This window comes from Candidatus Neomarinimicrobiota bacterium (assembly GCA_021734025.1).
Classification (GTDB): Bacteria; Fidelibacterota; JAANXI01; order JAANXI01; family JAANXI01; genus JAANXI01.
In genome coordinates, this window is sequence record JAIPJS010000003.1 from 230,687 (window position 1) to 346,029 (window position 115,343).

Genomic DNA, 115,343 nt, shown 5'->3' on the forward strand with positions numbered 1-115,343 from the left:
GCGGTATTTGATGCAGCACATATGCTGGAGCGCTGGTACACGCGATATGCCGGTTTCTTTGATTATGAGATTCCCCCGTACCAACCGGTTATCCTCTATGCAAATCATGCGGATTTCCAACAAACCAATGTCATAAGCGGGCAAATTTCCCAGGGGACTGGTGGAGTGACCGAAGGGTACCAAAACAGGATGGTAATTCCGCTGACCGGTGTGGGGAAGGACGATAATCATGTCCTGGGACACGAATTAGTCCACGCATTTCAATATAAACTTATTGTTGCAAGTGGTAATCGGCTCTCTGATTCTCGTCGGCTGCCAACCTGGCTGGTTGAAGGAATGGCTGAGTATCTGTCCGTTGGAGGGGATAACGCCCTGACCGCAATGTGGATGCGGGACGCAGTTCTTAACGAAGATGTGCCGACCATTTCCCAGGTGATGCGGAACCGAAAGTACTTTCCGTATCGATACGGTCATGCCTTATGGGCCTATATTGCTGGCCGACTGGGCGATCCTATTGTCAAACAGCTGTTCCTTGGCGTGTTGGAAAACGGATGGAATCGCGGCATTGAACAGGTGGTCGGTATTTCGAGCGATTCGCTGTCCACAGACTGGAAACAGGCCATCCGGGAAAAATACAAGCCGCAAATAGAGGGGCGGACGAAGCCAGATAGCACTGGCAAGCGGTTGATTACCGGCGAGGGTGGAATGAATATGGTTCCGACACTCAGTCCGGATGGAAAATATCTGGCGTATATTTCCCAGCGGGAATTATTCAGTTTGGACCTCTTCCTCGCCGATGCCGAAACGGGTGAAGTGATCCGGCAACTGACCAGTTCCAGTACCAATGCTCACTTCGATGCACTCCGGTTTATGAATTCTGCCGGAGCCTGGTCACCTGATTCAAAAAAATTTGCCTTTGTTGTAATTAAAGATGGGGATAATGCCGTCTCGGTCGTGAACGTTCAAAACAATAAAATCCTTAAAACTATTACCTTTGATTCCATAGATGGGATTACGCATTTATCCTGGGCGCCCTCAGGAGACCAGCTTGTCATCTCGGGCACATCCGGCGGTATCAGCGATCTCTATTTACACAATTTAGATTCCGGAGAAACTACCCAGCTGACCGATACCCGGTACGCAGAAATTCAGCCCGCCTGGTCGCCTGACGGAAACTTAATCGCCTTCGCGACGGACCGTGGACCGGCAACAAATCTGGACGAATATCGGTTTAGTGATATGAAGATCGGAATCCTGGAGATAGAAAACGGCACCGTGGAGACGCTTTCCATGGGAGAAAATGTGAAACACATTAATCCCGACTTTGGCCCGGAAGGTAACCTCTACTTTATCGCAGATCCGGACGGCTACAGCAATATATATCGCTACGAAGTTGCGTCGGGACAGTTCTACCAAATCACGAATACTGCCACCGGTATAAGCGGTTTAACAGAACGTTCTCCTGCATTATCAGTTGCCCAAAACACCGGGAAATTAGCTTTTAATGTGTTTTCCAAGACCGATTACCAGATCCATACATTGTCCGCCGATGAAAGTCAGGGGCGAATTGCGGAAGACATATCCCGGCAGCGACTTTCAACAGTCACCTTGCCACCGGATGAATCATTAAAGGCCAGCCTTGTTGATAATTTTCTGGCCGATCAGAAGTCCGGATTGCCAGTCACCCCCGATTTTAGTGTCAGCGACTATCAACCATCTTTACGACTTCTGCGAGCCGGGCAAACGTCTATCGGCCTGTCCGTGGATCAGTTTGGTGCCGGAATTGGCGGTGGGGTAAACTTTGTATTTAGCGATATGCTCGGGAATCACTTGCTTGCAGTTAATGCCCGTGCTCAGGGAACATTTAAGGACCTGGGTGGGCAGGCTATTTACCGAAATCGGGATAATCGATGGAATTGGGGCTTAGGAGTCGGTCACATCCCATACAAGACGAGCCAGGCTATGGAAGGGGTGGATACCGTTACCGTCAACGATGAACAGATACTGGCCAGGGAACTCACCATATTTCGCAGACGAATTTATACCGACAGAATCAGCGGTATACTGGAATATCCGTTGTCACGAAATCGTCGCTGGGAGTTTGGAGGCGGGTACACCCGGATTAGCTATGACCTCGAAGCAGAGAGATACCTTTTGCAGGGAAATACAATTCTTTCCCGGGAGACGGAATCTCTGGAAACACCTGATCCATTAAATCTGGGGAATGTCTTTGCCGCCTTCGTAGGCGACTTTTCTTATTTCGGGTATACCGGCCCTGTCAACGGCCGGCGGTATCGGTTTGAAGTTGAGCCAAATCTCGGAACGCTCACCTATTTAACCGTGACAGCCGATTACCGCCATTACTTCTTCTGGCAACCGTTTACTTTTGCCTTCCGGGCGTTACACTACGGCCGGTATCTTGGTGATGCCGAGAACGATCGAATGTCTCCCCTGGTTATCGGACAGGAAACCCTGGTTCGGGGGTATTCACCGTCCACGTTTAATTATGAAGATTGTCGGAGCGCCGGTGGTACCGGTGAATGTCCGGAATTTAGCCGATTGTTGGGGAGCCGTATCGGGGTGATGAACGCGGAAATTCGTGTTCCACTCTTCGGTAGCGAACGATTCGGGTTAATTGACTTCAGTTTTCTCCCAACGACACTTATTGGATTCGCCGATGCCGGTATCGCATGGAACAGTAACGAAAAACCCGTTTTGGAGATTGCTGAGCACTCTACAGAGCGTGTGCCGGTCTTTAGTAGTGGAGTGGGAGCACGGATTAACCTGTTCGGTTATTTAATAGGTCAGATCTATTACGCCTATCCATTTCAACGACCAGAGAAAGGAGCCCATTGGGGTTTTGTTCTCTCCCAGGGATGGTAATTCCCAGGGGGACAACGTATTGTCCTGAACCGTTTAGTCGTTGTTATAAAGTTTGAATAATACTCTCTTAAAAGTTATTAAAATGCAGTAATCTGGATTTATTTCTTGGAAAACGCGGGGTAGTGTGCGTAATATATCCCCTGAATGAACCGAAAACAGTCTGTTATCTTGGATTTACTATTCCAGCTATTTGTCATGTGCTGACCTGTAAATTGCTTCGAAAAAAATAGGAATTTCCATATAAAAAATATAAAAAACGCCACCGATTTTTATCTCCGATTTTTATTGAGGCAAAATTCTGTGGAACATACAAATATCAGGAGTTAATACTTTATGGCCGCTTTTAATAATGTCGATCCGGTGTTGCAGTCGGAAAAAGCCCACTCAGATGATTTTCTTTATGATTTACCGGATGACCTGATTGCCGAACATCCTGCTAATCCCAGGGATGCCAGCCAATTAATGGTTGTACGGAGAGAAGAATCAGAAAAGGAATTTATCCGGTTCCGCGATGTCATCAAATATTTAAATCCGGGTGATGTCCTCGTGGTGAATAATTCGAAGGTCTATCCGGCCAAGTTCGATACCATCAAGGTCGAAACAGGCGATCATATCGATGTATTTCTTCTGCGTGAACTGGAGCCAGGTGTTTGGGAAGCCCAGGTTTCGCCACCGCGCAAGGTGCGTATAGGAAACACACTGGAATTCGACAAGGGCTTGCGGAGCGATATTGTTGATAATACGGTATCCAGCGGGCGGGTTATTCAGTTTCAGAACCGGGGAGCGGATACCAATGAAATTCTCCGGGAATTGGGGAAAATGCCGCTGCCACGGTATATCAACAGGGAGCCAATACCGTCGGATCGGGAAAAATACCAGACTATCTTTGCAAAAAAACCCGGATCGGTTGCTGTACCAGCCGGTGCGTTGCACTTTACGGAAGAACTGGTTAACGACCTGACAGATTACGGTGTCCACATCGCCGAAATTACCGTCCACCTTGGTCTCGGCGGATACGAACGGGTAACACTGAGTGAAATCGACAAATATTCCATGAACGCCGAATATTATAACATCTCAGTAGAGAGCGCTGACATCATAAACGAGGCGAAAGACAACGGGAACAAGGTAATTGCCGTTGGCGCTTCGGTGGTCAGGGCATTGTTGTCGTCTCACTTTAAGGGACGAAAGGTAATTCCCAAGGAAAACTGGACTGATCTGTTCGTTTTTCCTCCGTTTCACTTCCACCTTCTGGACGGAATTATCAGTAATTTCCATCAGCCGCAGGCGCCGTCACTGCTGATGCAGAGCGCTTTCTATGGAAAAGAAAAGACCATTGAGGCATATGAGGTTGCAGTGAAGGAAAAAATGCGATTTGAGGCCTTTGGGGACGCACTAATGATACTCCGGTAATCAATAAAGCTCTTTATAATCCAGTCGCATGCCGGGAGCGCCTGGAGGACATAAACGGGGAACGATTAAAATAAGTCGGTCCCCGTTTTTCTAATCGATTCATCCCTGCCAAAAGTTCAATTTTTGGTGTCAGTCTTACGCAGAATCAAACTATACAACCAGTAGATTTGTAATTCTGTCGTGATTCGCACTAATGGAATACATCTTGTTGCAATATTAAAGAGAATTGGGCAATTATAAATAAAGCGGAAGGAGGAAGTTTTATGATACGAAATAAAATTAAGAAATCCGCTTTAGTGCTTGTTGCGCTATTGGTTGCAACTGGATTATTGATTCCTACGATGTCAGCACATCTCAATGCGCAAGTTCCGAATTCATGGGGACTAACAAGTAAAATTCCGGAGGACGCTGATCTGATACTGATGCAACAGGAAGGAGTGCCTCCGGCAGATGTCTACATAGATGCTCTACTATCCTTCAAGCGCCAAAATTATGAATTAAAACATTCGGAAAATACGTTCGATCCGGCGGAGCTGGAAGGGATTATTCTCGGGGACTCACCTCTGGTCTTTGTAGCCAAAAAACAGGTCACTGACGACCTAGCGCTGGAGATTACCGCGAATGTCCAGCCAATACCTGGTGGCGGTAAAATGCTGGCTTCAGTCAGGTATGCCGAATCTGTGGAGGCAGATGTCGGAGAATGGAAACAAGCAAAATGGACCGAAGGGAAGGCGAAAGAAGCCTTTTTCCGTGGTCTGGAAGCGTTGCGACAGACCCGATATGATGCTGTGGATTTTGAAACCGGCGTAGTAGTTACCAGAAAAGAGAAATAATCGAGCTTTCAATTATTCCCATCCCTACATTAAAGACTGCATTGGTTATAAGTACAATAATTAAATTGCAAATGCCTCTGTCCTGTGAGATGACAGGGGCATTTGTGTTTCAATTAGCTGGCAGTTCTCAGAGTCCAAAATTTGTACTTGTAAAAAAAGTTAATAATCTTTTTAAACAGAATATCGAACGATAGTCGAAGTAGAGGGGAGGAACAATATGTCACCAAGTTGGATTACGGGAAATTTTGAGTAATTCACAGGGGTATCATCCTACTTGGTTGCCGGCTCGGTTACTCGCACGAGTGAATTAATCTCGAAAGAGTAAGATATAACCGAACCCATTCCAAGAGTTGTGGAGTTATGAACTTTGAACTCGGACCAGCAGTCGCGAATACCAAAATCGAAAGGTAAGTGTCCAAAAAAGCCTTGCGGGAAAAAATTAACCAGCCTATATTCGTAACCATTATGAAGACTCTATCGAAAAAATTAAACAATTATTGGTTTTGGTGGCGTTATATAGGGGTGAACACTTGAGGTAGACGTAACCAAATAGACTTTCAACTCAACGCCCCTGTTCCGAAATGAACAGGGGCGTTTTTTTATGTGGGATAACGGGCAATGATGACATTTGAACAGTTTCAACGTTATGCGAAAGAGTACACCGCAATCCCGGTATATAAAAAAGTACTCTCCGATCTGTTGACCCCCGTCTCGGCGTATCTCAGGCTGTCTAAAAAATCGACTCATTCCGTACTACTCGAATCTGTGGAAGAAGGCAAGCAATTGGCGCGTTACTCCTATATCGGCAGAGATCCACAGGTTATCCTGCAGCACACTGCAGGCATGACCACTGTTTCCAAAGATGGAAATACCACCATGGTCAATGAACGATATCTGGATGTCCTGCGGGAATATGCCGGGGAATATCAGGTGCCGAAAATTAGCGAGATTCCAGTATTCGCCGGCGGCTGGATCGGCTATCTCGGCTACGAGACCATCACGTGGATTGAAAATATTCCGACCTATTCTCCCCAGGAGGATGACGTGCCCGACGCCGTCTTTATGTTATTTGAAACACTTATCGCGTTCGACCACGTGAAGCGGGAGACCATCATTAGTCATAACGTGAAGATCGACCGGGAGCGGGATCTCCGGGAACAATACGATGAAGCGATTGCCGTCATCGATGAAATTTTGGAAGATCTCCACACGGAGATCGAATACGAAGCGCCGGTCACCAGCCGGAACGGCCACGTCGAATCAAACATGTCCCAGGAGCAGTTTGAGAGTGCCGTTGAACAGGCGAAGGAATACGTAAGAGCAGGCGATGTCTATCAGTTGGTGCTGAGCCAGCGATTCCAGCGGGAGACGGGAGCGAACCCGTTCACCATTTATCGTGCCCTCCGGAGTGTGAACCCTTCACCGTTTATGTTCTATTTCAATATCGACGATTTTAACATCATTGGCGCATCGCCTGAAGTACTGGTCAAGGTTGAGGACAATGAGATGGAAGTCCGCCCGATTGCCGGGACGCGTCCTAGAGGTGACACCGTCGAAGAAGATGACAATTACGCCACCGAGCTTCTGTCGGACGAAAAGGAGCGTGCCGAACACCTGATGCTGGTGGATCTTGCGAGAAACGACGTGGGCATGGTCTGTGAGTACGGCTCGGTTGATGTGCAACAATACATGGAGGTTGAGCGCTATAGTCACGTGATGCACATCGTGAGTGACGTCCGGGGGCAAATTCGCGACGAATACGATGCATACGATGCCCTCATGGCGGGATTTCCGGCGGGTACGGTAACCGGCGCGCCGAAGATCCGGGCTATGGAGATCATTCGGGAACTAGAGCCGACCCGACGGGGCATTTACTCCGGCGCTGTGGGCTATATCGACTTCCACGATAACGTCACCACCTGTATCACCATCCGGACGCTGCTCATGAAAGACCAGACGGTCTACTTCCAGAGTGGCGCGGGCATTGTGTACGATTCCGTGCCGGAGAAGGAATTCACCGAAACTGAGAATAAGGCGATGGCCATCATGCGCGCCATCGATTTTGCCGAACAGGGACTCCAATGATCCTGCTCATCGACAATTACGATTCGTTTACCTATAACCTGGCGCAGTATATCGGGACGCAGACGTCTAGGCTAGAGGTTGTACGCAATGACCAGATTTCCATCGATGAAATCCGCGAACTCGATCCTGAAAAGATCGTGATTTCCCCGGGGCCCGGACGGCCGGAAAATGCCGGTATATTAGTGGAAGTCTTGCAAAAAATAAGTCCGGAGGTGCCGACGCTGGGCATCTGTCTGGGGCACCAGGCCATCGCCACCGCGTACGGCGGAAAAGTCATCCGCGCACCGCAGATCATCCATGGAAAAACCTCGACTATCCGACATAATGAAGACGGCGTCTTCAGGAATATTCCGACGCCGTTTCAGGCGACGCGGTATCATTCACTCCTGGTGGAGCGCGAATCGCTGCCAGAGTCGCTTCGGATTACCGCCACCACAGAAGAAGATAATCTCATCATGGGGATGGAGCACACCGATTATCCCATCTGTGGGATGCAGTTTCACCCGGAATCCATCATCACCGAACACGGCATGCAACTGGTAACAAACTTTATCGAGGCAGAGATATGAAACAGGTACTTAATAAACTGATTCAGCGGAAAGATTTGACATTCGACGAGGCGTACGACGCTATGTACGGCATCATGTCCGGCGGACATAGCGATGCCCAGATCGGCGCAGTCCTTACCACGTTGGTGGCCAAGGGGGAAACCGCACAGGAGATCGCCGGATTCGCTACAGCCATGCGGGAAAAGATGGTGCAAGTGCCGATTTCGGCGGATGCCATCGATATGTGCGGCACCGGCGGCGACGGCATCGGGACGTTTAACATTTCGACAGCGGCATCGTTTGTTGTAGCCGGAGCGGGTGTTCCGGTGGCCAAGCACGGGAACCGATCCATCAGCAGCAAATCCGGTTCGGCGGACGTGCTGGCAGCACTGGGCGTGGACATCAACATGGAGCCGGACAAGATCGCTGAATGCATCGACGATATCGGCCTGGGATTCCTGTTCGCGCCGGCGTTCCATCCGGCCATGAAGCACGTGATGCCCGCCAGGAAATCGCTGGGTATCCGGACGGTGTTCAACATCCTTGGGCCGTTGTGTAATCCGGCGAAGGTAAAGCGACAGATTATCGGCCTGTTTGATGGCGAACTCTCCGAAAAGATGGCGTCAGTGCTGAAACTGTTGGGCTCGGACAGCGCCATGCTGGTGCACGGCGCCGACGGTATGGACGAAATCACCACCACCGGGCAGACAAAGATCACCCGGCTGAACACCAGCGGCGAAATAGATACCGAGACGTTCTCACCCGAGTCGGTAGGAGTCGACAGCGTAGAGATCCAGGCACTTGTGGGCGGCGACGCCAGCAAAAACGCCGAAATTATCCGGCAGATATTTGACGGGCAGACCGGCCCTGCCAGGGATGTGGTGGTGCTGAATGCCGCTGCCGGAATCGTGGTCGGCGGGAAGGCGGACTCGCTGGAAGACGGCATTGGATTAGCAGAGGAGTCCATAGATTCCGGCGCGGCTCATGATGTGCTGAATCGGTTGGCAAACGCGTAATGAGTATCCTGCAGGAAATTATCAGTCACAAGTGGGGAGAGGTAGAGCGGCACTCTGCCAAAGTGCCGGTTGACACGCTGAAAGATCGGAATTCTCCTATACGGGATTTTGCCAATGCACTGGTTGGGGATGAAATAAGCATCATTGCAGAGATTAAGCGCAAATCGCCCTCCCAGGGATCGATTAATCCGTCGATGGATATAGTGGAAATTGCCGAAAGTTACGAGAAAGCCGGAGCAAAGGCTCTCTCAGTGTTAACAGACGAAAAGTATTTTGGCGGCTCGCTGGACTTCCTCCGTGAAATCCGGGAGGCGGTCGATATCCCGGTGCTCCGGAAGGACTTTATCATCTCTGAATACCAGGTGTGGGAGTCGTATAACGCCGGCGCCGACGCCATCCTGCTTATTTTGGACGGACTGGAGTTGGAAACCGCAGAAAATCTCTATGCACTGGCATCCGAACTCGGAATCCACGTGCTGGTGGAGACCCACAGCGCGGAGAGCCTTGAATGCATTCATGCGCTCAATCCGGAGATTATTGGCATCAACGCCAGGAATCTGGACACTATGGAAATAGAATTTCAGCGGATGCTGAATTTATACGAAGATCTGCCGGGAAATGCCATCGCCGTCGCGGAATCCGGGATTACTGAACCGGAACATCTGCACCGGGTGGCTAAAACAGGTTACGATGCCGCACTTATCGGTACTGCGTTTATGAAGACGGATGATCCGGGAAAGACGCTCCGAACCTACCTGGAACAGTCCCGCCAGGAGACCGCACCATGATACCGGTCAAGATCTGTGGAATCACCCGAATCAAGGACGCCCGGGCAGCTATAAAGAATGGCGCCTCGGCGCTGGGCTTTATCTTTTACGAGCCAAGTCCGAGATATATGGATCCGGATAATGCTAAGAAAATCGTCGACGCACTTCGAAACGAGCAGATTAGCAAAGTTGGCGTGTTCGTCAACGAATCTGCAGAGAATGTGAACCGTATCGCAGACGATGTCGGACTCGACTTAGTCCAGCTCCACGGGAACGAAACGCCCGAATACTGCGAATCAATTGAGTTGCCGGTGATTAAATCATTTAGAGTGAGAGACGATTTCAACGCGAAAGAAGTTGAAGGTTATGACGTGGATGTGTTTCTGTTCGATGCATACGTGAAAGGAACGCCCGGCGGTACGGGGAAAACCTTTAACTGGAAGCTGCTGAAAAATTTGAAATTCGATCGACCGGTGATCCTGGCTGGCGGACTGAATCCTGAGAATATCACCAACGCGGTCTGGGCAGTTGGGCCGGATGCCGTAGATGTGAGCAGCGGTGTCGAACGGGAACCGGGGATCAAAGACCATAAAAAATTGAGTGAATTGTTTTCCGCATTGATGGATACGACCGAAAAATTAAACCCATTTGCCACGGCAGGAGTGAAGTAATGCCACTGAAGAGTTATAATTATCCCGACGCCAGGGGACACTATGGCGAGTTCGGCGGAAAATACGTGCCGGAAACGCTTATCCCGGCGCTGGAAGAGCTGGAATCTGTGTATAACCAACTCAAAGATGATGATGCCTTCCAGGAAGAATTGAATGAACTTCATCGCAATTATACCGGTCGTCCTTCACCGTTAACTTTTGCACCGCGAATCAGCGAAGAATTATCTCTGAATATCTGGCTGAAGCGGGAGGATCTAAATCACACCGGGGCCCACAAGATCAACAACACGCTGGGACAGATACTTTTGGCAAAGAAAATGGGCAAATCCCGTATCATTGCCGAGACCGGTGCCGGACAGCACGGCGTGGCCACCGCGACGGTGGCGGCGAAGTTCGGACTGCAATGTATCGTTTACATGGGGGAAGAGGACATCCGCCGACAGTCGCTGAACGTCTTCCGGATGGAGCTGCTCGGGGCGGAAGTTCGTCCGGTGGACTCCGGCAGCAAAACGTTGAAGGACGCCACCAACGAAGCCATCCGCGATTGGGTAACCAACGTCGAAGATACCTATTACCTTATTGGATCCGTGGTTGGCCCGCATCCGTATCCCATGATCGTCCGGGATTTCCAGGCTATCATTGGAGAAGAGACCCGAAGTCAGTTTGCGGAAAAAAATGGCGGACTGCCGGATGCGCTGCTGGCGTGCGTCGGCGGCGGCAGCAACGCCATCGGCATGTTTTATCCCTTTATCGAAGATGACGTCAGGATGTACGCCGTTGAGGCTTCCGGATTGGGTTTGAATACCGATAAACATGCGGCGTCAATCACCCTTGGCAGTCACGGCGTTTTTCACGGCGCGTATTCATATCTGCTGCAAAATGACGACGGACAGGTGCAGTTGCCGCACTCCATCAGCGCAGGACTAGACTATCCCGGCATCGGCCCGGAGCACAGTCATCTGAAAACCACAGAGCGCGTCACATACATTGATGCCACCGATGAGGAGTCGGTTGAGGCCTTCCAGTGGCTGTCGGAAAAGGAGGGTATTATTCCGGCGCTGGAGTCGGCACATGCGTTGGCAGCGCTCCAGCAGCAAAAACTCGATCTGCCGGACGGTAGTTCGGTGATCGTGAATCTGTCCGGCCGGGGTGACAAGGATGTGAATGCTGTGGCGGACTATCTCGGAAAGGATCTCTCATGAGGCGTATCGCAGAACTCTTCTCGCAGCCGGGCAAAAAACTGGTACCGTACATCACCGCCGGATTCCCGGAGAAGCATAACATGCCGGAACTTGTCCTGGCAGCGGAACGCGCCGGCGCGGATATGGTGGAGATCGGCATGCCTTTTTCCGATCCCCTGGCAGACGGGCCCGTTATCCAGAGAGCAGGCCAGCGAGCGCTGGAGAACGGAATAACCGTCAAGATCATCCTGGAGCAGGTTAGAGCAATTCGCAGGAAAAGTGACATCCCGTTAACGCTGATGGGCTACATCAACCCGCTGATGAAATATGGACTGGAAGACTTCCTCCGTGATGCCAGTGAAGCCGGTGTCGACGGATTGATTCTCCCTGATCTGCCGATAGAGGAAGGTGAAGCGATTTACGAAGAGGTGAAGCAACACGGTATCAGTCCAATCATTCTGGTGGCACCGAATACCCCGGATGAAAGATTAGCCAGAATCGGTGCGCTGGCAAAAGACCTGATTTATGCGGTATCGATACTAGGAATCACCGGTTCCTCAGTCTCCGATAACACGAAATTACGTAACTACCTCGCCCGAATTCGAAAGCACACGGAGACTCCGTTCGTCGTCGGCTTCGGAATCAAAACGCCGGAAGATGCCGGCGCCATCGCGCCAATGACCAACGGCGTCGTTGTGGGGACGGCACTGATTGAGTCGATTGAAACATCCGACGATCCGGAGGAGGCGGTCTACGAATTTCTGTCGGAACTGAAGGCGGCGATTAGGAAAGTGGAGGTAGTATGATATCGATAATTAAACATACTGAATGAATAGCCCCTGGCTTTAGCCCGGGGTTTAAAGAGTCCGGACTAAAGGCCTTTAGGTTATATCCTATTCAGTTTTGGATACGGGAAGAAGCATGGAGAGAAAAGTATTGTGCAGCACACACAACTCACCCTCTTGTTCTCCCTCTATTTCAAAGAGAGGGAGAGACACGCTTAACAATCTCCAACGGGGTTGAAACAACTTCTATCATCTTCAGGGCTTAATATAGGGAATGAACAATGCTCGTAGTCATGGATGAAAACTCGGCGTCTGAACAGCGCGCAGCTGTTGAAGAGGAGTTAGAAAAACTCGGATATAAATCAAATTCCATTCGATTTAATGGGCATTATTTTCATAAATTAAAAAATTCAGAACAATCTGAAGAAATACGACAAATTACGAAATTACCGGGAGTCATCGGAGCCATCAAAGAGCAAGAATCCAGTCGTCTTGCATATCGGGAGGCGCATCCGGAAGATACGGTTGTCACGGTTGGGGAAGCCCGTTTTGGTGATGGTAATCTTGCCGTGATTGCCGGGCCATGTGCCGTTGAGTCGAAAGAACAGACACTCCGTATTGCTGAACAGGTCAAAGAGGCCGGCGCTCAGGTACTTCGAGGCGGCGCGTATAAGCCGCGGACCTCACCGTATTCATTCCAGGGACTGGGCGAACGTGGTCTTGAAATTTTGGCAGAGGTTCGGGAAGAAACGGGTCTGCCGGTAGTCACGGAAGCACTTGATCCTATGTCAGCATCCACCGTTGCAGAGTACTCGGATATGATTCAGATCGGCGCCAGAAATATGCAGAATTTTTCATTGCTAGAGGCAGTCGGCGGATTAGGCAAGCCGGTGTTGCTCAAGCGGGGACTCTCTGCAAACCTTACGGAACTCCTGGCCGCCGCCGAATATCTTATGGCGAATGGTTGTTCCGATGTCGTGGTCTGTGAGAGGGGAATTCGTACCTTTTCCGACCATTCCCGGAATACTATAGATTTGGGGCTCATCCCTGTGTTCAAGCAGGTGAGCCATTTGCCTATAATCGTCGACCCGAGCCATGCCAGCGGAATCAAGGAAAGTGTGCTGCCGTTATCTTACGCTGCGCTCGGCGTCGGAGCCGACGGGATTATGGTTGACGTCCACCACGCACCCGGTGATGCCATGGTCGACGGCGATCAGGCGATTCTGCCCGATGAATTCGTGACGATGATGAATCAACTCCGTGCGACAGCAGGATCTCTGGGAAAAACGGCAGGAGCGGCCTAGGACTGATGCAGCAATCTATTACTCCGGTATCCGACCCGTTCGAACTCTCCCTGTCTGTCCCCGGCGATAAATCAATCTCCCATCGTTCTGTCATGTTTTCCGCGTTTACAAACGGAGCCTGTCATATTTCCAATCTGGGTTCGGGCGCCGACGTGGAATCCACTATTTCGGTGATGCAACAACTCGGTTTGGATATTTCATATGAACCCAACGAACATCTTGCAATAATTAATTCCATAGGAATAGATGGGCTCTCACAGCCCGCAGAATCTCTGGATGCGGGCAACTCCGGTACGACACTGCGGCTGATGACCGGATTACTAAGCGGCCGTCAGTTTGAGTCGATAATCACAGGCGATCATTCGTTGCAGTCGCGTCCGATGGGCAGGATTGTCAATCCGTTAAATTCCATGGGGGCGAATATTTCTGCACAATTGAGGAATAATGCGCCATTACAAATTCGCCCAGGCGACCTCCATGGCATCGATTACGAAATGCCGGTGGCAAGCGCACAGGTGAAGTCGGCATTAATTCTTGCGGGGTTGCAGGCCACCGGCGAAACCGTAATTCGAGAGCAGAACCTCTCCCGGCGACACACAGAAATGATGCTCAGTCGGTTCGGCGGGCCGGTGCAGGTTGACGGCAAGGTTATTACAGTACAAAAATTAGAGAGTCCGCTGAGTCCATACGATATGAAAGTCCCCGGGGACCCATCATCTGCGGCATACTGGGCCGCGGCAGCTGCGATTTTTCCCGGCTCGGTGAGTGAAATTCGGGATATCAACCTGAGTCCGGAGCGCATCGCGTTTTTAAATGTACTGAAAGAGATGGGGGTAGAGGTCGCCATAGAAGTGAAGGATACCTCGATTGAACCGCGCGGCAACGTGACTGTCACAGGCGGGGATTTAACCGGAGTTACGATAAGGGAAGAGGATATACCGGCACTAATAGACGAGTTGCCGCTTATTGGTGTGCTTGGTGCATTTGCCGAGGGAACAACCGTCGTCAGGAAGGCGAAAGAGTTACGATACAAAGAGTGTGATCGAATCGCTGCGACTGTGGCGAATCTCGAAATGATGAACGTTTCGGCCACCGAATATGAGGACGGATTTGAAATTCACGGAGATGAGAAACCCGATGGCGCTGAAATGGACTCCTTTGGAGACCACCGGATTGCCATGACATTCGCCGTGGCGGGGCTGGGCGCTGCGGATGTATCCGTGCTGAAGAACGCAGATGCCGCTTCAGTCTCCTATCCGGAATTCTGGGGCGAACTCAGAAAATTGCAGGTATAACTAGTGGACTGGCGATTTGCAGTCATCGGCGATCCTATCGAGCATTCGCTCTCACCCCGACTCCATACATATCTCATGTGGAAGTGCAATATCTCCGGTACATACAGCCGTATACGCGTAAGAGATAAACCGGAACTTGAGGGTGTCATCGGGAAATTACGCCGGAACGAACTCAACGGAATTAACATTACGGCGCCCTGGAAATCGGAGGCTTTTAACCGGATGGACGAGTTGTCTCCTGAAGCGAAATCTGCCGGCGTGATCAATACGATTCAGTCCAATGATGGAACACTCGTCGGACATAATACGGATATTTATGGCGTCAGTGAATCGCTAAAGCAATCCTTCGATATGTCCAATGTGGACTCGGCCACGGTTATCGGAGCCGGCGGCGCGTCAAGAGCAGTGTTGCTCGCACTCGATGCAATCAACATTGAGCGTGTTTACCTTGTAAACAGAACCATCGCCAATGCGGAAGAGCTAGTTATGAGCTTATCCTTGAGCAATGAACCGAAAATTAATGCATTGGATGAGACGCACCTGAAGAATAGGCTAGCAGAGTCGGATCTCGTCATAAATACGCTACCATATTCAGCGCGGAAGATTTTCGATGATATTCAGATACACTCTGGGGAAGACGAAAGTGGCAAGGGCTATTTAGATTTACTCTACCCGAAAAAGCATCTTGGCTTATTGCGGCGGATGCAATCTGCCGGCTGGACGGTCCAGGATGGTTTGGACATGCTCATTTATCAGGGAATCGCTGCCCTGGAATTCTGGACTGGAGAAACTGTGCAAAGCGTTGTTGATATCTCCGGTCTACGGGAACATCTGAGGTCATAAGGGATGACGAACCAGGTCAAACCAATATTTCTGACAGGAATGATGGGAGCTGGAAAGTCGACTGTCGGCAAATTACTGGCCAAGGAGGTAGGCTTAACATTCCTTGATGCGGATGAGGTTATAGAGGTGTGGGCCGGTAAGCCGATCAGCCGAATATTCGAGGACGAAGGGGAAGAAACCTTTCGCCGCAGCGAAGCGAAAGTTTTAAACTATTTGGCCGATTCCGGGTCCGCTGTGATTGCACTGGGTGGGGGCGCCATCGAGAACGGTTCGAGCCGTAAGCGCGTGCTGGAGACCGGTACACTGGTGTGGCTGGATACCTCGCCGAAAGTGGCTGCAAGCCGGATTAAGGAATCCGATGACCGCCCGCTGCTGGAACAGGAAAAATCCGGCGCAGAAATGGAAGAACGACTTGGTAATCTGCTTGAGATACGACGAAAAAATTATAGTAAGGCCGACATAACTATACAGACAGATAATAAAACACCAGGTAAAATTGTTCAGGAAATTATAAATGCTATGAAACTGAAAGACAGCAAGTTGAATGATGTATCTAAAGTAAAAAATGAGGCGTTTAACTACTCGGTATTTGCTGATAATGGTATTCTTGGAAAAGTAGTTGGAGCAATTGACCGGGAAAGGTATTCTGATACCGCAATTATTATCACTGATTCTAACGTGGGCCAGCTATATCATGAACAGGTACAGAATCAACTAGAGGATGATGGATTCACGGTCCATACCGAATTTTTACCCCCAGGAGAACAGACCAAATCGCTTGAGTTGATGCACAATCTCTATATCAAGATGTCGCGGCTCGGTCTGGACAGAAAATCCCCAGTATTTGCGCTTGGTGGCGGAGTGATAGGAGATTTCGCCGGGTTTTTCGCTGCAAGTTACTTGCGAGGTGTTCCGCTGATTCATGTGCCGACTTCTCTGCTCGCGCAGGTGGACAGCAGCATTGGCGGTAAAGTCGGAGTCAATTTGCCCACGGGGAAAAACCTGGTTGGCGCATTTTACAATCCCGATGTGGTACTGGCTGATATTAATACCCTCCACTCCTTACCGGATCGGGAATGGAATACCGGCCTGGGCGAGGTAATTAAATACGGATTCATTGGCGAGGCGGCTATTCTGGAGTATCTCAAAAAGGGACGCCAGACTATTCTTGACAATATCACCGAGGTGGTACGTCGGAGTATTGCCAAAAAACTGAATATCGTAGCGAGGGACTTCAAAGAGGGCGGAATACGACGCTTCCTGAACTTCGGCCATACACTCGGTCACTCACTCGAGAATGTTACGGACTATACCATCCTTAATCACGGAGAAGCAATATTTTGGGGGATGATCGCCGCACTTTATATTTCCAAAGAAAAAGAATTGATGCCGGAAGCGGATTTTGAACAAGCAATGCAAATCCTGGAGAGAATGGACTTTGTATTACCAGATTTCGAGGCGTCACCTGAAGCACTATATGAAGCGTTACATTACGATAAAAAACGGGTGCGAGATTCGATTCACTGGGTTCTTCTGGAAAGTTTGGGCAGTCCGGTTATTGAAACTGATGTGGATAAACCCCTGATTATGGACGCAATCCAATACACCGATTCCATCGTTGGAAAGGAGGCCGCATGAATATTTTGATCATCCACGGGCCGAATTTGAATCTGCTGGGTGAGCGAAATCCGGATCAATATGGAAATCGAAGCCTTTCAGACCTGAATAGTGAAATCTCGGGAAGATACAATAAAAAGCACGACCTGAAATTTTTCCAGTCTAACCATGAGGGCGAAATCATCGATTTTCTGCATGAATATCGAAATTGGGGCGATGGAGCTGTGATCAACCCAGGCGCGCTGACCCACTATAGCTACAGCCTCCGGGATGCTATCGAATCAATCCAGCTTCCATGTGTTGAAGTACACCTTTCCGATATCGAAAAACGGGAGGACTTCCGAAAGATTTCCGTCACAGCACCGGTCTGCATAAAACAGGTTAAAGGAAAGGGTTTTGATTCGTACTTTGAAGGGATTGAATATCTAACAAAAAGCAGGAATAGGGTATAAGGGTATATGGGTATAAGGTGTAAGGGCATCTGGGCTTAGTCTCCCGCGTACAGGCCGCGCAGCGGGTTTAAGCGGAGGTGAAGGCTGAGAAAGCAGAACGGAGAAGGGAACAGATTAAATATCCAACCGATGAATGTTCAATATCCAGATGCCTTCTCCAACTCCCGGAATGAAGAATGAAAAGTGAAGATTGAAGAAGTTAAAAGTGAAATAATGAGACCAGAAACTGAAGACACAAGAATCGCGACCGTTTTTAACAATAACACAATAACACTTTAACACGGACATCTATGACTCAACACGAAAAATACATGCAGGCAGCAATCGAATCAGCGCGTGAAGGTATTACAGCCGGGCAGACACCGTTCGGCGCATGTTTGGTGCAGGATGGTAAAATTGTCGCCGTCGCGCATAATCATGTATGGAAATCCACCGACATTACTGCTCACGCTGAAATCAATGCCATCAGAAAAGCCTGCCAGGAATTAGAAACTATTGACCTGTCAGACTGTGTGATTTATTCCACATGCGAACCGTGTCCCATGTGCTTCAGCGCTATCCACTGGGCGAGAATTCCGGTGATTTACTATGGCGCCAGCATCGCCGACGCAGAAGAGCACGGGTTCAATGAACTGGACATTTCCAATAAAGATTTGGTGTCTATGGGGAACCTGGACACCGAAGTCATCAATGGGATAATGCGGGAAGAATGCCGGAATCTGTTCCGAGAGTGGAAAGAATCCCCGGCATCCAAAGCATATTGATTTGAAACCGGAAAAAATTTAGCCGCAAAGGACGCGAAGATAACGCAAAGAATAAAATAACTGCCCGCTAAAGCGGAAACTTTCAAAAATAAAGCCAATCAATACAGGACTGTGGACACCGGACGCTTGACTCATGCCGGCTTTAACAATAACGCTTTAACACGATAACACGCTTTGGGTGTTACCTGAACACTTGCCCCGAAGGGATCCCTTTGGGGAACACTCGAACACTGCTTTTAACTCTAACACGATAACACCTTAACACTTTAACACCTTAACACTTTAACACTCGAAAAATATGGTTGTTAATAAAGAATTACGTAACGATATCAACATGCTGGGAGAATTCCTCGGGACGGTCATCAGGGAACAGGCCGGCGAGGATCTCTTTGACCTGGAAGAGGAGATCCGTCAGAAGGCTAAAGACTGGCGCCAGGGGGATCACGATGCCCTGGATGAAGTGAATGCCATTATCCAGGATTTAGGGTATGATGACTCGCTGGTGATCATCAAAGCCTTCAGCATTTTCTTTGACTTGGCCAATCTGGCAGAGGATGTGCACCGCATCCGGATCCTGCGGGAGCGCGAACAGCAGCACCATCCGGAACCGCGTACCGAGTCAATCGGTGAAGCGATACGGAAACTTCGGGATTCCGGGCTCACTAGCGATCAGCTGGGAGAATTGTTCAACACGGTAACCATTAAACCAGTGTTTACCGCGCACCCTACGGAAGCGAAACGAGCGACTGTTCGGAAAAAACTTCATCGGATCAGGGAATATATTAACGCCCTGCATGATCGAAACCTCTTAGCCAGGGAAGAGGATGAGTATTACCGCAAAATCCAGGCGGAAATCACCAGTCTCTGGCAGACAGACCTGCTGCATCCACGTCGACCGAAAGTTATTGACGAGGTAAAGTGGGGCCTGGCGTTTATGGATACACTCTGGGAGGTTGTGCCAAGGATTTTCAGGGATGTGGATCGGGCTATCGATTCGACATACCCGGAAAATACAGCCGATCCGACACAGCTACTCCAGTTCGGCTCATGGATTGGGGGCGACCGCGATGGCAATCCGCATGTCACAGCCGAAGTGACTGAGCAGACGCTTGTACTCCATCGGGACAGAGCAATCCGGTTTCACCGGACGCAGTGCAGGGAACTCTATCAGTCACTGTCCACGTCAGCAAAGCAGGCTGGCGTAAGTGACGATCTACGTAAGGCCATAGAACAGGCCACACAGTCCTGGCCCCAATTGGAGAAGGAGTTGCAACGTGTCCCGGACGCGGAGTCCTACCGACAGTGGATCACGATAATTGATTGGCGGCTGGGGCAGGCGGGCACCTCTGAGGATTTGCTTGATTTGCCACCGGGAAGCTATCACCGATCTACAGAGCTCGTTGAAGATATCGAGTTGATGATCTCCAGCCTGGAGAAAAATCAGGGCCATCGTCTCATAAATGGACAATTGCGGGACTGGCAAGTTCGCGCAAAAGTATTTGGCCTGTATCTTATGCGGCTGGATATTCGTGAAGATGCGGCCCGCTTCCTTGGCATTGTCGGGGAAATTTTGGAGAAATCCGAAGGAATAACCGGATTGCCAGAGATGGCTGAAGCCGAAAAACTCAGGGTGCTTCGGGAGCATCCGCCGGACGAGATTGTTCTCGATCAGGTGGACCTCTCAGAGGATGCCGAAGATATTATCCGGCTGTTTAGCCGCCTGAAACGCGTCGAAGAAGAACTCGGTGGCGAGTGGATCGGTAACTACATCATGAGCATGACCCGGGACCTCAGTGATATCCTGGTGATTCTCTGGCTGGGCCGTCTCAGCGGATTATGCACTTGTACCGCGGAGCATGCTGAAGAGTGCAGCTTTTCCATCGTCCCGCTGTTCGAGACCGTCGATGATCTCCACCGCGCCCCGGAAGTCCTCAAAAAGATGTTCAACGATGCGTTGTATGGTGCCCATTTAGGGGCACAGGATGGCCAGCAGACCGTGATGATTGGGTATTCCGACAGCACCAAGGATGGCGGATACCTGAGTGCTAACTGGAACCTCTATCGTTCCCAGGAGCGGATGACGGATGTCGCAAACTTCAATGATATAAAACTGTCTATTTTTCACGGGCGGGGCGGAACACTCGGTCGCGGAGGCGGGCCGGCAGCACGCTCCATTTTGTCGCTGCCGCCGGAATCCGTCCGCTACGGATTATCGATGACGGAGCAGGGCGAAATCCTCGCCGAGCGATACGGTGAGCCGGCCATTGCGCACCGGCATCTGGAGCAGATTCTCTGGGCGTCACTATTGGTGGAGCGGCAGAAACCGCACGAGGAAAAGGGTAAAGGCACCCAGTATATCGATATTCTGGAGTCCCTGGCAAATCGATCCTATCATGCCTATAAAGCGCTTATCAACGAAAACGGATTTTTACAGTATTTCGGGGAGGCTACACCGATTTCCGAGGTAGAGAAGCTGCCCATCGGTTCCAGGCCAGCACACAGATCTGCGGAGCGGACACTGGAAAATCTACGCGCGATACCATGGGTCTTTTCGTGGACCCAAAACCGGCATTTCCTCCCGGCGTGGTTCGGAATCGGTACCGGAATCGAGGAAGAGACCGATCGCAATCCGGATCTCTGGGATGACCTCCGGCATATGTACCAGGAATGGCCGTTTTTCCGCGCGGTGATTAACAATGCAGTACTAGCGTTAAAAAAGACTGACCTCAAGATTGGCGTACAATACGCGCGTCTGGTAAGGGATCACGAAGTACAGTCGGCGGTATGGAACCGGATTACAGCGGAATTTCGGAAATCATACGATGTGCTGTGTCGGATTACCGACCAGGAGAATTTGCTGGACAATACTCCATGGCTCCAGCGATCGATCAATATCCGGAACCCGTACGTTGATCCGCTGAACCTGCTACAGGTCGAATGGTTTCGCCGGCAGCGGGGGCACTCGGTGCATTCCAGGGACTATGAGGATTCGACCATCGAAGATGCGCTCAGATATACGATACAGGGTGTGGCGTCCGGGCTCCGATCCACCGGATGATATTTTCGTATTCCACTGCGAGCCCGGTGGAAAACTATTGCTTTAGATCAAGAGCTTTCGTACAATTTTTTACACACCATCTACATAACTCCAGAGAGACAGCGAGGGTTTTCCATGATCGGGCTGATTATCTCGATATTTAAATTATTTTTGTCCGGCGCATTGGGCGGAATACTCGGTTATGAACGGAAACAGCGCAATCGCACCGGCTTCCGGATGCTAATTTTGATCGCGGTTGGATCAACGGCTTTTGCAATCGCTTCCATACATGTTGGAGATATGTCAGCTGCTGCTGATCCCGGGCTCATAGTCGCTCTGGCGGTGTTAGCCATAGGGGTTTTGGGGGGTGCCGTACTTTTTACTGAGCAGGAAAAATCAAATGGTATGCGCACCGCGGTTTCCGTCTGGACAGCAGGTGCTGCAGGTATCCTCGTCGGTGTCGGACTGGTAATTGAGTCTGTCGTATTCACCGGGCTGGCCTACTATATTTTACGCTACCTGCCCGCACTTTTTAACAATAATGATTCAGAACAGGGATCAGAAGAATCTGACTCGACCGAATGACTCTTTTCAACTATTAAAGAGGGCTTATGAGAAGGAATCCGTTTTTAACGCGATGGTTTGTGACCTTTTGTGCGGTCTTGCTGACTGAACGAATATTACCCGGAATCCATGCTGAAGGTGTTTTGACGCTCATTGTCACCGCGCTGTTACTTGGTATTTTAAATGCTGTCTTGCGTCCCGTGTTACTGGTGATAACGCTGCCAATTACTATAATGACGTTCGGTTTGTTTGCGCTTGTGGTGAATGGTATTGTTCTGGCACTCACATCGGTGCTCATTCCGGGCTTTTTTGTGGCGGGATTCTGGTCTGCTGTCTTTGGCGCACTACTAATTTCAATAGCAGGTGCGTTGATCAACCAACTGATGAAAAATCCATAGTGGGCTATTTATGATAAAATTACGAATGATACGAGTTGCGGTATTGCTGGGCAGCCTGTTTGTCGGAAGTACAATATTTGCGCAGGGGAACACGCCAGACAGCGTGATTTATTATGGTCAGGATGATACCATGATGGTGACCAAAGCCGAACTGGATTCCATCATGGCCGCACAAAATGAGCCGGTGAGCGAATCTGAGTCACCGGAGGTCCCAGCTGGCGACGGTTTTCGGTATCTTAATGGCTTCCGGGGCGTCCGGTGGGGGGCGGACATCCAATCGGCAAAAGCCGCCCTAAACAGGCAGTCCTATGACAGGCAAGATTCAACAGCGTTAGCATGGTATGACACCGTTGCTGAAGATTCCGTCTACGTTCGGCTTTATTTTCATCATGATCAGTTTTGGCAGGCGTCATACACCTATCTCCATCAGGATGGTGCCGATTTGCAGGATTTTTATGATACCTTTCGCCGGATTGAAGAGGTGCTGGTGAAAAAGTATGGGAATCCGGATAAGATGCGTCGGTTGACCTGGGATGACAGCCCGTACATTGGAGAAATCGATGCCATCGCCATGGGGCAGGGCGTATACCAGTCACGGTGGTTTTTTGGTGAAACAGAAGCCAGAGAAAATGCTGTTGTGATGGATTTGCTGTTACAGGGGGTGAATTTTCGTCCGAGTGTCCTCCTGCAATATTCGCGGCCTTCGGTCATCAAACCAAGGGAAAAGGCGGAACAGGAGGAGAACCTGTTGCGCTATTACTGAGCCCGGGGGATCAGATGAATTATTGCAGAGACGCATACGAAGTGCGAAAAACTAATTATATATTTTAGCAATAGAAAAAGCCCTGTATTTTCCTGCATGGAAAATCAGGGCTTTGACCTGGTGCCGAGGGCGGGAGTCGAACCCGCACTCCCTTGCGGGAACCGGATTTTGAATCCGGCGCGTCTGCCAGTTTCACCACCTCGGCAAAGCGTGAAAAATATAGCATACGCCTGACCAAACTCAAAGGATCTTTTCATCACCAGGGGACCAAGTCGGCAAGAATATTGCTTGTCATTACTATCCGAATAAATCTGCGAAAACCAAATCGGATACACAGCTCACTACCAAATAAAGGAGCCTATCATGAAATTCTCAACCATTCCGGAGATGTTTTGGACAAACGTTGAACGATTTGCCGGCAATAACTGTCTGGGATATAAAAAAGACGGGGTTTGGAAAACACTCACATTTCAGGAAGTCGGACAGGAAGTGGAGAGAGTTTCAAGGGGGCTGCACGCACTTGGCATATCTGGTGAGGATAAAGTATCAATCTTGTCAGAGAATTCGCCGCGATGGGCTATTGCTGATTACGGCATTCTCTCGCTTTCGGCAATTAATGTCCCGGTCTATCCGACCCTCATTCCGAAGCAGATTCAATACATCCTGAATAATGGTGACGTAAAAGTTCTGTTCGCGGAAAATGAAGTCCAGACAAAGAAGGTGCTGGAAATTTTCAATCAGGTCGAACAGTTGACACACATAATCGTTATGGATAACAGTGATATCTTTGAGGAGGATTACGTCATCACCTGGGATGAGTTGATTAGCCGTGGCAATTCTATAAACGCTGCGGAAGATTTTAATCTCAAGGCGTATTGGCAGGAACTGCAGCCGGACGACCTGCTGACCCTCATTTACACATCCGGCACCACCGGTGCTCCCAAAGGGGTTATGCTGACCCATCGGAGCCTGACCTCCAATATCGAGGCCAGCCTGCAACGGGTCCGGGTCGGAACGGATGACCGGTTTCTGTCATTTCTGCCGCTGAGTCACAGCTTTGAGCGCATGGCGGGGCACTTTTTACCCACGACTGCCGGCAGCACCATTTATTACGCCGAAAGCATCGAAACTGTGGCAGATAACATGGGAGAGGTACATCCCACGGTGATGACCAGTGTACCCCGCTTGTATGAAAAAATGTATATGAAGGTCAACGAGGCGGCTCAGCAGGGCTCTGCTATCAAAAGGAAGATTTTCGCATGGGCCATAAAGGTTGGGCAGGAATACAAGGAGAAGCAAAAGGCGGGACCCGTCGGCGGTGGCTTAAAATTCCGGTACAATCTGGCACATAATCTGGTTTTCTCCAAGCTGCATGAGCGCGTCGGAGGAGAACTCCGGTTTTTTGTCTCCGGCGGGGCTCCACTTTCACCGGAAATCGGGCGGTTTTTCGAGAGTGCAGGAATTCTGATTCTCGAAGGGTATGGCCTTACAGAAACCTCGCCCGTTATTTCCGTAAACGAACCCGAAAGTTACAAGATAGGCACGGTTGGGCAACCACTAGAAAACGTGGAAGTTCAAATTGCGGTGGATGGCGAAATACTCACTCGCGGCCCACACGTAATGAGAGGGTATTATAAAAATGAAGAGGCGACCACCGAAGCCATTGATGAAGAAGGTTGGTTTCACACCGGTGATGTTGGGGAACTGGACCATGACAATTTTCTGAAGATCACCGATCGGAAGAAAAACCTCATTGTCACATCCGGTGGCAAGAACGTAGCGCCGCAACCGTTGGAAGGATCTATTGCCAACAGTCAGTATGTAGAACAGGTCATCCTTATCGGCGATAAAAGGAAATTCGTGAGCGCGGTGATTGTTCCAACCTTCGAAGCTCTGGAAGCCTGGGCGGACAAAGAAAATATCCAATATACTTCCCGGGAGGATTTGGTGGAGCAAGAGCAGGTATATGAGTTCTTCGAGGAGGAAGTTGAGCGCCAGCAGGCGGATTTCGCCCGGTACGAGAAGGTAAAGAAATTCCTGCTGTTGCCGAGTGAGTTCACCATCGAAGACGGAACTCTCACCCCGAAGTTGAGTATTAAGCGTCACGTGGTGGAGGAACGGTTTAAAGAAGAAATCGATGCATTATATGAGGAGTGATTGAGTTCAAACTCCGCTAGGGTATCACTATAAAAGCCGGACTTTAAATAAGAGCCAAAGGATCCAATCATTAGCCTCGCATTGAGATTGCGAGGCTAATCTTTATCCACTGAATTATTGGATGAACTAACGATGCCATTTTACCGAAAGATGGCATCTTTTATTTTGTGCAAATCTCTGGAAAAAATGTTATGTTTATCTTCTCAAAATAGAGCAACAGGTCGAATCAAAATTCACAAGGTGTAGCCAAAGGAATAATCCATGGGAATATCCTATAAAGATGCTGGAGTAGACATTGATGCTGGCGAATCTGCGGTCAAAAATATCAAAGAGATGGTGCGCGAAACCTATAACGACAATGTGCTTAGTGACGTCGGTCAGTTCGGCGGATTTTATGCCTTTCCCAAAGATAATTATACCAATCCGGTATTAGTTTCCTCCACTGATGGAGTCGGAACAAAGCTGAAGGTGGCGTTTAAGACCGGTATCCATTCCACCATCGGACAGGATTTGGTGAATCATTGTGTGAACGATATCCTGACCAGCGGCGCTGTACCGATGTTTTTTCTGGACTACATCGGCATCGGAAAAATGGAAGAACAGGTTGTCAGCGAAGTGGTCAGCGGGTTTGCTAAGGCGTGCAAAGAGAACTCCTGTGTACTCATCGGCGGAGAAATGGCTGAAATGGCGGGCTTTTATACTCCCGGTGAATACGATGTCGCCGGAACAATTGTCGGAGTAGTCGAACGGGATCATATAATTAACGGAGGAAATATCAGTGAAGGGGATGTTGTCGTCGGATTGCAATCAACTGGCCTGCATACTAACGGATATACCCTGGCACGTAAAGTGTTACTTGAGGAATTTGACGTGGATACATATCGGGACGAACTCGGAGAAACCATTGGCGAGGCGCTCCTGAGAGTTCACAAATCGTATCAAAATGAGATTCGTCCGTTAATTGGAGATTCCCGCCTGAAGGGCATTGCACATATAACCGGCGGCGGATTGCTGGGAAACTCCAGCCGGATTATTCCGGACGGTCTTTCCCTGAGTGTCGACTGGGACGCATGGGAACTTCCGCCGTTGTTCAGATTAATAAAGGAAACAGGTGATATTAGCGACCACGAGATGCGGCGCACATTTAATTGCGGTATTGGGCTCGTTACTGTAGTGCCGGCGGAAGAGGCTGACTTTTTTATGGAGCATTTTGAAAAGTACCAGAGTCAACCCGTCGTTATAGGCGAAATTGGGAAATCCGAATAGAAGGTGATTATATACGATGGCTGAAATTGGACTTATTGGCGCCGGAAGTTGGGGATTGGCACTCTCCAGAAGGTTGTCCCTGAACGGACACGATGTCACGGTCTGGGTGTTTGAGCAAGATGAATTCGAGGAGCTGAAGGAGACCAACGGGAGTCAGGATTATCTTCCGGGTATCACACTTCCTGAAGCGATTACCTACACAAACAGCCTGGATGAGCTGCAGGGAATGAGTGAATTACTTCTGGCAGTACCGTCCCACGCCATGCGCACTGTGGTCAGCCAGATGGCTGGATTGGCCTTTGCACCGCAGTTAATCATCAACGTAGCCAAAGGCATCGAAAACGATACCCGGCTTCGGATGAGTCAGGTTATCAGCCAGGAGCTGGAATCTGTGACGTCTCAGGATATCGTGACCGTCTCCGGCCCCAGTCACGCGGAGGAGGTCAGCCGGGACATTCCAACCGCCGTGGTCGCGGCATCGGATTCGCTGAAAGCGGCGGAGCGCGCTCAACAATTGCTTATGGACAAAACATTCCGGGTCTATACGAATAATGATATTATCGGGGCTGAACTTGGTGGTTCGGTCAAAAATGTTATTGCCATAGCCGCCGGGATTCTGGATGGAATGGAGTTCGGCGATAATCCGAAGGCGGCACTTATGACCCGCGGCATTACGGAAATCACTCGTCTCGGTCTGGCTGCGGGGGCGAAGGAGCAGACGTTTTCAGGCCTCTCCGGCATTGGCGACCTTATCGTCACCTGCCTGAGTCAGCACAGCCGAAATCGCCATGTGGGGGAAGAGATCGGCAAAGGAAATAAGCTCGATGATATCATTGGAAAAATGAAAATGGTTGCCGAAGGTGTCAAGACGACAAAATCTGTGCACCAGATGGCCGCCGAATTGAATGTAGAAATGCCGATATCTGAAGAAGTCCACAATGTACTGTTTCACGATAAAGATCCGCATCAGGCCATCACGGACCTTATGACCCGTGAACCGGTCCACGAGCGGCATTCCATGCAGTAACCACAGACGTCAGAGTAGGAATGGATCCCACCAAACGAGAGTTTGTCCTCACACTCATCAACAATATTATGCTGGTGTTGGGAATCGGCGTTATCGGTTCCCTGGTTATCGAATACGGGTATTACGTATCCGACTCCACCCTGCGGATTTTGCACTATTACGATTATGGGGTTCTGTTTTTATTTATCGGGCATGATTTGCTCAAATTGGCCATCGTCAGCGATAAGCGCACCTTTCTCCGGTATAACTGGCTGAATTTTACCTTTTTCGCCGGACTTTTCCTCTTTTTCCTGGTCTATAATCCCTGGTGGCAGTTGCCGTTGTTATCACAGGAGTTGCGTGATGTTCCGGTCAGAAAAATTGCCAAGATCTTTATCCTGCTCACTCAGGTATACATCCTGTTTGCCACCTTTTTTTCGGCGCTGAAATTCGGGCAGAAATTTGCCTTTTCCAGGTTTCAGCCAATTACGCTCCTCCTTGGGAGTTTCGCAGTGATTATCCTTATCGGAACCGGGTTGCTGTTGCTGCCAAAAGCGACGGTTCCCAGCGATATCTCTTTTGTGGACGCGTTATTTACATCTACCAGTGCCACGTGCGTTACGGGACTTATTGTCGTGGACACAGGAACATATTTTACCCGGTTTGGCCAGTGGGTTATTCTGTTGTTGATGCAAGCGGGGGGGCTCGGAATTATGACAATGGCAGCGCTTTTCGTTGCGGTGCTGGGTTCCAAGATGAGTATCCATCAGCGGTTTGTGCTCCGGGACTTGCTTTCCGATGAGAACATGTCGAAAATCGGGCAGACTCTGTGGCAGGTCTTGGGTCTGACGGTTTTCATCGAGGCTATTGGTATAGTGGCGATGTATGAATTGTTCCCAACGAATGCGTTCCCGGAGAGCGATCGGCTGTTTATTTCGCTGTTCCACGCGGTCTCTGCATTTTGTAACGCAGGCTTTTCCACGTTCTCAAACAGTCTTATGGGATTTGAAGATAGTTCAATTCTTGTCGGGGTGTTTGCCGGTTTAATCATTCTCGGTGGCATGGGATTCCCGGTGCTGTCGAACATGTTCGGTCATCGCTTCTTCGGAACGATTGGCCCGCTGGGGAAGAAACGAGTCCGGCTGAACTCTCAAACTAATATCGTCCTCCGGGTTTCCGGTGTACTCATCGTTGGTGGTGCACTGTGGATCTGGCTGACGAATTATGGTTATGGGGCCGGATGGACGCTGAACTTCCGGACGATAATGCACAGTCTTTTCCAGTCAATCACATCCAGAACCGCTGGGTTTAATACCATAGATATCGGAGGCATGGCGCTACCGGCCATCCTCGGAATAATGGCATTAATGTTTATCGGGGCCAGCCCGGGATCGACCGGCGGTGGTATTAAAACAACGACTTTTTTCCTGTCACTGCAGGCGTTGTGGGGGCAATTGCGAGGGAAACGGCGGGTGGAATACCGCTACATGACCATACCATCCAGATTGCTACAGCAAAGTCTGATTCTTATCTTGGCAGCGCAATTGGTTATCGGGATTAGTTTTATACTGTTGACGATTTTTGAAAGCCAGGATGTAATGGTCCTGTTTTTTGAAGCCGTATCGGCATTTGGGACGGTGGGGTTATCCATGGGGGCTACACCGGAATTAACGGATGTCGGGCGTGTGATTATAACGCTTACAATGTACCTGGGACGCGTCGGACCGCTTGCGTTGGTCATCGCCCTGGGGAAATCCGAGCAAAAACAATTGTACGAATACCCGGAAGAATCTGTGATGATAGGCTAAAAGGATGGAAAAATGAGTAAATTTGTAGTTATTGGTTTAGGTGTATTTGGACGACAGGTTGCGCTCACCCTGGCCCAGGAAGGAGCCGAGGTAATCGCAGTCGATTCAGACATGGAGCGTGTTGAGGAATTACACGATTATATTTCGTATTCGGTCAAACTGGATTCCACCGACCCGTCTGCCTTGCGTTCTCTGGGACTTCAGGATATGGACGCCGCAATTGTGGCTATCGGCGAAAATTTCGAGGCGAATTTATTGACGGCTGCATATTTAAAACAACTCGGTGTGGAAAAAGTCATCACCCGTGCCAGTAATCCGATCCACCGGAAAATTCTGGAGCAGATCGGGGCCGATGAGATTATCTCACCTGAAGATGAAGTCGGGAAAAAGACGGCGCATCGCTTGCTTCGGCCGAACCTGGTGGATTACTTGGAGCTTGGAGAAGACTATAACCTAATCCGTGTGGAGACCCCCAAAGATTTAGTAGGCAAAACCCTCGGCGAAATCGATTTTCGGAAAAATTATCACCTGAATATAGTCAGTATTCACAAGAGGGAGGTTACGGAACATGAGGATGGGGAGACCGTAAAGGAATCTATGCAAAACGCCGTACCAGACAGCCAGACCACTCTGGAGGAAGGGAATATTTTGGTAATTGCCGGGAAGGATAAGGATATTGAGCGTTTCACCGGGAAATTCCTGTAAATGAAGCAACTGCTGACGTTCGTGATTGGACTTGCATTATTGTTTACACCCCTACCATCTCTGGCAAATCAGTTAACCCTAATCAATCACGGATTATGCGGATTTCCCCAAACAAGTAAACCTGTAAGCAGTCCGGTTTTCGTTCGTCCGTTGGAGAAGCCATCCCTCGCCGCCGATACCACTTTCAATATTCGGAAAAACGTGGCAGAGCAATCGAACGAATTCATCGAAGACGTCGACTTTACCAAGGTATTTACCAGCGCGGATCTTGACATTTTCGTGGAGACGTCCGAATGGGAATCCTCACGAGTTATCTCGCAAACTATCGAGGACCTCCGAGGTGCCATGCTGGAAGAGACACCATCCGGATCAGTGTTCCCGGAGATGGGAATTTATGAGGGGGAGATCGAGCTGTTTGGTCAGCCCCCGGATATTGACGGGAACGGCAAGATAGTTATTCTGCTTATCGATGTCAGGGATAATTACAAACCGGGAGAGGGCGGCAATTTTATCGCGGGATATTTTGACCCGGCTGATCAGACGAATCAGTCCGGCAACCGGAGTGATATACTGTATATTGATACCAATCCGGGGTTGCAATCCGGAAACTTCCTCAACACCATGATGACGGCTGCCCATGAGATGCAGCATCTGATTCACTTTGCGTATGACCGGGATGAGGAACTGTGGGTAAACGAGGGACTTTCGGAAGTGACGGCCCACCTGTTTGGGTTGCCGGGGCGTAACTTTTCGCATTTTCTCGGATCGCCCTCCCGAAATTTAACCACGTTTGATCAGAGCATTGAGGATTATACGAAAGTTGGGCTTTGGACACTGTACCTGTATACTCAATACGGAACGAATGTACTCCGGCAAATCACCCATAATCCCGGGAACGGAACAGATGCGCTGGAATCGGTATTCAGTGCCAATGGGATCCCCGGGTTTAAACGTGTTTTTACTAACTGGTCCGTTGCCAATGTGGGGCACGCATACCTCGAACCGGCTGTCGCCGGTGATACCTACAAGTATGGTGGGTTTACTATTGGCCCGCCGGAGCCTGCGATGACTGTTTCCAATTTTCCGACGCCGGCCCAACGTGGAACCATTAAAGGGTACTCGGCGTCGTACATCCGGATAATCGGCGGTTCGGATGTCTCCGCCCAGGTGTTACCGCCTACGTCAATTCCATTGGACGTCACTAGTATGCTCTCCGATGGCAGTCAGTCCAATCTGGAGCAGGCTTTTAATGTGAATTCGAGCACAACCCAGCAGCTCAACAATTATAACGATTACGGAAACGCCTGGCTGGTTCTGACGAACCCGAGTCCGGCGGACAATTCCTCTTTTTCGGTGACATTTAACGGATCCGGCGGACAGATCGTCGAAACCCTGGATTACGCGGGCGGGCCGCCGAATTTCTATATTACGCTCCAGGGAGGAACCGCCGCCACGGATTTTTCATTTCCGTCTCCGGAGACTGAAATTATACAGGCGTCCGTGAACCTGCACAATACTCTGCCGGTGACATTGGAACTTCGGGATGAAAAACAAGGGAGCTTACTGGCTTCCAACCGACTGGACAGTCCATCCCGGGGCTGGAATACCTGGCAACTCGACTCCCTTAATATCAAGACGGATAAGGCGAGTTTGATAGTTGTTCCTGACCAGGATGCCGACTCGAATGGAGTAGGATACTCTGATACCCTTGGATTCTCCGGGAATAGTTATTATCGACCACAAAACAGTAATTCATTCTTTGCATTAGGTGATTTGAGGGTTGGCTCGGGAGAAAATGAAACCGAATTAGATGGCGACTGGAATATGCGGATGCAGATTAGTTATCCCGGCACCGGCTCCTATCCCACCGGTGATTCTTTGACACACAATCCATGGATCCTCTCCCATAATATACATGGGGAAACCGTTTTACTGGACGTCAAATCGGGTAGGCAGGGCGGACCGATCCGGATCGACGTGTTTAACATTCTTGGCCAGCACATAAAGACAATTGCCAATACAGAGCACCCACCCAACTATTTGGGAACGTATGCCTGGGACGCAGCGAATTCGAATGGAACACCTGTAACCAGCGGTATGTACTTTATGTTGGTCCAATTTAACGGTGAAAAGAAGGTGCGGAAAATTACCCTGCTTAAATGAAATCCTGTTCAATTTAGTTCGTGCATTTATATAAATTACCAATTATATTACTAAACTGTTGGGTAGAACAATCGAAAGAAATGTAAAAGGAGACGGACCCGTCAGGCGGAACTGCTAATTCGCGACGAACGCTTATTTTATTTTTGTCACGGTCTTTTAGGTATTTGGTTTTAACATCCAGTCTCACATCAACAATTTTTATCGGTTTTTTAACACTAAAGCAAGGAGAAAAATCCTTTGGGTAAGGAGTTTGAAGGTATTCTCGAAATGGAAGATCGGGGATATGGATTTATCAGGAAAAAGTCCCTCGATTGGCGGCGAACAAATGATGACATCTTTGTGGCGCCGAACATTATTTTGGACAACGAATTGCGCCAGGGTTGCCTGGTGGCAGGTGATACGGAGCCGGGACGCGAGAGTGGATTGCAGGTAAAGTCTGTCTCGGGAGTGAATGGCGTTTCCGTAAGTAAATGGAAGCAGATTACACGGTTTGGAAATGGTGTACCGATTTCGCCGGTTGAAAAGTTTCAACTGGAGCGGCATGGTGGTGATAAAACCGGCCGGATTATCGATGCGGTTGCTCCTATCGGTAAGGGACAGCGGTCACTCATCGTTGCACCGCCGAGGGGCGGGAAGACCGTGCTGCTGAAAAATATTGCACAATCCCTGGAGAAAAATCATAAGGAGTCGCACCTCATTGTGCTTCTGGTCGATGAGCGGCCAGAGGAGGTCACCGATATGGTGCGCTCGGTCAAAGGGGAAGTCTTTGCCAGTTCCAAGGATCAAAATGCACAGAATCACCTCCGCACAGCAGAACTCACCCTCGATTACGCCAAGCGCAGGGTTGAGATGGGCGACGATGTCGTCATGTTGGTCGATTCGCTTACCAGACTCGGACGGGCGGCCAATGCCAACCAAAAGAGCTCCGGACGGACCATGACCGGCGGTATTGACATCCGTGCGATGGAATTTCCCCGGGCCTTATTTGGCGCGGCTCGTAAAATCGAGGACGAGGGGTCCCTGACCATTGCGGCCACGGCACTTGTCGAGACGAACAGCCGCATGGACGATTACATTTTTGAGGAATTCAAGGGCACCGGTAACATGGAGTTAGTGCTGGACCGGACATTGGCCGAGCAGCGGATTTATCCTGCAGTGAATATTCTGGAATCCGGTACCAGGCAAGAGGAAAAATTGTTCGGAAAAATGACCAGCGCCCATCAGCGGCTTCGCCGGGAACTCAGCCGGTACAGCGCGCGTGAGGCTCTGGAAACCCTGTTGAATCTCATTGAAAAAACAAGTTCCAACGATGAGATGCTCCGGCAGTTTGACAGGCGCGCCAAAGTGTCGTGAAGCGTCACGACGCACTAGTAACGCTTTCTTCTGAACATCATACGGGATTGGTCTGGGCCAGAAGGCTGACCCAGCTCAGTGATTCCGAAGACACCCTCAATCCAGGCGAAGTTGCTCACGAGTTTCTCGATGTGTGGGACAGTGAAATCAACCCGCATTTCCGCAAAGAAGAAGATTTTCTCCTGCCGATATTCGCCGGTGAAGGCGATTATTCCGATGAATGTATCTGGGAGATGCTGCAGCAGCATATTATACTCCGCAGGGAAATCTGGCGTCTCAGACAGGCGCATTCTGTTGAAATCCTTGTCCGAATCGGAGAGCTACTGATGGAACATATTCGACATGAGGAGCGAATTGTCTTCCCATTTATTGAAGAACAATCTTCGAACGAAACCCTCCGGGAAATTAACGACGCACTGGAAGAATAACTCCGGAATTTTACCGGTTTCCCTAATCTAATCCGCTTGATTTTAGAGAGGGCTGTCTCTAATTTTTTCTTATCTCACTGAAGTAGTCACTTCAAAATTTAACGTGTATCAGGGGGGAGTTTATGGCCAAAGAATATCAGAATTTTATTTCCGGAGAGTGGTGTGATTCGTCATCCGGCGAGCGCTTTGAAAATCGTAATCCGGCGCGATGGAGTGAGGTCATTGGGACGTTCCCGCGTTCGACTCCTGAAGATGTAGACAGAGCTGTATTAGCAGCGCGCAAAGCATTTGATTCATGGAGAAAAACTCCGGCTCCTGTCCGCGGCGAAATTATGAAAAAGGCCGGCGACATCATGGTCGAGCGCAAGGAGGAAATTGCGCAGCTTATGACGCGGGAAATGGGCAAGGTGATTGATGAGACCCGCGGCGATACTCAGGAAGGAATCGATACGGCCTTTTATGCATTTGGTGAAGGCCGAAGACTCTTCGGTCGATCTGTACCGTCTGAACTCCCGAATAAAACTCAGTGGACAAGGAGACGAGCCATTGGCGTTGCAGGATTGATTACTCCGTGGAACTTTCCCATGGCGATACCGACCTGGAAAACCTTTCCCGCATTACTCTCTGGGAATACGGTAGTCTTTAAGCCCGCCAGCGATACGCCGGCGACCGCAACTTTGTTTGTCGAAATATTACTCGATGCCGGGGTCCCTCCGGAGGCGATTAATTTAGTCCATGGCGGCGGCTCAACCGTTGGGAATGCTATCGTCGAGCACGATGACGTAGATTTAATATCTTTTACCGGATCATCCGAGGTCGGCAGTATTATCAATAGCAAGGCCGGCGGAGGCTTGAAGCGCGTCTCACTTGAAATGGGGGGCAAAAATGCACAAATTGTGATGAACGACGCCAATCTTGATCTGGCACTGGATGGTGTATTATGGGGAGCATTCGGCACCACGGGGCAACGTTGTACTGCCACAAGTCGCCTGATTGTACAGGACGGTGTCCATGACGAATTTGTGGAAATGGTGATTGAAAAAGCCAAAAATTTGAAACTCGGTGACGGGTTGGACGAGTCCGTGGATGTTGGGCCTGTAATTAATGAGGGCGCGCGTGAAAAGATTCATAACTATGTACAAATTGGCCAGGACGAAGGCGCTGCGCTGCGGCTTGGCGGTGATATCGCTGACAAAGGTAGCCTGTCCGAAGGTTGGTTCTATCAACCCACGGTGTTTACCGATGTAACCCCTGGCATGCGTATCGAGCAGGAGGAGATTTTCGGTCCGGTGCTCAGCATTATCAAGGTAAAGTCTTTAGATGAAGCTATCGATGTGCTAAACGGAGTGGAATACGGGCTTTCCTCCAGTATCTACACCCAGGATGTAAACAGGGCATTTACCGCATTCGATGACATCCATTGCGGAATCACCTATGTCAACGGCCCGACAATTGGCGCAGAGTGCCATATGTCCTTCGGTGGGACTAAAAGCACCGGCAACGGGCATCGTGAAGGTGGCTGGGAAGTGTATGAGTTCTATACCGAAGCACAGACATGTTATGTAGACCATAGTGGTACTCTCCAACGCGCACAGATTGACAATCGGTAGAAAAAATGCTTCTAGCGACATTTATCATAGAAATCATCTGGTATCGTTGGCATTTTGGTATGACCTAGTCGATCCCGTGTACTGCAGTTATTCAATGTTCAGACAATTTCATTATTTAAAAACGGATAAACAGAAAGGGTGGAAGTATGTCCAGAACCGCGCCTGAAAAGGTTCATGAAGTCATTGGAAAGAATATGTTGGCCGATGGGCTGGAACCCATTGTCGATTTGGAAAAAAGCCACGGAAGCTGGGTACATGATCCTATCTCCGGACGAGATTACCTGGATCTCTTTTCTTGTTTTGCCAGTATGCCGGTGGGTTGGAATCATCCCAGGGTGGTTGCCCGCAAAGAGGAACTGGCGGCGGCCGCTGTTAACAAGCCGACGAATTCTGATATTTATTCCACACAGATGGCGGACTTCGTTGAGACATTCACAGATATAGCGAAGCCTGACTATTTTAAATATATGTTTTTTATTAGTGGTGGAGCACTGGCAGTAGAAAATGCCCTAAAGGCTTCTTTCGACTGGAAATACCAGAAGGAATTAGCCAAGGGAAATGAGATCGATCCCAATGCAATGAAGGTCCTCCATTTTGAGAAAGCCTTCCACGGCAGGACGGGTTACACGCTGTCGCTGACCAATACCGCCGATCCGAGGAAAACACAGTATTTTCCGAAATTCGACTGGCCCCGGGTTTCGACTCCGGCGGTAACGTTCCCGATCACTGCGGAGAACCTGTCCAATGCGCAGAAGCTTGAGAAGAAGGCAATCAATGAGATTAACGAATACCTGGAGAAATACCCGGATACGATTGCCGCGCTCATCATCGAACCCATCCAGGGTGAAGGTGGCGATAACCATTTCCGCGATGCATTCATGGTACAGCTCCGGGAAATCTGTGACGAGCACGATATCATGTTTGTGATGGATGAGGTGCAGTCAGGCGTCGGTATCACCGGTAAATTCTGGGCGCACGAGCACTTCTCGATAAATCCTGACATGATTGCCTTCGGGAAAAAGAGCCAGGTGTGCGGATTCATGAGCACCGATCGAATCGACGATGTTGAAAAGAATGTCTTCCATGAATCGAGTCGACTCAATTCGACGTGGGGGGGCAACATTGTGGATATGGTCCGCTTTATGATCTACCTGGAAATTATCCAGGAGGAAAATCTGGTCAGCCATGCTGAGCAGAAGGGGCACTATCTACAGGAAAAACTCCTGACACTGAAGGAGCAACATCCGGAGATGATTATTAATCCCAGAGGCAGGGGGTTGATGTGCGCGTTTGACCTTCCGGATTCCGAAACCCGGAATACGTTGATGCAAGCTATCTGGAAGGAAGGCGCACTAATTCTGGGCAGCGGAACCAAAACCATCAGGTTCCGGCCACACCTGAACGTCTCAACGGAGGAGATAGACCAGGGTATCGAAATTGTGAAGAAGGCGCTGACGGAGATATAACTCTGAGCTGATCTCTGCGAAACAATCGAACCCCGTCTGTTGGATAATGCAGGCGGGGTTTCGTATGTTATGGCACTCGAATGGATACCGGAAATCTTTATATCGTTGCAACACCTATTGGCAACCTGGCGGACATCACCTACCGGGCGGTGCGGATATTGTCTGAGGTTGCCTTAGTTGCTGCGGAGGACACCCGCGTCACCGGTCGGTTGCTGAATGAGTACGGGATTGAAACGAGAATGATAAGCTATCACGATCACAATAAAGAGGGAAAGACCCCACAATTAATCGAACGACTGCTGGCCGGTGATGATATTGCCATCGTCTCCGATGCCGGTACACCGGGGATCAGCGATCCGGCGTTTTACCTGGTACGGGAAGCGATCCGCAACAATATAAAATGCGTACCGATCCCGGGTCCTTCGGCCGGGATATCAGCGCTTGTGGCATCCGGCCTTCCGACCGATCGCTGGGTGTTTGAGGGATTTCTTCCAAAGAAGAAGGGGCGGCATACCCGGCTGCTGGAAATGGCAAAAGAATCCCGGACGATAGTGCTGTACGAATCGAAATATCGACTCGTGAAAACGCTGGAAGATATTCAGGAGTACTGGGGAGACCGCCAGGTGGTGGTCGGCCGGGAAATTACCAAAAAATTCGAGGAATTCGCCCGGGGGACCTGTTCGGAAATGACCGCCCATTTTAATGAGAATTCACCCCGTGGTGAATTTGTGATCATTGTGGAGGGTAACAGAGAGTGATCGGCCCTTTATTCTATGGGAATTATTCCACTCTCTTGGCTATATTTCATTTTATGTGGGACAGACTACTAACTCTGCATAGATATGAGTTGTAAATTGGCGCTATGAATAACCGGAATGTTAAAAATGGGCTCCTGGTTACCTTCGAGGGGATAGACGGTTCGGGTAAGTCCACCCAGGCGACAATGTTACTCCACCGCTTGACCAAAGAAGGGTATGACGCGTTATTGGTTCGGGAGCCTGGCGGCACGGACATCTCGGAAAAGATCAGGGACGTGCTCCTGGATATCCGGCATCAGAACATGGCGGACACGACCGAATTGTTACTGTATGCCGCCAGCCGGGCGCAGTTGGTTGCGGAAAAAATTGAGCCACACCTTGCCCGGAATGTAGTGGTGATCTGCGATCGGTATACGGATTCCACAATGGCCTACCAGGGATACGGGCGCCAGATCAACACAGAATTTATCCGGAATCTCAATGCATTGGCCACCCAGGAGATAATTCCGGATCTGACATTCATCATTGATGTGGAATTGGAGATAGCTAAAAACCGGCAGTCTAACGGTCCGACCGATCGATTGGAAATGGAGAAGGCGGAGTTCAAGAAGCGCGTTCGTGATGGCTATCGGCAAATTGCAAAAGACGAACCTGACCGGGCACACATTCTATCCGGGACTCGATCCATTGACGAGCTCCATTCGGATATCTGGACCTTGACCCAACAAAATATTCAATCACTCACAAAACAAAGAACAGAGTCATGAAAGATTTTTTTCGATATAGAAAACTACGAATAACCATCGCAGCATTGCTGCTGATCCTTGGTACGTCTTACTTCGCCTTTGCGGATTACTATGAGGACCTCAGCCGACAAATAAGACTGTTTACCGAATTGTACAAGGAACTGGTGGTGAATTACGTGGATCAGGTCAACCCGGAAGCGCTGGTGGAGGCCGGAATCACCGGGATGCTCGAGACACTGGACCCGTATACAGTCTATCTGGAAGAGGAGGATCAGCACAATATCCAGTCTCTGACCGAAGGGAAATACGGCGGAGTTGGCATCCGGTTAGGCGTGCGGCAGGATACATTAACGGTAATCGCCCCCATTGAAGGTAGTCCGGCGATGCGTGCCGGGATTCAGGCGGGAGATAAAATTGTCCAGATTGATACAGTCCGGACTGCCGAAATGCGGCTATCCAAAGCGGCGAACTATATGCGGGGTGAGCCGGGTACCAATGTGACGCTTACTATCCTCAGGCCTGGATTTGAGGAACGGATTCCCTTTGTGCTGGAGCGGGCAAGCATCGAAGTTCACGATCTGGCATATGCAGACTACATCGGCGAAGATATCGCGTATCTCCGTCTGACATCTTTCTCAAAGAATTCCGACAGCGAGCTGCGAAAGGCTTTTGAGGATCTCACAATCGAAAATTCCAGCGGGCTTATTCTTGACCTCCGGGGCAATCCAGGCGGACTGCTGACTTCGGCGCTGGATGTAGTTGAACTCTTTGTTGAGCCAGATGTGGATGTTTTATCCACGAAAGGCCGGACAGATAAATCAAATAATACTTTCACCACAAATCGGGAGGCAGTCGTCCCACAGGATCTTCCGATTGCCGTGCTGGTGGATCACGGTTCGGCATCCGCTAGTGAGATTGTCGCCGGGGTTCTTCAGGATCTCGACAGGGCGATCATCCTTGGGAAAAGCACCTTCGGAAAAGGGCTGGTACAGACCGTGGTGCCGCTGACCCGGGAATCAGCGATCAAAATTACTACCGCGAAATACTATATTCCGAGTGGACGGCTCATCCAAAAGCAGGATTATTTTAACGAAGACGTGATTGCTGAGCCGACCAGGGATGATAGTATATTCTACACACGGAACGACCGAAAAGTGTACGGTGGAGGAGGAATTACTCCCGACTTAACAGTCAAATCCGACACTATGCCGAGAGCAGTTCGTTCAATTGCGGCGGGGAACCATTTCTTCCATTTCTCAGTGTCATACCACAATAATCATCCGGACATAGCACCGTCCATGGAAGTCAGCGACTCAATATATACCGCTTTCCTGGATTATCTTGACCAAAAGGAATTTCAATACAGGACCGGCGCACATAAGCACTTTGAGCGGTTTGTTTCATCTCTGGACACCACCGAACTTGAGCGCCCGGATATTGCCGGAGCTGTAGAGACGTTCGAATCGCACTTTGCCTCGAAAGAGCATTGGAAAGACCGAAAGAGCAGCCGGGACTGGATCACCAGGATATTGACCAGAGAACTGGCACAGGTCTATGGCGGAACCAAGGCCAGAATCCGGGCTGATCTGGAACACGATAATACGCTGCAAACGGCCAGGCAGGTCCTGCGGGATCAGAGTGAATACAGAGCGCAGCTCGGATTTGCCGTCGCATCCACTAATGGCGGTGAATAAGCGGCTTTTCCGCTTGACATTCCAGGGGCTCAAGTGATAAATTCACTACGATTTGTCCGGACTACGGACAGGACTATGAGGGCGATTAGCTCAGCTGGTTCAGAGCACTAGCTCGACACGCTAGGGGTCACAGGTTCGAATCCTGTATCGCCCACACAGAATGCTAATTAAATGAGATGAAGAATTTCACACTAAATGAACGAAATCACAGTAACTCTCCCAGACGGCTCATCACACTCGTATCCCAAAGGTACCACTCCACTCGAAGTTGCCCGCTCAATTGGTGAGGGGCTTGCCAGGGCTGCGGTAGCAGCGAAAATTGATGGAAAACAGGTTGATATTACCCGTCCAATCGAAGACGATTGTTCCATAGAAATCATTACCATCGATTCGGATGAGGGGCATGAAGTGCTTTGGCACAGCACATCTCATTTAATGGCGCAGGCAGTGAAGCAGTTGTATCCCGAGGCACAGATCGCTATTGGCCCGCCGATTGAAAAGGGATTTTATTACGACATCGACGTGGACGATACCTTCTCCGACGAAGATCTGGAGAAAATTGAAGAGCGGATGATGGCCATCGCGAATGAAGATTACGAAGTGGAACGGGAAGAGAAGTCCATCGATGACCTTATCGATCTGTTCGACGAACGGAATGAACAGTACAAAATCGAGTTACTTAAGCAGATCCGGGATGAGGAAGGCGACAATTCGGCGTCCATCTACTGGCAGGGCGATTTTGTGGATCTCTGCCGCGGTCCACACGCACCATCCACCGGATGGATTAAGCATTTCAAACTGTTGAACGTGGCCGGAGCCTACTGGCGCGGTGATGAAAATAACCAGATGCTCCAGCGAATTTACGGAACCAGCTGGCCCACCGAGAAAGAACTGCAGAAGTATATCGAACAGTTGGAGGAGGCCAAAAAGCGGGATCACCGCAAACTGGGCAAAGAATTAGATTTGTTCAGCTTCCATAAGGAGTCTCCGGCATCTCCCTTTTTTCATCCCAAGGGCACCATAATTTATAACGGTCTTATCGAGCATATCCGGGAGATGTACCAAGAGCAGGATTACGATGAAGTAATCACTCCACAGATTCTGGATCTGGATCTTTGGCACCGATCCGGACACTACGAGAATTACAAGGAAAATATGTACTTCACCTCCCAGCTGGATGGCAAACAGCAGTACGCGGTGAAGCCAATGAACTGCCCGACCCATACCTTTATCTACGACTCGCAGAAGCGCTCTTACCGCGACCTGCCCATTCGTATAGCGGATTTCGGGCGCCTGCATCGCTATGAGCGTACCGGCGCCACCGGCGGGCTGACACGGGTCCGCTCCTTTGCCCAGGATGATGCGCACATCTTCTGCATGGTGGAGCAGATTCAGTCCGAAGTCGTTACCCTGGTCGAAGCAATTCTCCATACTTACGAATTGTTCGATTTTGACAGTGTGGAGATCGAATTATCCACCATGCCGGAAAAACATATTGGAGATGTGGAAACCTGGGAGCATGCCGAATCAATCCTGAAAGAGGCGTTAGAATCCCAGGGGTATGAGTATGATATTAACGAGGGCGATGGCGCCTTCTATGGGCCCAAGATTGATTTTATTGTAAAAGACGCGCTGGATCGGGATTGGCAACTTGGGACCGTGCAGCTGGACTTCATGATGCCGGAGCGATTCGATTTGACTTATACCGCATCCAGCGGTGATGAAGAGCGCCCGGTGATGGTACACCGCGCGATCCTGGGATCGCTGGAACGATTCATTGGAATTCTGTTAGAGCATACATATGGTGAATTGCCGCTCTGGCTGACGCCGTTGCAGTTCCAGATTATGCCGATTACTGATGATCACCATGAATACGCCCATGATCTGAAAAAGCAATTTACTGAAGCCGGTATCCGGGTGGAAGTTGACGATCGTAGCGAAAAGGTCGGGGCGAAAATTCGGGAATCGGAACTTCAGAAAGTCCCCTACATGGGCATTGTTGGAGACCGGGAAGTCGAAAACGGAACTATCTCTCTTCGGCAGCACACCGTCGGAGATCTGGGAGCGATTCCCATCAACGAAGTTATAAAAAGATTACAGCAGGAAATTCAGGAAAAACGTATGAGAGTTAATACAAAACAGGAGGATTAAACAATTTGAAGGACGAATTACGAGTTAATGAAGACATCAGAGTTCATAAGGTACGGCTCATCGATAATGAAGGTGAACAGCTCGGCATTGTGGACATCAAGGAAGCTCGTAACCTGGGGGAGGAACGCGGCTATGATCTGGTAGAGGTCGCGCCGAATGCTGACCCTCCGGTTGTCCGACTACTCGATTACGGAAAGTATCTGTACGAACAGAAGAAAAAGGAAAAAGAAGCGAAAAAGAAACAGCATACCATCGAGGTCAAGGAAGTCCGGTTCCGCCCTCAGATCGAGGAACATGACTTCCAGACGAAATTAAACCACATGCGGAAGTTCCTTGAAAACGGGAACAAGGTGAAGGTGACCGTCTTTTTCCGGGGCCGGGAAATGGAGTACCAGGAATTCGGCCGGGAACTGATGGATCGCGTCGTTGAGGAAACCGAAGATGTGGCCAAGGTTGACGGGAAGCCGAATATGGAAGGCCGGACGATGGTCATGTATTTAATGGGAGATCCTAATAATTAAGTAAACAAGAACAAGGGTGATTATTTATGCCAAAGATGAAAAGTAATCGCGGAGCAAAAAAACGGTTTAAGAAAACGGCCAAAGGTAAAGTAAAACGACATAGCGCCTATGCGGCTCATAAACTCTCCGGGAAAACTGCCGAACAAAAGCGGCGTCTCCGGAAGTCCAAGATCGTTGATAAGGCCGATGAAAAACGCGTTAAAAGAATGCTAGCAAATTAAGGATATTATTTAATGCCACGCTCGAATAGTTCAAGACCAAGAAAACACCGCCACAAAAAGGTTGTCCAACAAGCTAAAGGCTACTTTGGCGCCCGGTCGAAGCTGTATCGCACTGCCAAGGATGCAGTGGAAAAGGCCATGCTGTATTCCTACCGGGATCGACGTCAGAGAAAGCGGGAATTCCGGAGTCTCTGGATTACCCGGATCAACGCCGCAGCACGCCAGCACGGCATGAGTTATTCCAGGTTTATTCATGGATTAAAGGAAGCCAATATCGAACTGAACCGGAAAATGCTCGCCGATATCGCCGTGCGTGATCCCGAGGGATTCGAGGCGATCGTCAAAAAAGTGCAGTGACGCCTTCAAATCATGGCGTTAACTGACGATATTGACAATATTCGGGAAGAATTCTCCGAAGCGATCGAATCCGCCAGAGATGACCTGGAGGCGCTTGAGTCTCTCCGCATAAAATATCTCGGCAAAAAGGGTAAGGTTCAACAGCTCTTCAGCCTGATTGGTCAGGCCGACCCGGACGAACGTCCGAAAATCGGAAAATTAGTGAATGACCTGAAGGATGAGGTGACCTCCAAGCTGGAAGCGGCGAAGGAGGCTGCTGAGACCGCCAGAGAAGAAGAGGCGGCAGATATCGATGTCACGCTACCGGGGCATCAACCGTTTGTCGGACATAATCATCCACTCTCCCTTACAATCCGGGAAATGTCGGAGATCTTCAACTCCATGGGATTTATTACTATGGAAGGTCCGGAAGTTGAAACTGATTACTACAACTTCGAGGCGCTCAATATTCCCAAAGACCATCCTGCCAGGGATATGCAGGATACTTTCTACTTAGACGATGAGGTCGTCCTGCGGACCCATACTTCACCGGTACAGGTACGGGTAATGGAGAAGTACGATCCACCTGTCCGGATTATTGTCCCGGGGAGGACCTACCGGAACGAAGCCGTCAGTGCACGCAGCAATTGCCTGTTCTACCAGGTTGAAGGCCTTTATGTGGATGAAGGCGTCACTTTTGCCGATCTAAAGGGGACTTTAGAGGAATTCGTCCATCGGTTCTTTAGTGCATCGGCAACGGTACGGTTTCGACCGAGTTTCTTTCCGTTCACCGAGCCAAGTGTTGAAATGGATATTTCGTGCTTCATCTGTGGCGGAAGCGGTTGTCGTCTGTGTAAAAATGAGGGCTGGCTGGAAATCCTCGGTGCAGGGATGGTCGACCCCAATGTCTACCGTTACGTTGGCTATGATGCCGAAAAATACACTGGCTTTGCCTTCGGTATCGGCGTCGACAGGATTGCGCTGATGAAATACGGCATCAACGATATACGGTTGCTGTATGAGAGCGACTTACGACTCCTGCGACAATTTTAGAACTTCACAAATATTGAAAATCTATACCGCAAAGACGCAGAGGCCGCGAAGAAACCGCAAAGAACAACGGGAATGATAGATATTAGATAGTTTTGTCCCGGAAAGAGTTCCTTGAAGAACACTTAACCCCTGTTACTTGAGGATTCGAACAGTTTTTGTATGGATACTTTGACACAGGACAGAGTCCGACCGACAACGGGTTTTCAACAATAACACCTGAATACTTAAACACTATAACACTGTAGTTAGGAAACGATGCGCGTATCACTTGAATGGCTCCGGGAATACACTGATTTCGGCGATTCGGCAGAGGAACTCGCCAACCGACTCACCATGACCAGCCTGGAGTCGGTCGCTTTCCTGAAAAGGGGCGAATTTTTCCCGGAAATTACGGTCGGTGAAGTGAACAGTGTCGAGGACCATCCGGATGCGGACAAACTCCGGGTGTGCCTGGTGAATACCGGCAAGAATGACCTGGTACAAATTATTTGCGGAGCCCCGAATGTTGCCTCTGGACAAAAGGTCCCGATAATTCACCCGGGAACCGAACTCCCGGACGGCAATAAGATTGAGTCAGTAAAGATACGCGGCGTTCAGTCGCACGGAATGATCCCCTCGGAACGGGAACTGGGTCTTAGTGATTCGCATGCCGGCATTCTGGTCCTGCGGGATGATGCCGCCATTGGGAGTAACTTCTGGGATTACCTGGAAGATTATTGGCAGGGGCTGGATATTGAAATTACACCGAACCGTCCGGACGGTATGAGTCATATCGGTATTGCCCGGGAAATCAGCACAATTAATGAAACGTCACTAAATATCCCGGAAATAAATATCGACGAAGGGGAAGAATCTGTTGAGGATGCGGCGAAAGTGATTATCCACAATGCAGCAGGATGTCCCCGATATGCGGCGCGGGTGGTGAAAAATGTAGAAATTGGACCATCACCGCTCTGGCTGCAGCAGCGACTCAGAGCTGTCGGACTGCGGCCAATTAACAATGTAGTCGATGCCTCGAATTACGTACTGATGGAAACCGGCCATCCGCTGCATACCTTTGACTACGATAAACTCGCTGACGGTACTATTGAAGTGCGCTCTGCCAGTGATGGCGAAAAATTTACCACCCTCGACGGGAAAGAACGGGAACTGACTGACGAAATCTTGCTGATTTGTGACGCGGAAGATCCAGTGGCCATTGCCGGGATTATGGGGGGAGAGAACTCCGAAGTTACTGAAGACTCAACCAATATTCTTATTGAGAGTGCCTATTTCGATCCCGGGACGATTCGCCGGGGTTCGAAATACCTGGGTTTGTCCACGGAAGCCAGCAAACGGTTTGAGCGGGGCGCCGATCCTGAGGGCGTGCTGTACGCACTGAACCGGTTGACGGCGATGATTCAGCACCTGGCCGGCGGCGATGTTGCTGCGGGTGTCCTGGACGAATATCCGAAGAAAATTGCGCCAATCACCGTAGATTTGCGGGTAGACAGGGTTGAACAGGTTATCGGTACCCGCATCCCGGAGGAGGAAATCAGACGCATTTTGACTTCTCTGGAATTTACCATTACCGAATCCAGGGATGGTGTGCTCACCGTTAAGGCCCCGACTTTCCGACCGGACATCGAACGGGAAATTGACCTGATTGAAGAGGTGCTGCGCATCTACGGAACGGAAAACGTGCCGTCCCCTGAAGGCTTTCAGATCCATTCGCAGGCGCCCGAGGCCAGAGATGATACCGTTCGCAATACCCTGACTCCGCTGTGGCAGGGATTCGGGTTTAACGAAACGTATTCTTACAGTCTCGTCAACAAGGAGTATTGCTATCCGAAGGTGACCGGAAAATCGCCGGTCCGGCTCAGGAATCCGTTGAGCGAAGAGTTGGCGTACCTCCGTACGACGCTGCTACCCGTGCTCGTTGAAGGTGTAAAACGCAACGTCAACCGAAAGGAAACCGATGTTCGGCTTTTCGAATTCGGAAGGGTGTTCGATGGTAATCCAAAACAGGAATCAGGTGTTGAGGAATCCGAACATTTTGCCGCTGTTGCATCCGGGAATACGATGCCTGAATCATGGACCAGAGAGCAGAAAAAAATTGATTTCTATGGGTTCAAGGGATATATTGAAGCAACGCTCGAAGTGCTTGGGCTAAGTTATATATCTTATAAACATTTAAATACAGCTCTTTTTAAACCAGGATTTGCGGTAATGCGCAACGGAAGCGTCATCGGACAGGGTGGGGAATTCAACTCTGCACTGCTGGAGAATTTCGAGATTGATGTTTCGGTGTTTGGCGTGGAGTTGAACCTTGACACGATGGCAACGGAAATTGACACCGACGCCCATTACCAGGCTCCCTCTCCATATCCTTCGGTAGAACGGGACTTAAGTTTTGTTGTTGATGATGACTTGAACGCCGCTGATTTAACCCGGGTCATCCAGGAATCCGGTGGCCCGCTGCTTCACAATATTACACTCTACGATGTCTATGCAGGGGAACAGATTCCGGACGAGAAAAAATCGCTGACATATGCGCTAAAATTTCTATCCGTGGATAAAACCCTCACCGAAGAGGAAGTCGACAAACTCGTAGAGACCATACTTGTAAATGCGCAAAATGAAGTCAATGCGCAACTTCGGGATCAATAACTTCAACCAAACCGGTTACGTAATACAGTGCAGACAACTTCATCTATGGATATGCTGGAAACAAAGATTGATCAGCTTGTAGAGACTGTCGAAGAGCTCCACGAAGAAAATTCTGCGCTGAAAGATGAGATTAACACTCTTAAACTGAAAGATAAGGATGAAAATATGAATACTGTGAAACGTGAAATTATCCGAACGAAAATCCAGAATATGTTAAACGTACTTAACGGGATGTAACGGTCAAAACCAGAATGTTACTACCCCAAATAATGATTACTGACTTTATAAAACCTCAGAGTACAGTGCCTGAAAATCTATGAACCAAGACGATAATCTCGTTCATCTGAAAATTTTTGGAGAGGAGTATACGGTAAAGAGTAAAGCAGATGAAGACTATCTGCAAACGGTAGCATCCTATGTCGATCGGCATATGCGGGAAATTTCGGAAAATCTACCGGCGAGCCAGCCGATGCTGCGCATAGCCATCCTTGCCGCCATGAATATCAGTGATGAAGTCTTTGAAATGCGAGAGCAACTCGACAAACTGGAACAGGCACACGAGTCGAAAGCGAAAGAATTGACATCGAAAATAGATGAGGTTTTAACAAAGTATACAGAACAGCAAACTGCCTGAACGTTCTCATGTGATATATTCGGCAGTCTGACAGCAGACATTATTGGAACTAACCGCGATCCTTGCGGGAAATTCATTTTTGGGGCAGCAAAAGCCGGCAACGGCGTATGAATTTCTCACAAGGATTTTTTTATTTACTGATCGAAAGGAGATATTGAGCCATGACAATCCCAATCTGGATAGCAGCGGCGATCGTTGGTCTCGTGATCGGCGTTGCTATCTCACTGGTTATACAAAACCTGCGAATGAAAAAAGCCAATGCCGATGCTGACAGCATCATCCAGGAAGCCGTCCGTGAAGCCGATACGCTGACCAAGGAACGTATGCTGGAAACCAAGGAAGAAATCCAGCAAATGCGTCAGGAGGCCGAAGAGGAATCCAAGAAGAAGATGCAGTCTCTTCAGGAGGAAGAAAAGAAGCTGAACCAGCGGGAGATGTCCATCGAGCGAAAAGCCGATCTGGTGGAGAAGAGGGAAGAAGAACTAAAGCGGATGGATAAAAGCCTGGATGAGCGCATTCAGCGGGTCAACAAGAAAGATGAGCAGTTATCACAAATTATCGAGGAGCAGAATCAACGCCTGAAAGCAATCGCCAATATGTCCAGTGAAGAAGCCGTCGAGGAGCTCAAGGAAAACCTGCTTGAGAAGGCCAGAGAAGAGGCCAGCCATGAGATGAAGCGTATCCAGGACGAGGCGGTCCGGAATGCACGGAAAGAAGCATCCAAGGTGGTTGTCTCGGCGATTCAACGCTCTGCCGCCGATCATACGGCAGAAACGACGGTGTCAGTCATAAATCTGCCCAATGATAATATGAAGGGACGTATTATCGGTCGCGAAGGACGCAATATTCGTCACTTCGAATCACTTACTGGCGTGGAACTCATTGTGGACGACACCCCGGAAGCCGTGGTGTTGAGTAGCTTTGACCCCATCCGAAGGGAAAAGGCGCGAATTGCGCTGGAGGCACTCATCGCCGATGGGCGGATTCATCCGTCCCGCATCGAGGAAATGTACGAAAAGGCCACGGAACAGGTGGATGACTCCATTATGGAAGCCGCTGAGGAGGCGGTCTCCGAACTCGGACTGTCACCGATTCCTTCCGAAATGATGCGCCTGGTCGGAAAGCTGAAATACCGTACCAGTTATGGTCAAAACATCCTGAAACACTGTATCGAGGTGGGATGGCTTACCGGGCTGATGGCTGCGGAACTTGGGTTTGACGGTGAAATCGCCAAGCGCGCCGGATTCCTGCACGATATCGGTAAGGCCGTGGACAGGGATACGTCCGGAACGCACGCCCTCATTGGTGCTGATATCGCCAAAAAATTCGATGAACCCGAGATAGTTGTCAATGCAATTGCGTCCCACCATGAGGAAGTGGAAATGACCCACTCCATCTCTGCGCTGGTGCAGGCTGCGGATACAGCCTCTGGATCGCGTAGGGGCGCCCGTGGTGATACCCTGGAGAGCTATATCAAGCGACTGGAAAAGTTAGAGGAAATCGCAGAGAACTTTTCCGGCGTGTCCAATTCCTACGCCATCCAGGCAGGCCGGGAAGTTCGTGTGATGGTGGAACCGGAAGAGATCAACGATGGCGCCGCAGATATCCTTGCCAAAGACATCTCCGGGAAGATACAGGATGAAATGAATTATCCCGGACAGGTCAAAGTGGTGATTATCCGCGAATATCGTGCGGTGAATTACGCCAGATAAGAACATTGTAAAAACGAAAGGACAGTTGCGTGGCACAAGCCGAAATTATCGACGGAAAAGAGGTTGCAGCAGCAACCCAGACTGAGATAACCAAACGCATCGAGAACCTAAAGTCGCAGGGTGTGGAGCCCGGTCTCACGGTGATTATCGTCGGAGAGGATCCGGCGTCGCAAGTGTATGTTCGAATGAAGGCGCGCGACTGCCGGAAGGTTGGTATTGCGGAGAATACCATCGAACTACCGGAAGACACACCGGAGAAGGAACTGTTGGATCTCATCGACAAGCTGAACCGGAATCCGGAATGCCACGGGATCCTGGTGCAGATGCCGGTACCCGACCAGATCAATTCCGACACGATCATCCAGGCCATCGATCCGGCCAAAGATGTGGATGGTTTGCACCCTGAGAACGTCGGGAAGCTCGTCAACGGGCTGGAGGGGTTTATTCCGTGTACGCCGTTTGGCGTGCTGAAGATGCTGGAGTATTATGACATCGAAACCGATGGTAGAGACGCGGTGGTTGTGGGGCGGAGTAAATTGGTAGGCAAACCGATAGCAAACTTACTATACCAAAAGAACGATACGGGTAATGCAACTGTAACAATCTGCCACACCCATACCCAAGATCTTGCACAGTTTACCCGCCGCGCGGATATATTGGTAGTCGCCGCCGGCGCACCAAACAGTATTACCGCCGATATGATTAAACCGCACGCGACTGTCATCGATGTCGGTATCAGCCGGGTTGACGCACCGGACACAGAAAAGGGCTATAAACTTGTAGGTGATGTGGATTTTGAAAATGCCCAAAAGGTCGCAGGATACATTACGCCGGTACCGGGCGGCGTCGGCCCTATGACGCGGACTATGTTACTGCATAATACGGTGCGCGCGGCGGAACGAACGCTTTAAGACTGGATTAAAAAATAATACCCCGGGCTGAAGCCCGGGGCAATTCATATTTCATATTTTGAATAGCCCCGCTATGGCGGGGGATAAAAAAGCGCTGCTAGCCGCAATGGCTGGCAGCGCTCTACATATTCCAATGTGTACTATTTTTTTCCTTACGAGTTCTCCCGAATGTAATTTAACGCAGAGCCCGCATAAAACCACTGAATCTGCTGCTCGCTCAGGGTGTGGGATCCGGTGAATTCGTCGGAAGTACCGTCTTCATGCTCGACGCGGACGGTGACCGGCTTATTCGGTGCCAGTTCGTCCAGGTTCAGAATCGTCAGGCGATCCTTTTCCTGCAGCAAATCGTAACTGGATTTATCGTCGAACCATAGCGGCAGAATGCCCTGTTTCTTCAGATTCGTTTCGGCGATCCGGGCAAAACTCTTCGCAATGACTGCACGGCAGCCGAGATGACGCGGCTCCATAGCGGCGTGTTCACGGCTGCTGCCTTCGCCGTAATTCTCGTCACCGATAGCCACCCAGCCGAGGCCGTTTTTTTTGTACGAACGAGCGACGTCACTGTACGCTACTTCCCGTTCGCCTGTGACCTGGTTCAGGCCGACACCTGTTTCTTTGGTAAACGCGTTCACAGCGCCGATGAACAGGTTGTTGCTGATGTTGTCCAGGTGTCCGCGAAATCGCAGCCAGCGGCCGGCAGGAGAGATGTGGTCTGTCGTACATTTTCCGTGTGCTTTCACCAGAATGGCCAAATCTTCAAAGTCATCAGGAAGTTCCCACTTGGAGAACGGTTCCAGCAGCGCAATCCGATCGCTCTCTTCATCTACAATCACCTCTACGTCCTGGGCTTCATCAGCTGGCGGGATAAATCCGGCATCTTCGGACTTGAAGCCCTGACTGGGCAGCTCTTCGCCGACCGGTGGGTTGAATTTAACCATTTGTCCGTCTTCGCCTTCCAGTTCATCCGCCAGCGGATTAAAGTGCAGGTCGCCGCCGAATGCCATAGCCACAACAATCTCCGGGCTTCCAATGAAGGAATGGGTTGAGGCGGACCCGTCATTCCTGCCCTTGAAATTCCGGTTAAAGGAGGTGACGATGGTATTTGGTTCGTCATCTTCGACGTCGTCACGCTTCCACTGACCGATACACGGGCCGCAGGCGTTTGCCAGGACAGTTCCGCCAACCTTCTCAAAATCTTCCAGGATACCGTCACGCTTGATTGTTTCATAGATACGCTCGGAACCCGGTGTTACCATGAAGCCGGACTTGGTTTTGAGTCCGTGTTCTGCCGCCTGGCGGGCGATAGTTGCCGCGCGCGTGAGATCCTCATACGAGGAGTTCGTGCAGCTCCCGATGAGTGCCTGACGAATTTCAGAGGGGTAGTTATTTTCATCAGTATCTTTCCCCATTTCAGAAATAGGACGCGCCAGATCCGGTGTATGCGGGCCAACAATATGCGGCTCCAGATTGTCGAGATCGATTTCATAGATTTCGTCATAATACTCTTCAGGATTACGTTCTACATCTTCATCGGGGCGGAGAAATTCCTCGTACTGTTTTGCCAGATCCGCAACATCTCCACGCTCTGTGGCATTCAGATATTTGACCATTTTTTCATCGAACGGGAAGATGGAGGTTGTGGCTCCGACTTCGGCGCCCATGTTTGTGATGGTGCCTTTACCGGTAGCGCTGAGTGACCTGGTCCCTTCGCCGAAATACTCGACTATTTTACCAGTACCGCCCTTTACGGTCAGCAGATCTGCTACCTTCAGAATCACATCTTTGGGGGCAGTCCATCCGCTTAGTTCGCCCTTGAGATGAATGCCGACGAGTTTAGGCATTCTAAGCAACCACGGCTCGCCGACCATGACATCCACGGCATCGGCGCCACCGACACCGATGGCAATCATTCCCAGTCCGCCGGCGTTGGGAGTATGGCTATCGGTGCCGATCATCATAGTACCGGGCGCCGCATAATTTTCGAAGACTACCTGATGGATAATGCCAGCGCCGGGCTCCCAGAATCCGATTCCGTATTTTTTGGACGAAGAGCGGAGGAATTTGTAGACTTCGTTATTTTCATGAATGGCGTGTTTGAGATCTTCGCCAGCGCCTTCATACGCTTGGATCAGGTGATCACAGTGGACGGTGGTGGGTACAGCCACGGTATCGCGTCCCGCCAACATAAACTGAAGGATCGCCATCTGAGCGGTGGCATCCTGCATGGCGACCCGGTCCGGATAAAAATAGATATCCGCTTCGCCGCGTTTATCCAATGGTGTATTCTCGAAGTCGGCCATGTGTGAGAATAAAATTTTCTCAGCAAGTGTGATTGAACGTCCCAACCGTTCACGGGCAGATTTGTGCACCGCATCCAGCGAACTGTATAGTTTTTCAATGGGTTCTAAATCGATAAGCATTGCATCGACTCCTTTAGTATTATTTTATCAATGTCATCACAGAAAAATTCATCGTTTAATTTACGGCATCCGGACTCAATCCGAAAGGAGCAGTTCGGGGATAATGAGATCTCATTTCATATCTGAAAAAATAATCACACCCCAGACCACAAAGGACCGACCTCACCCCAAACCCCTCTCCTTATTAAGGAGCCTGTCCCGAGTGGTCGGGAAGGGGCCGAGGGTGAGATTGGTATTAATTCTCCATTAACAATGTCCGGCGTTTATGATAAATTATCAAAATTTGACGGTTTTTAATGGAAGCCCGAAAGGTGGAACCACAATAAACAGTTTTGATCCATACACAAGTATCGACAAATATATAACACCTCCGAATGCGGGGAAGCCCATATCGAGGCTCCTGCCGGGAGCCAGTTTTTATTCCAAACTACTCTGGGTAGTGATTAAAAGCGGACTAAGGGCGAAATATGGTACGTATTCGGGTACAGACTGGGTGAATAACAGTGCGGAAGTATTCCGGTATCTCGAATCATCCGGCATACAATATCAACTGGAAGGGTTGAATAATATTTCGGCTACTGATGACCCGGTGGTGTTCATCGGTAACCATATGAGCACGCTGGAGACCATGGTACTCCCGTGTCTGATACAGCCACGTAAGGAGACGACATTTGTAGTGAAGCAAGAGTTACTGGAGTATCCGTTTTTTAAGCACGTGCTTGGCGCCAGGGAACCGCTGGAGGTTGGGAGAGAAAAGCCCAGAGAAGATCTGAGAATTGTACTCCGCCAGGGGAAACAGAAACTTACCGATGGAAGATCCGTCATCATTTTTCCACAGCGGACCCGGAGTAGCCATTTTAAGCCGAAGGAGTTTAATTCACTGGGAGTGAAACTGGCGGAGCGAAGCGGTGTGCCGTTTATCCCGGTAGCGCTGGTTACGGATGCCTGGGGTAATGGGAAACTGCTCAAAGATGTCGGGAAAATCCAGCCGCAGAAGACGGTGCATTTCGCATTTGGCGAGCCAAGAGCGGTCTCTGGAAACACAACGGAATCACATCGGGAAGTTTTGGAATTTATTCGAAACAAACTGAACGAATGGGGCAGGGAGGATTGCCTGCCCTCAGACTGATAAGGCATCACCTTGAGACTGTCGTCCCGGAATGGATAAGGGTAAACTCTACTGCAGGTCGCTTCGGAGACGCCTATTTTTCTTTAAATTCGTAAAATAAGCAGGTCAACATATCTTTCGACTGAAAGGAGTAAAAAATTGTCCGTGAAATCCAGCGATACGGTTAAGAAGCAGAAGATAGACGCCGGCCAGGGCACTACGAAACAGGTGTTAATCGATGGTGACGAAGCACCCAATTTCGCATTGCGCCGGTTTGAGATTGAACCGGGTGGCGGGATGCCATTGCATACCAATAAAGTTGAACATGAGCAGTATGTGTTAGGCGGGAAGGCGCACATCCGCATTGGTGACAGAGAATATGACGTGGGCAAGGACGACGTGATCTACATCCCCGCCGGAGTACCGCATTCGTACGATTCCACCGGCGACGAGCCGTTCGTGTTCCTCTGTGTGGTACCGAACAAAGAAGACCGCATCGAAATCGTAGAAGCGGACGATTGAGTAAATTTTCCCGTTTTTTCTCCGGGAAAATCTTGTATATTTGAATTCGAAACAGATATGCGCCCTTGGCTCAGCTGGATAGAGCGTCGGATTCCGGTTCCGAAGGTCACAGGTTCGAATCCTGTAGGGCGTACTCAGGTCAAATGAAACCCTTGCTATACAAGTGATAGCAAGGGTTTTTTATTTTTGGTACAGCTATAGGTACAACAAAATGGCGTTTTCCACCTTTATTTGGTCCTTTTTTACCTTTTATAAAAAATCTCAATGATATAAGCACCAAATATAATTTAAAATTTATTTAACTAGAAGAATTGCTATAGTAAAAGAAACTGAATGATGTATAATTTTATATAATCCTAGTGTTACACAATTGCGATATACGTCATTGTGTGAACAATGTAGACTTTACTTATTTTTCCCATATGCATTTGTATAACAAGGCCTATCGATCCCGTCATATAGTCTAATTGACAAGAATCTGGATTGGTACTCTAAATACCAAATTGCCTAAACTGAAATATCCCTTTAATCGCACACACTCACAGGATATTGTTGAATGTGTATATAGAATTGGTTGGAGCGGTAAAACGAAACTAATGTTTTTTTCATAAAGTACTACAAGGGTGTATGATGGAAGATGGGGCACACCCACCCAGCCAAGCGGGCCACCCCCGTTAATATATAGTATATGTTCGATCTACAAAAATTAGAAAAAGGAGCTTCAGGTAGTTGCAAATTCTCATTTTTACATTGCATGTTGATTCTTTTAAATAAATATTTATTGAAGGAAAAATTTTGTAGCCCCAATTTCAAGTTAATTTAAACTGTTTTTGAGTTATAATGCTAAATGGTTGAAATACGTTTTATATGGTTGTATAAAATTGAAATAATAGATTACATAACCCTCCGGAGAAGTAATGAGAATTAAAATATATCCGTTATCTCGCTTCATTTTCCTTCTACTGCTAATTTCTACAATATCCAGTTGTGACAGTTTAGATTTTCTTACAGACAGTAAAAAAAGTGATGAACCTGATAATACTATCACTATTCAGGGAGTGATTATTGATAAAAGCACAGAGGATAGTCTTCCCGATGCAGTTATAAGGATTATATCACCTAAACCGGAAATAAATACCCAGAGTGATTCTGCCGGACATTTCACACTCTCAGTTGAAATCGATTCTACTGTTACTCTAACGCTTATGTTTTATAAGGAAGGCTATCAAAGTGATACTACTTCTGTTTTAGCCATACCCGGTCGTGATGTTGAGTTGCCTGATGTTCAATTAAGTCCGGATCGTGAATCAAAAACAACAATCTCAGGTAAGGTTCTTTTATATACAGATCAAAGCCCAGTTCAAAATGCCACGGTAAGAATTTTTTCACCGTTACCACAGCAAACGACAACTACCGGGATAGCAGGAGAATATGGATTCACCGTTGAAATTGACTCTTTAACAGAATATACCTTAATTGCTACCAAAAATGAGATGGAGCCTGATACAGTGAGTTTCACGGTGACACCTCATTCAGACAATGAAGCTCCAACGTTAATAATAAGAGCAGAAGAGAGTCAGACTGTTCCGGCCAGTATAGTTCTCAGCTCGTTATCAGAAACAACTATTTCTGTTCAATCTACTGGAACTACAGAAATTGCCTCAATTACATTTGAAGTCCAAGATTCTCTCGAAAATCCTGTAAAATTAAAGGATTCAATAGCAATCCAATTTACATTGGGTGCTTCTCCACAAGGCGGAGAAATACTTTACCCGCAATCTACCATAGCAGATGACGACGGTTTGGTAACAACACGATTATTCAGCGGGACAAAAGCCGGAGTTGTTCAGGTTGTGGCTCAATATGTTGGAAACGGGAAAACCATTCGTTCCCAACCTGTGCCGCTAACAATTCAAGGCGGTTTACCAGATTCAAACCATTTTCATGTTGTGTCGGAACAATTGAATTATGCTTTACCGGAAGTTGGCGAATCTATTTCTATTACTGCACTTGCGGGAGATAAATATGGAAACATTGTTCCACCAGAAACAGCAATATATTTTACTACAGACGGTGGTATTATAGAAGGGCAAGGGATAACTGGTGATAACGGCCAAACAACGGTATCCCTCTACTACACAAAACCGTTTCCAGTCCACCCTGTTTTCGGTGAAGGATACACAACGATTACAGCCCAAACTGCTGATGAAAATAATAATACGATCGAGGCACATACTATAGTTCTATTCTCCGGCAAACCAATCATCTCAGAAGTTACACCAGATACATTCCATCTAGCTAAAAACGGGAGTCAGAATTTTAGTTACTCTGTGAGTGATACCAACATGAATCCCCTTGCCGAGACTACTACTATTGCAGTGACAGCTGATCCGGACAATCTTGAGCTAATCGGTGATGTCGATGTAACGTTATCTGATACTCAGGAGCGTGGTGCTGGAACAACTAATTTTAATTTTGTCATATCGAATCCTGATACCTCCTCTACTTCGCAGACCAAGCAAGGGGTAGTTACTATATCCGTTGATGGGCCAAACGGATCCACTGAGCAAAAAATTTATGGTTCTTTTGAATAGGGTTGTTTTGTCTTTAATGTCTTGTGATGTTCTTTTTTTTTGTAGATTTGTGATATTTATAATGAGCAGACTTCCATCCGATTTTATACTGAGAGAATAAAAAAAATAAGGGGGTACCAACCCATGTTTTGGGGCGCCCTTGTCTTTTAGTATATATCTCCGATTTACAAATCGGTAGAAAATACCTGCTTCAGGTGGTTGCACCAATTCTCTATTGCAAATATGCTTAAGTAATGGGACCTTAAAGTATCGCTTAACTCCTTTTGTATTGTCCTGATTACTTGTTGGATTGGCTTGGTTATATTTGCATCGCACCAGAAATAGTGTTTTTTGAGGGTACAGAATGGTAGGAGGCCAATTCATTCATTAGAGTTGGCTTCCTACCAAAATAATTGGTAAACACCAGAGGTTGCCATGAAAAAAATTAACCTATTGCTTCTGCTCACTTTTGGGATAGTACTTTTTAATAATTTGTATTCACAGGAAACACATTTTCGTGCAGCCCATTGGGGTATGAAAAAAGATGATGTTTTCCGCTCTGAGGATGCAAAATATGATGATCAATTTATGTTCCAAAATATGAAATATAGGATTTTGGATACATACACTTTTAATGGTTGGTTGTTAGTGAATTACGTTAGTATTTATTATTATTTTTTTAATGATAGGCTAGTAAAAGGAGGATATTCCACAGATGCAACGAGCAGTTTCAAATCTGTTAAGGACACCTATAATTCTTTCAGTGAAAGCCTAACTCAAAAATACGGTGAACCATTCCCTCAAGATCCATTATTGTTTTCAGATGAACAGAATGGCGTAGCATACAAACAATATTGGGAAACACCGGCTTCATTAATTACCCTTGAATTAATCAATGCCCAATTAATGATGGAGGAACCAGAACCCACAGATTCCTTAATGTGGAAAAATTACAATAAACCTTATTATGTTACATTATTTTATCGGAGCGCGGATTGGGTTAAAGAAAAAAATGAATTATGGCAAAGGGAGAAAGAAAAAGAAATGGAGGCAAAATTTTAGGAAAAATCTTTGTCAATCGTTTTCATATAACGTAATCACAGCGCCAAGGAGTACGCCTAAAATAAAATCCTTCCAGTTCATAATTTCCTTCCCTTTTGTAAGACTATTTAGAAATGCCTATGGACAATATGAAGATTTGTTGTATATGCCAGTATATCTTATCAATAGTTTAAATCAAATATTTTTTCTAAGGCGTTATGTTAATCGGTTAATAGGGTAGGAGAGTATTTTAGAGAGAGTAAATATATCATAGGAAGTTGTCTCCGGTTGCTACAAGGTTACAAAAGTGGTCGGGCTTTAAAAATTCTCTAATTTCATCCATTAGTGCGAAATGTGAATTTGTAGCTGAGTTGATCTATCGCTGTATTTATTAATTTTTCGATACATATTACGCCTGAAAAACCAAGACATTTCTGAGAGGCGTAACAAACCCTGTAAAAACAAATTAATTGTATTCTGACGACTCAAATTAGTGCTCTGGGTAATTTCAGACTGTATCCTTCGGAGGGTCATGCGTCCGAAAGGGATAAAGAGGGCACCTTAAATCCGCACAGTGGCGCACTTCGTTTGCGTTAAATCCCATACATTCCTTGCAGAAATTGAGAATAGCCGTCTTGCGTGTCAATTCTATTATTTTTGTTTTTCCGTTCCTGGACCGAATCTTATGATTTATAGCCATGCGATTATCCTCCTTAGTTCATTGGTGATTTTCTTGGTAATTTTTTACTGGGAATCCGTCCGTGGCTTCCTCTGGAGTCACCGGCCGACCCAGAAATGATTCCAAGCGGTCAATTAGTCGTGACAATTCCCGTGTCAGATTTTCCCATTCCGAAAATGCTTTCATGTTTTTCCACTCATCAGGGCCGATTTCGTTTAGTACTCGTTCCAAATCCTGTTCAATTTGTAGACGTTCATTATATTTCCGCTGAAGTTTCGCCAGTGCATTGAAGTGGAACATGAGATCATCTTTATTTTCATACACTTTTTCTACAAGTTCTGGGGCTGCAGCCTCCGGAGGAGCTATGCCGATCCGTTTTCCATTAGTAAACAGTTGAATGCTGAGATCCCATTCATGCCCGATTATATCCAGGACTGCATCTACATGTATTACAAGTATATCTTTTCGGTCTGTAATTTTTACTCGGTCCATAGTCCTTCAACATCTTGTTTATTTATTGCTTCAGTTGACTCAGTTGCTTCAGAATCCCCGTGGTTAAGCAATTTTCCCCCTGAAGGCTCTCGCTCACTTCCTTCAAGTCCATCAGGTTGCTTCAGGGTTGCTTCAGGCTCGGAGCCTTTGTCGTTAAGCAGTTCTGGAGTAACTGAAGGTTCTGAAGGTTTATTTGGGTTGTTTTTTGTAAGACGGTACATGCTTCCGCGTTCTTTATTGCCTTCCCATTCAAATTCAATTCCAATTTGCTGTAACGAGGGAGCAAGTCTGCGTTGCTTTCCGCGTAAGGTTCGGCCGTTAGGAAATTGCTTTGAGTTCTGCACCTTGTCGGACACCTGTTCGCCTAACGCTTCAATCAATTCCGTGGCCGTGCCTCTCCATTCCTGGTGGTCTGTCATCAGGGAGCGTATTGCTGTTGCGGTGACATCGGCCCCCAGTCCAATTTCAACGGCCTCACTGCGATTCTCCATATAGTCCGCCAGAAATGTCTCATGTTCCCATCCTAATGCCGGTTCTGCTGCTGTAACCCACCGAGCGAAATCGAGCATCCTGGCCTTGTTAAGGCTCAATTGTGTTTCCTGGACGTTTCGCAAGGCATGGGATACGGCGTCAAAAACAGCACCTAACAGCTGCGGATATGCCCGATTAAATCGGGGCCAAAATGCTTCCTCATCGATGTAATGTTCAATCCGGGGGAGGTCTAATGTGAGTGAGCGATCTTGTAAGTCGCCACGCGTTGCAATGTCATCTATGCCATTCAAAATAATCGGACGCTTAGCCTGGAATATTTCCTCGCCTCGGTTTGTGTACAGTGTACGCTTAGAGAACCCTGCTCCAGTAGAAAGTCGACAAAGGGCATCAGAGAGCCAGACCGGCGCGCCGGATAAGTTGTCTAAAGCGATAACCCGGCTATTTTCTGCCGCAATTGCCAGCTCCTCCTCATTGCGGGGGCGGGTCCGTGTCGGAGCCTGATTCGGGTCGATGAGAGAGCGGATCACCTTTGAACCGGTGCTTTTCGCAGTTCCACGGCCTCCCTGGAGAATCAAAATCGCATATGGGCCGGAGGGGTGATAGGCTCCAATGATAAAGCCCACCATAAGCCGAAAATCTGATTCCTGTTCATAATTTAGGAACGGCTTTAATTGTGATATACTCCCGCCGGATTGTGGCATCGGCAATGGGAGCATCCCACCGGGACGGATAAATTTTACGGGAGGATTTTTCACAACTTCCCATCCGTCCGGGGTGATTTTTACTGCATCCCAGTTCTCGTTAGCCAGGTCTACCCAAATATTACCGTCGATGCTGGCGGTTCGGACATGCACCGGCTTTTCCGGGCCATCAAATTGAGCGATGGATTCGATAGTCGCTAGGGCATCAGTTTTTGCCTGAGAATGGGGCGCGCTGCCTGTCTGCTGATAATAGTCATGATACAGCCACCGGGTGAAGCCTGAATATTTTAAAGTGAAGGTTTCCCAGTGATCGTCAACAGGGATACTGGCAAACGGCTCTTTATTCGGGCTGTGAAACAGCTCTGCACGCCGGGCGATCTGTATTAAGCGTTCTGTCTGTGTCGGGTCTTTGTCCGGTTCTTTGGGATTCTCCAGTACTTTTTTCACCGGCCGTTCACCTTCCGTTTTCACCTTATCATTAAAATCAGATTGATTACTCATGTACAGTCCTTTCAAACTCTGGTATGCAATACTTCGCGTTTGCAGCCTTCGCTGCTTTAATAGCGGCCTCAATTCCTGGATTTCTGCCTATTTTTTGTTCCGTCTGCCAGTCATTATCTCCCGCAATAATAATTTCTTTATCAGGGTATTTTTTCCGCATTGCTTTTGCTACGCGGATGAGATTAGAGTCGTTAAAGGCAACTGTCGTGGCTTGCCCTGTTAATTCAAAAATCGTGGCAGCGGTCGCGAAGCCTTCTGCGATGTATAACACATCTTTCAGTTCACCGATAGGGAAGTAGCCTGCCTTCGTTTTGCCACCAGTGAAATAGGCTTTGGTCCCATCGGCATCAATGGATTGCAGGCTTTGAAATTCGCCGCTGTGAGCATTATAAACTGGTATTAATAAATATGGTGGCGTTACGCGATAAAAGCCGCTCTGTGGCGTCTCAGTGTACCGAATACCGTGCGGCTGTATGCCTTTTGCCAATAGGTAAGGAAAACGATCCGGTGCAGGTATCGAATCCCTCCAGATGTGCTTTGCTCTGACTGCCGCCTGTCGATACTTTTCCCGCCGTTCACGTTCCCGTTTTGCTTTTTCCAGCTGAATTTTTTTTCGATATTTTACTCTATCAACATCGGACAGGGTTTCCGTTTTTCCTGCACTCCATGTTAGTTTTGGAGTGCATCGCCAGCATCCGAAGGCGCCGCCGGGAAATTCGCCGGGATAAAAAATGTACCAACCGTTATTTCGCCGAGGGCTGCATTTACAAGCAAACCGGTGAAAATCGCTGTCAGGAATAATTTCGTGATAGCCTAATCCAGTGGATGAAATGGCCCTGTTAAACTTTTGGAGATAATCGATTTCGGTGTTATATTTCATTGTCAAAAGCTTCTTCACCCCCTGTTTCCCGCAGGGGGTATTTTTTAATAGTGTAAGTGTTTAATCTTCAATCCAGAGGGAGGCATGGATCAATCGCTTTGAGATTTTCTTCATTGTGCTGTTTAACCGGGTGATCTCATTTTTTAAATCTGGGCTGTCTCTCCAATATTTTGAGCTTTCATCAGAATCGATGAATTTTCTGATCTCTCCACGAAGTCCTTGGATTTTTACTCCAACATCATACCCACCCATATTGAATCTCCTTTCGCTAAAAAGTGTATTATCGGCTTTTTTCTTTAAGCTTTATTGGCTTCACGTCGCATATTTTTAAACACTTTTTTGCACCTTCAAAGCGCCGTGAATCAATAGTTTTTTCGGAATTTTACCCATTCTCACGACGCGGGATCTGATTGCATTCCATAAATTCAACTACATCCGCTCGCTTATAAAAAATTTTTCGATTGTGCTTAGTAAAAGGAATCTGGCGCGTATCTCGGTAATGCTTTTGTTGAGGACGGCTCAGTTTAAATTCTTTTTCAACGGCCTCAGTCGTTAGCCACTCGTCTTCAGTGATTTGTTTAACAATCTCTGGCACTTTTGCCGATACAGTTTTATCAACCGCTTGGGAAATCATTTCCTGCAATTCATCCGGCTCTATCACAACAATGCTCATTCTGACACCTCATTGTGGGATTTTTTTAAATGTTCTTTGACGATCTTGATTGAATCGGGATGATATAAGTTGGGGATACCAGGTCCAGAGGAAGGCCGAATTAGCGGGAGTCTCCGAAGACTACGGAGGTAGTCGATTTTGTACGGCGGTGCTTCAGTTTTGTCTACGAGTTCACCGCGCGTTAGTCCATTGGAAATATTATAATTGTTAGTATGTCCCATGAGAACCTCCTTGTTTCCTTTATTCTCTCACTCATGGGGACAATACCGCTATGAAATATTTTGATGCAAATCTTATAATTACTTACACGAAATTTTTTTGAATAACTTTAAATACAATAATATCAATAATTTAAAATACTTATTTGGGAAATTACTTATCTGATGGTCTACCTCTCCTTCGGTCATAGTCGGGATTTTTATACCAACTCATTCCACCGGTTGAAAATTCCAGCCCTATGGCTTTATATTCCTCATATAAATCATGAAGGTATTTGCTTCTTGTACCATCAGGGGTAATTTCATGATAGATTTTCTGTTTCCACTTGGTTACGGTTTCCTCATCCGCTACATCATTACGAGCCTGATCAACTAGATTTTTCAATTTTTGTTTTTTTGTAGGGTTCTTTCGCTGGTTTCTAATTTTATTCCTTAGATTTTTAATATATTGTTTCAACGATTCCTTTTGGCTTTTGTATTTTTCGGAGCCTGGAATTGGATTTTGGGTCTCAATGAACCACTCTTTCACTATTTCAAATTTTTCCTGAAAGTTTTTCTCTCTTTGTTTAAATATCTCGATTTTTGATTTTTCTTCATTAACCAAATTGTTAAAAATTTTCAGGTAATCTTCTTTTGATATTGGGGCACTAATTTTTTCATACATAGGGGTATAATTGTTAATAATTGCCTTTTCCTCCTGTATCATTCCTGCATAATACTCAATTTCCCTTAACAGTGAATGGAATACGTGTTCAGCCTCATTGAGGTCTGCTGGTCTAAATTCTAACTGCCCATGTTTATTTTGAGAAAATAGTTCGTCCAATAAATAATTACTCATTTTCGGTGTCCTTTCCATTAAATGCTTGTTCAAGCGCCGAATCAACGGTATCCTCATCAAAACTTTTTAAATATGCTTCCGTTGTTTTCAAGTCGGAGTGTCCGAGCGTCTTACTTATACTGTATAAGTCCATACCGCGTTTGCGTACAAAATCTGCGTAACTATGGCGCGCCAAATGGAATGTAAGGTTAACATCTATTTTTGCTTTATCCGCCAATGTTTTGAGATACTTATTAACTAGGGCATTCTTACTTCCGATGTGTTTCTGCTCATCCCAATGGGACGGATACTCTTTTTCCAGTAAGGGAAAGAGCCGATCTTCAGGCTTTGTTGTGGGGTACCGATTCAAAATTTCTAGCGCTTGTGGCAATATCTTTACTGATTTGAATTTACCGGTTTTTCCCATGCGGTATTCTAATATTTTTCCCCGGTCTGAATCTTCCTTAATATTCTCTTGACGTAACCGGCAAACATCACTGAAACGAATACCACCGCAGTAGAAGGAAAACAGCCAGAAATTCCGGGCATGCCATACCCATGTGTCCGGTTCCAATTCTAAATTTTCCATTTTTTGAATCTGTTGCATCGACAGTTTGTCTTTGGTGACAGGTTCCTTTTTTAGCTCATAGGTCAAAAACGGGTTGGCTTCCATCGGGATAATTTTTTCCTTCACCGCCTCCCGGATCACGCGCCGAAGATACTTCAGATTTTTGTAGATGGTATTTGGAGCGTTGTTGTAAGGTTTCTTTTTCAGGAACGTCTCAAATTTCCGTAAAAAATCGGTGTCGATGTGGGTAAAGGGGAGAGGGCCGTCATCAGTGAAAGCCTTTAATTTGTTCAAAACAACCTTATAGTTCTTATAGTCCCAGTGGCGTTCGCGTTCTTTGAGGAAATTGAGAAATTTTTCGTAATACGCCTTCGCATCTTTCAGGTCTGCACCGGTGATACGTTCCTTTATATTTTTGGCTGTCAACTGAGTATGGTGATCGTCTTTGACGGCAATTATAGCATCTTGAGCCTTGTTTTTTTCTCTCTCCAGGTGATCGTTATACCGGGTATCGTTCGGGTGATTTTTTCGTACTTCCTGCTTATCGGCGTTCCACTGGGAGGGCTGCACCTGCACATCTGTTGCAATGAAGCGGGTTTTTCGGTCGTGACTGATCCGTAAATACACCGGACACGTCCCATCTTCTCGTTGCTTCTGCTCGCGTAACACAAATTTGAGTTTTGCCATAATGACTATCCTTTTTGCCGATCGATTACTATTGATCCTACATAAATTAAGTTGTACTAAATATACGATGGTACAGCTATAGGTACAACAATTTCCCTTATTTAATTATATTCGGAGTTGACTTAAGCAATGTGAAACCCTATTATACTGGTAAATACAAGGGAGCTCCGGGGAAAATGAGCAAAAGAGAGAAATGGTATTTTGAGTCCTGTAGGGCGTACTTGATTTTAAACCCCGCTAACCCCCTGTTGGCGGGGTTTTCTTGTTGTGACAATGCGGCTCTATGTGTATAAATATTTTAGGTTGTCAGGTTAAAGTTCTGTTTTTCACAAGTAGAACGTATTTCATTTTCGTTCCTATTGGTTAAATAATGCCATACACACTTCATTTATCAACTTTATTGTGTTTTTCCAGTGAACCTTCGTTTTCATTGAAATAGGGATCTTGGTTTACAGGGTTGTAATTGGTCTGGTGGTATCTCTCAGTGATAATATTTCTGAGGAATTTTTACTATCCGATACTTTCACAATGGTGTCGAATTTGTAGTTGGATTTGATGTTGTAGTATGCCATATTAATACAACTTATTGGATAAAATTATTGATAACTATTCAGGTCCTTCCCACTCTCTGCCATATCAATAATTTCGACCCTACCCATTTTTTAAAACTGATGAATAGCATTCAACATAGATTCCCGTTTAGACGGAGGAGTGGATATGAGAAGACTCTCGAATTATAGCCTGATTATGTCAATTTTGCTTCTGCCTGCATTATCCCGGGCAGATATTATGGGAGATTTGCTCACAGTTGACGTCAATATCACGAATACAGCAGTGTTTACTGTGCAAGACTGGAATTCGGATATCATGTTGTTCAATGTCAATCTCCAAAGTTTTATGGATGAAGAAGCTTCAGTGGTAATGGAGTTTCGTCTTTCGGTTTCCAATTCCTCTGTATTGTCAAAAGAAGGAACTATTGCCTGGGGAGTCTCTGTGGCGTATGACATTCCACCCAATGGAAGCCTGTTATTGACAAATGCGGACTTCACCGAAGGGACTGCCGAAAGATTTGTCGGGTCGCAGGAGTTTGAAGACGTGTTGAGAGAATCCGGGAAGCTGCCAGCCGGCGATTATGAGGTGAAAATCGCTGCGTGGATGGGGGTGGAGAGGCGGGATATGGATGAGAATGCTATGCGGATCATCGATACGCCGAATAATCGGCTATTGGACCTTTCCTGGGATCATGCCCATGCCACCGATGACGACTGGAGTGATGTCTATAATTGGGATCAAGGCGGACGTGGCGCAACCATTAAAAACAGGGTAGTGAACACAATCACCCTCCAGGATCCGACCCGAGAGAAAAATGTTTTAGAAGAGTATCCCTGGTTTCAGTGGTTGTCCCCGGGATTTCAGCAGGGCATTAATATTGATTACCGTCTCCGTATCGCTCAGTTCAATCCGGATCGGGGGCACAGCAGTTTCCAGGACGCGCTGGAAGATGATATCTCCATTTTTTTTGACACCGGTTGGCCTGATGATATGGCAAATCCACTCCGGGTTGTTGAAAACGGAGGGGAACAGCTCGTTAAAGTCCAATTCCCATCCGGCGACAGGGATCTGGCTTGCGGGTATCAGTATGTCTGGCAGGTGCAGGCCCGGGAATATGTGGAGGATTTCGCCGGGGATAACCAAGGTATATGGGGATGGCCAGCGCCAATTGAGAGCGAGATCCGAACTTTTAATTATGGCAGTGTTATCACCCAGCAGAATGTGAGTACCCCTGGAATGGGAAGTGAATTAACAACAGTACGGCCACGATTCAACTGGGATCCCATTAACTGTGCGACGACGTATGAAATTTGGGTTAGTGACGGGGATGATCCGGCTGTCGATAACGGGAATGTCTGGCAGAGCGATATTATTCAGAGCATCCCGTTTCAATATCCCCAGGACGTTCCCGGATTAAGACCGAGTGAGACCTATTACTGGAAGGTCCGTATAAATCCCGATGGGGAAGAATCTCCCTGGAGTGAAGTGCTGAACTTTTCCATCGGACCGATACAGAGCCCGGAGCCACAAATCGGCCAGCAGGTGAATACCGTTCGGCCGACCTTTAATGCGGCGGTCCCTACAGAGGTATCTTCTTATGAACTCTGGATCAGTGATCGGGATGATCAGGACGTTCAGAACGCCAATGTATTTAGTTATGATGAAATTCTGACACTCCCGTTTCAAATTACGCAGGCAATGACAGACTATTTTACCCAGAACCGGCTGTTCCCCGGCTTGACATATTTCTGGAAACTGATGCTCCGAGATGGTGCGGGAAATCTTGTCGGTCTGCCGGATGATTATACTCCATTTAGTTTCACAATAAATCCTATTACTCTCATATCCCCTAATCAGGGTGAAGGAAATATGACCGTCAATCCGACGTTTACCTGGGAGGGACCGTTGAGTGTCCTCTCATACGAGATTAGAATTTCCGGCGCTGAGGATACGGATGTATTGACACCGTTTTTCACGGCCTCCGTGAATGGCACTAATTTCAGGTATCCTCCGGATGCAGATCCCCAGCTTGAGCATGGTACGATATATAATTGGAGAGTCGTTCCGCTGGATGCCAACGGTGTTCCCGGGCCAGAGGAGTCGTTTACGGAAGTTCGTCAATTCACGACCATGGAACGGGAACTTGAACCCGCACCTGGCTTACAGGTAAGTGTCCCCTTACCCCGGCAGGTCCAGTTCTCTATAAGTCCGCCGGTAGTCAATGCCGAGGCGTATCATCTGATTGTCGGAAGCAGTGCAGGCCTGGGAGGAGACGGACTGATTGATATTCCCAACCGTCTCTGGGAAAAAGATGATCTGACTCTGACGAACTACACGCTTACCTCTGACGAGTACGAATTAGACTACTCGACCACTTATTACGCACAGGGAGTGGCACTCAGAGATGATGAGGCGCATTCCCTGCCGTCCGAGGTGATTTCATTCACCACTGGTGAAGAACAGACCGACGAGACTGTGGCAAGCCAGCCGCAGTTCTATATAGATGTAACAGAGGCCAATCCCAGAGTACCGACAGTACACCTTTCAAGCGGTGTGGAGGGGGCAACCAATTATACCATAGAAATCAGCAATGAAATTGAATTTGCCGCAATCCGAAATACTTTTGAGAATGTGACATCATTCCCGCAGGAATTGACAGCGTTGGATCCGGAATTGGATTTTGACCAGACCTATTATATCCGTATCACAGGATTTAATGACAACGGTGAACAGGTAGGAGCACCCGGTGATATCGTCTCCTTTAATACCGGCGTGGAACCCGGGGCAAACCAGCGCCCGGAGATTTCACTGGAGCCTGCGCCGAACAATCCCCTCGCTTTTAATATAACATTGCTCGCCCCAATCGAAGGCGCTAACACCTATCGGCTCACTCTGGCGTCCGATCAGGAGATGGCTACTGTGATAGCCGAGGAAAATGTTCGGACCACCGCATTTCCATACACATTTAGCCCGGAGGGTATCGCCTGGGGCGGTTCATATTATGTCCGGGCCCAAGGCGTGAAGGAAGGGGAGGATCACGGATTACCCTCTCAGGTCCGGATGATCCAGATAGAAAATAAGCCCGGGGCAGATGAACAAGTTGGAATCGAAGTCTCCGTGGAACTTTCAAGTATCCGGATTACCATCAATATTCTGAATCAGATTACCGGGGCAACCGGGTATGTAGCACGGATTGCATCGGATGAGGAAATGTCAAATGTGCTATGGGAATCCTCGTCTCTTCCTCCACCACAGATCGTATACAATGATCCCGGCCAGCCGGATAACCTGCTGGAGTTTGGCCAGGTATATTATGTGCAGGTTGATGCGTATGATGCAGACGGACCCCATGGAATTCAATCCAATAATACTCCGGCTTTTGTACCGTCCATCGAGCCGGCGACATTGGCCGGGAATCCCACGGAAGGCAGTTTCTCCTGGGAGCCCACCGAACCTCAGTCTGCCGGATATCGGTTTGAAGTCTCCCTGAACCAGGATTTCTCTCCCGTTCACTTGTCTCAAGCTGTCACCGGTACAAGTGTCCCGTATTCCATCGATAACTTCAATTATGGAACAGGTTACTACTGGCGGGTGAGGGGATTTGACGATACCGGGAGTCCATTCGGGCCTTACAGTGACGTGGGATACTTTGAGACGGAGCCCTATCCGGCACCCACTTTGAATTCCCCTACTGGCGGTGCAGAAGTGTCCCTTCACCCGGAGTTCTCGTGGGTGGGTATTGACGGAGCAGCAGCATACCTTTTCGAACTGAGCGGGGGAATTGATTTCGAAAATATCCACTGGAGCCGGCAGCTCCAGGAAACAAGCGTGACCTATCCTTCTTTTGCTTTAGCGCTGGAAACCAGCACGAATTATTACTGGCGTGTTTCCGCATTGTCTGAGGGTGGACAGGTCCTGAGTGTCTCGGAATCCGGTGGGTTCACAACCGGTGAGGAAGGCGGAGGACCAACAGCAGACAGTGGTCCGGGACAGCCTGTTACCGTCACAGGATTGTTACCTGCTGATGGTGCGAATGTCTCATCCACAACTCCAACATTCTCATGGGATCCTGCGGACAGTGTGGCGGCCTATCAGGTGCAATTTTCAAATAACAGCGGATTCGAAAATCCCTGGAGTTTACAAACCGGTGCAAGCTCCCTTACCTATCCTTCTGACGCAACAGCCCTGGAATTGGGCAATACCTATTTCTGGCAGGTCCGGGCATTGAATAACCAGGGAACAGAGATAGGGCCCTGGTCAGATGGCAGAAGTTTTACATTGACCGCTGAGTTTATTGTCACACTAAATTCGCCCTCATCCGGGGCATCTGTCTCGACATTGCGTCCGCAATTCAGCTGGGGGGCCATTGACGCTGCCACAGGTTACGAAATAGAAGTGGCTTCGGACGAGGAATACTCCAGTATTTTGTGGAAAAATGCCAATATTTCCGAGAGTACAGCTCAGTATCCCTCTGTCGGTGCCGAGCCGCTGGAATACGATGATTCGTATTACTGGCGGGTAAGGGCCCTGAATGAGGACGGTCCGCTGGGGGATTTCAGCGGTTCGTTCAATTTTTCTATCAGCGCCAGCAAGATCCCGGTTATACAGAGTCCGAATAATGTTACCACAGTATCCACGACACCGTCATTCCTCTGGCAGTCAGTTCTTGGGGCCCAGAGATATGGCATTGAAGTCAGCACAAATGAGAATTTTTCGCAGATCATCTATAGCAATAACGAACTAACTGAAAACCGATTTGCACAAGTCCCGACGCTTGGTAACAACCAGACCTACTACTGGCGGGTGGCTGCGCTGGATCAGGAAGGGAATATGCTGGGAGACTGGAGTGGGACTGGACAATTTACAACCCCATCCGGGGAATCCGTGATTATTCTGCAATTGGTTGAGGAATAGTGAGTTGAGGAGAAAGACACTGTGAAAAAGAAAAATATCCATATTATTCTGTTTACAACCCTGCTATTGTTATGGCAACCTATGGCTATGGCTGCTCCGGAGATGATTGCCGCAGTTCTGAAAGTTAAGGGAAATGTTGAGGTGAGACGAACAGGAGGAGAAATGTCTGTGACAGCGATCAGAGGGCAGCAGCTGTCCCAGGGCGACTGGATAGTGACCGGCGATAACGAATACGCTGCTCTCCTCTTTCTGGATAAATCCCTCCTGAAAATTCACGAGAATTCCGAGGTTGAGATTCGCAGCCAGCGATCCGCTGCAAATCAGCAGGATACGAGGGTACATATGAATAAGGGTGAAATCTATTCCGATGTTAAGGAGGGTAGCTACGGCCATTTTGAAGTAATAACCTCAACCTCCGTCGCGGCTGTCAAAGGAACGGAGTTTTATTTGGAAGTGAACGATACGGATGGCAGCACTACGCTGACCGTTATCAATGGTGTGGTGGAGTTCACAAACGATTTGGGGACCATCCTGGCTGAGGCACAGATGCAGTCGAAAGCCGAGGCTGGTAAATCGCCTGAGCAACCAAGGAAGATCCCGAAAAACCAGATTCCGACATGGGAGCAAGAGGTTGAACCGGACTGGGGAGTGAATCTTAACCCGGAGAAACAAGGTCAGCAACCAATACAAAGTCCAGTGAAAATCGGGTTGCAAATCCGGGATTTGAACAGCCAGTCGTCCGTAAGCAACTATTCCGGCGCGGTGAATGTTTCCAGCGAAAGAGAAGGGGTTGTTTTTTCTACCGATGGTAAGAAGTGGACTAACCAGGTAAGTTTTAATATTACGAATGGGCGGTCGACCTTTCAGGCCAAGGCACTCGACAAGGGAACGCACAAAATCGTTGTCGGAGCCGAGGACGTGGCTTCGGGCGATTTGAGCATGTCGTTTTACCGGACGGAGACACAGAAGAAGGCCTTGAATGGGAAGCTGGAAAGGGTTGCACAGAAAAAGGGATTGAAGCAGGTTGCCGATCGCATTGAGGGTCGAACCATTAGCGCTTCTTCTGTAGAAGGAGGAGGGGCAGTGGATGATCTGTTACAGAAGGTTGAATCCGGCGAGTATGAGATAGCCGGAGTGGAGGAAATTGAAAATCCTGACGGCTCCATTACTCTCCGGCTCGCCGTTCGCCCAGGTGGCCAGAGGGAAGGTGGCCAAAAATGAAAATTAGGGGCCACCTTTTTCTCAGTTTTCTTGTTTTGCTGACAGTGGGGCCGGCGATGGCACTTCAGGACGACGGGCAGGCACCGACTTTTATACCTATTGAGACAATCGAAACGGCCTATGAGAATTCCTCGATACAAATTGAGGCCCTGGTAAATGACCAATCTGAGGTCAACCGGGTGCTACTCTATTATCGCTTTTCTCCGGACCGGAATTTTACATCCATCCCCATGAGATTCGATGTAAATTATGTTGCGGAAATACCACCCAACGAGGTAGAGTCCGGAACGCTATTTTACTATTTCTGGGCTGAGGATATTCACGGGAACCAGAGTACATATCCTGACGATGGGGAGAATGATCCGCTGAGTTTACGTGTATTCTCTCCTGTAGGGGCAGGGCAGTTAAAAGACTTGAATATTAGTTTACTGACTCCCGATCCGGATGAGATATTGAAAGATCCCAACCAGATTGTTGTACTTTCACTGTATGATCCTGAGCAGCAGCTGAATATGAACAGCATACAGCTATTGGTGGATGGCAATAGTGTCACTCGGCAGGCCCAGATAACCGCCGATATCATATCTTATGTACCGCCGGCCTCCTTTGGCGCCGGTGAACATACCATATCTTTGCACCTGGAAACAACGGACGGAAAAGCGTTCGCACAATCCTATTCTTTCGCGGTCGGACGAGAACAGTTACAGACTGCCCAAGCCAAAGAAGCATCCCCGGGATGGCAGGAAAATCTCAATTTTAGCTGGAGTATAGGGCTCGATACCGATTACGATAGATATATCGGGAAAGCCCAGCCACTTAATCGCCCCATTGATCAACACCGTATCAACGCCCGGGTCAAGTTTGATCTTTGGAAATTCAGAGTAAACACATCAGCGCTTCTCAACACCCATATCATCGATGAGACAGCTATCGAACTTGCAGAGCGACGTCAACCCCTAAACCGGTTGAAATTGGATATCCGGTCACCCTGGCTGGACCTGATTTACGGCGATTATACGCCCCAGTTTACCGAATTAACCCTGAAGGGTACACGAGTCAGGGGGTTAACCTCCCAGTTGAAACTAGGATGGTGGAAGACTACATACATCCAGGGCGAGACCAAACAACTGGTTACCAGCATCACCAGAACCCACCCGGACTCCACACAATGGAGTCTGCTCCAAACTACCCCTGGTGACACCATGTATGTTCAGCACACCAAAGGTACACCAACCCGCATATTCAATGGATTGCGAACAGAGGTCGATTTTTTCAGGCATTTTAACGTTGGCATCAGTGGTTTTCGGGCCTATGATATGACCACCAGCCTGGACCTACCCTATAAGTCCCTGGAGGGGAATTACACCTTTCTGGGCAATCTCGTGGCGGGTGCGGACGCTACCCTGCATTTATTTCAGGACAGGACTCGTCTTTCCGGGGAGGTAGCACTTTCGGCATTGAACGATGTAAACGCCGGCGACTCCTTATTGGTAGAAGTTGGTGGTCTGGAAGAAGATCTACTGGATAATATCGAACGCACACTGGGATTTCCGTTGACTGATGACCTGGTGTTGGGCAGCGCAAAAGGCCGTGGATTGTCTACGGCGTTTCCGAACATGGATGATTTCAATGCGGGGGATTATGTCATAAATAAAATGATTAAGCAGGGGACTTACCGGGTTGAATTTAACACTCCGGTGCCCATTGGGATTGGGGAATCGAATGTGATGGCTGAGTATTTGCGAGTTCCTGCGAACTATGCCTCTCTGGGAAACCCCTCAATTCAGACAGACATTCAGGGGCTTCGCTCCCGGATACGTACGCGGATCATGAAAAACCAAGTTTCTCTCTCCGCCGGATACGAGAATACATTTGATAATATTGCCGGTGATACCAGACCCCAAACAACAACGAATAATACTGTTTCGGGGGGAATTGGGCTCCGATTCAGGAATCTACCTATGATTAATTATTCGCTGCGTTTTATGAACCGGTCCGGGGAACTACCAGAGGGCGTTGAGCAGCGACAGGAGAGTGTGGTTCTGAATGACAACAAAACGGTGACACATACGATTGCCCCGTCATACAGGTTTCAATTGTATGATATCTCGGCCAATATCAATGGTAGTATTATGAATATGAACTATACAGACAGGAATTCGACCTCTGAAGATAACCGGGATTTCACCACTAATTCATTTACAGGTGCACTCTCTCTCGGTTTTCATTTCCCGATGCAGCTCTTACTTGGCGGTGGGTTCTCAAAGAATACTCCGGTAACGGACGACCAAAACTCCACCACGTTCCGGATATCCAGCGCGAAGGTCGGATATAAATTTTTTGAAAAGGCCTTGAATATCTCTGTTGGCTTTAACCTGGTGGATGGATTTAAAGAGCCGCGGCCTGAGGGGGACCCCGGGCTTGATAATCAGAAGATTACGCTGAATGGAGGGGCCCAGTACAGACTATCCCGCAATCTGAGTTTAGGATTGAAGATAGACTATGTCTCGGTAATGGATTATATCGATACTGCAAAAAATTATAATGAGTTGAGGGGAAAATTTAGTTTTTCAATACGAGGTTAAGCTTTGGGGAATATTGGTCTGGCCGTGAGATTTTGAAGGGGTGTTCCATTATTTCCCGGCTCACTTCGCTCGCTGTCCCCCTTTAAAGGCGACAAAATAGTACAGACCGGTACACTACCTAACGGAGGCGCGTTGCCTCCAATAAAGGGAAGACATATCTGAAACTAAGCATTTACGATGTGAATCCTAATTAATCCCCGGGTATGTAAAAAATAGCGACAGATTTTGGTGAATTTTTCCGAAAATTCTAAAATCAAGCACACAAATCTACTCACCGCGTTCCCCCTTTGAAGAGGGACAGGGGGATGACACTAAAAAAGTAATGGATGGCAAACACAATAATTACGGTTACAATAAAAATTTGAAAGACTACGCCAGAAAACTCCGTAACAATTCCACGGAGGCTGAAATACGATTATGGACCGAATTATTGCGGGCGCGAAAGATGAGAGGGTATCAGTTCCTTCGTCAGCGTCCTGTTCATAACTATATCGCGGATTTTATGTGCAAGGAGCTGATGATGATTATTGAAGTGGATGGTATAACGCACGATATCGAAGAACAGTGGAAGAAAGACAAGGTACGGCAAAAGGAACTCGAGAATTTTGGATTCACAGTACTCAGGTTTTCGGACGAGGAAGTTATGACCGATATTGATAATGTAGAGCGGGTAATTTTAGGGTGGATAGAGGAAAATCCGCCTGTTCCGTGACTATAATGTACGGTATTCCTTCGCGCAGCCAGATAAATTTTTCCGAAAAACCCAATATTATGCACACAAATCCACTCACTGCGTTCCCCCTTTGAAGGGGGACAGGGGGATGATCTACCGCCTGGACAGGAGGAAGAGGAAAAAAATTATATCGTTATCTTCTCTCGCAATATAATATTCTCCGAGGATCTCCCGACTCTGATATCAAATTCCCCCGGCTCCAGCGTCCAGGTCTTGTTATTCACGTCATAATATTGGAACGCATCCGTGTCTAACATAATCTCCACGTTTTTCGATTCGCCCGGGTTGAGATAGACTTTTTCGAAGCCCTTCAGTTCTTTTACGGGGCGCCTCACGGAGGATTCCAGGTCGGAGACATAGATCTGCGCCACTTCGGCGCCGGCAGTCTCTCCAGTATTTGTTACGGTAAAATACGCTATTGCAAACGGAACATCCCCCTCGATTTCGACATCAAAATGCAAATCGTCGTATTCGAAGGTGGTGTAAGAGAGTCCGTAGCCGAACGGAAAGCGTGGTGTGGTATCGACCCGATCAAAGTGACGGTATCCCAGGAAGATGCCCTCGGAATACTTCACGGCCTTGTCGCCGTCCTCGTCGTAATAGGAATCGTATACAGGGCTATCCTCCCATTTTGCCTCGAACGATGCGGGAAGTTTACCCGACGGGTTGACTGCCCCAAAGAGAATCTCCGCCAGAGCCGTACCGCCTTCCTGACCCGGATACCAGGCATGGAGCAGAGCAGGTGCATCGCCTATCCAGGTGTCCATTCCGACGTTACCGCCGGCATTCAGGACAACGACGGTATTTTCGTTAGCTGCCAGCGTTTTATGGATAAGCTCTAACTGATCCTCCGGAAGGTTATACGGCCGATCCCGTCCTTCGCCCTCAGTATTGGGACTGAACCCAACGCACAGTATCACCGCGTCAGCATTTACTGCCACCTTTACGGCGTCGTCAATTTCCTCGACCTGTTCCTGTTCGTACCCGAACCGGATTTCCGCACCGCCGCCATTTTGGTAATATTCGAGCACTACATCATACGTTTCGCCGGATTCCATCGCATAGACGGCGCTCCGTGCCGTCGGCGCCTGGTCAATCCAGGCATTCAACAGGGTATCACCATTGAGTATTAACCGGTAGCCATCGTCGCCGGTTACGTAAAACCGGTGGTTGCCGGATTCTTTGGGATTAATTTGCCCGGACCATTTCACAGAGAAATCCGAGTTATCATCGCCACCCAGCGGATGTTCGTTGAACACGAAATTGACCTGTTTGTCTATTCTCTCCAGAGAGGGGTTCCCGCGAAACTCCTGATTATCCCAGTACTGGCCACGCAGGCCAATTGTGCCATCTGCCAGGGAAAACGTCGATTTTCCGTACGTTCGCGTGCCACTTTTATCATTTATTCCTCGTTTGTACACGATTTCCACGTCTTCGCCGGCGATATTTTGTATTCCGTCCAAGATGCTCACGGTGTGCGCCGGTGTGGTATAGGAACTGCCACTGCCGCCGTGGATCAGGGGATGTGCGTTCGGGCCGATCACCGCCAGACGGGTGAGGTTGTCTTTCTCCAGCGGAAGCAGCCCGCCGTCATTCTTTAGCAGTACTGTGGCTTCCCGGGCCATCTGCAGGGCGACCTTTTTGCTTTCCGGATCATCTTTGGAAATACTGGATAACTCCTGATCCCGTTCCATGAAATTGAACCTGACAATCATAAGAATGATACGCCGGACTTTTTCATCTATGGTGGATTCCCGGATTTTGCCTTCATTCATTAGTCGCTGAATTGAATCCGGGTGCATAAACTTGCCGGAGGGCATTTCCAGGTCGAGCCCGCCATTAACAGTCCCCAGGGTAGAGTAGGTCGACACCCAGTCGGACATGACGAGGCCATTGAAACCCCATTCATCCTTCAGCACATCGTTAATCAGGTAGTTGTGCTCAGAAGCGTGCGTACCGTTGATGAGGTTGTAGGCCGTCATCAGCGCACCGACGTCACCCTCCTGGACCGCCGCCTTGAATGCCGGCATATAGATTTCACGCAGAGTGCGTTCATCAACATTCGAACTCACGTTGTGGCGGTCGAATTCCTGGTTGTTGGCGATGTAATGTTTCACGGTGGCTACAACTTCCCGGGATTGTATGCCCCGGATAACCGGCACGACCATCTGGCTTGCCAGGTACGGATCTTCGCCCAGATATTCGAAATTCCGGCCGCACATTGCCGCGCGATAGATATTCACCCCCGGTGCCAGGATAATATGCACCCCACGCGCCCGGGCATCACGTCCCATTGCCTCACCAAAGGATTTCGCCAGTTCGCGGTTCCAGGATGCGGCCAGTCCAATCGATGCGGGATACGCCGTCGTCGGTCCGTAATTCCGCACACCCAGCGGGCCGTCGGACATCTTGATCTCTGGCAGATCCAGCCGGTCGATGCCGCGGATGTAAAAACCCTTGTACCCTCCGATATACTCCAGCTTCTCCTGCAGGGTCATCTGACGTAACAGGCTTTCCACCTGCTGTTCCTGTGGTGTCTGGGCCAGTAATGGCACCGTAACGATGAATATGAGAAATAAACGGAGTAGGTTTCCGGAGATTGGTTTGTTCATTAGTCTGTCCATTGGTTTAATAGTTAGAATTATAGAAGTAGAGGTATCATTGTCTAAAACCCACTTTAATCTTTGGCCTCCGGTATGAAGAAATCCGAGTGTTCCAAATTGCACGTCTTTACCATGGAAAGGGCATACTCTATGGTCCCGGCATAGTTGTTCCGGCTGTTTGTTCCCAGGGAGAACCTGGCGCCGTGTGCCTTGGCCCGTTGAATAAACTCCCGGTTCGGTATTTTATAGTACGAATTAATTTCAATGGCCACATCGTTGGCGACTGCCGCATCTATAATGCGTTGCATTCGGTCGGGAGTCCACGCTTCGGTATACCTGTCCTCAAGACATTTCGGCAGAAAGGTAGCGTTGGCCAGAATGTCGATACCTTCTTCATTGAGAATACGGATATAATAGTCAACGTACATCTCCATAAACGAATCGAAGTCCTCAACCTGAGTGTCTTCCAGCCAGATGCGCAGGATAGAGCCGTCCTCCTGGGGGATTTCCATGGCGTCCATGATGATATAGTCCAATTCCTCCAACAATTCCGGACTAAACAGGTCACGCCAGCCCGGAACCACAGGTTGTATGCCGACCAACACCGGAAAATTCCTCAGGTGAGAAATATATTTGCGTAATCCCTCATCGTTTTGAATTGGGCAATACGGACAGGTTCCCGGGTGCTCAACGATTCCAAATTGAACATCCTTACTCCGGGATAAATTCACCGCATTCTCTATGGAAAGGCTGTCGGACAAGTGGACGTGTAAATCCAGGCGGGGGATATCTGTCGAATTAGTCGGGGTTTTAGCAGATATGACCTGGAAGAACAGCAGAGTAATAAGTATCAGGCTGACCGAAACAAGTATCTTCCAAGGATGGACAGGGCGAATTATTTGCACCATTTCACCGGGTTATGTTATGTCAGAAAATAACAGCCACCGTATATAGTACAATAAATATACCACAAGTTGCCTTGCGGTGATATATTGATGCTCTGCACTTCCAGTGATTGGGTGATAATAAATTTATCATTTTCATAACGCCGTTTATCATATTGATAATAGGGGAGGTCATATGAGCTCGGACAAAACCTCCATTAAATGCGGTTTTAATATTCAACAGAGTAAATTGGTGTAATTCTATATGCTTTCCAGATTGTTTGGTTAAGAATGGGAACACCCAAACCCTGCTTTTACATTGGAAATTTGCCATTTAATTCTCAAGTTTTGGCCACTATGTAAATGCCGGAAAGTCCGGAATTATCAGTATAAATATCATAAGATTTATCGAGGTGAAATCATGAATCTTCTCGAAGGAAAAGGGTTTATTAAAACAATTTCTTTCCTGTTGACTGGATTATTGGCAGTGACACTGTTGCTTTATATTGTCCCCGATAACCTTGTTGCCCAGGGCGAACTCGAACCGGTTATCAAGGTGTTGGATGAGCGGGACAAAGATGTGCCGTATGTGCCAACACCTGAAGAGATCGTCGATAAAATGCTGACCATTGCGGATGTCGGCCCGGGTGATTACGTAATAGACCTCGGCTCGGGAGACGGCCGTATCGTTATCGCCGCTGCCGGGAAGGACGCTGTAGGGCACGGCGTTGATATCGACGAGGAATTGGTAATTGAATCCCGCAGAAATGCAAAAAAGGCGGGTGTGGATGACCGGGTGGTATTCCTGAAAGAAAATATTTTTACCACAGATATCAGTAAGGCTTCAGTCATTACAATGTATTTGCTTTCCAGCGTAAACAAGCGGCTCCGGCCCCGACTGCTGGATGAATTAAAGCCCGGAACACGAGTGGTCTCCCACAGTTTCGATATGGACGAATGGAAACCGGATAAAACATTTGATGTACAGGATGACGACGGGAATTCGCATTATATCTATTACTGGATTACCCCGGCTGATGCTGTTGGAGCATGGAATTGGACCGTCAATGGAGACGACTTCGCGGCTGCCATTTCCCAGGAATTCCAGGAAATCACGGTGGAATTAGCCCGGGGATCGTCCGAAGCGGGTGTAACCAATGCTGTCCTTCGGGGAAAACGCATCAGCTTTATGGCTGACTTTGGAGAAACAAAACACGTGTACAGCGGCGAAATAGAAAATGACCAAATCACAGGGACCGTACAGGTGCGCTCCGGCGATGAACATACCGTCAAATCCTGGCATGCAACAACTAAATAGAGCAAGCGTAAAATCGTTTCCAATACCTTCCCGCGAATTTGACTGAATCTATCGGAGCCTATCGTTGAAATTCTCTTCTGAACAGGGCGCACCCGCCAGAATCTTTTCTGTCCTGAACGCCATCGCCATTATCGTTGGGATAGTGATCGGCATCGGAATTTTCCGGCTGCCGCCGCTGGTGGCATCGAACGCCGGAAACGGCACTCAATTTCTGCTGACCTGGATACTTGGTGGGGCCATTTCGCTGATTGGGGCGCTCTGTTATGCGGAACTGGCCACAGCGCATCCGGATGCCGGGGGAGAGTACCACTTCCTGCGAAAAGCGTACGGAGATTCCATTAGTTTTCTTTTCTCATGGGGACGGATGACGGTCATCCAAACCGGTTCCATTGCGCTGGCAGCCTTTATCCTTGGAGAATATGCCACGCTGATTCTCGACCTGGGGAGCTACAGCGCACCAATTTATGCTGTGCTTACGATCCTCATCCTCACCGGACTGAATATCTGGGGCACCTCCCCGTCTAAACAGGCTCAGAATATTATGACTGGGATGGTTGTCCTTGTGCTAATTAGCATTGCAGTGTTAGGCATTGTTGTGGCAGCGCCTGGAGAGTCAGGAGGAACTGAAGCAGGGGGCGCCCCGCTGCAACTCAATTCGGCGGGACTAGCCATGATATTTGTTCTGCTGTCATACGGTGGTTGGAGTGAAGCGGCCTACCTCTCTGCGGAATTGAAAAATGTACGACAGAATATGGCGCGGGTCCTGGTACTGGCTATCGGGCTGATTACCATACTCTATCTGATGATTAATTATTCCTACCTGAATGTATTGGGATTTGAGGGGCTGCAATCCTCGCAGACAGTTGGCTCGGATCTGACCAAACATCTCTTTGGCCCCCGCGCGGAGATCTTCATGGCGCTGCTTGTGGTCTTCACGGCAGCATCTACCGCGAACGCCAGCATCATCACTGGAGCGCGCACCAACTACGCCATGGGACGGGATTTCCCGTTTCTGGGCTTCCTTGGCAAGTGGAGCTCCAGACAAAATTCACCGGTCAATTCGCTGATTATCCAGGGACTTATCGCTTTGGCATTGGTATTAATCGGAACGCTTACCCGCGAAAGTATTTCTACCATCGTGGAATATACGGCGCCGGTATTTTGGTTTTTTCTGATGCTCACCGGGGTTACCCTGTTTGTCTTTCGCTACCGGGATGGCCTCTCCGACGGTACCTACAGAGTTCCGCTTTACCCGGTCACGCCAATCCTGTTCATCGCTACCTGTCTGATACTATTTTACTCCAGCATCACCGTCACGGGTATTGGGGCACTGCTCGGGATTGGAATTTTGCTGCTGGGTATTCCGTTCCTACTGATAGGGAACCGGAATATACGCCGGTAAAAATTAGCCTGAAGTGTAGAGGGATAATTTCCTCTGCGGAGTTTGGGAAAAAGGCTATAACCTAACTGCGATTTAACACTTGAATCCCGTAGGAAAATTATCCAGATTTATTAGCACCCAACTGTCATATCAGCAGGTGATGCAGAATGCTTAATCCGATTTTGTGCCAGCGCAACCCGGAAAAATTTCGGTGGACCCAATTCCCGATCAGCGGGTATCTTCATAAATCCTGATAATCTCAATAGATTCAAACATAAACATGGAAACTAATGAAGAATAAGCAAATTACCCTGAAAGATCTGGCCGCAGAATTAGACCTGCATTTTACTACTGTGTCAAAGGCGCTCAGAGATCATCCCGGAGTCAGTCCAAAGACAAAAAAACGGGTAAGAAAACTGGCGCAGGAAATGAACTATTTCCCGGACTGGAACGCACAAAACCTCCGGTACCAGGATAGCACGACTATCGGTGTGATTGTTCCGAAAATCAGCAATTACTTTTTCGCTTCTGTTGTGCACGGTATTGAAGAGGTGATGTATGAATCTCATTACACCATTTTAGTAAACCAATCCAACGAAAGTTGGGAGCGAGAGAAAACCAACCTGAGACCGATGCTGTCAAGGCGGGTTGCCGGATTACTCATTGCTGTCTCTATGGAGACAACGGATACCCACCACCTGAAGGTATTTGAGCAGCACGGCATTCCCATTGTCTTTTTCGACAGATACCTCAACGGAATTAAGGCCAGCCGGATTTATTCGGATGATGTGAGCGGGGCATATAATGCAGTGAATTATCTTATAAACAAGGGGTATCGAAAAATCGCACATTTAGCAGGCCCGCAGACGGTCTCCGTCGGGCAGGACCGCTATAAAGGGTACAAAAAGGCACTTAAAGAACACGATATTCCACTGGATGACGACCTGATCTGGTTTGGCGGATTTCTCGAAGAAGACGGGCGGGAGGGCTTTCAGTACTTGTACAAGAACGGCGATTTGCCGGATGCCATCTTTGCCGCCAATGATTATATCGCCTTCGGTGTTTATCAGAAGGCGAAAAAACATAATATACGCATACCGGAGGATCTGGCTGTGATGGGATACGGGAACAGTGACGTCTCCCAGATGACCGCGCCGCCGTTGAGCACTGTCAATCAACAGGGGATAGAGATGGGCCGGCGGGCCGCGAATCTCCTCTTGGAAGCCATTAATTCAGAGGAAGATGTATTCCAATCCAAAGAAGTTGTCCTGAGGACAGATTTAATCGTTCGCGAATCGACCTGATTTCCGAATATTCCCCAAGTGAATATCGTAGAAATTCCCAAAATCTGTTGATTTTTCACGGGGATAAATCTAACGTTAGCACCAGGCATATTTAATACTGGCAACCGCCCAGTAATTTTACTCATTACTCTCATAATTAAAATCGCATTTACGAAGATACACGGAGTAAAAAAAGGTGTTTTCTGAAGCACCGGAAATCGTTGTATATTTGGACATATTCATGATTTATTTACCCTAGGTTACGGCATATTTAAGGGAAGGCAACCAAGGCAGACACCCCATAATCATTCCCTGGAGAATGAATACCTATGGCAGCAATAAAACGCACAATTTATAAAGCACCGATAATCCCGTTTATACTGATTACGAGTCTGTTCTTTATGTGGGGACTCGCCAATAATATGACCGATACTTTATTGGCGGCCTTCAAGAAGATTATGAGCCTCACCGATTTTCAGACTTCATGGATTCAGATGGCTTTTTATGGTTCGTATTTCTGCCTGGCCTTGCCTGCAGCAATATTTATTAAAAAATTTACCTATAAAGCAGGCGTGTTGCTTGGCTTGGGGCTGTTTATCGGCGGGGCCTTTCTGTTTTATCCCTCGAGCATCACCATGAACTATTTTCACTTCCTGATAGCGCTCTATATACTCGCCGGTGGACTCTCGATTCTGGAGACGACAGCGAATCCCTACATTATCGCGCTGGGGCCGGAGGAGACCGGAACTCAGCGATTGAACTTTGCCCAGTCCTTTAATCCCATTGGTTCCATAACTGGGGTACTGCTGAGTAAATACTTTATACTCTCTCACCTCAATTCCGCCTCAGCAGAGGAACGTGCTGTAATGGGGGCTGAGCAGCTCCAGGCAGTGCAACAGCAGGAGTTGAGCGCCGTAATGGGGCCATATGTCGGGATAGCATTGTTATTGGTGGTTATCTGGGTTATGATCGCCATCCGGGATATGCCGAAGGTATCGGAAAAGAAGGTCTCAATCGATTTGATACCGACGCTGAAGCGCCTGTTCAGGAAAAAGCAATACGTCTGGGGTGTTGTGGCGCAGTTCTTTTATGTTGGAGCACAGATCGGAGTCTGGTCGTTTACCATTCGGTACGTCATGCAGGAATTGGCTGTCGATGAGGCACACGCATCCAGCTATTATCTCGCTGCTCTGATACTGTTTACGGCATTTCGCTTTGTCAATACTGCTCTGATGAAGTACATCGCGCCCGGGAAACTGCTGACAGGGTCGGCTATCCTGGGAAGTATCGCAACATTAATTGTAATATTTGGCGGTGGAATGATCGGAGTCCTTGCCCTGGTTTCAATTTCGGCTTTCATGTCCCTGATGTTCCCGACGATTTACGGGCTGGCTGTTAAAGGTCTGGATTATGACGATACAAAAATTGCCGGCTCAGGTCTGATTATGGCGATCCTCGGCGGCGCGGTATTAACTGCAATCCAGGGGAAAATTTCCGATGCCACCGGGAGTATCCATCTGGCGTATGCTGTTCCATTGGCTTGTTTTCTCCTGATATCCTTTTATGGATTTTTTGGGTTCCGGCGGGACCTGCAAAAGACCTCATGATTTAATGATCTAAATTGGAATTTTCATAAACTGAACACGCCGGAAATCAGAATTCCCGGTTATTTGCATTTTCGAAAGGATCTATTGTATGCTGCGTGGGATTTCCCCAAAACTCAGTCCGGAATTATTACTTACACTCTACCGTATGGAGCATGGAGACGAAATAGTCCTGGCCGATGCTCATTTTCCCGGTGAATCTTACTGTACCCGTATAGTGAGAGCAGACGGGCACATCATTACCGACTTATTAGACGGAATTCTCCCGCTGATGCCGCTGGATTCCTATGTGGATTTCCCGATGACGATGATGGAGGCAGTGAACGGTGATACTTTCGATCCGAGGGTAGAACAATCGTACAAACGGATCCTCGATAAATATGAAGAAAACCGTTATAAAATTCGAAAGATTGAAAAGGAAGAATTTTACAAGCGCTCCGCCAATTCATTTGCAGTGGTAATGTCGGGAGAAACGGCGAAATACGGAAATATCATCCTGCAAAAAGGCATCATTGAAAACGCGGAATCCGGATAACTATCGTTGAAACATTTTGAGAACTGAGAGTCATCTCGCACTATTCGTGAAATCCACCTTTTCCTGCCAGGGCAGTGAATCTCTGCTCAGGATCTGTTATATTTTCATACCGAAATTACGGCGAATACCCACCGAGCAAACCATACAGACAAGAGGTCCGCATGTATCGTAAACTGCTTATCATTCTGATTCTCCCGATAGCGTTCACCGCCTGTCAATCCGGGGAGATAGACCGGGAGGCATTAGTTTACCGACATTTTCCGGGATTGACCGAAGTCGACACCCTTTCATCATTTACTCTGGGGAACGGTAACTTTGCCTTTACCGCCGATGTTACCGGCTTACAGACATTTCGGGAGGAGTACGAAAACGGAATTCCACTGGGTACCCAATCCAACTGGGGTTGGCATATAATCGGCGATACCAATAGATATTCTCTTGCTGACGCATTTAATACGTACGATACCCACGGGCGTGACGTGACCTACGCTTCCGGGCGGTACGAGGGAGCAGGACAATGGCTCAGGGCAAATCCGCACCGGCTTCACCTGGGGCAGATCGGATTTCTGTTTCGGGGGACGAGCGACGGACAGGTCGATCTGGATGAAATCAAATCTATTGACCAGACCCTTAATCTCTGGCAGGGAATTTTAGAAAGTAATTTTTCCATAGATGGCAATGGCGTCTGGGTGGAGACTGCCAGCCATTCAACGCTGGACCAAATCGCCGTCAGAATGCAGTCTCCGCTCTTCACAGACGGTAAAAACGGAATCCTCTTCAGGTTCCCGTACGGCACCCAATCCTGGGGAAAACAGACCGGCGACTGGCAGAGTCCCGGAGAGCATAGTTCGATAATACAGACCCAGACAGACCGGTCAGTGACGATTAAGCGCGCACTGGATGGCGTCACGTATTATGTACACATCCAGTGGGAGGGTGATGCTAAATTCGTGGAACAGGCGCCTCATACATTCCATCTGCTTCCCAGCGGGAATGAAAAATTTGCATTTATCGCCAGTTTTTCGGAGTCCAAAAAGGAAGCGGATCTCCCGGGTGTGGGAGAAACATTTCAGGATTCCAAAACATCCTGGGCCCGGTACTGGAACTCAGGGGGAGCTATCGATCTGTCGGAAAGTACCGATCCGAGGGCGCAGGAACTTGAGCGCCGTATAGTACTGTCTCAATATTTGACCGCGGCCCAGGGTGCGGGTGATCTGCCTCCACAGGAAACCGGGCTGACCTGTAACAGCTGGTACGGCAAATTCCACCTGGAGATGCACTGGTGGCATGGGGTCCATCACATCCTCTGGGGGCGGACAGACTTGTTTAAACGGAGCCTCCCATTTTACGATAATGCGCTGGCCAATGCTCAAAAGAAGGCAGAGCGACAGGGATACAAAGGCGCACGATGGCCGAAGATGGTCGGTCCGGACGGCAGAGAGAGTCCGTCTGACGTTGGTGTCTTCCTGATTTGGCAGCAACCACACCCCATTTATTTTGCGGAGTTACTCTACCGGGAAGCCCCGACGGCGGAGACTCTTGAGCGCATGAAGACCCTCGTCTTCGAGACTGCTGAATTCATGGCATCATACGCACACTGGGTACCAGAAGAAGAACGATACGTGCTCGGTCCACCGCTGATTCCTGCTCAGGAGATTTACGATAAGGAACAGACCATGAATCCGCCGTTCGAACTGTCCTACTGGCAATACGGATTGCAGGTCGCCCAGCGATGGCGTGAGCGCATGGGAATGGATCGGGTCGAAAAATGGGATCACGTAATAACGCACCTGTCGGATCTACCGCAGCAAAACGAACTGTACCAGAATGCGGAGACCGCCATGGGCACCTTCGAGGACGAGTTCCACCGGAACGATCATCCGACACTGCTTGGCGCGTACGGCATGCTGCCGAACGATTCCGTGGATGTGGAGACAATGCGCCGCACCCTGAACAAAGTCATGGAAACCTGGAACTGGGAAGAAACCTGGGGCTGGGACTATCCGCTCACCGCCATGACGGCGGCAAGAGTGGGCGAACCGGAGATGGCGATTAACGCGCTGTTAATGGACGTGCAAAAGAACACCTATCTGAATAACGGTCACAATTATCAGGACGATCGGCTCACGCTGTATCTTCCCGGAAACGGCGGACTCCTGACAGCCGTCGCCATGATGGCCGCTGGCTGGGACAGCGCTCCGAACGAACACGCTCCCGGCTTTCCGGATGAAGGATGGACGGTCAAATACGAAGGGCTGTCCCAGATGCCGTAACCTGCTTAAACCGAAATCCAGGTTGCAGAGATTTGGCACCCTGATTCGGATGGCTTTTCTCCCAGGTTATGCTTTCTCTGATTACCCCCTGAACTTTCATAAACTTTACGGAAGGCAATATGTCGACACTTCGAAATTTTGTGCTACTCGGGCTACTCCTGTTCACATGCATCTCCTCTGCTTCTGGAGTGGAGATGAGTGGCGAATTACGGAAATGGCATAAGGTGACCCTCACATTCGAGGGACCGGAAACTTCGGAGCAGGCCACACCAAATCCCTTTCTGGACTACCGACTCAATGTACGGTTCATTAATGGTGACACAACCTTCCTTGTCCCGGGATATTTCGCCGCAGATGGCGATGCTGCCAATACTTCTGCTTCCAGTGGCGATAAATGGCGAGTCCATTTCGCTCCCCATGAAGCGGGTATCTGGAATTACGAGGTATCGTTCCGGTCCGGACGCAATATCGCGGTGAGCGACAATCCTGATGCCGGCAAAAGCGCCGGATTTATGGATGGTAAGTCAGGTACGTTCCGCGTGAAGGAGACGGATAAATCAGGCAGGGATTTTCGAGGCAAGGGCCGGCTTCAGTATGTCGGAAAACATTATCTCCGGTTCGAGGAGACCGGAGAATATTTTCTAAAGGCAGGCGCGGACGCGCCGGAAAATTTCCTGGCATACAAGGATTTCGACGGTGATTTCAAGCACGACGGACATAACGACGACCTGATTAAATCATGGGAGCCACATGTGCAGGACTGGAATCAGGGTGATCCGGTCTGGCAGGATGGCAAAGGAAAGGGCATCCTTGGAGCCATAAACTATTTGGCGTCGAAGGGAATTAACGTCTTCTCCTTCCTCACCATGAATATCGGCGGCGATGATAGGAACGTCTTTCCGTATGTCACTTATGATGATTATACCCGACTCGATGTGTCCAGATTGGCTCAGTGGGAGATCCTGTTCCAGCACGCCGATTCCCTGGGAATGTATCTCCACTTCAAGACCCAGGAGGCCGAGAACCAGGATACACTGGATGCCGGCGCCCTTGGCGTGGAACGTAAACTCTACTACCGGGAACTCATCGCCCGGTTCGGACACCACCTGGCGCTCAACTGGAATTTGGGTGAAGAGAACGGGAAATGGGGAGATCACGAAGGACAGTCTACACCTCAGCGCCGCGCCATGGCGGGATATTTCCGGGAGTACGATCCGTATCGGCATCATATTGTGATTCACAACGGTCAGTCGTTTGACGATCTGCTTGGCGATAAATCGAAGCTCACCGGAGTCTCCGTTCAGACCCACCGATCGGACTTCAGGCAGGTCCACGATGCCATTCTCCACTGGAGACAGGCTTCCGACCAGTCCGGCAAGCCGTGGGTTGTAGCCATTGATGAACCGGGGAACGCCTCGGATGCTCTTCTTCCGGATGCGGAAAACCAGGATCACGATAATGCCCGGCAGAACGCTTTGTGGGGCGCGTTAATGGCTGGCGCAGGCGGAATAGAATATTATTTCGGATATGACCATCCCCAATCGGATTTAACCTGTCAGGACTGGCGTTCCCGGTCAAACATGTGGGACCAGTCCAGATACGCGCTTAATTTCTTCAGGGAGCATGAGATCCCGTTTTGGGAAATGACCAACACCGACGATCTGACGACTGATACTACCGATTACTGCTTCTCCAAAGAGGGCGAGGTATACGTAATCTATATGAAAACGGCGGAAGAAAATCTCATCGATTTGGGTGAGTCCGTCGGGAGGTATCAGGTGGAATGGTTTAACCCCCGTACAGGTGGAGCACTGAAACAGGGAAGTATCGGGACGATTGCCGGGCCAGGCGAAAAAGCCATCGGCGCACCACCGGCCGATCCGGAGAAGGATTGGGTAGCGCTTATTCGGGCAGCGCGACTTGGTGGCTGGTAGTTCCCGCTTTAGTGGGATATTCGTTTGTTGTAAGTTGTTCGTTGTCAATTATACCGTTTACTTTTTGTGAGCTTTTTCATCCTCTGCGAAATCACTGAATTCTCCGCAATGAACTATGAACCATCCCGCACGGATCCCTTTGGGACAAACAATTTTTCCATTCTCCTTTCTCCCTGCTCCTTTCTCCGCTTTTTTTATGCAATACCCAAAATAGCACTTCGCAAAAATCCTTGAATTTGATAAAACTAATTAATAGGTAAAGTATAGTTACAGAAGTAAAACAAAACGCATGTCATTCCAGGTTGACAAGGGCTGAGTCGGGTTTTCCCAGTGATTACCAGGTTTTAGTCGATTAATGTGAACACAGCCCGGTCGAAAGTATTAGCCTCCTTCGGCGACATCGTTTTTATCGTAGATTTGGTTATAAGTGATGAAAAAAGCGAGTATAACGTTTTGTATGCTATAGATATATGTTGCAGCCGACAAATTAACGCACGTCATTCACGTTTCGTCACCACCGGGTAGAGTGCTCCCGGTACATACGATCACATCCTAGGCGAACAGTGGTGATGCGCAACGGTTGTTTGACCGGACCAGTCCGGTGGCACCGAATTCCCTAAAGTTTCGATAAGAAGCGATAATACCTGGACAGTATCAGGTGTTAAACCAGTAGAGTCGCTCAGTACAGGACATGTAAGCGAATCCAGACAAAGGAGGACAGTATGTATTCAAAAACGTTCCGGATCGTAGGTATGGTCATAGTGTTCATCATCGGGCAGAGTGCCTTTGGCCAATTAGAGATTGGCGACGATGGAAATGTTGGCATCGGCGTTACCCCTTATTCAAACTATAAGTTGCGTGTTCAATCAGTAAATGGAAATTATAATTACGGTATACGGGTTTGGGCAGATGCCGGTAACTATACTAATTATGGTGTCTCTGCCAGGGCAGAGGATGGCTGGTATTCCTATGGAATAAGAGCGACCGCAAGCGATGCTTCCTATGAAAGTTATGCCGGGTATTTTTTCCGGTGATGTTCATGTCACAGGCGAGTTCACTAATCCCTCAGACATCAAACTAAAGGAGAATATTCAGCCGGTCGGTTCCGTGTTAGGTAAACTGAAGCAGCTGCAAGCCAAATCGTTTAATTATAAACGGAATGATCCCAGGTACAAACCGATGAATCTCGCTTCCGGTAAAAGAGTTGGGTTCATTGCGCAGAACATGGAAAAGCTCTTCCCGGAATTAGTGAGCGAAGATGCGTTTATAGATCCCGAAGCGCCAGGTGCTGAAAAAGCAGGGGAAGAACCGGAGCCGATCAAGTATAAGTCCATAAATTATATTGAACTAATCCCGGTCCTGGTGCAGGCCATTCAGGAACAACAGCAGGAGATTGAGGCGCTGAAACAAGAGATAAACCAGGGGAAAAATCGATAGGTAGCACTTTCCCCGAAGATGCATCCCCCTGGCGGCTTTCCAGGATGGTCGGGGGGATGTATGATAAAAGCACCCGCTGTCTATAATGGAAACCGCCAACAAGTCCCCCTTCGAAGGGGGACGCTCTCCGGCAGGCGCCAGAGAGCAGGGGGATGAGAATATCGAAAGCTGCATCGCAATGGCTCCGTTCCCCCGAACGGCTGGTAGAGAAGACGCTCTTTGAATTAGCGACATTTCAACGCGTGAATAATTGATGGCAGAATAACAAGGAGAAGACTATGAAACACAATAAATTTCCCGGAAGTCAAAAAATACTGTTTCTCATTGCAATGTTTGTGTTGATTGCCAGTGGACAAACAATCTATGCCCTACCTCCTGTCGATCTTGTAGTTGACAGAGAAATAATAGTGGCGAGTTTAAAAGGAGGTGGAAATACCACAGAACCCGTGATCACAACTATTAATAGCTTGGGAGATCCATGTTTTATAGATGAGGGCTGTCTTAGTGGAGAAGGTGAACGCACAATTCTCCGCTTCGGAACACGTATTGCGAATAGAGGGAATGACACATTAAATCTTGGAAATCCCGAAGACCCAAATAATCCTTATGCGGATTATTGGCATTATCATGCATGTCATGATCACGATCATTTTGATGCGTTTGCCGAATACCATCTGTTTGATCTGTCGGGCAATGAACTCTCAGGAGGTCACAAAGCGGGATTTAATGTTTATGATTATGGGCCTGGCGATTGTGGTGAATTTAGTGCGGAGGACCCTTTGCAGGGTATTTCGCCAGGTTGTTATGATTTTTATGGTATGGATTTGGATTGCCAGTGGGTTGATATTACCGGTATCCAGGACGGTTTCTATATATTAAAAATCACCACCAATCCAGATGAAGTCATACCTGAATCAGATTACAGTAATAATCATGCATCCGTCTTGCTCTGGTTATCGACTAGTGATGATCAACCTGATGTAGACCCTTATTATCCACGGCCAACGTTATCCAACCGTGTAATTGGTTCTGGCGACGAGGTCCCGCTGGAAACTAAGTATCCAATCACAACAGGTACATCGTATACGATTCAAAGTGGCGGAACTGTTTCATTTCTTTCCACTGACGGGATTACACTGAATTCAGGATTTACAGCAGACATGGGCAGCGCTTTTTATGCGACTGTTCGCCCGGTGTTGACCGGCGGCGGATTGGGGTACCCCGGATACGGTGAGCCTGGGTTCATAAAACAGACGAGTAATGAAAAAGCCTACAAATTAGCTCATGAACAAATGCCAACCGATTATAATCTGTACCAAAACTATCCCAATCCGTTCAACCCGGATACACGGGTTGAGTATGCCCTGCCGGAGGCTAATGTAGTAACGATAACCGTTTATAATTCACTGGGCCAAAAAGTCAAAACAGTGGTCGATGCCCACAAACCGGCCGGTACCCACACTGTCCTGTGGGACGGAACAAATCAGGCCGGGAATCCCGTGTCCAGTGGGATGTATATTTTCCGGATCCGAGCGGGCGATTTTACAAAAAGCATTAAGGTAAATAAGATAATGTGAATGGAGACGTCGGACTTTACAGATGATGTTTTTGCCTTTGCCTCCACCATTCGGCGGAGTTTGGGCGGAATCCCGCCCAGGCGGGATGGTTCTCTGGATGGCGGGATATATGGAACGAATAATTGATGAGAAGATATTATTAGAGCAAAAGGGCCACCGTTTTGGTTCTCTTTCGGTAAAAAAAAGAAACTAAGGAGATAGGAATGAAAAAGTTACTCGGCATATTAATGTTGATCTTCCTTTCCATCCACACAATTTATCCCCAAAATCCGGAGTGGGTCACCTTTTATAATTATACACCCGCGGTGACTTCGTTGGCCGTCGAGGGCGAGAATATTTGGGTGGGAACGTCAAAGTGGGGTCTTTTCAAGATCAATCGAGTGTCTCGCTTCACCGGAGAACGAACCTTGTTTAATACCTCAAATTCAGGATTACCACATCCGTATATTCAGTCCCTTGCCGTCGATGCCAACGGCACCAAATGGATTGAGACCTATACAGGGTTAGCGGCCTTTGACGGGATCACTTGGACAGTATACACACCCCATAATTCAGGGCTGCCAAGTAATAGTTTTTCCTCGCTTGTTATTGCTGCAAACGGCACCAAATGGATTGGGACCAGTCGGGGCGTCGCCGCCTTTGACGACACGACCTGGACGGTCTACAATACCTCGAATTCCGGGTTGCCGGATAATCGGGTTGAATCTCTTGCCATCGATGGAAACGGGAATCCGTGGATTGGAACGGATACTGGCTTAGCCGTATTTGACGGAAGGAACTGGACGGTTTACGATACGTCCAATTCCGGGTTGCCGGATAATTTTATTCTATCGCTTGCCACTGATGGGAACGGTACAACATGGACCGGAACGAGACGTGGCTTAGTAAAGTTTGACGGCACGTACTGGACGGTTTACGATACTTCCAATTCCGGGTTGCCAGAGAATTACGTCAATTCTATTACTTTCGATGAAAAGGGAAACACATGGATGGGAACTGGTGGTGGCTTAGCCATGTTTGACGGTGCCACCTGGACGGTCTATAATACCTCAAATTCAGGAGTGCCAAGTAATCGTATTGAGTCTCTTGTCATCGATGACAGCGGCAAAGTATGGATTGGTACAAGACGAGGGTTAGCCGAATTTGATGGGGCCGATGTGACGGTGAATCCCCTCAATTCCAATGTGCCGGGCAATATCATGCATGCCATTGCCATCGATGGCAACGGCACGGCCTGGATTGGGGCCGGTGGCTTAGCCGCATTTGCCGGCATACATCCCGACGGCTCAGACTGGACGGTCTATACACCCAACAATTCCGGATTGCCAGGTTATAGTCTACAAGCGCTTGCCTTTGATGGGACCGGCACCGCGTGGATCGGCATTTATGATAGCGGATTGGTCGCCTTTGATGGCACCAATTGGACGGTGTACAACACATCAAATTCCGGGTTGCCGGAGAATAATATTGAGGCGTTGGCTGTCGACGGCAGCGGCACCCTTTGGATTGGAACGTATGAAGGTCTGGCTGCTTTTGACGGGACCACCTGGACGGTGTATAATTCGTCCAATTCCGGGTTGCCGGAGAATATAATTCAGGCGCTGGCTATTGATGGGAGTGGCACCCTCTGGATTGGAACAAATAGTAGAGGCTTGACCGAATTTGACGGCTCCCGCTGGAGGGTGTACCACCACTCCAATTCCGGCTTTCCAGGGCATGGGATTGGGGCGCTAGCCATCGATGACGATGAAAATACATGGATGGGGACTGGAGTTGGTTTAGTCAAATATGACGGAGGGCTCACTTGGACGGTGTATGATACCTCCAATTCCGGCTTGCCGAGTAATGACATTGGGGCACTAGCCATCGATGACGATGGAAATAAATGGATGGGGACGAGGGCTGGCTTAGTCAAATTTGACGGTACCACCTGGACCGTATATAATACCTCCAATTCTGGTATCCTGGTGAATGAGGTCAGATCCCTGGCCGTCGATGGGAGCGGAAATACATGGATCGGGTCGGGTTATGGATTATCTGTCTACCGGGAGGGAGGCGTGGTTGCCGTTGACGAAGAGAAACCGACGGCCCTGCCGACAGGATTTGTCTTGTCCCAAAATTACCCCAACCCCTTCAATCCCACCACCACCACCACCATCCGGTATGGCCTGCCAGCGGAGTCGCAGGTGACGTTGACCGTTTATGACCTGAGGGGCCGGAAGGTCACCACATTAGAAGATTCCCGCCAAGCCGCGGGCTGGCATATGGTGCAGTGGGATGGCCGGAACCAGTTCGGTCAGCCGGTGAGTACGGGGGTTTATTTCTATCGCCTGGTAGCCGGCGATATGATGCGGGTCAAAAAGATGATATTTTTGAAGTAGGAATTGAGATGTTTTTGATAAATACTAAATTGACTGTCATAACAGGAGGCTGTTAGTATATTCCGCTTCAACCCGCTATGCGGACCTGAAGCGGAATTAACGGTAACACAAAAACACGATAACACATTACTACTTTACTCTCTCACTGTATCTTTTCGCTGTCCGAGACATCCTTGGTTTTCTGAAATTTTTCAAAGGCATCTTCGCCACGAAGAATACTGGTATAAAGGAACAGGATATCGATTAGATTCATTTGGGCCGTCGTCAGCGGCATATCAATATCCAGGAACTGCGCCGCATTTCGCGGGGTGGTAAAGAGCGGATATTCCGCAATTTTTGAGAGGGGGCTGACGGCATAATCGCACAGACTGATGACGTGGGCTCCGCGATCTGATGCCAGTCTGGCAGCTTCCACGATTTTTTCCGATCGCCCTGATGAAGACACAGCCAGCAACACATCGTCCTCATCCAGAAGGGAGGCCTTGATCTTGACCAGCGTCATATCGGTTTCAGCCGTCGTTGGGATGCCAAGCCGGAAAAACCGAATATAGGCATACCGTGCAATTATGCCCGATGCGCCAGTTCCGATAGTCACCAGTTCGCGGGTATTGGATATGCGCTCAGCGGCTTCCTGCAGCACGTCAACTTCGATAATTCGCCTGGTCTCGTTCAGAATACGCACCGAATTCTGAAACGTTTTTTCGATGATAGTCTCAATATTGTCATCCAATTCAATGGGAAAACCACTTGACGCTTCAATCTCTTCCTGGTCGGACGTGACATCCCGGATGAGAGTATTGCGAAACTCCTTATAGCCGTTAAAGCCCAGTTTTTTCGTAAACCGGATGATGGTAGCGTAACTGGTCCCGGATTTATTCTCTAGTTCCTGAATCGTAAACAGGACCGTATCCTCCGGGTGTTCGAGGATGTAATCCGCGAGTCGCTGTTCGGCGGAATTCAATCCATCTCGAATGCCCCGCAACTTCAGCAGAATATTGGTATGGTTATTTTTAGATATTTCATTATTACCCATGTTGCCGCCCCTCTCTCAATTTCGATCCATCTGTACCATTAACGATATGATAATGTAAAAAGACTCAACACAACTCTGCATGCCTGATTACGAAAACACAGTAAATCCGAAGTGCACCTTAACGCCTAGTCCAATAACAGGGAGTCCAGTAATTCCAATGGATGGAATACCTTCCTGCCCGTGAGTGATTGTATTTGATCCGTACAGGACGTACCGCTGGCCAAAAGCAGGCATTTGCCCGTATCGGATTCGGCAGATTCTATCTGGTTTACGAGATTTATGCCGACTTCTTGAGACACTTCGTAGTAATCCTGTTTATAGCCAAAACTTCCGGCCATTCCACAACATTCCACAGAGGATGTGATCACATGAAATCCCAGCGATTGGAGCAGTGCAACCGTTTGATCTGCAGCATTGGCGGAGCGCTGCTGGCAATGGCTATGGTAAAACACCCGATCCGGCCACTGATGATTATCCTGATTTTTGATAAAATCAGCGATTTTATCTAACACGGATTCGCCGAGGTTAAAAATATATTCGATTGGCTCAAAGCTCTGCTTCAGGAGTCTACCCAATAATTCCCCATCGGGAAGGAGGTGGGAATAGTCCTCACGGAACATGCCCAAAACACTCGGTTCAACTACAATGATATCCCGATCGGACTCCAGATATTCCCGGCATGTTTCCGCCAGAACCTTCGCACGTTCAGAAGCAGTATTAACCATACCCTGAGATAGCGCAGCCCGGCCGTCCGGGAGAGTATCCATAACGGTCGTAGTCATGCCCAATTTTTTCAGCACCCGTATAGCTGAAATCCCCCAGGAAGGATGCAGATAATTGACGTAAATGTCGGGGAAGAATACCACCTCATAATTTGCAAACTGTTCGGATTCAATTGAGCTCAGTGTGCGGAAGGAATGACGGTACCATGTGGTAAAATTCTGGCTTGCGAATCTCGGTAGATCCGCATCGCTGGCCAGTCCCACCAATTTCTCTAAAATAGTTTTTGAAAATGCCGTATTTGCGATCCAGTTTGAGAGGGGAGCAAGCCGGGAACCCCATTTTGCGAGAGTGGCGTAATTGCCGAAGAATTGCTTTTGAAGGGGGGCTGAGGTATCCTCCGGGGCGCTGTCCAGCAGACCACGATATACAAAGGAAAAGGGGTCTTTCTTGCGCGATTGATTGATACGGTCACGTAAAACGATATTCAACCATGGGATGTCGATTTTTACGGGACACTGGGGTTTGCACCGCGAACACCCGGTACAAAGTTCATTGAATTTCGCAGTCTCGATCCCATGGGTCCCGGATTCCCAGGCGCTTCCGATTCCGCCGGAGTAGGTCTCGCCGCCGTATGCATGTCCCCCGAGGTTCTGAAAGTTGGCGCACGAATTCAGACAAGCCGCACACCGAATACAATAGAGCGCCTCGCGCAGCATCGGATCCTCGCGCATGTTCATGCGGCCGTTGTCTATCAGAACAAGGTGAAACGCCCTGGGCCGGACCGGTTTCTCCCGAAAGGAGAAGGGTCTAACATCCAATGGGGGAGTTACCAAATTGGTGTAAGAGGTCAGTGGCTGTCCGGTACCGCTCGGACCTAATAACTCAATGAACGGAAACAGGTGTGCCTTAGACGGAACGATCTTTTCAACACCGGCCACCGCAATGTGAATCGGCGGCGTCTGCATAACCATCCTGATATTGGCTTCACTCTCCACCAGCATCAGGGTGCCGCTTTCAGCGGCAATTGCATTCGCTCCGGTTATCCCGATATCCGCATTAAGAAACTTTTCCCGGAGGATGTCCCGGGCGTATTTGGTCAGCGCTTCACCCGAATCCAACGGCGAATCGGTATCATAAACTCGCTTGAACAGGGTGGAGATCTGTTCCCGACTACGGTGGATGGCAGGGCCCACTATGTGAGACGGCTGTTCATCCGCAATCTGTATAATCATCTCACCGAGATCGGTCTCCACTACCTCCATGCCGGCGGATTCCAGCACTGTATTCAGATGAATCTCTTCCGTAGTCATCGACTTGGATTTTACTACTAATTCCGCCTCGTACCCGCTGCAGAGATCTTTAATATGCTGAGTTGCATCCTCGGCATCGCTGGCCAGATAAACGGAGCCGCCGTTTTGTTCTACTGTGGATTGCAACGTCTGAATGAGATCTGGCAACCGAGCGATGGAGTCTTCCTTGATAGCGCGGGCTTTTTCCTTTAATACCTCATAGTCATCGATAGCACCAGTGGCTTTGTAGCGCCCGATATTAAAGGTGTTCGTGTTTCGCCGGACGGAATCCTGCTCGTAGTCCAACGCCAGCCGGATGCCACCCTTGAGGGATTCCTTGGTGTCCTTCCTGGCATATTTCCTTGGAGTGTAGTCCGGCTGCTCCATATTTCTGTTTTTCGCCATAAGTTTTATTCCAATAGAATTATATGCAATTCACCCGGACCGTGGACGCCGCGCACCAATTCGCCCATATCTGCCGTGGCGCTCGGTCCGGTGATTATTACCATGTTATTTAACAGGGAAGTGTTGCTGGATTCTTCAATCTGTAACAAATCACTGGGACAGTAGACGAGATCTTCAATATTCAACAAGGCAATATGGGATCGGGTAAACAGGCTGACTGAACCGGCAAGATCACTCCCGACGGCGACGCAGATGGAACCGGTTCTGGCGATGCCGGCGAATGCGCCTGTGATTCCGCACCAGGCTGCCTCCAGCTCTTCGTCATTCGGATGCTCAATGATACCATCCATATTGCGGATGGTGGTAGTCAGGTCGGACTCTAAAGAGGCGGATGATGCAAAGATAGTTATTGAATTTTCCCTGAGATGTTGTGATATAGCGGCAGAGACCGAATCCGTCTCTATAGAGATAATTTCCACAGATGCCCCAGCGCCTTCGGCTGCAGCTCGAAACTGATCGATATATTGATTGGTCTTTTCAGTCATGGTTGTATCACACAAAAGTCGTGAGTTATCACCGGCAGAATACCGGTGTAAAATCCGAACCCTTTATTCGGTTCACATAAACAATGCGCAATTTACGTAAATCCCGGTAATTCAGGTGGTCAGAATTGATTGGTAGCTGGCAAAATGATCGTCCCAGTAACCCTGGTCTGCAGGCTCATAGGTTTTTAACGCAAATGACTGCCTGATTATCTGCCGCAAAGAGCCAAGATCATCGATGAGCTCTGTTGCCAGCGCCTGCACACCGATATTGCCAGCGGCAGTCCCCTCAACCGGTCCGGTAACGACCGGTCTGCCGATGGCGTCCGCTGTCAGCTGGTTTAGTAGCGTATTTTGTATGCCGCCGCCAACTGCATGGAGCGTTTGAATTTGTTTTCCCGTCAAAAGTTCAAGATCGTCTATCACCATGCGATATTTAAATGCCAGGCTTTCCAGTATGCACCGGGTGATCCATGCTGGATCAGTTTTATACGACTGGTCAGTTTCACTTAAAAAGCTGATAATGCTTTCAACCATATTCTCCGGCTTCAAAAACCGCGAATCATCAACATCCACCCAGGCCCGTATCTGGTCAATCTTTTGTGCCATATTCTGCAGGGTTTTATAGTCAAATTTTTCACCCTGATTATTCCACACTTCCCGGCATTGTTGGAGGGGCCAGAGCCCCATAATGTTTTTCAAAAACCGGGTGGTACCCTCGACTCCACCTTCATTGGTGAAATTGTATTCCTGAGTTCGTCCTGTAATGACAGGTTCCTCCAGTTCTACGCCCATAAGTGACCATGTACCGGAGCTGAGAAATGCCCAGTCATCGCCTTCAGCCGGGATCGAGGCAACTGCTGCTGCCGTGTCGTGACTTGCACCGGCGATCACCGGAGTTGTCATGGTGATGCCGGTTTTTTCGGCGACGGCGGGGACTAATGTGCTAAGAACAGTACCCGGTTGGGTAACAGGAGGGAAGAGGGTACCTTCGAAGCCAAACGCCTCCAGAATTTGCCCGGACCAGTTACGGGTCCGGGGATCACAAAGCTGGGTAGTGGACGCAATGGTATATTCGGCTGTTTTCTGTCCGGAGAGTAGATACAACAGGTAGTTTGGGATGGGCAGAAAATCAGAAGCAACAGTCAGCCAGTCCAGCGTCTGGCGCTTTTCCGCCAGCAGCTGATACAAAGTATTCAGCTGCATAAATTGGATACCGGTATACTCATATATTTTATCTCTGGGGAGTATGGTCGAGGCATACTGAATCAGGCCGTCAGTGCGGCTATCCCTGTAGTGATACGGATATCCCACCAAACGGTCATCGGCATCCAGTAATACATAATCCACACCCCAGGTATCAACGCTGATCCCCTGGAAGTGCGGACCGAATTCATCTCCCGCTTGGGCCAGTGCCGACTCAATTTCCGCATACAACTGCAAAATATCCCAGTGAAGGTGAGAGCCACTTTCCACCGATGGAGTGGGGAAGCGATGCACCTCATGGAGAGAAAGACGCGGCGCAGAAGTGTCGATACGACCGATGACACAGCGCCCACTTTCGGCGCCAATGTCGAATGCGATAAATTGCGATTCGTCAGCCATCTGTGCTCCGCTCTGAGTGAGTCGAAAGTCGAATAAGTTCCCTGGCTACCGCAGGAAAGCGTCAGTTAATCCACCGTCCACCGGGATAATATGTCCGGTAGTCCGGGAGGACTTCGATGAGACCAGATAATAAATCGCTTCGCTGACATCCTGTGGACGCATCGGGGCGTGGGTCAGAGTTGATTCCGCGTAGTACTCTGACAGTTTATTAATCAGCGATTCCGTGCTATCATCCGGATCAAATCTCACGTTATATTTCTTCAGACTACTGATCACCCTTTCCCGCGGAAACATTGAACTGCCGTCCACAACACGTGCCGGGCTAACGCCATTAACGCGAATATTCGGGGCATACCGGATCGCCAGCTCCCGTATTAGGTGGTTCACCGCAGTCTTACTTACGTCATACGGCTCGGATCCCGTTTTCGGCACAACTGCATTTGCGGAACTGGTGAGCAGAATCACACCTTCAGTGCCTTGTTCTTTAACGATAGAGTTAAATTCGTCTGTCAGGATATAATTTCCGGTCACATTCGTTCGCAGCGTTTTATCCCACAATTCGTCGGCAAAATCGCCGTTTTCGTCCGGATAAGCGATCATGGCGGCTGTATTAATGAGGATATCTACACCGCCAAACTGGAGTACCGTCTTCCTGAGGGCGCTCCGCACGGATACCCGATCCGTAATATCAATCTGAGCGCTGTCGGACAGTTCTTTGCCATGCGTATTCTCCATCTGCTGGTGGGTTGCTTTTGCCAGGTCGCCGTCCAGGTCTGCCACCATCAGATGACCGCCTTCTTCAACCAATTGGTCGCAGGAATCCCGGCCGATGCCGCTGCCGGCGCCAACAACCAGTAAAACTTGCCTGGCTAACTCCTGCTCCGGAGGCTGGCGTTTGAGTTTGGCTTCTTCGAGCGCCCAGTATTCTATACGAAAGGCTTCTCTGGGAGTGAGAGCCACGTAGTTATTCAGCACCTGATCTTCGTTGATATCCTCGTCGATTTTACCGTCATCCAGGGAAGTAGCGCCTTCCATGACGTGAATGGCGTTGACGTAAAATTCGCCGGTTACGCGGGCTTCCTTTTTGTTCTTTCCAAAAGCAAGCATCCCAATACCCGGAATAAGAACCACGCGGGGATTTGAATCACGCATGGCAGGGGAGTCCGGCTCCTTGTTTTCCTCGTAATAGGTCTTGTAATCCACGCGGTACTGCTTCAGGCCGGATTCAATGGCGGACTTCAGGCTGTCAATATCGCCTGTTTCGGGATTCCAGTTGACATAAAATGGCCGTACCTTGGTGCGGATAAAATGATCAGGGCAACTGGTTCCCTGAAAGGCCAAAGCTTCCGCATCTTCACTGTTGACAAACCTAAGGACATCCGGCAGATCCACAAACTCTCCAATGACCATGTTTTCACTGCCGACCCGGCCGCGAACAAACGGAAAAACTGCTGCAGCAATATCTTCCCGATCATCACGGGAATCAAATTTTTGTCCACTAAAAAGATCATCGCCCTTTTCTTCCATTTTTTCATTAATGAACTGTCCCATGGCGTCAATGATTTCAATGGTGCGCCTGTAGCACGCGTACTGCTCATCCCCCCAGGTATGCAGACCGTGGGAGGCCATAATCACGCCCTCCGCATCCGGATTTTTATTCAGGGCATCCTCCAGCATCGTTGCCAGGTGATAACCTGGACGCTCCCAGGGAAGCCAGATCAAATTGAATCCAAACCGGTCGTTGAATTCCTGCAGCATCCGCTTACCATTGGCAGAGGCTGCCAGAGCGATTGCCCAGTCCGGATGGGTGTGATCCACATGTTTGTAAGGGGTGAGCCCATGAATCGGTGTGTCGATAGAAGCAGGGCGGTCGTTTAAACCGAAACGGCATAGGGGGTAGTAATCTACCATCTCATCTTCATATTCTCTCCCGCGATACCGATCACGTAATGCACGAAATTTATCCATATAGAGCCGGGCAAATCCATCGCGCTTAATGGAACCGAGATCGCCACCACTACCTTTAACCCAGAGGACTTCCACTTCTTCGTCGGTCACCGGATCACGCTGCATCACTTTCGAGGAAGTATTCCCGCCACCGAAGTTGGTGATCCGCAGATCTGATCCAAGCAGGTTTGACCGGTACCGGAGTATCTCCGGTTGGTCCAGATCCTGTACATATTCATCATCCCATTTGTCTTCAAGGTATTCCAGCTTCATAATTCAAATCTCCATAATTATGCTTTGCGACAGAGTTAATATGTTATTTAATAGTTCCTGTTTTACTCTATATAACGCAATGAAGTCAGGTGGTTGCGTATGAAATTGATGCTTTTGTCATTTTTTTCCATATCATTCGCAAACACAGTTATGTTTGTTTCCGAATTTGTTGTTGCCGGTATTTTTCATCTAAACGATTGTGGATTTTCTCGACTTCGCCTGGAGTCATAAATTGTATTTTCCCATGGATTGCAGCACCATTGAATACAGCTGCGGCTTTATTTGCCATCTGTGTGGCAGAAAGCACACCGTTGGCAGTTTCACCGACGGCAATGAGCCCATGGTTTTTAATCAGGAGTATCTTTGGTGTAAAACCGTTATCCCGGATAAATTGATCCCAGGAATTCCGAATCGCTATCGCAAGATCAGCACCAGGGTTTACGTAATCAAGCAGGAGGGATTTCGGGCCGCAGCAGACTATTTCGTCCGGAAACAAACGCCGGGATGCAAACAGTTTCGCTGCCGGGGAACAAAGAATTTTATTGACTTCAATAGGATGTGTATGTCCGACAAAATTGACGCCAGGTTGCCGGAGTAGCCATGCGTGGAAGGTTGATTCCACTGAAGGTTTTAACGCCTTCGGATCATTTCTGGATTCCAATAGGGTAACCTCAGTCTCTTCCTCTGAAGCATTATTGTCCAGGAGTGATAGTGTTGTTTCAAATCGTGTGGCTACCAGGTGCTCCGGCTGGAGGGTGCGTAATTCGGTCCCGCTGGCCCTCACCAGGAACAGATTTTCATCCAGTTGAGCAGAACTGTTTCCTTCGCCAAGTATGGTGAATCGATGAGCAGGATTGCCCAGCTGATGGGACATCTCCAGTAGGTCGGAGCGAATTTCTTCATATCTGGTAGAATCAATCACTATAAATTCTCAGTCGTCGCATTCGCTGTTCGTATAAATTCACCTTAACCCGGTTACCCGTAAAGCGGCCCAAAATTGTCACATGCTCTGTAGTCTGCGCCTTCAGGATGTGCAGTGCCAAAAGCATTCCATCCGCTAGGACGGAATATTCGCGATTCGTCCACATTGTGCATATTCACCGGGATCCTGAGCAGGGAAGCGAGGGTAATCAGTTCGTCCCCGATATGCCCGTAGCTGATGGCGCCGTGATTCGCGCCCCAGTTATACATCACGGTATATACATCTCTGAACGCTCCGGATCCTGTCAGGTTGGGTGCAAACCAGGTCGTGGGCCAGGTCGGATTCGTACGGTCGTTTAATACCGAATGGATATCCTCCGGCAGGTCAACCGCGTAGCCTTCAGCAATCTGAAGAACCGGGCCTAACCCTTTCACGATATTCAGTCGCGACATGGTTACTGGCATTTCGCCGCGGGTCAGAAATTGGGAGGAAAATCCGCCACCGCGGAAATACTCCTGGACTGCAGGGCACCACTTTGTATTGTCCAAACACGCTTTAACCTCATCACTGGAAATATCCCAGAACGGCTTCATTGCCGGTTGATCGTCAATTTCGAGCTGGCCCGTGCCATCCAGCGTAGCTGAACCGGAGTTAATGAGATGGATAATACCATTCTCAGCGGGGCCTTTCAGTTCTAGTCCGGTGACTCGTTTCACGGAAGCAGGGCTCCAGTAAGTGCGGACATCCGCAAAAATCTGTGCCGTATTGGTTAATAAATGACCAAATAGCATTACAACGCCGTTCAAGCTGTCGTTTTCCGTTGCCATCAGATACGGTTCCCTGATCCCGTTCCAGTCGAATGAGCTGTTGAGTATGGCTTCCATAAAATCACCGTTGGGGAAGTGATCCGTCCACTGCCGCTGTCCCTGGAATCCAGCCAGAATGGCGTTATGGCCCATGGCTTCCTCGCCGTAACCGAATTCCCGGAGGCGCGGATTCCCGACCATCAGATCTCTGGCAATCATTGCCATCTTCGTCACGGTCTCCCAGGTAGCATCCTTTTCTTCGCGCGAAAGTTGGTGTTTCGGGGGATTGACGTCCTGTCCTTCTTTGCAATATTCATGAACCCAGTCAATTGCCCGCTCAAATTCCTCAGGATCATATATTTCTTCTTCAAGCCGCCTGGTGAGTTCTGACATATCCACCGATTCGTTCCGCATACCGAGATAATCCTGGAAAAAATCTTCCTGGACCATAGAGCCGGCGATCCCCATGGAAGCGCCACCGATCGAGAGATAAGACTTCCCGCGCATCGTTGCAACTGCCAGTCCAGCCCGGGCGAAGCGGAGCAGTTTATCACGCACATCCGACGGAATAGTGGTGTCACCTTCATCCTGAACATCCCTGCCATAGATGCTAAATGCCGGTAGTCCTTTTTGGTTATGACCGGCCAAGACGGCGGAGAGATACACCGCACCCGGCCTCTCCGTGCCGTTAAATCCCCACACCGCTTTTGGCGTATGCGGATCCATATCCATGGTTTCCGTGCCATAGCACCAGGAAGGGGTGACGGTCAGGGAGGCACCGACGCCTTCCCGCTGAAATTTTTCAGCAGCCTGCGCTGCTTCGGCGACTCCACCGATGCAGGAATCAGCAATTACGCATTCTACTGGTAGCCCGTTGGAATGCCGGAGGTTGTTCGATAAAAACTCCGCCGCAGACTCAGCCAGTGCCATTGTTTGTGATTCCAATGATTCCCGAACACCACCACGTCGGCCATCGATGGTAGGTCTGATCCCGATTTTAGGCATCGAACCCTGTAATCGTTTTCCTGTCTGGACTTCCATATTTTTAAATTCACTCATTCTCTGTTTCCTGGTCTGCCTATAACTAGGTCGGTGGCTTGAAAAAGGGCGTTAGTGCCTCTTCTGTGAATGAGCAATAAAATATTCGATTTTGGACAGGGATACAATCAAAATGGGGTACCAGCAGCCTATCCTTATCCGCCCAGGTAATCGGGACAAACCGCTGGTTCTCCCATCTTGAATAATATGTGATCGTTTTATTGGGTTGTTCCTAAAAACCTCATTCGCAGTGCAATTTACCGGCCTTAACTAAAGAATTAATTGAACCAGGAAATTCACTGTAGATAGTTTAGGCCGGATTGAATTATGTAACCTTGAATCTTTGTAATTTTAATAAATAATGTCACCTGAGTCAACAAAAATGAAATAAATTGTATCATGAATTATGGCGTTATGATACAAAAACGACAGGTATACCATACTGCCGGAAATCTGTAACTCTGCAAATATTCCAGATGGCTCAGGAAGCAAGGCGGGGATGTTTTGAGGGATGGGCTCTAAATTATCAGGTGTCCGCCGGATCAGAGTTGGCGAAATATGCCAGTCCGCCGGAAATACCAAACCAGACCAGAGATGACCAGAGCATCCAGGACTTCACCTGGGGCAAGTCAAAGGTTCCGGCCAGGTAGAGCACAGATGGGAGTAAAAGGACAACCAGAGACAACCATGCAAGTGTTCGAAAAAAGGTAACCATTTATGAACCTTTCGATTATGTCGCTACATTCGGTGAATAATTTCGTTGCATAAGTTTGCTCAGCCCGAGAAATGCGAAAATGGCGAAAATCCATCCCGGAAGACTGACAAAGTAGATCTGGATGCCGGCGTAGCGGATCAACACGACACACAGAACAAGCGCCAGCAGCCACGTGAGTCCGGCCGCCCAGTTAAAGGAATTATTGAACTTTAATGCAAATTCGGACTGGATACCGGCTTTCCTTGAGAGCCAGAAGTCAGCAAAAATGACGGCGCCCATCGGCATCAGAAGCATGCCGTACAATGCTACGAAGTCGAGCAGTTTCATGGCGACCGCCGGAAACATTCCGGCGATGGTTGCCAGCAAGCCGGTCGCCAGGGTTACGCGGAATCGCGGCCATTTGGGGACGATAGCCTGAAAGGCGAGTCCGGCTCTGTAAATTGTGGGATTCGCCGTTGTCCAGCCGGCAATAATAACACACAAAATACCGGCAAGCCCTGCTGCCTTATATGCCAGTGGACCCGGCAGGACGTCCGTGTTGCCCGGCGTTTGGTATAACTGTAGCGCGTACAGGATAGCGGCGGATATCCAGGCCATAAAGTGACCAACATACATACCGGCTGCCGAGGCCACGCCATACCAGGTTTTCTTGGCAAACCGCAGTACGGACAAGTCCGCCATACCCAGATGCATCGCCAGGTTGGTAAACCATGAGAAAAACAGGACATGCCAGAAGGAGAATTTGACTTGTCCCGGCAGGGCATCACCACCGGTCCAGATATGGTTCTCTGCGAGATCCCACAGGTCTCCGATACCGTTTATCGTCACGCCGGAGACGTCAATAAACTGTTTGAGGCCAATGAGACCGAAAGCCACAAAGACCAGTACCATCCATGGGGAAGCGATGTTTGCAAACTTCGCCACCACACGGTATCCGTACGCGGCTACGATGGAAATGACTGCACCTACTGCAAAAACAGCAATAATCCATCCGAGACTGTTGGGATACAAATCGTTTAATCCCGGCATGGGAAAGTCGATCCAGACACCGATGGCCGTGGCAGAGACCGTAATCATCGCGCCAGCCAGGAAACAGAACATTATGCCATTCGCCAAATTATATATTACGACGAGTTTTTTACCGCAGATACGCTCCAGCTGATAATACAGGGTGAGTCGGGCTCGGGTTGCAATCGGTGAAGTAAATAACACCCAACTGAGTACAGCGAGGGCGTTGCCAAGCAATAACCCGAAAATCAAATCAAACGCGCTGACTCCGGCGGCAACAAAGAGCGGACCAAGCATGAGTTCCGTACCGGCACAGTGCTCTCCGGCATACATCCCAATAAAGTGCTTAAAGCCAAGCTGGGCCTTCGCCGGAACGGGCTCGCGTTCAAATTCCAGGTCTGGTGACGTTGAGTGTTCGAGATCTACCATATTCGTCCTCGCAATTTTGACAGTGGTAGCGGTTATTGTCGTTGACTGAGTATCGTTCGTTCGTATTCTTTGACCTTGTCTAGCCAAGCCATGCGGGGCGGAACATCTTGTTGCCGACAGAAATAATCCCAAACAGCGCCGAATGGCAATGACTTCATAGTTTCAAAGAGTGCCAGGCGTTCAGTCTTGTTCGCGTCCAGCTCCAGTTGTGCCAAATAATTATGGGGCTCAAGCAACGCTTTGAGGAGAGCCTTTTGTACAGCCCTGGTGCCAACAATCCAGGCGGCAAGGCGGTTCACCGTCGCATCAAAAAAGTCCAGACCGATATTCACTCTGGATAGATATTCGCCTCGGATAATCCCTTCGGCAATGAGACGCAGCATATCATCCTGGATCACGATATGATCGCTGTCCCAGCGGACCGGCCGGGAAATATGCAGCAACAGCTCGTCTAAAAAGGTGAGTATGGCAGAAATTTTATCGCCAACCTGTTCGGTGGGATGAAAATGTCCGGAGTCCAGGCAGAGGAGGGTATTGTTTTTGAGTGCATAGCCTAGATAAAATTCGTGAGAACCCACGGTATAACTTTCGACGCCGATGCCAAACAGTTTGCTCTCCACAGCATCCTTCATATGGGCCGGATCGATATTTTCCGCGAAGACCGCATCCAGTGATCCGGCCAGGTGTTCTCTGGGACCCTTCCTATCATACGGCAAATCTTTGGAGCCGTCAGGGATCCAGACATTCACAACACTCGGTGTCCCGAGGGCCTTACCCATGGCTTCGCCGATTTTCCGGCAAGCTTTGCCGTGCTCAATCCAGTAGTCCCTGACCCTGGCATCCGGGTGGCTGAGCGTAAGGCCATCCTTCACCATCTCATGGGCAAAGAAGGTCGGATTAAAATCCAGGCCAATCCCCAAGTCCTTAGCCCAGTCGATCCAACGGGAAAAATGTTCGGGCCCAATCTCATTTCGCTCGGGGGCGCCTTCCTGGAAATCCCCGTAGATTGCGTGCAGGTTAAACCGGTGAGTCCCGGGTATCAGCGACATGGCTTTCCGGGCGTCGGCCCGGAGTTCATCCGGTGTACGTGCCCGCCCAGGATAGTTTCCCGTCACCTGTAAACCGCCGTCGCCGATATCGGCTAATGACTCAAATCCCTGGACGTCATCACCCTGCCAGCAATTAATAGAAATCGGAATCGCCGCCAGGGTTTCTAATGCCTGTTCGACGTCTACATCCAGTTCAAAATAGGCTTCCTTCGCATACTGGAAACTTTGACGCACCTGTTGATCTGTATCCATAGGAATTCCTTCCACCAGAAAGAGTTAGTGCTATGCCTGATAAGATATGTATTGAAAATGCGGGCGGATATTCGACAATTAAAATCGTTTAACAGGGGAAAAAAAGCAACTCATAATTCCGGAGATGGATATAAAACCCTGTCGACGAGAAATTTCTGGAATATGGCGGGCCTCCGGATTATTATTAACTTTAAATTTCCGATTATACAAACCAGGAATCCTGTAAAGGTTTCAATTATGAACTACCAAAGATGGAGTTTCCCCTGTTCCTCCGCCAGATTATTTACCGGAATGGCACTGAGCATTTTCCTTTTAATTTCGGTTCCGTTGGGGGCAGAAGACGATACCAGCCGCACGACCACACCGGTCAGCCTGGAGATGTTTGGCGACGGAATCCATCATTGGAAACTTGAGCATGAAATTGATTATCCGAGGTACGATCCGTCGGAGTTCGTGAAAATTGCGGATAACTTGCTCCAATATCAGAATGAGGATGGCGGCTGGCCAAAGAACATCGACTGGCTCGGCAAACTGGATGCGGATTCACTCCTCAGTTCCTACACGGAGCGCTACCGCCGGAGTACCTTCGACAACAGAAATACCTATCCGCAGATTGAATATCTGGCCAAGGTGTATACGAGAACCGGATTTGACCGCTTCAAGGATGCCACTCGGAGGGGAATTGAATATGTCCTAGGGAGGCAGCATGCGAACGGTGGTTGGCGTGGTTGGGATGTCGACGCTATTACATTTAACGATGACGTCATGACCGGCATCATGAACCTGTTGCTTGATATCTCACTTGAAAAGTCGTTCTATTCCTGGCTCGATGATTCAACCAGGTCAAATGTTGATACGGCTTTAGAGCAGGCTATTGATGTCACTCTGGAGTGCCAGATAGAAGTCAACGGTATGAAGACTGTCTGGTGTCAACAACACGATCATGAGACTTATGAACCGGTGAAGGGCCGATCGTATGAGTTGCCGTCAAAAACCGCATGGGAGAGTACATCGGTTGTCGAATTTTTAATGCGATTGCCAGAGCCGAGTCAACGGGTTATTCATTCTGTGGAAGCAGCCATAGCATGGTTCGAAAAATCCAGGATTCGCGGGATTAAGGTGAAGGAGGTAACCCGTATTATGGACGGTGAAGAGCAGCGGGACAGGATTGTAATGGAAGATGCATCTGCGCCACCGATCTGGGCGAGATATTATGAGGTGGAGACCAACAGACCGTTTTTCTGCCGGCGCAGTGGGGAGAAGGTGTACTCACTGCAAGAAGTGAATCATGAACGGCGAATCGGCTACGACTGGTACGGCTACTGGCCACAGGAATTGTTGGAGAAGCAATACCCGGCGTGGCGGGAAAAACACGATTTGCCGGATTAGTTATCATTCTGCGTAAAGGTTGATCGATATCTATAATTCATAAAATATAGGACGTCCCCTGTGAATGAGAATAATATATTCCGGAATATTTATGCTCTGCTTGTTCTGACATTCTTGCTATGTGGATCGATTGGCTTTGCCCAGGATTCCACACTAACACTTTGGCCTGGCGGAGTACCTGGTGCTATAGATGACCCGGAATATGTCGAAGGGTTATTTAAGGAGCGCGCCCACAGAATAGCGCGCGTCTCGGACCCGACCATTGCCGTTTATCTGCCATCACAGGACATCGAGACGGGGACAGCAGTTGTCATCTGTCCGGGCGGTGGATATTCATATCTATCTATCGGACCAGAAGGATTCGATGTTGCTCGCTGGCTTGCGTCTTACGGTGTCGCAGCAATCGTGTTAAAATACCGGTTGCCGAGCGACCGTATTATGAAGGAAAAATCGATAGGGCCGCTGCAGGATGCGCAACGGGCAGTGCGGTTGGTGCGAAAACATGCGAAGCAGTGGCGCATCGATAAGGATAAAATCGGAATTATGGGATTCTCCGCCGGAGGGCACCTGGCGGCGACGCTCAGCACGCAATTTGACCGGGAAGTGTATCCGAACCCTATAGAACTCAGCGCCCGACCGGACTTTTCCATATTGATTTATCCGGTTATCTCCATGACCAACAGTTTAACGCATGGCGGCTCACGTACCAATCTCATTGGCGAAGAACCGGGTGAGGTACTCATCACCCAATACTCAAACGAGCAGCAAATTTCACAGGAAACGTCCCCGGCCTTTCTGGTGCACGCGGCCGATGACGGGGCAGTACCGGTCGGAAATAGTATTGCGTATTTTAATGGGCTGAATGCATTGGATATCCCAGCCGAAATGCATATTTATGAATCCGGCGGCCACGGATTTGCGCTGGGCGACTACGATCATTCTGCTGGAGCCTGGCCGGAAACTTTACAGGAATGGCTGAAGGGACGTGGACTTCTTGGCGACCAATAGCATCATTTTTTATAATTCTGAAATGGTGTAGTGACTCACTTCTTTGGGAAGTATTAGAAAAATTTTGCCAGCTGGCTTTCTATATTTCCTAAAATTTCCTATCTTTGAGTTTGAACGAGAAAAACACGAAGCACAAGGATATTTATTATGGCAGTAGCAATACTCAAGGATACACACGAACTCCTCCGGGAGCGGATTAAAGAGCTCCGGGAAGAGATCGATGCAAATAAGGATGATATCAGAGATGCCGCAGCACATGGCGACTTGTCCGAAAATGCCGAATACGACTCCGCCAAGGAAAAGCAGAGTATGCTCCACTATAAACTGAATCAGCTGCAGATGTATATGAATGTGGAGATTTTCGACGAAGGCGATATTAATACGGATGTGGTCTCCTTTGGTACGCACGTTAAGATTAAGAATAAGAAGAACGGGGAAGTCCAGGAATACAATCTGGTCGGCCCGGCGGAATATGAATTGGAAAATTATCCCGAGGTGATGACCTATACTTCACCGCTGGCAAAAGCGCTGATGGGAAAAGAAGTTGGCGAAACTGCTGAAATTAAAAAGCCAGACAAGCATCTGGAATTCGAGGTACTGGAAATTGAATCGGTTCTGCAAAGCGAGTAGAATGTATTTACCTCATGATGATATAAAGCAGTCGGGTGATCGGCTGCTTTTTTTATATGGGGGGATGCCGAACCGGATTTTGGATTATAATTGTGACAATTGAACGCGTTTTTTACTTTTGCGCGATTCAGTATTTGGAGTGCTAAACCGAAAAAAAGGAAATATTGTGAAGGACGCTACGTTACTCTTAGACGACGGCAGAATCTTCCGGGGAAAGGCGTTTGGCGCCACAGGCGAAACTACGGGAGAAGTCTGTTTTAACACCGGAATGACGGGATATCAGGAAGTGTTAACCGATCCGTCGTATTGTCGGCAAATTGTGACTATGACATATCCACATATCGGAAACTACGGCGTAAATCCGGATGACGTGGAATCGGACAGGATTCAGGTGGCTGGATTCGTCATCAAAGAGGAGACCGAAATCCCGTCAAATGCCAGGGCGACCCAGTCCATCGGCGATTACCTGCGGGAGAACGATATCGTTGGAATTCAGGATATCGATACCAGGGCGTTGGTTCGCCATATTCGCCAGGAAGGGGCAATGAATGGGATCATTTCCACCGAAGATCACGACCCGGACTCGCTGACGGAAAAGTTATCCAAAGCGCCATCTATGATAGGATTAGACTTGTGCATGGAAGTGACCACCAATGGAATCCATAAGTGGAATGGCCAGGGTTCCGGCGTAAAAGAATGGAAGGTTGCTGCCATCGATTACGGCATAAAGCACAACATTTTGCGGCTCCTGGAAACCCACGGCTGCGATATTACAATTTATCCGGCAAATGCTACCGCTGAAGAAATCCTCGAAAGCGATCCGGACGGGATCTTTCTTTCGAACGGACCAGGCGATCCGGCGGCGGTTTCGTATGCTATCGAAACCATCAAAAATCTACTCGGGAAACGCCCGGTCTTTGGCATCTGCCTGGGGCATCAGCTTTTGGCGCTGGCCATCGGTGCAGAAACATTTAAACTCAAATTCGGCCACCGCGGTATCAATCACCCTGTTCGAAATGATGACACGGATGAAGTGGAGATTACCTGTCAAAATCACGGGTTCGCAGTCGATGTGGATTCGGTGCCGGATACAGCTGCAATCACCCACACCAACCTGAATGATTTTACGGTGGAAGGTCTTTCCTGTAAGGATGTGCCAGCATTTTCCGTGCAATATCATCCGGAGGCCGGCCCGGGGCCGCACGACTCCCGCTACCTGTTTGAAAACTTTATTCGGATGATGAAGGAATTTCGCCAGTGAGCTCTCCGGTTATACGCGCATCCCATCTTACAAAATCCTTCCGGAATACTGTCGTTGTCGACGATTTATCCTTCGACGTCAATCAGGGCGATATTTTTGGCTTCCTGGGGCCAAACGGCGCAGGCAAGTCGACGACTATCCGGATGGCGCTTTCCCTGATTGCGCCGGACTCCGGAGATGTGGAACTGTTCGGTAAATCGGTCCGGGGGAGCAGAACGAAAACCCTTCACGATGTTGGTGCGCTTATCGAAAGTGCCGATTTTTACGAGTATCTGAGCGCCAGAGCGAATCTGAAAATGCTCTGCAGACTCCAGAATATCCGGGAATCAAGGATCGACGAGGTGCTGGACATGGTGGAGTTGCTGGACAGGGCAGATGACCGGGTCAAAGCCTATTCCCATGGAATGAAGCAGCGACTTGGCATCGCACAGGCGCTGTTGAGTGAGCCAAAACTCCTGATATTGGACGAGCCAACGACCGGCCTCGACCCAAAGGGTATGAAATCTGTCCGAAATCTGATTGCCGACTTGGGGAATCAGGGGATCACGATTTTTTTATCGTCACATCTCTTGTACGAGGTGGAGCAGGTCTGCACATCGCTGGCGATTATAAACAAAGGAAAATTGATAGTCACCGGCAGCATCCGGGAACTGATGCAGGAGACAAACCTGTTCACCACGGAAATCCAGGCGGCACCGAAGGATAAGGCGAAAACGTTGCTTGAAAATATTGGATTCATCCCGGAGGTATCTGAAGAAGGAGGCAGCCTGAAGGTTAACATTTCCAGGGAAAAAATACCGGAAATCACTCAGAGGCTTGTTGATTCCGGCGTGGAAATTTTCGCTGTAATACCCAGATCATCATTGGAAGATTATTTTCTTTCCATCACCAGCGAGGAGGCCGGGATTGCTGCTTAGACTGGTGACCAACGAACTCATTAAGATCTTTGGAAAGTGGCGATCATACATCGGATTTGCTGCTCTGGCTATACTCATGCCGCTGGTCATTTGGGGTATGTCGAAGGGCAGTAGTGGTATTGAACAATCCATGACACACCAACTGCAGAACTCATTTATTATAACAGGCAATGTGTTCAATGGATTTTTGGCTACTTATTTTACAATGAATTTTCTCTGGATACACATTCCGTTTTTGGTTGTGCTGGTTGCAGGGGACGTTGTTGCAGCGGAAGGTGCTTCGGGCACGTTCCGGCTCTATTTAACGCGCCCGGTGAGCCGGTTTCGTGTGTTAACGTCAAAAGTCACCGCAACCGGCATCTATACGGTGATGCTGGTACTTTTTTTTGCACTCATGAGCCTCGGCCTGGGATCGCTCTGGCTCGGTACCGGGGATTTAATTGTCAGGCATAACGGCATTCTGATACTCCCGCCAGAGATGGCCTGGCCACGGTTTGGTTTATCGTTTCTGTTCGCTACCGGTACCATGCTGGTGGTCGCTGCACTGAGTTTTATGTTTTCATCCATGGTGAATAATGGCATCGGTCCGATTATCGGCGCCATGGCCGTAATTATCGTTGGTCTGATGATTTCCAATATCCCAATTGAACTGTTTGAGCAGATTCAGCCATACCTTTTTACCAGTTATTTCGATATTTGGAGCAAAGCCTTTCATGACCCGATCCCCTGGAAGGAAATCGGGGGAAATGCAGTAGTATTAGCAGTCTATGCCGCGGCATTTTTAGGTGTGAGTTATACGATTTTCCTCAGAAAGGATATCCTGTCATGAGTAGCCGGGTACATATATTAATCGTTGGAATCGTTTTCGCAGTGATTGGATTAGCGGCCAGCCCGACTCTGCAGGCGCAGAGCGAGATGACGGTAGAAACTATCCAGGCGAATCTCCAGGAGCAGTTTTCCCAAATTGAGGATTACATGGCCAGGGTGAAAATCTCCGTGGAGATGCCGGGGCTCAGGATGCCCAGTAAGACAATCGACGTGGCGTTTAAACAGCCGGATATGACCAGAATTGAATCATCAGGAATTGCCATTGCACCGAAAACCGGTCTGCACATGGGACCGAAGAATATCTTTGATAATCTGCAGAATGCCAGGGTCGTTGATGCTGAATACCTGAACGGGGATAAACATTGGGTGGTAACGGGCGATATGGAGCCGGATTCCGCTCAATCCCACATGGGCGTGCCAACTGGCGGCGGAGTAGAAAACGTCGCCGCCACCATCTGGATCGATGCGGATCGATGGGTTATATCTAGGCTGGAAATGACGTCTAATGATAAACCGTTGATGACTACGGATATCAGTTATCATGAATATAACGATATTTGGTTGCCGGCTGTTACAAATGTAACGTTCACATTTTCCGGTGACATGATGGGAAATCTCCCAACAGAACATATGCCTGGTAGTATGGAGGAGGGTTCCGGAGATGATGAAGGCAATACCGCGAAATCCCTGGAGGGTGCTGTAACTATGGAATTCAAAAACTACCGGGTCAATACCGGACTGAAGGATTCATTTTTCCGAACGGAAGATAACAGATAATACTAATAGAAGACGGAGAAGGCGTAAGAGGTATGCCAAAACGGACTGATTTGGAAAGTATACTGATAATCGGGGCTGGCCCCATAGTCATTGGCCAGGCGTGTGAATTCGACTACTCGGGCACGCAGGCCATTCGGGCTCTAAAGGAAGAGGGATATCGAATTATCCTCGTGAATTCTAATCCGGCTACAATTATGACGGATCCCGACCTTGCGGATGTCGTTTATATGGAGCCGCTTACGGTCGATTACATAAAGGAAGTTATTAAGAAGGAGCGTCCTGATGCAGTGCTTCCGACCGTTGGCGGACAAACCGCTCTGAACCTGGCTGTGGATCTGAAAAA

The 115,343-nt window shown here is 48.7% G+C and carries 90 protein-coding genes and 3 tRNA genes (2 of these 93 running past the window's edge); 72 read left to right on the forward strand and 21 right to left on the reverse strand.

Annotation, left to right across the window (positions count from 1 at the left end; translation table 11 throughout):
- From K9N57_05160 to K9N57_05255, 20 genes are all read left to right on the forward strand, one after another.
- Nucleotides 1-2,883, forward strand: the 3' portion of a protein-coding gene (locus K9N57_05160; protein ID MCF7803558.1) for a peptidase S9. The gene continues 180 nt to the left of window position 1, outside the view; the window shows 2,883 of its 3,063 coding nt (coding positions 181-3,063); the start codon falls outside the window, past its left edge; it ends in the stop codon at nucleotides 2,881-2,883.
- A 333-nt stretch (nucleotides 2,884-3,216) separates the two neighbouring features.
- Nucleotides 3,217-4,296, forward strand: coding sequence for a tRNA preQ1(34) S-adenosylmethionine ribosyltransferase-isomerase QueA (queA, locus tag K9N57_05165; protein ID MCF7803559.1), 1,080 nt, complete (start codon nucleotides 3,217-3,219; stop codon nucleotides 4,294-4,296).
- Nucleotides 4,297-4,559: 263 nt separating this feature from the next.
- A complete protein-coding gene (locus K9N57_05170) occupies nucleotides 4,560-5,129 on the forward strand; it encodes a hypothetical protein (protein ID MCF7803560.1) in 570 nt (189 codons plus the stop codon).
- Nucleotides 5,130-5,747: 618 nt separating this feature from the next.
- Nucleotides 5,748-7,214 (forward strand): anthranilate synthase component I, encoded by a 1,467-nt coding sequence (gene trpE / locus K9N57_05175; protein MCF7803561.1) that lies wholly within the window; start codon nucleotides 5,748-5,750, stop codon nucleotides 7,212-7,214.
- Entirely contained in the window at nucleotides 7,211-7,783 is a 573-nt protein-coding gene (locus tag K9N57_05180; GenBank protein MCF7803562.1) for an aminodeoxychorismate/anthranilate synthase component II, read from the forward strand. Before trpE ends, K9N57_05180 begins: the two co-directional genes overlap by 4 nt.
- Entirely contained in the window at nucleotides 7,780-8,778 is a 999-nt protein-coding gene (gene trpD, locus K9N57_05185; GenBank protein ID MCF7803563.1) for an anthranilate phosphoribosyltransferase, read from the forward strand. Before K9N57_05180 ends, trpD begins: the two co-directional genes overlap by 4 nt.
- Nucleotides 8,778-9,566, forward strand: coding sequence for an indole-3-glycerol phosphate synthase TrpC (trpC, locus tag K9N57_05190; protein MCF7803564.1), 789 nt, complete (start codon nucleotides 8,778-8,780; stop codon nucleotides 9,564-9,566). The genes trpD and trpC overlap by 1 nt, the downstream gene beginning before the upstream one ends.
- On the forward strand, nucleotides 9,563-10,216 hold the full coding sequence (locus K9N57_05195) for a phosphoribosylanthranilate isomerase (protein MCF7803565.1): 654 nt from the start codon (nucleotides 9,563-9,565) through the stop codon (nucleotides 10,214-10,216). The genes trpC and K9N57_05195 overlap by 4 nt, the downstream gene beginning before the upstream one ends.
- Nucleotides 10,216-11,418: a tryptophan synthase subunit beta gene (gene trpB / locus K9N57_05200; GenBank protein ID MCF7803566.1), complete on the forward strand. Its 1,203-nt coding sequence runs from the start codon at nucleotides 10,216-10,218 to the stop codon at nucleotides 11,416-11,418. The genes K9N57_05195 and trpB overlap by 1 nt, the downstream gene beginning before the upstream one ends.
- Entirely contained in the window at nucleotides 11,415-12,203 is a 789-nt protein-coding gene (trpA, locus tag K9N57_05205; protein MCF7803567.1) for a tryptophan synthase subunit alpha, read from the forward strand. Before trpB ends, trpA begins: the two co-directional genes overlap by 4 nt.
- A 260-nt stretch (nucleotides 12,204-12,463) precedes the next feature.
- Entirely contained in the window at nucleotides 12,464-13,486 is a 1,023-nt protein-coding gene (gene aroF / locus K9N57_05210) for a 3-deoxy-7-phosphoheptulonate synthase (protein MCF7803568.1), read from the forward strand.
- A gap of 5 nt (nucleotides 13,487-13,491) precedes the next feature.
- Entirely contained in the window at nucleotides 13,492-14,781 is a 1,290-nt protein-coding gene (gene aroA / locus K9N57_05215) for a 3-phosphoshikimate 1-carboxyvinyltransferase (GenBank protein ID MCF7803569.1), read from the forward strand.
- Nucleotides 14,782-14,784: 3 nt separating this feature from the next.
- Nucleotides 14,785-15,624, forward strand: coding sequence for a shikimate dehydrogenase (aroE, locus tag K9N57_05220; protein MCF7803570.1), 840 nt, complete (start codon nucleotides 14,785-14,787; stop codon nucleotides 15,622-15,624).
- Between the two features lie 3 nt (nucleotides 15,625-15,627).
- Complete coding sequence (gene aroB / locus K9N57_05225) at nucleotides 15,628-17,262, forward strand: 3-dehydroquinate synthase (GenBank protein MCF7803571.1); 1,635 nt, start codon at nucleotides 15,628-15,630, stop codon at nucleotides 17,260-17,262.
- On the forward strand, nucleotides 17,259-17,693 hold the full coding sequence (locus K9N57_05230; GenBank protein ID MCF7803572.1) for a 3-dehydroquinate dehydratase: 435 nt from the start codon (nucleotides 17,259-17,261) through the stop codon (nucleotides 17,691-17,693). Before aroB ends, K9N57_05230 begins: the two co-directional genes overlap by 4 nt.
- A gap of 290 nt (nucleotides 17,694-17,983) precedes the next feature.
- Nucleotides 17,984-18,457, forward strand: a complete 474-nt coding sequence (locus K9N57_05235) for a nucleoside deaminase (GenBank protein MCF7803573.1) — start codon at nucleotides 17,984-17,986, stop codon at nucleotides 18,455-18,457.
- A gap of 298 nt (nucleotides 18,458-18,755) precedes the next feature.
- A complete protein-coding gene (gene ppc, locus K9N57_05240) occupies nucleotides 18,756-21,515 on the forward strand; it encodes a phosphoenolpyruvate carboxylase (GenBank protein MCF7803574.1) in 2,760 nt (919 codons plus the stop codon).
- Between the two features lie 114 nt (nucleotides 21,516-21,629).
- Nucleotides 21,630-22,079: an MgtC/SapB family protein gene (locus K9N57_05245; GenBank protein ID MCF7803575.1), complete on the forward strand. Its 450-nt coding sequence runs from the start codon at nucleotides 21,630-21,632 to the stop codon at nucleotides 22,077-22,079.
- Between the two features lie 26 nt (nucleotides 22,080-22,105).
- A complete protein-coding gene (locus tag K9N57_05250; GenBank protein ID MCF7803576.1) occupies nucleotides 22,106-22,456 on the forward strand; it encodes a phage holin family protein in 351 nt (116 codons plus the stop codon).
- A gap of 10 nt (nucleotides 22,457-22,466) precedes the next feature.
- Nucleotides 22,467-23,219 (forward strand): hypothetical protein, encoded by a 753-nt coding sequence (locus K9N57_05255; protein ID MCF7803577.1) that lies wholly within the window; start codon nucleotides 22,467-22,469, stop codon nucleotides 23,217-23,219.
- 118 nt (nucleotides 23,220-23,337) lie between these two features.
- Here the strand turns inward: K9N57_05255 and K9N57_05260 are convergent.
- Nucleotides 23,338-23,424 (reverse strand) — tRNA-Leu (locus tag K9N57_05260).
- Nucleotides 23,425-23,582: 158 nt separating this feature from the next.
- Between K9N57_05260 and K9N57_05265 the strand changes: the two genes are divergently transcribed.
- The 24 genes from K9N57_05265 to folD all read left to right on the forward strand — a co-directional run bounded on the left by K9N57_05265 (nucleotide 23,583) and on the right by folD (nucleotide 50,567).
- Nucleotides 23,583-25,376, forward strand: coding sequence for a long-chain fatty acid--CoA ligase (locus tag K9N57_05265; protein ID MCF7803578.1), 1,794 nt, complete (start codon nucleotides 23,583-23,585; stop codon nucleotides 25,374-25,376).
- A gap of 261 nt (nucleotides 25,377-25,637) precedes the next feature.
- Nucleotides 25,638-26,642, forward strand: a complete 1,005-nt coding sequence (gene purM / locus K9N57_05270) for a phosphoribosylformylglycinamidine cyclo-ligase (GenBank protein MCF7803579.1) — start codon at nucleotides 25,638-25,640, stop codon at nucleotides 26,640-26,642.
- Between the two features lie 16 nt (nucleotides 26,643-26,658).
- Nucleotides 26,659-27,669, forward strand: coding sequence for an NAD(P)H-dependent glycerol-3-phosphate dehydrogenase (locus tag K9N57_05275; GenBank protein MCF7803580.1), 1,011 nt, complete (start codon nucleotides 26,659-26,661; stop codon nucleotides 27,667-27,669).
- A gap of 20 nt (nucleotides 27,670-27,689) precedes the next feature.
- Nucleotides 27,690-29,456, forward strand: a complete 1,767-nt coding sequence (locus K9N57_05280) for a hypothetical protein (GenBank protein ID MCF7803581.1) — start codon at nucleotides 27,690-27,692, stop codon at nucleotides 29,454-29,456.
- Nucleotides 29,457-29,468: 12 nt separating this feature from the next.
- The gene (locus K9N57_05285; GenBank protein MCF7803582.1) at nucleotides 29,469-30,161 is read left to right on the forward strand and encodes a TrkA family potassium uptake protein; all 693 of its coding nucleotides are present in this window, start codon (nucleotides 29,469-29,471) and stop codon (nucleotides 30,159-30,161) included.
- Nucleotides 30,162-32,324 (forward strand): T9SS type A sorting domain-containing protein, encoded by a 2,163-nt coding sequence (locus K9N57_05290; GenBank protein MCF7803583.1) that lies wholly within the window; start codon nucleotides 30,162-30,164, stop codon nucleotides 32,322-32,324.
- A gap of 267 nt (nucleotides 32,325-32,591) precedes the next feature.
- Entirely contained in the window at nucleotides 32,592-33,677 is a 1,086-nt protein-coding gene (rho, locus tag K9N57_05295; GenBank protein ID MCF7803584.1) for a transcription termination factor Rho, read from the forward strand.
- Complete coding sequence (locus K9N57_05300; protein MCF7803585.1) at nucleotides 33,674-34,105, forward strand: hemerythrin domain-containing protein; 432 nt, start codon at nucleotides 33,674-33,676, stop codon at nucleotides 34,103-34,105. Before rho ends, K9N57_05300 begins: the two co-directional genes overlap by 4 nt.
- A gap of 122 nt (nucleotides 34,106-34,227) precedes the next feature.
- Nucleotides 34,228-35,715, forward strand: coding sequence for an aldehyde dehydrogenase family protein (locus K9N57_05305; protein MCF7803586.1), 1,488 nt, complete (start codon nucleotides 34,228-34,230; stop codon nucleotides 35,713-35,715).
- 146 nt (nucleotides 35,716-35,861) lie between these two features.
- Nucleotides 35,862-37,181: an L-lysine 6-transaminase gene (lat, locus tag K9N57_05310; GenBank protein ID MCF7803587.1), complete on the forward strand. Its 1,320-nt coding sequence runs from the start codon at nucleotides 35,862-35,864 to the stop codon at nucleotides 37,179-37,181.
- Between the two features lie 80 nt (nucleotides 37,182-37,261).
- Nucleotides 37,262-37,939, forward strand: coding sequence for a 16S rRNA (cytidine(1402)-2'-O)-methyltransferase (gene rsmI, locus K9N57_05315; protein ID MCF7803588.1), 678 nt, complete (start codon nucleotides 37,262-37,264; stop codon nucleotides 37,937-37,939).
- 104 nt (nucleotides 37,940-38,043) lie between these two features.
- Nucleotides 38,044-38,706, forward strand: coding sequence for a dTMP kinase (tmk, locus tag K9N57_05320; protein ID MCF7803589.1), 663 nt, complete (start codon nucleotides 38,044-38,046; stop codon nucleotides 38,704-38,706).
- A complete protein-coding gene (locus K9N57_05325) occupies nucleotides 38,703-40,379 on the forward strand; it encodes a S41 family peptidase (GenBank protein MCF7803590.1) in 1,677 nt (558 codons plus the stop codon). The genes tmk and K9N57_05325 overlap by 4 nt, the downstream gene beginning before the upstream one ends.
- 79 nt (nucleotides 40,380-40,458) lie before the next feature.
- A tRNA-Val gene (locus tag K9N57_05330) sits at nucleotides 40,459-40,533 on the forward strand.
- A 41-nt stretch (nucleotides 40,534-40,574) separates the two neighbouring features.
- Nucleotides 40,575-42,530, forward strand: coding sequence for a threonine--tRNA ligase (thrS, locus tag K9N57_05335; protein ID MCF7803591.1), 1,956 nt, complete (start codon nucleotides 40,575-40,577; stop codon nucleotides 42,528-42,530).
- 5 nt (nucleotides 42,531-42,535) lie between these two features.
- The gene (gene infC, locus K9N57_05340; GenBank protein ID MCF7803592.1) at nucleotides 42,536-43,051 is read left to right on the forward strand and encodes a translation initiation factor IF-3; all 516 of its coding nucleotides are present in this window, start codon (nucleotides 42,536-42,538) and stop codon (nucleotides 43,049-43,051) included.
- A gap of 26 nt (nucleotides 43,052-43,077) precedes the next feature.
- A complete protein-coding gene (gene rpmI, locus K9N57_05345; GenBank protein MCF7803593.1) occupies nucleotides 43,078-43,272 on the forward strand; it encodes a 50S ribosomal protein L35 in 195 nt (64 codons plus the stop codon).
- Between the two features lie 12 nt (nucleotides 43,273-43,284).
- The gene (gene rplT / locus K9N57_05350) at nucleotides 43,285-43,629 is read left to right on the forward strand and encodes a 50S ribosomal protein L20 (GenBank protein MCF7803594.1); all 345 of its coding nucleotides are present in this window, start codon (nucleotides 43,285-43,287) and stop codon (nucleotides 43,627-43,629) included.
- A 12-nt stretch (nucleotides 43,630-43,641) separates the two neighbouring features.
- The gene (pheS, locus tag K9N57_05355) at nucleotides 43,642-44,661 is read left to right on the forward strand and encodes a phenylalanine--tRNA ligase subunit alpha (protein MCF7803595.1); all 1,020 of its coding nucleotides are present in this window, start codon (nucleotides 43,642-43,644) and stop codon (nucleotides 44,659-44,661) included.
- A 255-nt stretch (nucleotides 44,662-44,916) separates the two neighbouring features.
- On the forward strand, nucleotides 44,917-47,310 hold the full coding sequence (gene pheT, locus K9N57_05360; protein ID MCF7803596.1) for a phenylalanine--tRNA ligase subunit beta: 2,394 nt from the start codon (nucleotides 44,917-44,919) through the stop codon (nucleotides 47,308-47,310).
- Nucleotides 47,311-47,337: 27 nt separating this feature from the next.
- Nucleotides 47,338-47,547 carry a hypothetical protein gene (locus tag K9N57_05365; protein ID MCF7803597.1) on the forward strand — a complete coding sequence of 70 codons (210 nt, stop codon included), beginning with the start codon at nucleotides 47,338-47,340 and terminating at the stop codon, nucleotides 47,545-47,547.
- Nucleotides 47,548-47,626: 79 nt separating this feature from the next.
- Complete coding sequence (locus K9N57_05370) at nucleotides 47,627-47,944, forward strand: cell division protein ZapA (GenBank protein ID MCF7803598.1); 318 nt, start codon at nucleotides 47,627-47,629, stop codon at nucleotides 47,942-47,944.
- A 161-nt stretch (nucleotides 47,945-48,105) separates the two neighbouring features.
- Nucleotides 48,106-49,656, forward strand: a complete 1,551-nt coding sequence (rny, locus tag K9N57_05375; protein MCF7803599.1) for a ribonuclease Y — start codon at nucleotides 48,106-48,108, stop codon at nucleotides 49,654-49,656.
- A gap of 29 nt (nucleotides 49,657-49,685) precedes the next feature.
- Nucleotides 49,686-50,567, forward strand: coding sequence for a bifunctional methylenetetrahydrofolate dehydrogenase/methenyltetrahydrofolate cyclohydrolase FolD (gene folD / locus K9N57_05380; GenBank protein ID MCF7803600.1), 882 nt, complete (start codon nucleotides 49,686-49,688; stop codon nucleotides 50,565-50,567).
- 152 nt (nucleotides 50,568-50,719) lie between these two features.
- Here the strand turns inward: folD and K9N57_05385 are convergent, their stop codons facing one another.
- The gene (locus tag K9N57_05385; GenBank protein ID MCF7803601.1) at nucleotides 50,720-52,987 is read right to left on the reverse strand and encodes an aconitate hydratase; all 2,268 of its coding nucleotides are present in this window, start codon (nucleotides 52,985-52,987) and stop codon (nucleotides 50,720-50,722) included.
- 265 nt (nucleotides 52,988-53,252) lie between these two features.
- On the opposite strand from K9N57_05385, the gene K9N57_05390 reads away from it, so the two are divergent.
- From K9N57_05390 to K9N57_05410, 5 genes are all read left to right on the forward strand, one after another.
- On the forward strand, nucleotides 53,253-54,116 hold the full coding sequence (locus K9N57_05390; GenBank protein MCF7803602.1) for a 1-acyl-sn-glycerol-3-phosphate acyltransferase: 864 nt from the start codon (nucleotides 53,253-53,255) through the stop codon (nucleotides 54,114-54,116).
- Nucleotides 54,117-54,212: 96 nt separating this feature from the next.
- Nucleotides 54,213-54,617, forward strand: a complete 405-nt coding sequence (locus tag K9N57_05395) for a cupin domain-containing protein (protein MCF7803603.1) — start codon at nucleotides 54,213-54,215, stop codon at nucleotides 54,615-54,617.
- 59 nt (nucleotides 54,618-54,676) lie between these two features.
- Nucleotides 54,677-54,750, forward strand: a tRNA-Arg gene (locus K9N57_05400).
- 784 nt (nucleotides 54,751-55,534) lie between these two features.
- The gene (locus tag K9N57_05405; GenBank protein MCF7803604.1) at nucleotides 55,535-57,211 is read left to right on the forward strand and encodes a hypothetical protein; all 1,677 of its coding nucleotides are present in this window, start codon (nucleotides 55,535-55,537) and stop codon (nucleotides 57,209-57,211) included.
- Nucleotides 57,212-57,625: 414 nt separating this feature from the next.
- Nucleotides 57,626-58,252 carry a hypothetical protein gene (locus tag K9N57_05410; protein ID MCF7803605.1) on the forward strand — a complete coding sequence of 209 codons (627 nt, stop codon included), beginning with the start codon at nucleotides 57,626-57,628 and terminating at the stop codon, nucleotides 58,250-58,252.
- A gap of 697 nt (nucleotides 58,253-58,949) precedes the next feature.
- On the opposite strand, the gene K9N57_05415 is transcribed toward K9N57_05410, so the two are convergent.
- The 7 genes from K9N57_05415 to K9N57_05445 all read right to left on the reverse strand — a co-directional run bounded on the left by K9N57_05415 (nucleotide 58,950) and on the right by K9N57_05445 (nucleotide 64,939).
- The gene (locus tag K9N57_05415; GenBank protein ID MCF7803606.1) at nucleotides 58,950-59,402 is read right to left on the reverse strand and encodes a hypothetical protein; all 453 of its coding nucleotides are present in this window, start codon (nucleotides 59,400-59,402) and stop codon (nucleotides 58,950-58,952) included.
- Nucleotides 59,390-61,042, reverse strand: a complete 1,653-nt coding sequence (locus K9N57_05420) for a hypothetical protein (protein MCF7803607.1) — start codon at nucleotides 61,040-61,042, stop codon at nucleotides 59,390-59,392. Before K9N57_05420 ends, K9N57_05415 begins: the two co-directional genes overlap by 13 nt.
- 46 nt (nucleotides 61,043-61,088) lie before the next feature.
- On the reverse strand, nucleotides 61,089-61,976 hold the full coding sequence (locus tag K9N57_05425; protein MCF7803608.1) for a toprim domain-containing protein: 888 nt from the start codon (nucleotides 61,974-61,976) through the stop codon (nucleotides 61,089-61,091).
- 60 nt (nucleotides 61,977-62,036) lie between these two features.
- Nucleotides 62,037-62,228, reverse strand: a complete 192-nt coding sequence (locus tag K9N57_05430) for a hypothetical protein (protein ID MCF7803609.1) — start codon at nucleotides 62,226-62,228, stop codon at nucleotides 62,037-62,039.
- Nucleotides 62,229-62,358: 130 nt separating this feature from the next.
- Nucleotides 62,359-62,649 (reverse strand): helix-turn-helix domain-containing protein, encoded by a 291-nt coding sequence (locus K9N57_05435; protein MCF7803610.1) that lies wholly within the window; start codon nucleotides 62,647-62,649, stop codon nucleotides 62,359-62,361.
- A 372-nt stretch (nucleotides 62,650-63,021) separates the two neighbouring features.
- Nucleotides 63,022-63,705 (reverse strand): hypothetical protein, encoded by a 684-nt coding sequence (locus K9N57_05440; GenBank protein MCF7803611.1) that lies wholly within the window; start codon nucleotides 63,703-63,705, stop codon nucleotides 63,022-63,024.
- Entirely contained in the window at nucleotides 63,698-64,939 is a 1,242-nt protein-coding gene (locus K9N57_05445) for a site-specific integrase (protein ID MCF7803612.1), read from the reverse strand. The genes K9N57_05440 and K9N57_05445 overlap by 8 nt, the downstream gene beginning before the upstream one ends.
- A gap of 717 nt (nucleotides 64,940-65,656) precedes the next feature.
- Between K9N57_05445 and K9N57_05450 the strand changes: the two genes are divergently transcribed.
- From K9N57_05450 to K9N57_05465, 4 genes are all read left to right on the forward strand, one after another.
- A complete protein-coding gene (locus K9N57_05450) occupies nucleotides 65,657-70,405 on the forward strand; it encodes a hypothetical protein (GenBank protein ID MCF7803613.1) in 4,749 nt (1,582 codons plus the stop codon).
- 21 nt (nucleotides 70,406-70,426) lie between these two features.
- Nucleotides 70,427-71,626, forward strand: coding sequence for a FecR family protein (locus K9N57_05455; GenBank protein ID MCF7803614.1), 1,200 nt, complete (start codon nucleotides 70,427-70,429; stop codon nucleotides 71,624-71,626).
- Complete coding sequence (locus K9N57_05460) at nucleotides 71,623-74,211, forward strand: hypothetical protein (protein ID MCF7803615.1); 2,589 nt, start codon at nucleotides 71,623-71,625, stop codon at nucleotides 74,209-74,211. The genes K9N57_05455 and K9N57_05460 overlap by 4 nt, the downstream gene beginning before the upstream one ends.
- 322 nt (nucleotides 74,212-74,533) lie before the next feature.
- Nucleotides 74,534-74,923, forward strand: a complete 390-nt coding sequence (locus K9N57_05465; protein MCF7803616.1) for a DUF559 domain-containing protein — start codon at nucleotides 74,534-74,536, stop codon at nucleotides 74,921-74,923.
- Nucleotides 74,924-75,069: 146 nt separating this feature from the next.
- On the opposite strand, the gene K9N57_05470 is transcribed toward K9N57_05465, so the two are convergent.
- Complete coding sequence (locus tag K9N57_05470; protein ID MCF7803617.1) at nucleotides 75,070-77,556, reverse strand: glycoside hydrolase family 3 C-terminal domain-containing protein; 2,487 nt, start codon at nucleotides 77,554-77,556, stop codon at nucleotides 75,070-75,072.
- A gap of 65 nt (nucleotides 77,557-77,621) precedes the next feature.
- Entirely contained in the window at nucleotides 77,622-78,455 is an 834-nt protein-coding gene (locus K9N57_05475; protein ID MCF7803618.1) for a hypothetical protein, read from the reverse strand.
- Between the two features lie 397 nt (nucleotides 78,456-78,852).
- On the opposite strand from K9N57_05475, the gene K9N57_05480 reads away from it, so the two are divergent.
- From K9N57_05480 to K9N57_05530, 11 genes are all read left to right on the forward strand, one after another.
- Nucleotides 78,853-79,749, forward strand: coding sequence for a class I SAM-dependent methyltransferase (locus K9N57_05480; protein ID MCF7803619.1), 897 nt, complete (start codon nucleotides 78,853-78,855; stop codon nucleotides 79,747-79,749).
- Nucleotides 79,750-79,849: 100 nt separating this feature from the next.
- Entirely contained in the window at nucleotides 79,850-81,151 is a 1,302-nt protein-coding gene (locus K9N57_05485; GenBank protein MCF7803620.1) for an APC family permease, read from the forward strand.
- Between the two features lie 269 nt (nucleotides 81,152-81,420).
- Nucleotides 81,421-82,434 (forward strand): LacI family transcriptional regulator, encoded by a 1,014-nt coding sequence (locus K9N57_05490; GenBank protein ID MCF7803621.1) that lies wholly within the window; start codon nucleotides 81,421-81,423, stop codon nucleotides 82,432-82,434.
- A gap of 308 nt (nucleotides 82,435-82,742) precedes the next feature.
- The gene (gene fucP / locus K9N57_05495) at nucleotides 82,743-84,020 is read left to right on the forward strand and encodes an L-fucose:H+ symporter permease (GenBank protein ID MCF7803622.1); all 1,278 of its coding nucleotides are present in this window, start codon (nucleotides 82,743-82,745) and stop codon (nucleotides 84,018-84,020) included.
- Between the two features lie 88 nt (nucleotides 84,021-84,108).
- Complete coding sequence (gene fucU, locus K9N57_05500) at nucleotides 84,109-84,552, forward strand: L-fucose mutarotase (protein ID MCF7803623.1); 444 nt, start codon at nucleotides 84,109-84,111, stop codon at nucleotides 84,550-84,552.
- A 161-nt stretch (nucleotides 84,553-84,713) separates the two neighbouring features.
- Nucleotides 84,714-86,825, forward strand: a complete 2,112-nt coding sequence (locus K9N57_05505; protein ID MCF7803624.1) for a hypothetical protein — start codon at nucleotides 84,714-84,716, stop codon at nucleotides 86,823-86,825.
- Nucleotides 86,826-87,019: 194 nt separating this feature from the next.
- Nucleotides 87,020-88,759: a DUF5060 domain-containing protein gene (locus K9N57_05510; protein ID MCF7803625.1), complete on the forward strand. Its 1,740-nt coding sequence runs from the start codon at nucleotides 87,020-87,022 to the stop codon at nucleotides 88,757-88,759.
- Nucleotides 88,760-89,481: 722 nt separating this feature from the next.
- A complete protein-coding gene (locus tag K9N57_05515) occupies nucleotides 89,482-89,793 on the forward strand; it encodes a hypothetical protein (protein MCF7803626.1) in 312 nt (103 codons plus the stop codon).
- Nucleotides 89,762-90,196, forward strand: coding sequence for a tail fiber domain-containing protein (locus K9N57_05520; protein MCF7803627.1), 435 nt, complete (start codon nucleotides 89,762-89,764; stop codon nucleotides 90,194-90,196). Before K9N57_05515 ends, K9N57_05520 begins: the two co-directional genes overlap by 32 nt.
- A 278-nt stretch (nucleotides 90,197-90,474) precedes the next feature.
- Complete coding sequence (locus tag K9N57_05525; protein ID MCF7803628.1) at nucleotides 90,475-91,773, forward strand: T9SS type A sorting domain-containing protein; 1,299 nt, start codon at nucleotides 90,475-90,477, stop codon at nucleotides 91,771-91,773.
- A 203-nt stretch (nucleotides 91,774-91,976) separates the two neighbouring features.
- Nucleotides 91,977-94,154 carry a T9SS type A sorting domain-containing protein gene (locus tag K9N57_05530; protein ID MCF7803629.1) on the forward strand — a complete coding sequence of 726 codons (2,178 nt, stop codon included), beginning with the start codon at nucleotides 91,977-91,979 and terminating at the stop codon, nucleotides 94,152-94,154.
- Nucleotides 94,155-94,296: 142 nt separating this feature from the next.
- On the opposite strand, the gene K9N57_05535 is transcribed toward K9N57_05530, so the two are convergent.
- The 10 genes from K9N57_05535 to K9N57_05580 all read right to left on the reverse strand — a co-directional run bounded on the left by K9N57_05535 (nucleotide 94,297) and on the right by K9N57_05580 (nucleotide 108,190).
- Nucleotides 94,297-95,187 (reverse strand): MurR/RpiR family transcriptional regulator, encoded by an 891-nt coding sequence (locus K9N57_05535; protein MCF7803630.1) that lies wholly within the window; start codon nucleotides 95,185-95,187, stop codon nucleotides 94,297-94,299.
- Nucleotides 95,188-95,312: 125 nt separating this feature from the next.
- Nucleotides 95,313-97,586 (reverse strand): LUD domain-containing protein, encoded by a 2,274-nt coding sequence (locus tag K9N57_05540; GenBank protein MCF7803631.1) that lies wholly within the window; start codon nucleotides 97,584-97,586, stop codon nucleotides 95,313-95,315.
- Nucleotides 97,587-97,609: 23 nt separating this feature from the next.
- Nucleotides 97,610-98,149, reverse strand: a complete 540-nt coding sequence (locus K9N57_05545; GenBank protein MCF7803632.1) for an LUD domain-containing protein — start codon at nucleotides 98,147-98,149, stop codon at nucleotides 97,610-97,612.
- A gap of 111 nt (nucleotides 98,150-98,260) precedes the next feature.
- Nucleotides 98,261-99,751: a rhamnulokinase gene (locus K9N57_05550; protein ID MCF7803633.1), complete on the reverse strand. Its 1,491-nt coding sequence runs from the start codon at nucleotides 99,749-99,751 to the stop codon at nucleotides 98,261-98,263.
- Between the two features lie 45 nt (nucleotides 99,752-99,796).
- Entirely contained in the window at nucleotides 99,797-101,971 is a 2,175-nt protein-coding gene (locus K9N57_05555; protein ID MCF7803634.1) for a bifunctional rhamnulose-1-phosphate aldolase/short-chain dehydrogenase, read from the reverse strand.
- 148 nt (nucleotides 101,972-102,119) lie between these two features.
- Nucleotides 102,120-102,845 carry a class II aldolase/adducin family protein gene (locus tag K9N57_05560; GenBank protein MCF7803635.1) on the reverse strand — a complete coding sequence of 242 codons (726 nt, stop codon included), beginning with the start codon at nucleotides 102,843-102,845 and terminating at the stop codon, nucleotides 102,120-102,122.
- A gap of 101 nt (nucleotides 102,846-102,946) precedes the next feature.
- Nucleotides 102,947-104,758, reverse strand: a complete 1,812-nt coding sequence (locus K9N57_05565; protein MCF7803636.1) for an L-fucose isomerase — start codon at nucleotides 104,756-104,758, stop codon at nucleotides 102,947-102,949.
- Between the two features lie 505 nt (nucleotides 104,759-105,263).
- Nucleotides 105,264-105,452, reverse strand: coding sequence for a hypothetical protein (locus K9N57_05570; GenBank protein ID MCF7803637.1), 189 nt, complete (start codon nucleotides 105,450-105,452; stop codon nucleotides 105,264-105,266).
- Nucleotides 105,453-105,467: 15 nt separating this feature from the next.
- Nucleotides 105,468-106,889 (reverse strand): hypothetical protein, encoded by a 1,422-nt coding sequence (locus K9N57_05575; protein ID MCF7803638.1) that lies wholly within the window; start codon nucleotides 106,887-106,889, stop codon nucleotides 105,468-105,470.
- 32 nt (nucleotides 106,890-106,921) lie between these two features.
- Nucleotides 106,922-108,190, reverse strand: a complete 1,269-nt coding sequence (locus K9N57_05580; GenBank protein ID MCF7803639.1) for an L-rhamnose isomerase — start codon at nucleotides 108,188-108,190, stop codon at nucleotides 106,922-106,924.
- Between the two features lie 237 nt (nucleotides 108,191-108,427).
- Here K9N57_05580 and pelA point away from each other — a divergent pair, with 237 nt between their 5' ends.
- The 8 genes from pelA to carB all read left to right on the forward strand — a co-directional run.
- Nucleotides 108,428-109,579, forward strand: a complete 1,152-nt coding sequence (gene pelA, locus K9N57_05585; protein ID MCF7803640.1) for a pectate lyase — start codon at nucleotides 108,428-108,430, stop codon at nucleotides 109,577-109,579.
- Nucleotides 109,580-109,675: 96 nt separating this feature from the next.
- The gene (locus tag K9N57_05590) at nucleotides 109,676-110,587 is read left to right on the forward strand and encodes an alpha/beta hydrolase (protein MCF7803641.1); all 912 of its coding nucleotides are present in this window, start codon (nucleotides 109,676-109,678) and stop codon (nucleotides 110,585-110,587) included.
- Nucleotides 110,588-110,734: 147 nt separating this feature from the next.
- On the forward strand, nucleotides 110,735-111,217 hold the full coding sequence (locus K9N57_05595; GenBank protein MCF7803642.1) for a GreA/GreB family elongation factor: 483 nt from the start codon (nucleotides 110,735-110,737) through the stop codon (nucleotides 111,215-111,217).
- A 163-nt stretch (nucleotides 111,218-111,380) separates the two neighbouring features.
- Complete coding sequence (gene carA, locus K9N57_05600; GenBank protein ID MCF7803643.1) at nucleotides 111,381-112,478, forward strand: glutamine-hydrolyzing carbamoyl-phosphate synthase small subunit; 1,098 nt, start codon at nucleotides 111,381-111,383, stop codon at nucleotides 112,476-112,478.
- A complete protein-coding gene (locus tag K9N57_05605) occupies nucleotides 112,475-113,395 on the forward strand; it encodes an ABC transporter ATP-binding protein (GenBank protein ID MCF7803644.1) in 921 nt (306 codons plus the stop codon). The genes carA and K9N57_05605 overlap by 4 nt, the downstream gene beginning before the upstream one ends.
- Nucleotides 113,385-114,224, forward strand: a complete 840-nt coding sequence (locus K9N57_05610) for an ABC transporter permease subunit (protein ID MCF7803645.1) — start codon at nucleotides 113,385-113,387, stop codon at nucleotides 114,222-114,224. Before K9N57_05605 ends, K9N57_05610 begins: the two co-directional genes overlap by 11 nt.
- The gene (locus tag K9N57_05615; protein MCF7803646.1) at nucleotides 114,221-115,000 is read left to right on the forward strand and encodes a hypothetical protein; all 780 of its coding nucleotides are present in this window, start codon (nucleotides 114,221-114,223) and stop codon (nucleotides 114,998-115,000) included. The genes K9N57_05610 and K9N57_05615 overlap by 4 nt, the downstream gene beginning before the upstream one ends.
- A 32-nt stretch (nucleotides 115,001-115,032) precedes the next feature.
- Nucleotides 115,033-115,343, forward strand: the 5' portion of a protein-coding gene (gene carB / locus K9N57_05620; GenBank protein MCF7803647.1) for a carbamoyl-phosphate synthase large subunit. It continues 2,917 nt past the right edge of the window; the window shows 311 of its 3,228 coding nt (coding positions 1-311); it begins with the start codon at nucleotides 115,033-115,035; the stop codon falls past the right edge of the window.

What these genes read in the sequence shown, in the direction of transcription:
- queA (MCF7803559.1), top strand. Translation starts at nt 3,217, where the DNA reads ATGGCCGCTTTTAATAATGTCGATCCGGTGTTGCAGTCGGAAAAAGCC.
- K9N57_05170 (MCF7803560.1), top strand. Translation starts at nt 4,560, where the DNA reads ATGATACGAAATAAAATTAAGAAATCCGCTTTAGTGCTTGTTGCGCTA.
- trpE (MCF7803561.1), top strand. Translation starts at nt 5,748, where the DNA reads ATGATGACATTTGAACAGTTTCAACGTTATGCGAAAGAGTACACCGCA.
- K9N57_05180 (MCF7803562.1), top strand. Translation starts at nt 7,211, where the DNA reads ATGATCCTGCTCATCGACAATTACGATTCGTTTACCTATAACCTGGCG.
- trpD (MCF7803563.1), top strand. Translation starts at nt 7,780, where the DNA reads ATGAAACAGGTACTTAATAAACTGATTCAGCGGAAAGATTTGACATTC.
- trpC (MCF7803564.1), top strand. Translation starts at nt 8,778, where the DNA reads ATGAGTATCCTGCAGGAAATTATCAGTCACAAGTGGGGAGAGGTAGAG.
- K9N57_05195 (MCF7803565.1), top strand. Translation starts at nt 9,563, where the DNA reads ATGATACCGGTCAAGATCTGTGGAATCACCCGAATCAAGGACGCCCGG.
- trpB (MCF7803566.1), top strand. Translation starts at nt 10,216, where the DNA reads ATGCCACTGAAGAGTTATAATTATCCCGACGCCAGGGGACACTATGGC.
- trpA (MCF7803567.1), top strand. Translation starts at nt 11,415, where the DNA reads ATGAGGCGTATCGCAGAACTCTTCTCGCAGCCGGGCAAAAAACTGGTA.
- aroF (MCF7803568.1), top strand. Translation starts at nt 12,464, where the DNA reads ATGCTCGTAGTCATGGATGAAAACTCGGCGTCTGAACAGCGCGCAGCT.
- aroA (MCF7803569.1), top strand. Translation starts at nt 13,492, where the DNA reads ATGCAGCAATCTATTACTCCGGTATCCGACCCGTTCGAACTCTCCCTG.
- aroB (MCF7803571.1), top strand. Translation starts at nt 15,628, where the DNA reads ATGACGAACCAGGTCAAACCAATATTTCTGACAGGAATGATGGGAGCT.
- K9N57_05230 (MCF7803572.1), top strand. Translation starts at nt 17,259, where the DNA reads ATGAATATTTTGATCATCCACGGGCCGAATTTGAATCTGCTGGGTGAG.
- K9N57_05235 (MCF7803573.1), top strand. Translation starts at nt 17,984, where the DNA reads ATGACTCAACACGAAAAATACATGCAGGCAGCAATCGAATCAGCGCGT.
- ppc (MCF7803574.1), top strand. Translation starts at nt 18,756, where the DNA reads ATGGTTGTTAATAAAGAATTACGTAACGATATCAACATGCTGGGAGAA.
- K9N57_05245 (MCF7803575.1), top strand. Translation starts at nt 21,630, where the DNA reads ATGATCGGGCTGATTATCTCGATATTTAAATTATTTTTGTCCGGCGCA.
- K9N57_05250 (MCF7803576.1), top strand. Translation starts at nt 22,106, where the DNA reads ATGAGAAGGAATCCGTTTTTAACGCGATGGTTTGTGACCTTTTGTGCG.
- K9N57_05255 (MCF7803577.1), top strand. Translation starts at nt 22,467, where the DNA reads ATGATAAAATTACGAATGATACGAGTTGCGGTATTGCTGGGCAGCCTG.
- K9N57_05265 (MCF7803578.1), top strand. Translation starts at nt 23,583, where the DNA reads ATGAAATTCTCAACCATTCCGGAGATGTTTTGGACAAACGTTGAACGA.
- purM (MCF7803579.1), top strand. Translation starts at nt 25,638, where the DNA reads ATGGGAATATCCTATAAAGATGCTGGAGTAGACATTGATGCTGGCGAA.
- K9N57_05275 (MCF7803580.1), top strand. Translation starts at nt 26,659, where the DNA reads ATGGCTGAAATTGGACTTATTGGCGCCGGAAGTTGGGGATTGGCACTC.
- K9N57_05280 (MCF7803581.1), top strand. Translation starts at nt 27,690, where the DNA reads ATGGATCCCACCAAACGAGAGTTTGTCCTCACACTCATCAACAATATT.
- K9N57_05285 (MCF7803582.1), top strand. Translation starts at nt 29,469, where the DNA reads ATGAGTAAATTTGTAGTTATTGGTTTAGGTGTATTTGGACGACAGGTT.
- K9N57_05290 (MCF7803583.1), top strand. Translation starts at nt 30,162, where the DNA reads ATGAAGCAACTGCTGACGTTCGTGATTGGACTTGCATTATTGTTTACA.
- rho (MCF7803584.1), top strand. Translation starts at nt 32,592, where the DNA reads ATGGAAGATCGGGGATATGGATTTATCAGGAAAAAGTCCCTCGATTGG.
- K9N57_05305 (MCF7803586.1), top strand. Translation starts at nt 34,228, where the DNA reads ATGGCCAAAGAATATCAGAATTTTATTTCCGGAGAGTGGTGTGATTCG.
- lat (MCF7803587.1), top strand. Translation starts at nt 35,862, where the DNA reads ATGTCCAGAACCGCGCCTGAAAAGGTTCATGAAGTCATTGGAAAGAAT.
- rsmI (MCF7803588.1), top strand. Translation starts at nt 37,262, where the DNA reads ATGGATACCGGAAATCTTTATATCGTTGCAACACCTATTGGCAACCTG.
- tmk (MCF7803589.1), top strand. Translation starts at nt 38,044, where the DNA reads ATGAATAACCGGAATGTTAAAAATGGGCTCCTGGTTACCTTCGAGGGG.
- K9N57_05325 (MCF7803590.1), top strand. Translation starts at nt 38,703, where the DNA reads ATGAAAGATTTTTTTCGATATAGAAAACTACGAATAACCATCGCAGCA.
- thrS (MCF7803591.1), top strand. Translation starts at nt 40,575, where the DNA reads ATGAACGAAATCACAGTAACTCTCCCAGACGGCTCATCACACTCGTAT.
- rpmI (MCF7803593.1), top strand. Translation starts at nt 43,078, where the DNA reads ATGCCAAAGATGAAAAGTAATCGCGGAGCAAAAAAACGGTTTAAGAAA.
- rplT (MCF7803594.1), top strand. Translation starts at nt 43,285, where the DNA reads ATGCCACGCTCGAATAGTTCAAGACCAAGAAAACACCGCCACAAAAAG.
- pheS (MCF7803595.1), top strand. Translation starts at nt 43,642, where the DNA reads ATGGCGTTAACTGACGATATTGACAATATTCGGGAAGAATTCTCCGAA.
- pheT (MCF7803596.1), top strand. Translation starts at nt 44,917, where the DNA reads ATGCGCGTATCACTTGAATGGCTCCGGGAATACACTGATTTCGGCGAT.
- K9N57_05370 (MCF7803598.1), top strand. Translation starts at nt 47,627, where the DNA reads ATGAACCAAGACGATAATCTCGTTCATCTGAAAATTTTTGGAGAGGAG.
- rny (MCF7803599.1), top strand. Translation starts at nt 48,106, where the DNA reads ATGACAATCCCAATCTGGATAGCAGCGGCGATCGTTGGTCTCGTGATC.
- K9N57_05385 (MCF7803601.1), bottom strand. Translation starts at nt 52,987, where the DNA reads ATGCTTATCGATTTAGAACCCATTGAAAAACTATACAGTTCGCTGGAT.
- K9N57_05390 (MCF7803602.1), top strand. Translation starts at nt 53,253, where the DNA reads ATGATAAATTATCAAAATTTGACGGTTTTTAATGGAAGCCCGAAAGGT.
- K9N57_05405 (MCF7803604.1), top strand. Translation starts at nt 55,535, where the DNA reads ATGAGAATTAAAATATATCCGTTATCTCGCTTCATTTTCCTTCTACTG.
- K9N57_05410 (MCF7803605.1), top strand. Translation starts at nt 57,626, where the DNA reads ATGAAAAAAATTAACCTATTGCTTCTGCTCACTTTTGGGATAGTACTT.
- K9N57_05415 (MCF7803606.1), bottom strand. Translation starts at nt 59,402, where the DNA reads ATGGACCGAGTAAAAATTACAGACCGAAAAGATATACTTGTAATACAT.
- K9N57_05425 (MCF7803608.1), bottom strand. Translation starts at nt 61,976, where the DNA reads ATGAAATATAACACCGAAATCGATTATCTCCAAAAGTTTAACAGGGCC.
- K9N57_05430 (MCF7803609.1), bottom strand. Translation starts at nt 62,228, where the DNA reads ATGGGTGGGTATGATGTTGGAGTAAAAATCCAAGGACTTCGTGGAGAG.
- K9N57_05435 (MCF7803610.1), bottom strand. Translation starts at nt 62,649, where the DNA reads ATGAGCATTGTTGTGATAGAGCCGGATGAATTGCAGGAAATGATTTCC.
- K9N57_05440 (MCF7803611.1), bottom strand. Translation starts at nt 63,705, where the DNA reads ATGAGTAATTATTTATTGGACGAACTATTTTCTCAAAATAAACATGGG.
- K9N57_05445 (MCF7803612.1), bottom strand. Translation starts at nt 64,939, where the DNA reads ATGGCAAAACTCAAATTTGTGTTACGCGAGCAGAAGCAACGAGAAGAT.
- K9N57_05450 (MCF7803613.1), top strand. Translation starts at nt 65,657, where the DNA reads ATGAGAAGACTCTCGAATTATAGCCTGATTATGTCAATTTTGCTTCTG.
- K9N57_05460 (MCF7803615.1), top strand. Translation starts at nt 71,623, where the DNA reads ATGAAAATTAGGGGCCACCTTTTTCTCAGTTTTCTTGTTTTGCTGACA.
- K9N57_05465 (MCF7803616.1), top strand. Translation starts at nt 74,534, where the DNA reads ATGGATGGCAAACACAATAATTACGGTTACAATAAAAATTTGAAAGAC.
- K9N57_05470 (MCF7803617.1), bottom strand. Translation starts at nt 77,556, where the DNA reads ATGAACAAACCAATCTCCGGAAACCTACTCCGTTTATTTCTCATATTC.
- K9N57_05475 (MCF7803618.1), bottom strand. Translation starts at nt 78,455, where the DNA reads ATGGTGCAAATAATTCGCCCTGTCCATCCTTGGAAGATACTTGTTTCG.
- K9N57_05480 (MCF7803619.1), top strand. Translation starts at nt 78,853, where the DNA reads ATGAATCTTCTCGAAGGAAAAGGGTTTATTAAAACAATTTCTTTCCTG.
- K9N57_05490 (MCF7803621.1), top strand. Translation starts at nt 81,421, where the DNA reads ATGAAGAATAAGCAAATTACCCTGAAAGATCTGGCCGCAGAATTAGAC.
- fucP (MCF7803622.1), top strand. Translation starts at nt 82,743, where the DNA reads ATGGCAGCAATAAAACGCACAATTTATAAAGCACCGATAATCCCGTTT.
- fucU (MCF7803623.1), top strand. Translation starts at nt 84,109, where the DNA reads ATGCTGCGTGGGATTTCCCCAAAACTCAGTCCGGAATTATTACTTACA.
- K9N57_05505 (MCF7803624.1), top strand. Translation starts at nt 84,714, where the DNA reads ATGTATCGTAAACTGCTTATCATTCTGATTCTCCCGATAGCGTTCACC.
- K9N57_05510 (MCF7803625.1), top strand. Translation starts at nt 87,020, where the DNA reads ATGAGTGGCGAATTACGGAAATGGCATAAGGTGACCCTCACATTCGAG.
- K9N57_05515 (MCF7803626.1), top strand. Translation starts at nt 89,482, where the DNA reads ATGTATTCAAAAACGTTCCGGATCGTAGGTATGGTCATAGTGTTCATC.
- K9N57_05520 (MCF7803627.1), top strand. Translation starts at nt 89,762, where the DNA reads ATGAAAGTTATGCCGGGTATTTTTTCCGGTGATGTTCATGTCACAGGC.
- K9N57_05525 (MCF7803628.1), top strand. Translation starts at nt 90,475, where the DNA reads ATGAAACACAATAAATTTCCCGGAAGTCAAAAAATACTGTTTCTCATT.
- K9N57_05530 (MCF7803629.1), top strand. Translation starts at nt 91,977, where the DNA reads ATGAAAAAGTTACTCGGCATATTAATGTTGATCTTCCTTTCCATCCAC.
- K9N57_05535 (MCF7803630.1), bottom strand. Translation starts at nt 95,187, where the DNA reads ATGGGTAATAATGAAATATCTAAAAATAACCATACCAATATTCTGCTG.
- K9N57_05540 (MCF7803631.1), bottom strand. Translation starts at nt 97,586, where the DNA reads ATGGAGCAGCCGGACTACACTCCAAGGAAATATGCCAGGAAGGACACC.
- K9N57_05545 (MCF7803632.1), bottom strand. Translation starts at nt 98,149, where the DNA reads ATGACTGAAAAGACCAATCAATATATCGATCAGTTTCGAGCTGCAGCC.
- K9N57_05550 (MCF7803633.1), bottom strand. Translation starts at nt 99,751, where the DNA reads ATGGCTGACGAATCGCAATTTATCGCATTCGACATTGGCGCCGAAAGT.
- K9N57_05555 (MCF7803634.1), bottom strand. Translation starts at nt 101,971, where the DNA reads ATGAAGCTGGAATACCTTGAAGACAAATGGGATGATGAATATGTACAG.
- K9N57_05560 (MCF7803635.1), bottom strand. Translation starts at nt 102,845, where the DNA reads ATGTCCCATCAGCTGGGCAATCCTGCTCATCGATTCACCATACTTGGC.
- K9N57_05565 (MCF7803636.1), bottom strand. Translation starts at nt 104,758, where the DNA reads ATGAGTGAATTTAAAAATATGGAAGTCCAGACAGGAAAACGATTACAG.
- K9N57_05570 (MCF7803637.1), bottom strand. Translation starts at nt 105,452, where the DNA reads ATGGTTACCTTTTTTCGAACACTTGCATGGTTGTCTCTGGTTGTCCTT.
- K9N57_05575 (MCF7803638.1), bottom strand. Translation starts at nt 106,889, where the DNA reads ATGGTAGATCTCGAACACTCAACGTCACCAGACCTGGAATTTGAACGC.
- K9N57_05580 (MCF7803639.1), bottom strand. Translation starts at nt 108,190, where the DNA reads ATGGATACAGATCAACAGGTGCGTCAAAGTTTCCAGTATGCGAAGGAA.
- pelA (MCF7803640.1), top strand. Translation starts at nt 108,428, where the DNA reads ATGAACTACCAAAGATGGAGTTTCCCCTGTTCCTCCGCCAGATTATTT.
- K9N57_05595 (MCF7803642.1), top strand. Translation starts at nt 110,735, where the DNA reads ATGGCAGTAGCAATACTCAAGGATACACACGAACTCCTCCGGGAGCGG.
- K9N57_05615 (MCF7803646.1), top strand. Translation starts at nt 114,221, where the DNA reads ATGAGTAGCCGGGTACATATATTAATCGTTGGAATCGTTTTCGCAGTG.